The organism is Pedococcus cremeus, assembly GCF_900111375.1.
Classification (GTDB): Bacteria; Actinomycetota; Actinomycetes; order Actinomycetales; family Dermatophilaceae; genus Pedococcus_A; species Pedococcus_A cremeus.
Genome location: NZ_FOHB01000001.1, coordinates 1 through 115,343 on the forward strand (window position 1 = coordinate 1; position 115,343 = coordinate 115,343).

Here is a 115,343-nt window from a genome sequence, read left to right on the forward strand (position 1 = left end):
AGGGCGTCTTCGAGCCCGTACCGGGCCAGGATGAACGGGCGCACCTTCCGGCAGGCGTTCGGTCCGTCGTCGGCGGCGATGTCGACCAGCGTGGTCAGCGCCGGTTCCTGCATCAGGTCACCGAGCAGCGGGCTGAGCTTCTCGAACTCGGACACCACCGTCGCCGCCGACCGCACCGGCAGGCGGCCGGACTCGACCGCCTCCTTCACGGGCTGGTTCACGGCCTTCCCGAAGGCGGTGGCGACGTTCACAATCGCCGCCGCCCCACCGGCCTTCGTCGAGGGGGCGTGGGCCCGCACCCACTGGGTCGGGGTCATCGCCGCCGACCCGCCCGGGGTCTCGCCCCGTGACAGGGCGTCCCGGAGCACCGACACCCGGCCGAGGTCACACGCCATCCCGAGCGCGTCGACCTCCTCCATCAGGCCGGCCAGCCCGTCGGGTCCGCCACCGGAGGGGCACTGCCACGTCACCTCGGCCAGCCCCTGCAGCGCCTCCCGGGCGGCCGCGAACCGTTCGCGGCGCTCGGCCAGGCTCAGGCAACGACCCGCCTGGTCGCCGTGGCGCTGGTTCCCCTCCATGACCACAACCGTAGGGGCGACCACCGACAACCCACCCCAACCGTAGAACAACGAACACCGTTGGGAGACAGCGCTTTTCGCGGCATATCTCACCGACCATCGCAACCCCTCACGTGCCACCTGTGGACGGTGTGACCCCACGCGATCACCTGTGGACAACCGCGAACGCGCTCTCGTTGCATTCTGCAACCGTCCGGACGCTCGAACCCCACCTCATCCGAACGGTTCTTGATTTATCCGAAATGCGACACATCGGACCCACGGGTGTCACCCTTCACTGTGGTCCCAGACCACCGCCCGACTGCCGCCGCTCACTGCCCTGGACTCTCACGTGCGCCTCCTCCCCGCTGCCCTCGCCGTCGCCCTCACCCCCGTCTTCGTCGCGCTCCCCACCGTCTCCTTCGCGAGCACCGACCGGCCCCACCCGGTCGCCCCGAAGGTCACCACCACCGGCGTGCCTGCGGTCGCCGCAGCCGAGCGCGCTCCGAGCACCGGCGCGCCGAACACTCCCGCCCCCAAGACCGCCAAGGTCACCACCGGCCGCGCCCTGTCTGCCGCCAGCACCCCGCAGACCCGCCCGCGCTTCACCGTCGCCGGTGTCTCGTGGGCCCGCGGCAGCGGCCTCACCGCCACCGACATCGGGGTCAGCGTGCGGGTCAAGGAGGACTCCGGCTGGACCGGTTGGGAGCCGCTGCAGGCTTCCGACGACGGCCCCGAGTCCGGCACCGGCGAGTCGAAGGGCGCCCGCGTCGGCACCAACCCCCTCGTCACCGACGGCGCCACCGGGATCCAGGTCCGCGTCGAGACCACCGGCGGCCGCAGGCTGCCCGACCTGCAGGTCACCACGATCGACCCGGGCCGCTCCGCCGCCGACGACAACCTGACCGCCCACCAGCCGGCGGCCTCCGCCTCGGCCGCAGCGGTCAAGCCGACCATCATCACGCGCGCCCAGTGGGGTGCCGACGAGTCGCTGCGCGGAGCCGAGACCTACAACAGCACCGTCAAGGCCATCGTCATCCACCACACGGCCAGCTCGAACGACTACACCGCGTCCACCGCCGCCGCCCAGATCCGCGGCATCTACGCCTACGACACCCGCGGGCTCGGCTGGACCGATATCGCCTACAACTTCCTCGTCGACAAGTTCGGTCGCATCTACGAGGGCCGGGCAGGCTCGATCACCGGCGCGGTCCGCGGTGCCCACGCCATGGGCTTCAACACCGACACCATGGGCGTCGCTGCGCTCGGCAACTACGAGACCGCGAGCGCCCCGGCAGTGATGGTCGACTCGCTCGCCAAGGTCGCGGGCTGGAAGCTGTCGCAGTACGGCGTCAGCCCGAGCGCGACGACGCGCCTGACCTCGGCGGGCGGCAGTGGCGTCAAGATCGCCGCTGGCACCACCGTCACCCTGCCGACGGTCAACGCCCACCAGAACACGTCCTACACGCTCTGCCCGGGCAAGTACCTCTACCCGCAGATGGGCACCATCCGCACCAAGGCCGCGTCATATGCCGCCTACTCCTCCACCACCGGCCCGGCGCCGGTGGCGACGAGCCGCCTCTTCGCGGCATACGGGTCGCTCATCCTGACCACCGGCTCACGCGGGTATGCCGTGCGCGACCTCCAGCTCGAGCTGAACCGGCGCGGGTTCTCCGTCGGCACCGCCGACGGGGACTTCGGGCCCGCGACCCTCGCGGGCGTGCAGAAGTTCCAGCGGGCGGCGCAACTGGCGGTGACCGGCAAGATCGCGGCGAACGACTGGCGAGCGTTGTCGGGCCTGTCGTACACGAAGGTCACCACGACCCCCACGACGACTCCCACCACGCCTACGACCCCCACCACGACGACCACGCCCGCCGCAGTGCCGGGCCTGGACGGCGACGGCCGCGGTGACGCCATGGGGCGCACCGGCCTGGGTGACCTCTACTGGTACCCCGGCCGGGTCGGCACCTTCGCGGCCCCGGTCAAGATCGGTCCCGGCTGGAACACCTACCGCTTCGTCATCTCCCCCGGTGACCTGACCGGCGACCGGCGCGCCGACGTGCTGGGCGTGACCTCCACCGGTGACGCCTGGCTCTACAAGGGCACCGGCACCGGCCGGCTGCTGAGCCGGGTGCTGGTGGCGCGCGGCTGGAGCGCCTACACCGACCTCCTCACCCCCGGCGACTGGACCGGCGACCGCAAGCCGGACGTGTTGGCGCGCAAGGCGAACGGCGAGCTGTGGCTGCTCACCGGCAACGGCACCGGCGGCTTCTCCGGTGCGCGGCGGATCGGCACCGGCTGGCAGATGTACGCGCAGATGATCACGCCCGGCGACGTCACCGGGGACGGCAAGGTCGACCTCATGGGACGCACGCCGGCCGGGGCGCTCTGGCTCTACCGCGGCACCGGCACGACGGCCGGCACCGCGATCGGCTACGAGCGCGGCACGGTGATCTCGACGGGCTGGCAGGGCTTCAACACCGTGTTCTCCACCGGCGACGTCACCGGTGACGGGCGCGCCGACCTGGTGGCGCGCAACCCGTTCAACGCCAACTACGTCTACGCCGGCACCGGCAAGGGCACCTTCGCGGGAGCGAAGCGGATCACCGCGCCGTGGGGTGACACCACCCGGATCTTCGGGGTGCGCTGACCGGGTGCGCTGACCTCGCCCGTCGAACGGTCACCACCCCGCCGAACATCCGCTCCTCGACAACCCGAACCGCAGAGCCTCCACGGGCCGACGCGGCACATCGCCCCTAGCCTTGCTGCATGCCGAGCCTCCCAGCGCTGTTCCGACGGATCCGCGAGACCTTCTGGTGGCGCCCGGCCGCCCTCGTGGCGGCAGCAGTCGTGCTGGCGGAGGTGTTCGTCATCACCGACCGGCTCCTCGACACGACGAGCTGGAGCCAGGGGTCGGCGTGGCAGCTGGGCGTCGAGGGATCACGGGGGTTGCTGACCGCCATCGGCAGCTCGATGCTGGGCGTCGCGGCGACGGCCTTCTCGATCACGGTCGCCGTCATCGCCACGGCGAGCTCGAGCTATGGACCTCGCCTGGTGCGCAACTTCATGACCGACCGCAGCAACCAGCTCGTGCTGGGCTCATTCGTCGCCACCTTCGTGTACTCACTGCTGGTGCTCCGCTCCGTGCGTTCCGCTGACCAGGACCTCGGCACCGACGCGTTCGTGCCGTTCCTCTCGGTGCACACCGCCATCCTGCTCGCGCTGGTCGACGTGGGCGCGCTGGTCTACTTCATCCACCACATCGCCGAGTCGATCCAGATCTCCACGCTGGCCGTGCGACTGCGCGAAGAGCTGACGTCCGTGGCGCAGCGAGAGTACGCCGACCCGCCCCGGCAAGCGAGGCGCGACGTCGACGGAGCCGTGGCGGAAGCCCGGTACCAGGGCCACGCGGTCAGGGCGACGCAGGCGGGTTTCGTCGTCTCCGTCGACCGCGACCGCCTGGTCGACGTCACTGCTCGGGCAGGCGGGCTCGCCGTCATGGATGTCGGCGTCGGTGACCACGTCATCCCGGGCGAACCGCTGATGCACAGCACGGCAGCAGATGAGCACGACGAGGCACTCGGCGAGTGCGTCGGCGTCGGTGACGCGCGCACACCCGTGCAGGACGCGCGCTTCGCCGTGCAGCAGCTGGTGGAGATGGCCGTGCGGGCGCTCTCCCCCGGCACCAACGACCCCTACACCGCGCGCAACGCCATCCAGGAGCTCGGGGCCGGCCTGTCGGTCATGGTCGCTGCCGGATCCCCGCCGGCCGGGTGGGCCGACGACGACGGGCGGCTGCGCCTGGTCCTCGACGTGCCGTCGCCACTCGACCTCGCCGACGAGGCCCTGACCGACCTCCGAGTGCACGGCAGCTCCGAGCCGTACGTCGTCCGAGAGATCCTCCGCCTCGGCGAACGGCTCACCACCGCGGGCGACGGCGAGGTCGGCGAGCTGGTGCGCACCCACATCGCCCTGGTGCTCGACGCCTTCGCCGAGTCAGGGTGCCACGCCGACACCGTCAGGCTCCGGGAGATCGCCAGCTCGATGGCGCTGACTCGAGCCTGACCGCTGCCGGCGCCCTCGGAGAGGACAGCGCCCACCCGGGTGTCGCCCGGCCCAGGGCGCCGCGCGCCTTCTCGGTGCGGGGGTCAGCCGGGGAGCCCGGCGGCGAGCCTGCCGAGCGCGTCCTCCCAGTGCTGCTGGTCGCCGCGCGGGTCACCCGCGATGCCGCGTCCCTCGTGGTAGAGGTCGACGCACGTGCCGTCGCCGTCGGGCTTCAGCTGGACGTCGAGCATGCTGAGCGGGCCGTCGTCGTGGGGGTGCCAGCTGACCCGGACCTGCTCGAGCGGGTGGTAGCTGCGGGTCACGCCGTGGGAGCCGTCGGCTGCGTGCCAGGACTCGCCCTTGCTGCCGAGCCGCGCGCCCTCGCCGAGGAGCGCCTCCGTGCCGGCCGGGCTGATCAGGTGCTGCCACACCTGGCTGGGGTCCGCCGGGAGCGTCCTGCGGGCGTGAACTCCCGCTTCGGGCTCGCCGGCGTCGGTGTCGTCGGGGACCGTGTCGACCTCAGTGCTCATCGAGACCTCCGTTTCAGCGGGCCGCCCCGGGTGGGCGTGCCCACGAGGACAGTCGACCGCGTCAGGGGTGCCGCTGGCAACAGGTCGAAGGACCAGGTCTGGTCAAGTTTCGCGCCGCGCCCCGCGGGCGGTGGACGAAGGGGGTATGCCGCGTGGGCCGGCGGCGGGGGGACGGGGACACCCACGCGGCATACCCGGCGGGGTCCGGCTCAGGCCGGCAGGGGCTGGCCCTGCGGCTTGCCGAGCCGGGCCCTGGCCTGGTCGACGTCCATGCCGTGCAGCCGCAACAGGTTCTCCCCCAGGATCTTCCTCTTCGCCTGCTCGGTGAGCTGGGGGTAGCCCCAGCCGTCGACGAGGTCCTGCGGCAGCTGGAAGTCCCAGAAGGCGCGGATCGCCCACTGCGGGTGGAAGAGCGGCGCCTCGGAGCCGTAGACGATCTTGTCCTCGCCGCACCAGAAGAGCAGCTTGCCGAGGATCTCGGCGAACATCCGTGGGGCGCGTACGACGAAGTTGATGGTGGCAGCGAGGCTGGCGTGCAGGTTGGGGTACCGGATGAGCTGCCAGCAGGTCTCGTCGATGAAGGGCAGACCGACGTGGTAGATCACGAAGTTGATGTCGGGGAAGTTCGCGGCGGCGCCATCCATGTCCCAGGTCTGGGTGAACTCGACCGGCTGGGGTCCGAGCGGGACGCCCTTGTGCACGCCGACGAGGTTGATGCCCAGCTTCTGCAGGTGCTCGAAGACGGGGAAGGCGACCTTGGGGTCGTCCATGCGCCAGGGCACCGGTCCGCCGTCCTCGTAGCGGACGTTGTAGAACTTGAACCCCTTGGCGCCGAACTCCTCGACCTGGCGGGTGATGTCGTCGAGCGCCTTCTTCCCCTCCAGCGGGTTGCAGGTGCCCCAGAACACGGTTCGGTCGGGGTCGAGGGCGGCGAGCTCGGCGCAGCGCTGCCAGGCGCTGAGCCCGTCGCGGTAGAGGTCGGTCAGCGGCAGCGGCATCGCGATGACGAGGTCGTTGTCGGACTGGTTGTAGACCATCTCCCGGATCTCGTCCGGGCTCCACTTGTGCAGGAACTCCTCCGAGGGCATCACGGTCTCGCCCTCGGGGGTGAGCGTGGCGTGGAAGGCGTAGAGGTGGTTGGAGAACATCGTGCCCGCCGGCCCGTAGGCGTTGTCGGCCTCGAAGTTGAAGGGGTGCGCCACCCCGTCGAACACGATCGCGTCACCGATCATGGCTCACTGCTCCTTCACTGCGGGCTGGCCTGTGGTCCAGTGCTTCTCGACGTATGCCGCGGGGTCACCCGCGGTGGTGGGCGGCGGGAGGAACCGGAGCTTCTCCCGAGCCGCCGGGGCGAGGCGGTCGGTCGACCAGGCCCGCTCCCACACGATCTCGACGTCAGCGCTCGTCACTCCGGGCATCGACTCCACGCTGCTCCTGATCTCGGTGAGGACCGTCGCCGCGAACGGGCACCAGCCGCTGGTGAGCAGCAGCTCCACCCGCGCGTGGCCGTCGCTGCCGACGTGGGCTCGGTGCAGCAGACCCATGTCGACGACGCTGATGCCCTTGTCGCGGCAGCAGGGGTCGTAGACAGCGGTGAGCCGCTCCTCGATCGCCGGGTCGATTGCCGGGTCGACTGCCGGGTCGATGGCCGGGTCGATGGCTGGGGCTCTCGTCATGGCGGCAAGTCTGCGACTCGGTGGGCGGCGGCAGTAGCCCCCGGGATTTCCCATGGCGAAACCCCTGTTCCCCGCCCCCGGGGCGTGGCTACCCTCGATGAGGACGGCGTCGTCGGGAGGAGAACGGCGCCGCCCACGAGGAGGGCGCCCATGAGCCAGTCCGAGATGGTCGCGCCAGCTGTCTCTGCGCTTGCCCCCTCGCGCGGGCCCGAGCCGGAGGACCTCGTCCAGAGTGTGTCGCGGGCGCTGCGGGTGCTCGAGGTGGTGACCGCCTCCCCCGGGCTGCCGGTCAAGGCGATCGCACGACGGAGCGGCCTCAACCTGTCGACGACCTACCACCTGGTGCGAACCCTGGCCTACGAGGGCTACGTGCGGCGGCTGGCCGACGGCTGCTACGACGTCGGCACCGAGCTGCCGCGACGTTTCCACGACGTGGTGGGGTCGCTCGGCCGGCCACCCCGGTCGCGCGACGTGCTCTCCCACCTGGTGCAGGTGACCGGCCTGTCCGCCTACCTCGGGCGGCTCAGCGCGTCAGGCATGGTCGTGGCCGAGGTGGTCGAGGGCCCGGGCTCCCCCTACCTCGAGGACTTCGAGGTGGGACTCGACGTCGCGGCGCACGCCACCGCGCTCGGCAAGGCGCTGTTGTCGGCGATGCCGCGAAACGCGCGCAAGGAGTACCTGCGGTCGCAGGGACTGCCTGCCTTCACGTCCCAGACGACCACCGACGCCGAGACACTCGAGCACTGGCTGCGCTCGGTCGACCTGACGAGGCCGGTGGTCGAGCACGGGGAGTACCGCGACGGGGTCTCGTGCGCGGCGGCGCTGGTGCCCTCTCCGATGGCGGACTCCGCTGCGGCTGGTGGGCCCGCGGCGGACGAGACCGTGTGGGCGGTCGTGGTCTCCGCGCGCACCCTCGACATCGCGCCCCCGGTGGGCGACGAGCTGCTGAGGGCAGCACAGGACCTCTCCCCCGCCTGACACCTCTGCCGGTGACCCGCGGCCGGTGACGCGCGACTGTGCCCCGTGGCTGACTCAGGTCAGGGAGTGCCCTGCACCGGTTTCAGGGGTGCGCCGCTGGCGAGGATCGCGGAGGTGAGCGCCTTCGCCGACTCGGCCGGCGCGTTCCGGTTCGTCAGCAGCACGAGGTCGAGGTGCGGCAGCTTCGGCAGCCCGGCCGACGCGGGCAGCTCGACGAGGTCGGCCGGCATGAGGGTGCGGGCCATGACCGCGACGCCGAGACCCGCCCGCACCGCGGCGAGCACGCCATTGACGCCCTTGACGGTGCAGGTGATCCGGCTGCGGCGGCCCACGCGCTCGAGGGCCTGCACGCTGATCGCCCGGCTCAGGCTCGGCGCCTGGTAGACGACGAGCGGCACCTGCTGATCGGGCTCGAACCGGGTGCCCTCCACCGCCACCCAGACGAGCTGGTCGCGACGCACCAGCTGGCCCCGGCTGGGGCTCGGGGTGTTGGCGCCCCGCTTGACGAACGCGACGTCGAGGTGGCCCGACTCGACCCGCCGCAGCAGTGCCTCGTTCTGCAGCACGGTCAGCTCGAGGTCGATCCGCGGGTACAGCTGGCGGAAGTCGCGCAGGATCTTCGGCAGCGGGGTCAGGGCCAGGTCGTCGGTGACACCGAACCGCAGCCGACCGGAGAGGTGCGAGCCGGTGAAGTAGCCGACCGCCCGCTCCTGCGCGGCCAAGATCTCGCGGGCGAACCCGGCCATAGCCTCGCCCTCGGAGGTGAGCGCCACGCTGCGGGTGTCGCGCACGAGCAGCGGTCGGCCCACGGCCTCCTCGAGCCGGCGCACGTGCTGGCTCACCGTGGGCTGTCGTATGCCGAGTGCCTCGGCTGCTCGGGTGAAGCTCAGTGACTGCGTGACAGCGAGGAAGGTCCGCAGCAGCTCGGGGTCGTACACGTCAGCCGTCCTTCATTACGTTTCACAATGGCACTTATACGACTCATTCTGCCCCGGAATGGACTTTCGCACCGTCCGGATCGCCGACAATGGACGGGTTCGCCTGGACCACCAGCACACCACTCGACTCCACCGCAGCAGGACGACCATGACCCTCTCCGACGCAGCTTCTGTCCGACTCGCCAATCCCCTTGTCCGCCAGCGCCTCTCGCGCTCCTTCCCCGCTCTGACCAACCGCAACTTCCGCCTGCTGCTCCTCGGCCTGCTGGTCTCGGGCACGGGTGGCTGGATCCAGCGCATCGCGCAGGACTGGCTGGTCCTCACCCTCACCGACAGCCCGACCGCCGTGGGAGTCGTGACGGCGTTCCAGTTCGTGCCGACGCTGGTGTTGGGCATGCACGGCGGGATGCTGGCCGACAGGTTCTCGAAGCGCCGGCTGCTGCTGGTCACCCAGGTCTCGATGGCGCTGACCGCTGCAGCCCTCGCCGCGGTGACCCTCGCGGGCCACGTCGAGGTCTGGCACGTCTACGGGCTCGCCCTCGTCCTCGGCGTCATCACCGCGGCCGACAACCCGGTGCGCCAGTCCTTCGTCTCCGAGGTCGTCAAGGGGCCACAGCTGCCCGGCGCCATCAGCCTCGTCTCCTGCACCTTCCAGATCGGCGCGATGGCCGGCCCGGTGCTCGGTGGCCTCCTCATGGGATCGGTGGGCGCTGGCTACGCGTTCGCGATCAACGCCGCCAGCTTCATCGCACCGGTCGTGGCGCTGTCGCTCATGCGCGACACGGGCGGCGCCTCAGCGCGGCGCAGCTCGGCCGCGGCCCCGGCACCAAGCATCCGTGAGGGGCTGCGCTACGCCCGGCGCACCTCCACGGTGCTCTGGCCGATCGTGATGGTGGGGGCCTTCGGCTTCTTCACCATCAGCCTGCCGGTGACGCTGGCCGCCTTCGCCAAGAACGAGTTCCACTCCGGCGCCAGCGGGCTCGGGCTGCTCAACGGCGTGGTCGCCCTCGGCGCCCTGTTCGGCGCCATGCGCACCGCACGCCGCACCTCGATGCCGCGGCTGCGCAGCGTCGGCGGCGCCGGTGCAGCCCTGGCTGCGGCGATGCTCCTGGCAGCCGCGGCCCCCAACCAGACCAGCTTCACCATCCTGCTCGTGCTGGTCGGCGCCGCGAACCTCGGATTCCTCACCACCGCACAGTCACTCGTGCAGGTCGCCGCTCTCGACCACCTGCGCGGCCGCGTCGTCGGGCTCTACATGCTGGTCTTCATCGGCAGCGGCGCGATCGGGGGCCCGGTGGTCGGGTTCATGGCCGAGCACTTCGGCGCGCGCGTGGCCCTGCTCGCCTCCGGTGCGCTGCCCGCGGTCGTGACGGTGCTGGTGTGCCAGCGGCTCGCGCGGCGCGCCGACCTGCGGCTCAGCCTCACCTCGTTCTCCGTGCGGATGGTGCGCCCCACCGTCGTGTCGCGCTGATCCCCGGTGGCAGGGCTCAGAAGGGCATCGCGATGAAAGGTGAGGAGTAGTCCTCCACCCGCTCGAGCACCCGCGCTGCCTCTTCAAGGGTCAGCTGCGAGCTGGCCTTCTCTGCCTCGATCATCTGCCGCAGCAGGCGCGTCTCCCCCGCGGTGGCGATGCCGGTGATCTGCGGGTAGGTGCCCAGCACCCAGGCGACGGCCGCGGTGATCGGCTCCTGCTCATCCAGCGGCCGGTACCAGGTCGAGTACACCTTCGGCTCGTCGTCGCGCCAGTTGCGACGTGCGATGGCCTTGATGGCCATCACCGCGGCGTCCGTCCTCGCCGCGGCCTCGAGCAGGCCCTCGAGGTCCTCCCGGTATGCCGGGTCGCTGGCCAGTCGGTAGCTCACCGGAGTCAGCACGCTGTCGAAGTCGAAGCGGCGCAACGCCTCGGTGTGCACCGAGGGTGCCGCGTGAGTGTGCCCGGTGACACCGATCGCACCGGCGAGCCCCTCCTCCTTGGCCCGGACGGCCGCCGCCAGGCCACCACGGGGAGCCGTCAGCAGGTCGAGGTTCTCCAGGTCGCACACCGCGTGCAGCTGGATGAGGTCGACGTGGTCGGTCTGCAGGCGCTCGAGCGACTCGTTGATCTGGCGCCACGCGGCCTCTTCGGAGCGCTCACCGGTCTTGGTGGCGAGGAAGATGTCGTCACGGATCCGCGGCATCCAGGGGCCGAGCCGCAGCTCGGCCTCGCCGTAGTCGCGGGCGACGTCGAAGTGGTTGATGCCGGCGTCGAGGGCCTCCTGGATCGAGGCGTCGGCTGTGTCCTGGTCGACGTCCGAGAGGGAGGCGGCGCCGTAGATGAGGACCGAGCTGTCGTGGCCGATGCGTCCGAGGCGGCGGGTCTGCATGGCGCTGACGCTACGCCTGCACCGCCCCGCGGGCGACCGGTCGCCGCGAGCTATTGACGCCTTGCTCGGCACATCGACGCCCTGGTGCCGACTCACCGAGTGGTCGGGTCCGGGGGTAAGAGGTCGGCCATGCCCCGCAGCCAACTCTCACACCGTCTCCCTGCCGCACCGTGGCTGGACACGGTGCCGACCCGCTGCCACTGCGAAGGGAAACCCCATGAGCGCGACCTCCACCACCTCGCGGCTACGACTCCTCGTCCCCGGCGTCGCCATCGCTGCACTGCTCGCCGTGCTGGCCCTGGCCCTCCCCCGGGCCAGCGCAGACGCGCTCGCCGCCCCGGCCACCCATGCCCGACACGATGGTCACGGCGGTCACGGCGGAGCGGTCGCCACCGTCCGCCTGCCGCACACCGCCGCCCAGCTGGCCCTCCACGACCAGATGCGGCGACTGTGGGAGGACCACATCACCTGGACGCGGCTCGCCATCGTGACCTTCGCCGACGGCTCCGCCGGCTTCTCCCCGACCGCTGCCCGGCTGCTCAGGAACCAGGGCGACATCGGCAACGCCATCAAGCCGTTCTACGGCGACGCGGCCGGCAAGCAACTCACGGCTCTGCTGCGCGACCACATCACCATCGCGGTCGAGGTGCTCCAGGCCGCCAAGGCCCACGACGCCACGGCGTTCGCGTCAGCCAAGGCTCGCTGGTACGCCAACGCCGACGACATCGCCGACCTCCTCGCCTCCGTCAACCCGCGCTTCTGGCCCCAGTCGATGATGCGCGCCGACATGCGGGAGCACCTCGACCAGACGCTGGCCGAGGCGGCGAACGAGCTCGCCGGCGACTATGCAGGCAGCATCGCCGACTACGAGCAGGTGCACACCCACATCCTCGCCATGGCCGACCTCCTGAGCTCCGGCATCATCCGCCAGCTCCCGGGACGCGTGGGCTGACCGAGTGGGCTGACGGAGGGATGGCCGGGCAGCTCGCAGAGAGCTGACCGAGAGGTGACCGAGCGGCTCAGGCCTGGCGCGCGGCGAGGATGCGCCCGCGCGCCTCACCGAAGCCGATCCGCGACCCGCCTGCGCCGGGTGCAGAGGCCGTGAGCACCACCTCGTCACCGTCCTGGAGGAAGGTGCGCGGTTCCCCCGCCACCTGCACCGGCTCCGTGCCGCCCCAGGTGAGCTCGATGAAGGCGCCGCGGGTGTCCTCCTCCGGCCCGGAGATGGTGCCCGAGGCGAACAGGTCGCCCGTTCGGGTCGAGGCGCCGTTCACGGTCAGGTGCGCCAGCATCTGCGCGGGCGACCAGTACATCTCGCGGTACGGCGGCCGGCTGACGACCTCACCGTTCCACGACACCTCCAGGTCGACGTCCAGCCCCCACGGCCGCTCCGCCGCGAGGTAAGGGAGCGGCTTCGGGTCCTGGTGCGGGGTGGGCACCTTCGCCTCCTGGAGGGCGAGCAGGGGCACGACCCACGGCGAGATGGTGGAGGCGAACGACTTGCCGAGGTTCGGCCCGAGCGGCACGTACTCCCAGGCCTGGATGTCGCGGGCCGACCAGTCGTTGAAGAGCACCACGCCGAACAGGTGCCGCTCGGCGTCCTCCACCGAGATGGTGTCCCCGAGGGAGGAACCCGTGCCGACGACGAAGCCCAGCTCGGCCTCGATGTCGAGCCGCACCGACGGCCCGAACACCGGAGCCTCGCCGTCGGGCCCCTTGCGCTGGCCCCTGGGTCGGACGATGTCCGTGCCCGAGGGGACGATCGTGCCGGCCCGCCCGTGGTACCCGATGGGCAGGTGCTTCCAGTTCGGAGTCAGCGGATCGGGGTTCTGCGGCCGGAAGAGCCGGCCGAGGTTCGAGGCGTGGTGCTCTGACGCGTAGAAGTCGACGTAGTCGGCGACCTCCACGGGCATGTGCAGGGTGACGTCGGCAAGCGGGAAGAGCACCTCGTCGGGCACCTCCTGGCCGAGCCGTTCGCGGAGCTCGGCGCGCACCTGACCCCACCTCTCGTACCCCTGGGCCATGAAGGCGTTGAGGGTCGGCCGGGCGAACACCTCGTCCCCCAGCAGGTCGGCCAGGTCGACGACGGTGTCGCCGAGTCGGGTGGCGACCCGCGGTTGCGAGCCGTCGACGGAGTAGACGCCGTAGGGGAGGTTGTCGAGTCCGTAGAGGGAGTCGGAGGAAACGGTCACAACGGTCATGCGAAGACTCCTTCGGCGGCCTCGAGGAGGCCGAGGGTGGCGAGGTCGGACACGGGCTCGTCGATGCTGCAGGTGCCGATCGAGCGGAAGCACCAGCGCACCTGCTCGGCCTGACCCAGCGGCCAGGCACCGGCCGAGGCGGCCAGCGCGGCGCCGTCACGGTCGGCCAGCAGCACGGACGCCTCCGTGACGTCGGCGCCGTCCAGCGCTGCGGCCACGGCGACGAGGACGTTGAGGAAACCATGCTGCTCGAAGCCCGTTGCTGCATCGGTGTTGCGCACCGCGTGGTGCAGGCCGGCCGTCGCCTTGAAGGGCACCCGCGCACGCACCAGGGCGACGATGCCGGCACCCAGCTCCGCGGCATCCGGGTAGAGGTCGGCGCGGACGCCGCCGGTGCGGAGCTTGGCGAGGTATGCCGTGCCGGCCAGCGCGTCGAGGAGGGTCGCGCGACGCTCGTCGCGGGGCAGCTCGACAAAGGCCGTCACACGGCTGCCGTCGGCCGTGCGGGCGAGGTCGCCTCGGAGGGCCAGGTCGAGTGCCGGCACGACCTCGTCGACCTCGGCCACGTCCGCAGGGACTCCCACCTCGACCGCGCGCACGTCGAGAGCCGGAACGAGGGCCGCCGCCTCGAGGGCCGCGCGCACGGCTCTCGGTCCCGGCACCGTCACCGAGAGCGCGAAGGACCGCGGCGGCAGCCCTTGCACGAGCGGGCCCAGTGACGGCAGGGCAGACGCCGCGACGACGAACGGGCCGACGAGGGGCCCCTGCGCAGACGCCAGGTGTGCCAGGTGCGCCGGCACGGCTTGCGCCAGCGGCACCGAGCCCGGCGGGAAGACCGCGGCATCGTCCAGGAATCCTGTGAACAGGCGCATCTCAGCTCTCCCCCAGCCTGCGACCGCCCGACCACGAGAAGGCGTAGGTCCCGTCATCGGTGGCTCGAGCTGCCTCACCGAGGTCGAGCGGGCGGAAGGTGTCGACCATGACGGCCAGCTCGTCGAAGAACTCGGCACCGAGCGACCGTTCCATCGCGCCGGGCTGCGGCCCGTGCGGGTGGCCGCCCGGGTGCAGCGAGATCGAGCCCTGCGTGATGCCCGAACCCTTGCGGGCCTCGTAGTCGCCACCGCAGTAGAACATGACCTCGTCGGAGTCGACGTTGGAGTGGTAGTAGGGCACCGGCACGGCCAGCGGGTGGTAGTCGACCTTGCGCGGCACGAAGTTGCAGATGACGAAGTTCCACCCCTCGAAGACCTGGTGCGCCGGCGGCGGCTGGTGCACCCGCCCGGTGATGGGCTCGTAGTCGGAGATGTTGAAGACGTAGGGGTAGAGGCAGCCGTCCCAGCCGACGACGTCGAACGGGTGCTGCGGGTAGACGTGCACCGTGCCGGCGATGCCACCCGCCCCGGGGCCGCGGTGCTTGATGAAGACCTCGACGTCCTCGCCCTCGACGACGCGCGGCGTCGACGGCCCGCGCAGGTCGCGCTCGCAGTAGGGCGCGTGCTCGAGGAGCTGGCCGTACCTGGAGAGGAACCGCTTCGGCGGACCGATGTGCGAGTTGGCCTCGATGGCGTAGATCCGCACCGGTGCCTCCCCGGTGGGCACCACCCGGTGGGTCGTCGCGCGCGGGATGACGACGTAGTCGCCCTCGGCGACCTCGAGGTCGCCGAAGAGCGTCTCCACCGTGGCGGTGCCCGACTCCACATAGAGGCACTCGTCACCGATGGCGTTGCGGTACAACGGGCTCGGCGTATCCGCCACCACGTAGGCCAGCCGAACGTCGCCGTTCCCGAGCAGCAGCCTGCGCCCGGTCACGGCGTCCACGCCGGTCGCACCGTCGTCGAAGAGCGCATGCGTGGAGAAGTGCCGCGGCGCCAGCGGGTGGTTGGGCACCAGGGTCTGGTCGGGGAGCTCCCACCGGCGCACGTCGACAACCGCGGACGGGATGTTGACGTGGTAGAGCAAGGACGAGTCCGAGGAGAACCCCTCCTCTCCCATGAGCTCCTCGTAGTAGAGCCCACCCTCCGGGGTGCGGTGCTGGGTGTGCCGCTTGGGCGGGATGCTTCCCGCGCTGCGGTAGTAGGGCATGTCGTCTCCTCGTTCTCGTCAGCGCACTGAGGCCGCGGTGGTGACGGCCTGTGCGAAGTCGTCGGTGGACACCCCGTCGGCGAGCAGCAGTGCCAAACGGGCCAGGAAGCCCTCGCGGTCGTCGGACGGCACCGCGTTGATGCCGTCGGAGAGGGCCAGCCAGGCCGACTCCCTCCGTGCCTCGTCGGCCGGCACGGCCACGACGGCGTCGGCAGGGCCGGCCTCGGACTCGACGACCCCCCCGCCGGCCAGCACACGCTGCGGCAGGCCGGCCAGCTCGTCGACGCGACCTCGCGCCAGGAGCAGCCCGTCGGGCCGCACCACGAGCACATCGCCGGGCTGGGCACCCCAGGCTGCGGCCACGGCACCGTCGCCGTCGTCGACGACGGTGACGTATGCCGCGGTGGCGGGCTCACGGCACACCAGCGCCATGGTGGCGTCCTCCGGCGCGAAGGCAGAGGCCAGGGCGTCCCGCAACCGCGACGCGGCCTCGACCGACACCGGGTCGAGCTCGACGCCGAGCACCGCGAACCCGGTGCCGCGCAGCTCACCCAGCGAGCTCTCCTTGCCGTCGGCCAGCACCACTCGGCGGTCCTCGACCGGGTCACCGGGCAGCAGACCGGTGGTCAGCGCCTCGGTGGTGGCCACGGTGAGGGCGGAGCGGCGCGCGTGGGTGGCGCTCGACTGGCGCGGGTTGATGAGGTGGCTGAACTCCGGTCGCACGGTGGCCAGCGCCAGCAGGGCGTCGCGCGTGGTGCGGTGACCGTGGCTGCCCGGGGTCATGATGAGCGTGGACTTGCCGGCATTGGCGACGTTCTGCCGCCACGCGTCGTGCCGCTCGGCCGAGTAGGTCTGCAGCAGAGACCGGTCCGCACCGGCCGACAGCACCGCGGACAACATCCAGGTGAGGGTCTCGGCGTCCTCCATGCCGGAGTTGAGGCCGCGGACGCCGAAGATCGGCACGAGGTGGGCGGCGTCGCCGGCGAAGAGCACGCGGTCGTGGACGAAGCTGTCGAGGGCCAGCGCGTGGGCCTTGTAGAAGCCGTGCCACTCCAGCGTCCACGGGCGGTCGTCACCGAGCCACGCCAGGTGGCTGGCGATGCGTGCGCGGATGCGCTCCTCACGCGTCTCGACCTCTGCGTCCTCGCTCGGGTCGAGCTGGTAGTCGATGCGCCAGATGTCGCTCGGCTGCCGGTGCATGATCACCGTGGAGCCGGGGTTGCTCGGCGGGTCGAACCAGACCATCCGCTCGGCGGGCAGCTCACTGACCCAGTGGATGTCGGCGATGACGTAGCGCCCCTCGTAGCTGGTGCCCTGCAGGCCGACGCCGACGAGTTCGCGCACCGCGCTGCGTCCGCCGTCGGCGGCGACGACCCACCGCGCGCGCAGCGTGCGCGGCCCGTCGCAGGTATCGACGGTGACCGTGGCCTCGTCGTCCTGCTGGGTCAGCCCGGTGACGGCGGCGCCCCAGTGCAGCGTGACCAGCGGGTGCGCCTCGAGGGCGTCAGCCATCACCTGCTCGAACTCGGACTGCGAGACGTTGACCATCGGGCCGCGCACGTCGTGCTCGTCGTGCTTCATGAGGAAGTGCAGGACCTCGGCATCGCGGTAGAAGCTCCGCCCGCCCTGCCAGGGCAGCACGAGGTCGCTCAGGTGCTCACCGACGCCGAGCCGGTCGGCGACCTCGAGGGTGTGCCGTGAGATGCAGATCGCCCGGCTGCCGAAGGAGACCTGGGTGGCGGCCTCCAGCACGGTGACCCGGATGCCGCGCTGTGCCAGGCCCAGGGCCACGGCCATGCCGACCGGGCCGGCGCCGACGACCACGACCGGCAGGGCGGGTGCGTCGGCGGGCAGGGAGTCGAACGACGAGGGAGCGTACGGGTGCGGTTGGTAGTAGGGCGAAGTCTTCATGTCAGCGCGCCCCTTCGGTGATCTCGGGCTGCGAGGCGGGCTGGGCGGCATACGTCTCCTCGGCCACGTGGGGGCGGCGCAGGAGCACCAGGGTGGCCGCCAGGCTCACCAGGCTGACCAGGACGAAGTAGGCGGTGATGGCGGAGGTGGTGCCGAAGCTCGCGTAGAGCCAGGTGGCGACGAAGGGGGCGATGCCGCCGCCGAGGATCGCGCCGACCTGGTAGCCGAGCGAGGCACCGGAGTAGCGCACGTGCGCCGGGAACAGCTCGGCGAAGAGGGCGGACTGCGGGCCGACGGTGCTGCCGAGCACGAAGGCCAGCAGCAGCATCGCGACGAGCATCACTGGGATCGAGCCGGTGTCGAGGAGGGTGAAGAACACCGAGGAGACCGCGAGCAGGGCGACCGTCGAGGCGACGTAGACCCGGCGCCGGCCGACGCGGTCGGAGAGGTGGGCGGAGATGCCCATGCCGGCCATCCAGACGGGGCACGAGGCGATGAGCAGGGCCAGCATGGTGCCGCGGCTGAAGCCGAGCTCCTTGGTGCCGTAGGAGAGCACGAAGACCATGAACACGTAGGCGATGCCGTTGGTGGCGATGAAGGTGCCGCCGGCGAGCAGCACGGTCTTCCAGCTCTTGGTGAGCACCTCGAGGATCGGGATCTTGGTGATCCGGTCCTCCTGCTCGATGGCCTTGAAGGCTGGGCTCTCCATGACGCCGAGCCGGATCCACATGGCGGCCGCGACGAGGGTGGAGCTGAGGAGGAACGGGATGCGCCAGCCCCAGGACGTGAACTGGTCGTCGGTCAGGAGCTGCGTGCACAGGAGGAAGACGATGTTGGCGAGCACCACACCGGCGGGCACGCCCATCTGCGGGGCGGCGCCGTAGAGGCCGGCCTTGCCCTTGGGGGCGTGCTCGGTGGCCATGAGGACCGCGCCACCCCACTCGCCGCCGACGCCGACCCCCTGGAGGAAGCGCAGCAGCACGAGCAGGATCGGGGCCCAGACGCCGATGGTGGCGTAGTTGGGCAGTAGGCCGATGCCGACCGTGGCGACGCCCATGGTGAGCAGCGAGGTGACGAGCATCGACTTGCGGCCCGTCTTGTCACCGAAGTGGCCCATGATCGCGCCACCGAAGGGCCGGGCGATGAAGCCGACGGCCAGGGTGGCGAAGGCCGCGAGGGTGCCGGCGAGGTCGGAACCGCTGGGGAAGAACTGCGGGCCGAGCACGAGGGCGGCGGCCGTGCCGTAGATGAAGAAGTCGTACCACTCGATCGCGGTGCCGACGAAGCTGCTGGCGACCGCTCGTCCCGCGCCGCTGCTGGGCTGGGTGGTGTCGCTGGGGGCGCTCTCGGAGGTGCCCTGCGGGGTGCGCTGGCGCGTGGCCGAGGTGGCCTGGTCGACGTTGACCGTGGATGCCATCGGTGTGCCTCTCTGGAGGGGTTCGACGGGCCGGCGTCGGCGCCGGTGCCGTTCGCCCCAGAGTGAGGGCTGGCCATTAGCGTTGAAAAGCGGAGGTTTTCCGCGTGAATCCTCAGAATTTTCGAGGTATGCCGAGGCGACCGTCCTCGGCCAGCCTCACCGCGAGCGTGATGAAGGTGCGCGCCGCCCGGCTCAGCAGGGAGTCCGGTGGCCACACGACCTCGACGGACACCGGGGGCAGGATCGGGGCGCCGATGTCCTTGACCACGACCGGGTTGCCCTCGTACGTCACGTTGGCGCTGGGTCGCTGGAGCAACAGGGTCCAGCCGAAGCCGCGACCGACGAACGATCGGGCGGTCTCGTAGGTGCGGGCGCGGTAGACGACATGAGGCGTGAATCCCGCTCTGGCGCAACAGAAGTAAGCGTGGTTGGAGCTCGGTGGCGCGTCGAGCAGCACCATCGGGTCGTTCTTCAGGTGACCGAGGTCGATCGGGCCGTTGGTGTCGGCGAGGCGATGGGTGGCTGGCAGCACGGCCCGCGGCTCGAGCTGGGCGAGCTGGGCTGACCTCCACGTCGGGTCGAGGTCGAGGTCGTACATGATCGCCAGGTCCAGCTCGCCGCTCTCGAGGCGGTGGGTGAGCTCGTCCTGGGTGTTCTCGTAGACCTCGACCCGAGCGTCGGGATGGGCGGCGGTGAACTCGCTGACCAGCACGGGCAGGACCGTCGGGGCCAGGCTCGGGTAGCAGCCGACCCGGACGAGGCCGGCGACGCCACGCTCCTCTCCGCGGGCGTCGGCTTCGAGCTCGCCCGCCTGGTGGAGCAGGTACTTCGCCCGGGTCAGCACCGCCTCGCCGGTCGGGGTGAGGCTGACGCCCGTGGCCTTGCGCCGCATCAGGAGCTGGCTCTGCAGCGCGCGTTCGAGCTCGGTCACCGACGCGGAGAGCGCCGAGGGCGAGACGTGCAGGCGCTCTGCCGCGCCGCTGATCGTGCCCGCTTCCGCCACGGCGACGAAGGCGGCCAGCTGGTTCATCGTGAACGCTGGTGCGCCCTCAGCCCTTGCCACGCCGAGACGCTATCCCACAGGGGTCGGCGGACGGTGGTCAGTCGTCGTCGAAGCCGCGCTTCGCGAGCTCGATCGCGTTCTCGACGCAGTGGGTGACCGTGCAGGCCGCGATCGAGGACTACCCGTACTGACAGTCACACGAGCTGCCCTGTGGTCGCCGTCATTGGTGAGGTGTACCGGGTGAGCCCCACCCCGTACACCTCACCAATTGGGGAGTGACCGTCAGACGGCCGGCATTTCGATGACCCCGAGGATGTTGCCTGCGGGGTCCTTGAACCAGGCGATCGCGCCGCCCATCTCGCGTGAGATGCCCTTGGCGTCGGTCTTGATCGGGTCCTCGGTGTAGTGCTCGAAGGTCACGCCCTGGGCGGCGAGGTCGTCCACCGCCTTCTCGACGTCGTCCACCATGATGTGGAGCACGGTGAAGGTCGCCGGTTCGTGGTTGTCCTTGGGGTAGACCATCGTCTGCCCACCGCCGCCGTACTTCAGGAGCAGCCCGTCGAACTGCTCCTCGACGTCGAACCCGAGCGTCTCGGAGTAGAAGGTCTTGCAGGCGGCTATGTCGTTGCTGGAGAAGCTGCTCATCACCTGGCTGCTGCCGAACATCGGATCGTCCTTCCCGGGGGTGGATGGGGATCTGGTCTGAGAGCTCCAGTCTTGCTCCGCCCCCGCTCGGCGGCTTCGTCCCGATGGCGTGCGAGGAGGCGACCACCCCGTATGCCGCGCGCCACCCCTTTGGCGTGGCCGCGGCATACCGGGAGTCACCCCGCGGAGGCAGGGACTCGCGGAGGCCCTTGTCAGTGGGCGGGCTCGAGGGTGGGCGCGCCCTCCTCCGCGGGGAGGGGTGCCGCGTCGAGCTCGGCGTCCTGGGAGGCGAGCCGGCTCGGCCACCACGTGCGCCCGCGCAGATCGAGGTTGAGAGCCGTGACGAGCACCGGCCGCACCACAAGGGTGTCGAGCAGGACGCCGAGCGCCACGGCGACACCGATCTCGGCAAAGGTCACGACAGGGAGCGTGCCGAGCACGGCGAACGTTCCCGCGAGGACGAGGCCGGCGGAGGTGATGACCCCGCCCGTGGCCGCCAGTCCCACCAGCGCGCCCCTGCGGGTGCCGATCTCCCTGGCCTCCTCGCGGACACGGGTCATGAGGAAGATGTTGTAGTCGATGCCGAGCGCGACGAGGAACACGAAGACGAACAGCGGCAGCGACGAGTCGGCCCCGGCGAAGCCGAACACGTGCCGGAAGGCGAGCGACGAGAGTCCGAGCGCGGCCCCGAAGGAGAGCACCACGGTGCCGATGAGCACCAGCGGCGCGGTGATCGCCCGCAGGAGCAGCACCAGGATCAGCAGCACCACGGCGAGGATCAGCGGGATGATCCGCACGTTGTCGTTGGCGGCCGCACGCAGGGTGTCGGCGCGGGTGGCGGTGTCACCGCCGGCGATGGCGTCTGCTCCGGGGACGACCGCGATCGCCGACCGGATGCGGTCCACCGTGCGGGTGGCCGCATCAGAGTCCGGGGCCGACGTCAGGGTGGCCTGGATCAGTGACCGTCCACCGCGAGTCACCGGGTCACCCACTGATGCGACTCCCCGGACCGACCTGAGTGCGATGCCGACCTGGGTCGTCCGGTTCGCGTTCGCGAGCACCATCACCGGCGAGCCGGCGCCCGCCGGGAAGTGCCGGGCCAGCACCCGCTCCCCCACCACCGACTCGGGCGTGGTGTAGAACGCGTCCTTGTTCTGCAGGCCGACCGCGTTGAGCTGCAGGACACCCAGCGAAGCGACGGCCAGCAGCACCGAGGTGACGACCCAGGTGCGCCGCGGGGCACGGGCGATGCGGGCGCCGATCCTCGCCCAGACACCATCGCGGGTGTGGTCGTAGGAGCCGTACGTCGGCCGCACCGGCCAGAAGATCCAGCGACCGCAGACGACCAGCAACGCAGGGAGCAGGGTCAGCATGACGGCCAGCCCGATGGCGATGCCGATGGCAGCGACTGGTCCCAGGCCCTTGGTGGAGTTCATCGTCGCCACGAGCAGGCAGAGCATGCCTGCGATGACAGTGGACCCCGAGGCGAAGATCGCGGGCCCGGCGCGGTGAAGCGCGAACGCCATGGCCTCGTGCCGGTCCTCGTGGCGGCGGAGCTCCTCGCGGTAGCGGGCGACGAGCAGCAGGGCGTAGTCGGTGCCGGCACCGAAGACGATGACGGTGAGGATGCCGGAGCTCTGCGCGTTGACGGTGAGCGTGTCGTCCTTGGCGAGGAAGTAGATGACGCCCTGGGCCACGAACAGGGCCGTGCCCGCCGAGACCACGGGGATGAGCCAGAGCACCGGGCTGCGGTAGGTCAGCAGCAGGATGACGATGACGACGGCCATCGCGGAGTACAGGAGCTTGCCGTCGATGCCGGAGAAGGCGTCGGCAGAGTCGGCGGAGTACCCGACCGGGCCGGTGACGTGCATCGACAGGCCGGCAGGACTCGACCTGGCGATGGCGTGCATGTCGTCGACGGTGGCCGGCAGCTTCTCCCACCCGTTGGTGCCCATGTCGACGGGGACGATGACCTGAAGCGCCTTGCCGTCCCGCGACGGGATCGGGCCGATGCTGTCGTGGCGGACGGGTCCCAGGCCGTTGAGCTGCTTGACTTGAGCGGCGACCGAAACCAGGTCGGCTCTCGTGACGCCTGCCGGTCGCTCGTAGACGAGGACCGCGGGGAACTCGTTCTTGCTCTGGAACGCCGTGATCTGCTTGACCACCTGCGTCGACTGGGCGTCCGTCGGCAGCCACGCGACCGCCTCGTTGTTGAGGACGCCCTGCAGCTTGCCCGCGGGACCGAACGCCGCGGCCAGCACGAGCAGCCAGAATCCGACGACGAACCACTTGGTGATCCTCGATGACGGGAACCGGGCCAGCCGCCCGACGTCACTGGTCCGTGTCTGCGTCATCGACGTTCACCTCGCTGTCGCGCCTGCCCCCTTGTCTGCGGCTCTCCCATCGACGGTAGGCACGGTGAGCGGCGGGCGAAAGGGGTTTCCGGGGTGGTCCGCTGGCCATTCAGGGAGGGTTCAGTGGCGACCCTGACCGCGGAAGGGGACGTCTCAGGACGTATGCCGCGGGCCGGAGCCCCGCGGCATACCCCCCCGCTTTGCGGAACCGACTCAGCGACGACTGTCACAACGGGGAGGGCTGTCTTGTCCTTGGTGGTACAGACCAACCGACGAGGGAGTGAACGATGAAGGTGTTCGTCGCAGGAGCGACCGGCGCGATCGGACGGCAGCTGGTGCCGCGGCTGGTCGAGGCGGGCCACGAGGTCCACGGGATGACGCGCAGTGCGTCGAAGGAGCAGCTGCTGCGCGACCTCGGCGCGGTGCCCGTCGTCGCGGACGCACTCGATGCCGACCAGGTCGCCGAGGCCGTCGGACGGGTGCAGCCCGACGTCATCGTCCACCAGCTGACGTCCATCGGGCCGATGGACCTCAGGCACTTCGACCGCGCGTTCGCGATGACCAACCGGCTTCGCACGGAGGGCACGGACCACCTGCTTTCCGCCGGCCAGGCTGTCGGCGTGAAGCGGTTCGTGGCGCAGAGCTTCTTCGCGGCCTACGAGCGCACCGGCGGACCGGTCAAGACCGAGGAGGACCCGTTCGGACCGCACCCGGCCAAGGAGATGCGCGAGACGGTCGCCGCGATCCGGCACGTCGAGGACGCGGTGCTCGCTGCGACCTGGACCGAGGGCATCGTGCTCCGTTACGGCGGGTTCTACGGACCGCACACCTCGCTCGGGCCGGACGGCGACCAGACCAAGGCCGTCCGGCGGCGCCAGTTCCCGGTGGTGGGCAAGGGCGGCGGGGTCTGGTCTTTCATCCACATCGGCGACGCCGCGGAGGCGACCGTGGCGGCGGTCGACCGCGGCCGCCGCGGGGTCTACAACATCGTCGACGACGAGCCGGCCCGCGTTGCCGAGTGGTTGCCGACGCTGGCGCGTACGTTGGGCGCCAAGGAGCCGATGCACGTGCCCCGGTTCGTGGGGCGGCTGTTGACCGGCGAGGTCGGAGCCGTGATGATGACCGAGCTGCGAGGCGCGTCCAACGCCAAGGCGAAGCGTGAGCTCGGCTGGAGCCCGGCGCACCCGAGCTGGCGGCAGGGCTTTCAGGGGCTGACGGAGACTGACCCTGACGACGCGCGTCCTGACGCCGCGGCGGCGAAGGGCAGGAGGTGACGTGACGACCCGGGACGAGCTGCTCGACGAGCTGCGGCCGACGTCGTTCGCCATCGCCTACCGGATGCTCGGCAGCGTCTCCGAGGCCGAGGACGTGGTGCAGGAGGCGCTGCTGCGGGTGCACCAGTCACTCGACGCGGGCGAGGACATCGCCTCACCGCGGGCCTTCGTCGCCACGGTGACGACCCGGCTGGCGATCAACGAGCTGCGCTCCGCCCGGGCGCGGCGAGAGCGCTACGTCGGCGAGTGGCTGCCGGAGCCGATCCTCACCGACGGCTCCGGCGGGGCGACCGACCCCGCTCGGCAGGCCGAGACCGCGGACTCGCTGTCGCTGGCGATGCTGGTGCTGCTCGAGAGCCTGTCCCCCGAGCAGCGCGCGGTGCTCCTGCTGCACGACGTGTTCGGCTACGGCTACCCGGAGATCACGGGCATCGTCGGCAAGAGCGAGGACAACGTGCGCCAGCTCGCCGCCCGCGCCCGACAGCACGTCAAGGCGCGCCGGCCACGGTTCAGCACGACACGCGAGCAGCAGCAGGAACTGGTGCAGCGGTTCTTCGCCGCAGCCCAGCAGGGCGACCTCGCGGGTCTCGAGGCGCTCCTCGCGCACGACGTCCAGCTCACGGGCGATGGTGGCGGCAAGGTTCCCGCCCTGGCCCGGTCGCTGCGGGGTCGCAGCCGGGTCGCGCACACGCTGACGAACTGGCTGAGGCTGCTCGCCCGGTTCCCTCAGGTGTCGGTCCGCCAGGTCGAGGTCAACGGCGACCCGGGCGCGCTGTTCCTCGACGACCAGGAGCGCCTGCTCGCCGTGTGGGCGCTCGACATCGCCGACGGCGAGGTCACCGGCATCCGCTCGATCGTCAACCCCGACAAGCTCGGTCACCTCGGCCCGGTCGGCGACGCCAAGGCCATCCTCCGCTCGGCTCGCTGACAGCCGCCGAGGGATAGTCGTCGACCCGGTCACGACTGCGGTCATTCACGACGCAGGCCCACACCAGACGAGGCGTCGCGCACCGAGGCCGATGACAGCGACGCCGCCACCAGCCCGATCGCGATGACGACTGCCGCGAGGGCGAGCACCCAGTCACCGGCCACGGCATACGGGGTCCGTCGGTCAGCCAGCACCAGGTCGACGACAGCGCTGGTGCGCTCACCGGACGGGAGCCACAGCAGGCGCCGCCCCTCGTCGTCGAACACGGCGGTCGTCCCCGTCAGGGCGGCATGCACGGCTGGGCGTCCCATCTCGACGGCCCGCACGGCGGCAGCGGCGGCGTGCTGGGGCTGCGCCCACGTGCCTTGGAAGGTCGTGGTGGCGGTCTGGTAGACGAGGAGCTCGGAACCGAGGCCGACCTGGCGGCGGCTCATGTCCGGAAACGTCGACTCGAAGCAGATGAGGGGTCCGAAGGTCACCTTGCCCGAGCGCATGACGACGGGCCCGCTCCCGTGTCCTCGATCGACCTCGGCGGCATTGCTGACACGCGCGACCCAGCCGAGGACGCGGCGCAGTGGGATGTACTCACCGAACGGCACGAGCCTCGTCTTGACGTAGCTGCCGTCGAGACCACCGGGCGTGACCAGCGTCGACGTCTTCAGGATCCTCCCGTCCGCGGTGCGGGCGTCGACGTTGACCAGCACGTCTGCGTCGATGCGCCGGGCGAGGTCGACCAGCTCGCGGACGACGGCAGGGCTCCTGGCGGGGTCGTAGTCCACGCTGCTCTCGCCCCACACCACGAGGCCGGGCTTCTGGGGAGCGAGGTCCTCGGTGAGCCGGACCTGCCGCTCGAGCCTGCCTTGGCGGCCGCCCATATCACCGGGCTGGACGATGCCGACACGCACGACGTCACCGTCCCCCGGGTCAGAGCGCGCCGCCGCCCACACGGGGCCGACGGCGAGGGCGGACACGGCCAGGGTCGACAGCACGAGGCGGGTCCCGGCGCGGTCGGTCAGGAAGAGAGCCACCAGGGCGACGTTGACGGTGACGACGAGGAATCCGGTCAGCCAGACTCCGCCGAGCGCGGCAGAGGCCAGGAGGGTGGGCTGGTTCCACTGCGACACACCGAGCAGGGCCCAGGGTCCGCCGAGGCTCTGCCACGACCGCACCGCCTCGACCGCCACCCACCCTGCGGGCAGGACGATCACCGCCCCGAGCAGCGTCCGGGACGGAGGGTGGCCAGCGAGGGTCCGCCACACCGCCCACCCCCAGGGCACCCACAGCAGCCCGACGCCGAACGCGACGAGGACCAGGGCAGGCCCGGTCACCGGCGCGAGCCAGTACGCCGTGGAGGCGATGTAGCCGGCACCGCCCCACCAGCCTCGGAGCGCGGCCTCCCGGGCCGTCGGCGAGGCGCGGAGCACCAGGAGGAGGGGCACGAGGCCGACCCAGGCGAGCCACCACCACGCCGGTGCCGGGAACGCCAGCGACGGGACGGCCCCGGCCGCGAGAGCCAGCCCCCGTCCCCGCCACCGATGCGTCGGCCGTGGAGCGCGTGCCCGACTCGCGACCGGCCAGACGCCCAGGAGCCGTGCGACGGCCAGCCATGCCGCCAAGAAGGCCACCGCAAGGCACCACAGGAGCGGCCGGACCCGGCTCGGCTCCCACAGGGGCACCATCAGCAGACCGGCCAGCACGAACGCGACGTTGTAGAGGACGTCGTAGACGGAGAAGACCCGCCCGCGGACCACGTCCACCGTGGCGCCTCCGACGAGGGCGTCAACGAGCACCTTCAGCAGCTGGAACGACAGTGCGGTGATCCCGAGGCCAACGACGAGGACGACCAGGTTCGGCGCGAGTCCCCCTGCGTACAGCGCCGCGGCGGGCGGCAGGAACGCAAGAGGGAGCAGTGCCACGGGCTGCCACCGGCGCGCGCACATCGGTGCGGCGATCGAGCCGGCGAAGGCCGCGACTCCGGTGACCGCAAGCGCCAGACCGTAGCCAGAGACCTCGAGCCCGAACTGGGAGTCGGCCACCAGCACCAGCAGGACGAAGGCGGCGCCGAGGAGGAACCTGTGCAGCGCCACCGTACCCAGCGGCCTGCCGATGCGAGGGTTCCGCAGGGCACGCGCCCCCTCGACGACGTCGGCGAGGGCGAGCCGCAGGCGGCGAAGGAGCACGCGCCCGTGGCCGCCGCCGACATCAGGCAGACGGACGAACGTGACAGCCGCCGCCACGTAGAGCAGGGTCGCCAGGACGAATCCGGCCTCGGCGGACCAGCCCACGAACGTCGCCCCGCCGACCGCCCCGACGAACACCGCGACCATGCCCGCCATCGCCGAGAGCGCGTTGGCCGGCACCAGCTCGTCCAACGGCACGGTCCGCGGAAGGACGGCACCCTTCGCGGCAAGCACGAACCGCGAGGTCGACAGCAGGAGCAGCACGCCTACGAAGGCGCCAGGCTCGGACCCCACGACCACCGTCGCCACCGCGGTCACGGTCAGCGCGGCTCGCAGCAGCGACATGGTGACCAGGACCTTGCGCCGCGGCCACCGATCGATGACCACACCGGCGAAGGGGCCGACCAGGCTGAAGGGAAGCAGGGTCACCGCGAGCAGCGCCGCGATCCGGCCGGGGGTGGCGCCGCGGCCGACCTCGAAGACCACGAACTGCGCGAACGCGATCTGGGCGAGACCGTCAGCGGCCTGCCCCAGGGCCTGACCGGCCACCAGGGTCCGGAACGGTCCGTGCAGCAGGCGGGACCAGGCCTTGCCCGTGCGGGCAGGACCGGGCGCGGTCACCCGCTCCGGCGCCTCCATGCCGGCAGCGTCCGTGACCGGACGGACCGCTGCCAGAGCCGAAGGTCACCGGCCCGACTCGGCGGCCCGCCGTCGAGGAGCCGCGGCTCCGGTATGCCGCACGGCCGGCTGAAGCGCCTGGCACCAGGAGCAGGTCTTCAAGTCCGTGGCGTGACGTCTCTCGGCCGGCGCACCGGCGGATGTGGGGGCGGTGGGGGCGCCACGATGTAGCCACTCGCCACGTCGCCGTAAACCCGCAAGGCTCCCGGCCGGTTGCTCCACAGCCACGCCAGGTGGGCGCAGACGATTGCGTCGATCTCGTCCTCGATCCGCTCCAGCTCGACCTTGCGCTGCGCGCCGGCCGCGTTGGCCCGCAGCACAGCCCATCGCTCGCTTGAGCGGAGGTCCAGCTCTGGGAAGTGCCGATCCATAGCGTTGAGCAACACCTCGTATGCCGCCTTCAGCGACGCCAGATCCCGGCCCCGCTTCGCCTTGTAGGGGATGGTGTACGGCAGCCCGAACAGGCCGACCATCGCCGGGTGCGGGTAGACCTCGAGGCAGACGGGCGCCCCGGGCCGGCCCATGTGCGCGGGGTCGATGCTCCACCCCAGCCGATCCGCCAGGGTTGCACTCCGCGGCGGGTTGAAGTGCGGGTTCGACGTGTTCGCGGGATAGGCGCCGGCGCCGTACCTGCCGAACACCGCACCGATCTCGCGTTCGCACGGCCGCTGGCCGGTCGGGTTGGTGACGATCAGCGGAGCGTCGACGGCCACCGTGGCCAGCTCCGCGGCATACGGCCTGAGGAAACCGGCGATCTCCGCATCGGTGACCACCGACCCGGACACCATCAAGGCGCCCTGTGCGGAGACCACGGCGACACCCGTCCGGGCTCGCTGGCCCCAGGCGAGGTCGACTCCGGCGTGCGCAGTGCGGGTGCGGCTCACGATCGACTCCCTCCTCTGGTCGCCGTCACGGGCATCGAGCCCTGCGGTCGAGGTTGCTGCGGCGCACGTGCAGTCGCAACCGCGGCGTAAGTGCAGTCAGGTGACCGATGACCGTTGGAGGCCGAGCTCGCACAGTGGGACGCGGGTCGAGCAGAGATGGAGCACAGACCGCACCGCTCCACGCCAGGCCCTCCCGACCGACCTCGTCGAGCGTCGGCGCCACCACTCACCAGGAGGTTCGCATGCCCACCGTGACCGTCGGACACGAGAACGACCACGACATCGAGATCTACTTCGAGGACCACGGGACGGGACGCCCCGTGGTGCTCATCCACGGCTTCCCGCTCGACGGCCGCTCCTGGGACAAGCAGGCGCGGGTCCTGCTCGACGCCGGCTACCGGGTGATCTCCTACGACCGCCGCGGCTTCGGCATGTCCAGCAACACCACCGTGGGGTTCGACTACGACACCTTCGCCGACGACCTCGCAGCCCTCCTGGAGCACCTCGACCTGCGCGAGGCTGTCCTGGTCGGCTTCTCGATGGGAACGGGCGAGGTCACGCGCTACCTGTCCCGGCACGGCTCCGAGCGGGTCACCAAGGCCGTCCTGATGGCGTCCGTGCCGCCGTTCCTGCTCAAGACCGACGACAACCCGGAGGGCGTCGACGGCTCGGTGTTCGAGGGCATCAAGGCAGCGATCGTCGAAGACCGGCCCGCCTACTTCAAGGCCTTCCTGGACGACTTCTTCAACGTCGACGTCCTGGGAGGCACGCGCATCAGCGAGCCGGCCTGGCAGGCGGCCTTCGGGATGGCCCTGGCGGCCGGCCCGTACGCGACCTGGGCCTGCGTCGACACCTGGCTCACCGACTTCCGCGCGGACGTCGGCAAGATCGACGTGCCGACGCTCCTCATCCACGGAGACGCCGACCGGATCCTGCCGTACGAGGCCACGGCGGGCCGCCTGCCGGGCATGATCCCGGACCTCAAGGTCGTCACCGTCGCCGGTGGTCCTCACAACATCGCCTGGACGCACCCGGACGTCGTCAACCCGGCCCTGCTGGACTTCATCGGGTCCTGAGCTCGACCGCAGCTCGGCGTCCCGGCCTTCTCGAGGCGGGGACGCCGAGTTGTCCGGAGGTCACCGGGTTCGCGGGCCTGCGCTTCAGCCTGTTCCCCTGGCGCCTGCCGGCCGTCACACTGTCCCTCGTGCAGCCAGCGGACCGGTCGACCGGGTCCTCGTCCGGGGCACCGTCCGACTCGTCGCCCGACTCGTCCGGGCCGTCGCCCGGGCCGTCGCCCGGGCCGTCGTGGGGGTCGTCGTCGCCGCTCCTCGTGGGCCGTACCGAGGAGGTCGCGGCGATCGATGCCTTCCTGGCGCAGGCCTCCCAGGACGGTGCAGCGCTGGTGGTCACCGGCGAGGCGGGCATGGGCAAGTCCACGCTGCTGCAGGCCGCCGCCATCCAGGCCACAGAGCGCTGGGGAGCGCACGTCCGACGGGTCTCCGGCGCGCAGTTCGAGCAGCAGCTGAGCTACTCGGGGCTGCACCAGCTGCTGTTGGCCGACGCCACGGATCCGGCGGCGGAGCTGATGACGCTGCCCGACGCCCACCGCGGGGCCTTGGAGGCCGCGCTGGGGCTGCGCGTGGGAGCGGCACCCGACCGGCTGCTCCTCACGAGTGCCACTCTGGCACTGCTGCGGCGGTTGTCGGCCGACGCGCCCGTCCTGCTCGTCATCGACGACCTGCACTGGCTGGACCGTGCGAGCGCGGGGGCGCTCAGCCTCGTGGCGCGGCGCCTCGCGGGCAGCCGGGTCGGGATGCTGCTGGCGCAGCGGTCCGGCACCGAGACCTTCTTCGACCGCGCCGCCGTGCCCGAGCTGCGCCTGGCACCGCTGGATGACGACGCGGCGATGGACCTCGTCCGGGTGCTTCACCCGGGTCTCCACCCGTCAGTGCGGCACCGCATCGTCAGCGAGGCCGGCGGGAACCCCCTCGCGCTCAGCGAGCTGCGCCGCGGCATCACCGCGGCGCAGGGGTCGGGAGCCGACGCGCTGCCGGCCACGCTCGTCCTGAGCGACCGGTTGCGTGGGATCTTTGCCGCGCGCGTGTCGGCGCTGCCGTCACCGACCCGCCGGCTGCTCCTCCTCGCGGCCCTGGACGACGGCGCCCAGGCGGGTACTGCGTTGATGCGGGTGATCGCCGCCTCGGACGTCGACCTCGAGCCGGCCGAGAGCAGCGGGCTGGTCTCGGTCGACCGACGCCACCACCGCGTGGTCTTCGCCCATCCCCTGACCCGCGCCGCCGTCGTGGACCTCGCGTCGCCGCCCGAACGGCGAGCCGCCCACCGACGGCTGGCGCAGCTCGCCGAGGACGCCGATGTGCAGGCACTCCATCTCGCCGAGGCGGCTCTGGGTCCCGACGAGACGGTCGCCAGCACGCTCGTGGGCGTCGCCGAGCGGGCCCTCGACCGGGGCGACGGTGTCCGGGCGGTGTCGCTGTTGCTTCGGGCACACGAGCTCAGCGTGCGGCCGCAGGACCGGGCCGAGCGCCTGGCCGACGCCGCGTTCATCGGCGCGCACGTCACGGGTGCACTCACCGGAGCAGGCACCCTGCTCGAGCGTCGCCGGGCAGAGCACCCCGACGTGGCACGGACCCTCCAGTCCGCGACCGCTGCGGCAGCCCACCTGCTGAACCAGGACGGCGACATCGACACCGCCCACGCGATCCTGGTCGGCGCGCTGGACACCACGCCGCCCAACGAGACGCATCGCCGCGGTGTCGAGGACGCCATCGTGACGCTGATGACGGTCTGCTCCTTCGGAGGGCGAGTGGAGCTGTGGGCAGCGTTCGACGACGCCGTCCGACGCTTCGAGCCGCTGCTGTCCGAGCCTGTGCGCATCGCCGCCACGACCTTCGCCGACCCGGTCCGCTCGACGCCGGAGCAGCTGCGCCGCCTGCACGACCTGGTCGAGGCCCTCGACGGCCGGTCGAGCCCGATCCGCGTGGTCGAGCTCGCCCAGGCACGCTGGTACGTCGGGGACGTGCCACGGGCACCGCTGGAGCACGTGGTGGACGGGGCCTCCACCGGTGGAACCGTCGCGCTCGGAGCGCAGGCGCTCGTCATGCTGGCCGTCGACGCCTTCTTCTCCGGGTCGTGGGACGAGGCCGGCGCTCTCGCCGACCGGGCCGTGGCCACGTGCGAGGAGCACGGTTACGCACTTCTGCTGTGGGGTGCGCGGCTGCCGGGGATGCTCCTGGCCGCGGCCCGCGCTGACACGGCATACCTCGACGTCGCTCACGCCCGGATGCGGCAGTGGGCCCTTCCGCGCAACGCGCTCGCCGTCCGGACGTTCACGGCGTACGCGGACGGCCTCGCCGCGCTGAGCCAGGCGCGCTACCGCGACGCCTTCGAGGCGTACCGGTCGATCAGCGAGCCGGGTACCTTCCCCCCACACGAGCAGGTCACCACGTGGATGGTGATGGATCTCGTCGAGGCAGCCGTGCACAGCGGCGACCTGGACGCAGCCCGTGCCCATGTCGACGCCGCCGCCCGCGCGCGGATCCCGGAGCTGTCGGCGCGCTCCCGCTTCCTGTGGCTCGCTGCGGCGGCTCTCGCCGCGGACGACGCCGGCTACAAGAACCGCTTCGAGGAGCTGGTCGAGGACCCGTCGTCCGCGCAGTGGCCGTTCGCGTTGGCCCGTCTCGAACTGGCCTACGGGGAGCGGCTGCGGCGCGACCGGGCCATGCGCCGCGCCCGCCCGCACCTGGAGCGGGCACGGCAGCGGTTCACGGCGTTGGCTGCCACGCCCTGGTCGGAGCGCGCCGACGCCATGCTGCGGGCGACCGGCCCGACGCGGCGCGTGGGGGCCGGACGCGCACAAGAGCTCACGGCACAAGAGCTGGAGATCGCGCGGCTGGCCGCCTCCGGACTCAGCAACCGGCAGATCGGTGAGCAGCTGTTCCTCTCGCCCCGCACGGTCGGCGCCCACCTGTACCGGGTCTTCCCCAAGCTCGGCATCACCTCGCGGGCCGCGTTGCGCGACGCCCTCACGGCGCGCGGCCACTGAGGCGCGCCCCGCCGCCTGAGGGGGGCCCCGCCGCCTGAGGGGGGCCCCGCCGCCTGAGGGGGCGCACCCGCCGTCAAACGACTGATGTTGGCCCGGTCCTTCACGGCCGAGCATGCATGTCGGAGGGGTTCACAGACGTGGCGTATGCCGCCGTCCCCCGGTCCGAACGGAGTCCCCATGACCGAAGTCCTCGAGATCACGACGTTCACCCTGGCGAAGGGCCTGCAGGCTGAGGACTTCGTCGAGGCCAACACCGACATCAACGAGTACCTCCAGCGGCAACCGGGCTTTCGGTGGCGTCGCATCGTGCAGCGCGACGACGGCACGATCGTCGACATCGTCGCCTACGACGACCTGGCGCACGCGCGCGCCGGCGCCGCTGGCATCACCGGCGAGATGGCCGACTCCCCGGTGCACGCCGCCATCGACCACGGCACCGTGGACTGGCAGCTGACCACCGTCGTGCAGCACGTCCCCTGAGCTCGCCGCGCCGTGTCGCCGACGCCGCTCGAAGCGACCACACCGTCGTCGATCGACTGATGTTGCGGCGGTGACCCGACGAGCACGCTTGATCCGGCGCCGCGCCCGCGGGAGCCGTGAAGAACACCTCCAACTCCAACCCCAGGACAGACGATGAACCTCTCCCCCGCCCTGAGCAGCGACACCCCCACCATGAACGCCGCCGTGTTGCACGAGTTCGGCTCGGGACTGACCCTGGGCAGCCTCGCGCGGCCCACGGCGGCTCCCGGAGAGGTGGTGGTGCGAGTCGCGGCGAGCGGCGTGAACCCGCTCGACACCAAGATCCGGGTGGGCAACGCGGCGCACGCCCAGGTCACCCTGCCGGCGGTGCTGGGCATCGACCTCGCCGGTGTCGTCACCGAGGTAGGTGCCGGCGTGACCGGGTTCGCCGTCGGCGACGAGGTCTTCGGCATGACCGGCGGTGTCGGCGCCGTCCAGGGGTCGCTGGCCGAGTACGCCGCGGTGGACGTGGACCTGCTCGCGCACAAGCCGGCTCGCTCGAGCATGTCGGAGGCTGCCGCCCTGCCGCTGTCCGTGATCACGGCGTGGGAGGGCCTCGTCGACCGTGCCTCGGTGCGCGAGGGGCACCGCGTCCTGGTCCACGGCGGCGCCGGTGGGGTGGGGCACGTCGCCGTGCAGATCGCGCTTGCCCGTGGTGCCACGGTCTTCGCCACGGAGTCCGGCACCGGGCTCGAGACCGTCCGAGGCCTCGGCGCCCAGCCGATCGACTACCGCACCACCCCGGTCGAGGACTACGTCGCCTCAGCCACCGACGGCGAGGGGTTCGACGTCATCTTCGACACGATCGGTGGCCGCACGCTGGACCAGTCCTTCGGTGCCGTCCGTCGCTACACCGGCCACGTCGTGAGCATCCTCGGGTGGGGCACGCACAGCCTGGCGCCGCTGAGCTTCCGCGGCGCGACCTATTCCGGCGTCTTCACCCTGCTACCGCTCCTGACCGGCTCGGGGCGGGCCCACCACGGCCAGATCCTTCGGGCGGCCGCCGCCATGGTCGACGCGGGACAGCTGACGCCCATCGTCGACTCGGGCACCTACGACCTGTCCTCGGTCATGGGCGCCCACGCGGCCGTCGAGAACGGCACGGCGCGCGGCAAGGTCGTCGTCAGCGTCTCAGGGTGACCACGCGGTATGCCGCCTGCGGCACCATCGGCGCGCAGGCGGCATACCGGTTCTGGTCAGCTGGGGACAGCGTCACGCCCACTCAGACGAGCGACTCCTGCAGCTGGCCCAGTCCGACAGCGGCAGCGTCCTGCTCCTTGCGAGCCGCCAGCCAGGTGCCCAGCGCCAGCACCCAGAGCATGTAGACCGGGATGGTGAAGTAGAACGGCAGCAGGATCCCGCACAGACCAGCGGGCACCGCCCAGATCCGCAGCCAGGTCGGCAGCCCAGCCGCGCGCGCCAGCACCAGCGCCGCGACCCCCACGAAGAACGCCGGACCACACAGCGCGAGCAGGTTGCCGACCTCCCCGAAGACGTAGACGACCGGGTGCGGCACCCCGGCGCTCACCGGCGCACCTCCCTCGGCGAACGAGACGACAACGCCCGTGATGACGAAGCCGCCGACGACGCTGGTCGCCGTCGCGGCGATCATCAGCGGCCAGACCACGTCGCCGGCGCGCGGCCACAGGGTGCGCGCCGCGTGGCCGAAGGCGAGCAGCCCCAGCGCCGAGAGCACCCCGAGGTAGCCGAACCCGAAGGCCGGCCAGAAGTGCCCGCTCGAGATGTAGCCCGCGACCGCGTCAGGTTGGTAGTCGCCCCCTGGGGCGGCGACTCCCAAGAAGCCGGCGAGCGTGCCGATGACATAGACGACGAGCCCGAGCCCGGCCTTGCGTGTGGTGGTCATGTGTTCCCTCCCTGGTGTCGTTGGTTGACGTCGTCGACGCTACGAACCGCGCCGCGACCGCGTCGTCGCGCCGCGGGAGGATTCCGCCTGTCCCGCAGGAGGATCCCCGGGTCCTCCGCAAGGAGGACGACCTCGCCGCTCGGCGGCAGTACCGTCGGCCCATGAGCCGGCGCAGCTGGGCCTTCGACATCGCGGTCGCTGCGGTCGTCGGCGTGCTCGGCCAGCTCGAGGCGTGGACCGGCATGATGTCGACGCACCGCCAGGGACCTCTCTGGGCACAGTCCCTGTTGTATGCCGTCACGAGCCTCCTGCTCGTGGCTCGCCGCGTGCGCCCGCGCACCGTCCTGGTGGCGATGTGGGTGACGTGCACTCTGGAGTTCGCGGTGTTCGGGTCGCCCGAGGGCAACGCCGTCGCCCTGCCCTTCGTCATCGCGATCTACACGGGGGCCCGTCTCCTGCCCACGAGACAGTCGCTGTGGGGTCTCGCGATGGGGCCGCTGATGTGGGCCTCGTGGGCGTTGCTCGACCCGATGAACCGGAACGCGCCGGCGTCGACGACCCTCTTGACCCTGGTGTGGTTGTCACCGTTCGTCATCGCGTGGCTGCTGGGGGCCTTGGTGCGGGTCACCCGCCTCTATGCCGAGCAGCGCAGGGTGACCCGCGAGCAACGGGCGTCGCGGGCCGTCGCCGAGGAGCGCAACCGCATCGCGCGCGAGCTGCACGACGTCATCGGGCACAGCGTCTCGGTGATGACCGTCCAGGCCTCGGCCGTCCGCCGGCGCCTCACTCCCGACCAGGTGGCGGAACGCCACGCGCTCGAGGCGGTCGAGGCGGTGGGCCGCGAGGCGCTCACCGAGATGCGCCGGATGGTCGGCGTGCTGCGACAGGAGGATGAGTCCGCCTCCCTCGAGCCACCGCCCGGGCTCGAACAGCTCGACCGCCTCGCCGACAAGTTCCGAGCCTCCGGTCTTCCGGTGGAGGTCTCGGTGAGCGGCTCGCCCCAGCCACTGGCTCCGGGGCTGGACCTCACGGCATACCGGCTCGTGCAGGAGGGGCTCACGAACACGCTCCGGCACGCGCGCGGGCCGCAGCGGGCCGAGGTGCTCATCGACTACGGGCCCGAGCAACTGCAGCTGGCGGTGCGCGACGACGGGCAGCCCGCAGCCGCGCACGACCCGGCTCCCGAGGCTGGCAACGGACTGCTGGGGATGCGCGAAAGGGTTGCGGTCTATGGCGGTTCGCTCACCGCACGCGCACGACCAGAGGGCGGTTTCGAGATGCTCGCCACGCTGCCCCTGGGGCCGGCATGAGCGACCGGATTCGTGTCGCCGTCGTCGACGACCAGGCGCTGGTGCGCACGGGGTTCCGGATGATCCTCGAGATCGAGCCGGACCTGGCGGTCGTGGGCGAGGCGGCGGACGGAGACACGGCGGTCGCGCTGGTGGAGTCGGCCCGGCCCGACGTCGTGCTCATGGACGTCCGGATGCCTGGCATCGACGGCATCGAGGCGACGCGCCGCATCTTCACCGACGCAGCGGGGCAGACGCGCGTGGTGATGCTGACGACGTTCGACATGGACGAGTACGTCTACGCCGCCCTGCAGGCGGGGGCGAGCGGGTTCCTCCTCAAGGACGTCCAGCCCGAGCTCCTGGTGGCGGGCATCCGCGCGGTGAACTCGGGTGAGTCGCTGCTCGCACCGAGCGTCACCCGCCGGATGATCGAGTCGTTCCTCGACCGGGCCGCGCCGGTCGTCCCTGCCGCAAGCGACCGGCTCAGCGCGCTCACCGCGCGCGAGCTGGAGACGTTGCGGCTCATGGCTCGTGGACTGAGCAACGCCGAGATCGCCAGCGAGTTCGTGGTCTCGGAGACGACGGTCAAGACACATGTCGGCCGGGTCCTCATGAAGCTGGGACTGCGCGACCGGGTGCACGCCGTGATCTACGCCTACGAGACCGGTCTGGTCGGCTCGGGCGCGTGAGGAAGCCACGGAGCGGCGCCGTGCGTTCAGGAGGCGGTGTCGCCCCAGTTCACTACGCTGCCTCGAGGAAGCGCGCGTTCCCCTCATGCAAGGAGACCGGTCATGACCGACCTGCAGTCACTCGTGGCGCCGACCTACCAAGGTCTCGCCGAGCTCCTGTCCGCCGATCCTGAGGCCTGGGACGCGCCGTCGCTGTGCGAGGACTGGCAGGTGCGGCACGTCGTCGCCCACGTGACCATGCCGGTGCGGCTGACGCCGGAGAAGTTCGGCGCCGAGATGGCCGCTGCCGGCGGTGACTTCACCGTCCTCTCCAACAACGTCGCAGAGCGGGGCGCGTCGCTTCCCCACGCCGAGCTCCTCGGCCAGCTGCAGTCAGAGTCGCTCCACGCCTGGCAGCCGCCGGGCGGCGGCGCGAGCGGAGCCCTGAGCCACGCGGTGATCCACTCGCTCGACGCGACGATCGCCCTCGAGCGGCCGCCGGTCGCGCCGGATGAGGCAGTCTCCGCCGTCCTCGACCTGATCGCCGCCTCCGAAGGCTCATGGTTCGGCCTCGATGTCACTGGCACCAGGTTCGAGGCCAGCGACTCCGACTGGAGCCACGGCGAGGGTGAGCCGGTTCGCGCTGACAGCGCCTCCTTGGTGGCGCTTCTTGCGGGTCGCACGCTGCCCGACGGCCGGGCCCTGCCCCGGCTCCAGCAGGACTGAGTCGCAGGGCCCCGCGGGGCGTCGGGGTCCGGCACCCACTCCACCCGTGGGTGGAGAGTCGAGGTGGCGCAGGTTCCAACCCGGGGGCGACGCGGTCAGGTGGGGGGTGCGGCGACAGTGGAGCCAGACCACAACCCGTCTCGACCTCGGAGCACACACCATGACCACCGGCCAGTACTTCCTCAACCTCGCACTCCTCGCCTGGATCCTGTCGAGCAACCTCGGCACCCGCACCCTGACCCGCCGCCGGATCACCACTCCCCTGTTCGTCGTGGCGGCGGCAGGCTGGTTCTTCCTCGACGACGCGCCGACGCTGGGCAACGACGGCCTGCTCGAGCTCGCCGGCTTGGGCGCCGGCCTCCTCCTCGGCGTCGTCGCCGCCCTGACCATGCGGGTGCGTCGCGACGGTGACCGTGTCACCACCACCGCCGGTCTTGCGTATGCCGCGGTGTGGGTCGCCGTCATCGGCGGTCGGGTCGCGTTCGCCTACGGTGCCGAGCACTTCTTCCCCCGGGCGATCGGCCAGTTCTCCCGCGACCACCTCATCACTGGCGCCGACGCGTGGACCGCGGCGTTCGTCATGATGGCGCTGGCGATGGTCGTCTCGCGGCTGACGGTGACCGGCCTGCGTGCCCTGCGAGTCTCGGGCCGCCCGCTCGGCACCGGCTGGGTGGCGGCTGACGGTGTCGCGACGAGCACGGTCTCGGTCCGGGGTCGCTGAAGCGTCGCCCGCCGGCGCCCGTCAGCTCACGGCCGTCAATAGGACAGGTATGCCGCCGGCCGCACCAAAGGGTGCGGCGCGCGGCATACCTGTTGTGTCAGTTGCAGGCAGACCTTGGCGCCGCCGGATGGGCGCTCAGCCGTGCTGCAGCAGTTCGCCCACATCGACCCGCTCCAGGACACGTGCGATGTCGGGCTCCTGGCCGAGGTCGAGAGGCGTCAGCACCTTGGCCGCGCCCTTGCGGTTGATGACGAGCTCCGTTGCTGCGTCCGCCAGCACGTGCCCGGCGTCCGCGCTCCCCCACTGGATGCCGCGCAGGGCGGACCTGTCAACGCTGCAGGCCAGCACTGGTTCCACAACAGGCTGGCCGTAGGCGTCTTGGCGCGGCACCCGGATCGCCACGACTCGCGTCTCCTCGAGGCCTGGTGCCACGGCAAAGGCCTCCTTGACCGTGACGAGGACGAGGCCGCACACCATGAGCGTGTAGAGGTCCGCCTGCTGGCTCTTGGTCATCTTCCTCAAAGACAGGTTTCCGGCGTCCGTCGTGGTCGGGTACCGCTCGGGCACCACATCGACGTCGGGCACGAGGACCACGACGGAGACGCTGTCACCGTCGACGGCGACTGGCGCGGCGGGAGCGTCATTGTCCTCGAACGCCGTGAAGAGGGCGCCCATCACCAGCTCCGGATCGTTGGCCGTGAACGATTCCCAGGATGCATCCAGCTCGGCCTGGCGAGCGCCCCGTTCACTCTTCAGCCTGGCGGACTCAGCCGAGATCTCGTCCTGTGCCGCTGCATCTGCGGCTGCCTTCGCCTGTCGTCGTCCTGCAAGGTCGAAGAACCCGACTCCGGCGCGCGCTGCCCGACGGTGGCGGCGTCGGATGGCTGCCTCGTCGGGCAGCGCCGTCTCCAGGGCCACCGGCTTCTGCGAGACGGTGAACTCGGCACGGTGCAGGTTCTCGATGTTCTGCAGGGCACGGGCCAGGTCCTGCGCCGCTTCCGCCTTTGCCGCCGCGGCGACGCTGCGTCCCGCCGCAGCCGGCGCGTGACCAGAGGTGCGGCGTCCGCCTCCGAGAGACGTGTAAAACCCCACGGGGCCGAACCCGGTCGAGACGCCGGGACGACCCGAACCGACGTGGAGGCGCGCGGCCCGCGGGCCGATGCTCGTCCGGACGCCCCGGCTCGAGGCCCTGATGCGTATGCCGGGTGCGACCCGGACCGAGAACCCCACCTACCGCGCTTTTCCGGTTGGGACCATGCCGGTCACGGCCTCGCGGCTGCACCGGGAGGGTGTGTGCGCTCTGGTCATGGCGACGGACGGCACTCCCCGGGACCCATGCCGTCCACCTACTCGCACGCGAGCTCGCCTCCTTCACTGTCGAGGTGGGTGCTGTAGCCCGGGTCGCCAGCGTAGAGCGAGGTGGCCCGCAGGTCAGGCATCCGAGCACCAACCGGGTGACCGAGTTCGGCGCCGGCGACCACGCCGGCCTGCGCCAGCTCGGTGGCGGCTGCCGGGCCGCCGGCCGTCGCTCAACGCGCCTGTCGCTGCACCGCACAAGGGAGCGCCGCGCCCCGGCTCCCCAGCCGAGGGCGCGGCGCCCCGATGGTTCCCCCGATGCCCTCCGCCCGCGGCGCCTTGTTCGACCGGTGGCGGAGGACGTGTGTTCAACGAGCCTGGGCCGCGCTGAAGATCTGGAACAGTGCGTCGCCGTACCTGCTGAAGAAGTGGTCGACGCCCTTGCCGTCGCTGGACTTCGTCGACAGGCCCTCGAGCTTCTCGACCGAGCGCGGGATGGTGAACTTCTCGAACATCGTCACACTGAGCGGGATGCCCTGCGCCTTCGTCTGCTCCAGCGCCCAGGCGAGCTGCGCATCGGTGAGCGGCTCGCCGCCGAAGAAGAGGTGTGCCTCGGCGAAGAGGTCGGACATCTGCAGGGTGTACCAGTTCGCCGAGTGCGAGGCGCCGGCGTTGCCCTGGGCGGACCGGTTGGCGATGTAGCACTCGTGGGCCGACGCGGCGCCGATGCCGGTGGCCAGGAGCCCCACCGTCGTGGCGGCGGTGAGCAGGGTCTTGCGGATCATGTGGGTGTCCTCTTGGTGGCGTGCGCCGCCCCGTCGGCCGCGCTTCGGCCCCCACTATGCTGTCGACGAGGAGCCGCCACCACGCACACTGGGCGGACACCTCCGAGTGTGCGAGAAGTGTGCGAGTCGCCTGGACCCGGCGCGAGACCCGGCCCCACACACGCGGTCCCGCCGCCCGCGGTCCCGCCGCCGTAGAAGCCCTCGGCAGCTAGGGCCGGGCGAGCCGCAGTCGCGGTCCCGTGGCGAGCGCGAGCGCTGCACAGTCGTCGACGTCGAGCATCCGGCCCTCCTCGACGGCCTCCGCGAACGCGACCGGGCCCAGCAGCGACCGCGCCTGCTGCTCGACCTTGGCGCGCAGCGCCATGTCGGGTTTGTAGTAGCCGTAGACCGAGGCGCCGACCCGGTCGCGCAGGGCCTGTCCGGCACCGAGCAGGACGGCCACCCGTCTGGCGCTGCCGTGGCCGCCGCCCTCGCTGCCCTCGAGGACGGCCAGCGCCTCGAGGAAGTAGGCGAGGTTGGCGAGATCCCTGGTCTCGGTCGAGAGCCGGATGCCCTCCTCGAGGTGCTGCCGGGCCTGTTCCGGTTCGTCCAGGGCCGTGGCGGCCTGGGAGGCGGTGAACAACCCGATGTAGGTCACCAGGCGGTCGCCGCGGGCACGCGCCGCGTCGATGCCGCACTCGACCAGGCCCGCAGCCTCGTCGGCGTGCCCCTGCAGCAGCCGCACCGTGCCCAGCCAGATGTGCACCAGGCTCCAGAGCCAGTCGTCGTCGTCGAGCCCGAGACCACTCAGCTCCGCCGCTCTGGTGAGCAGACGCTCGGCATCCTCGAGCTCTCCGCGCGCGATCGCGACGAGGGCCTCCCCTGCGGTGCCATACGCCTGCGCGTGCAGGTCACCCAGGCGATCACCGATCTGCCGCGCCTCGCGCCATCCCGGGCCACTGGTCTCCAGGTCGCCCTGGGCGAACGCCATGGACGCCCGCGTCAGGAGCACGTCGACCCGCGCCGGCTCCGGCAGCTCGCACGCGAGCGCGCGTGCGGCGTGCCGTCGGCCGGTGATGAGGCTCCCCCGCAACCACCAGTAGAGCCACAGCGCGAAGCAGAGCCGTGCCGCCAGCTCCGGTTCGTCGAGCTCGATGGCACGGTGCAGCGCCGCGTCGAAGTTGCCGTCGTCCAGGGCGGTCGCCGCGAGGACGTCCACCGCTTCCGCTCGCCGGTATGCCGGGAGGTCGGCCTGCGCCCTCGCAAGGAAGTGGCGCACATGGCGAAGTGCGGTGGTGCGGAACTCTTCTGCGTCCAACCGGCTGAGGGCGTACTGGCGCACCGGGTCGAGCAGCCGGTAGCGGGGCGTGCCGTCCGGCAGCGGCCGGTAGAGGACGAGCGAGTGCTCCACGAGGCGCTCCAGCCGGTCGAGCACTCCCTCGTCAGCGACCGCCTTAGCCGAGTCGAGGCCGAAGCCGTCGACGAAGGTGCCGAGCTGCCGCAGCAGGAGCTGGGCGTCCGGGTCGAGGAGGTCGTAGCTCCAGTCGAGGGTGGCGGTCATCGTCCGCTGGCGTCGCGGGAGGTCGGCCGCCCCCTCCCTGCCGAGCACCACCTCCAGCCGACGCAGGAGATCGGCCGGCTCGAGGGCCCGCACCTGTGCAGCGGCCAGCTCCAACGCGAGTGGTATGCCGGCGAGCTGGGTGCAGAGCGCGGCCACGGCTTCCGCGTTGGCCGGCGTCAGGGCGAACTCGGGGCGCACCCCCTGCGCGCGGGCGACGAAGAGCGAGGCTGCGGGTGAGGCTGCCACGGCTTCGACGGACGGCGACGGGTCCGTGGACGGCTCGGAGGTCGGGAGGGCGAGCGGGCGCACGGGCTGCTCGTGCTCACCGCGGACCCGCAGCGGCGCCCGGGACGTGCCCAACACGACGAGGCGCGGGCACGCCTCGAGGAGCCGCGCCAGTGCTGTGCCGGCGGGAAGCAGTTGCTCGAGGTTGTCGAGCACGAGCAGGAGCTGACGGTCCTTCAGCGCCTGGAGCACCACCTCGTCGGCGTCCAGCCCCTCGAAGCCGGCGAGCCCGACGGCCCGGCCGATCGTGGGGATCACCAGGTCCGGGTCGGAGACCGCGGCCAGCGGCACCCACGCCACCCCGTCGCGGAAGCACTCGGCGACCGCAGCAGCTGCGGCCAGCGAGAGGCGGGTCTTGCCCACGCCGCCCAGTCCGGTGAGCGTCACCAGCCGAGCCGTTCCCGAGGTGAGCAGGCGAGTCAGCCCACGGACCTGCTCCTCTCGACCGACCAGCGCAGTGAGGGGCGTGGGGAGCGGCTGTGGCTGCCGCGTGTCCGAGCGGCTGCGGTCCGTTCGCGTGGGTGCGGCAGCGTCTGATGGGGAGGTGCGACTCACGGCCCGGGGCGGCACGGCGGCGAAGAGGGCGGCTCGTGCGGAGTCGTCGAGATCGAGGGCGTCGGCGAGCGAGCGGATGGTGTGGGGGTAGGGGCGGGTGCGAACGCCCCGCTCCAGCGCGCTGATGGCGTGCGAGGTCAGCCCGGCTCGCTCGGCCAGCTCCTCCTGCGTCAATCCCGCGCGTTCGCGCAGGGTGCGCAGCAACGCGCCGAAACCCCCTGCTGACGACATGGCCAGAGTGTAGGTAGCCGTCGCCGTTCTCGGGCTCGTTTCCCCGGCGCTGCTCGGATCGTCCGAAGGAACAGGGTTTCAGCCGTTGGCCCCAATCGCTCACGGTGCCGGGTACGAAACGAGCCCCTCACGCCCTCCGGCGGAACCGTCGGACGAAGCCGGTGCCTCACGAAGGGCCAACGGTTCGAGCGCTGCCCGAGGACTGCGGCCGGGGCTTCCTCTCAAGTTCTCACACGGAATCGGTCGCGGAGACGCTCGAGGTAGCGCTCCGGAGTGCCGAGGTCCTTGCCGAGAGGTTCCGCTGCCTGGGGATGGATGTGCCCGGTGGTCAGGTCGACATAGCCGAGCTCGGCCACCCCATCGGTGGGATCTGCACGCCACCCGTAAAGACGATCGAAGCTGCCCCTGCGCCAGCGGTACCCGACGTGGAAGGCCACCCAGGTGCGGGTCATCACGCCCAGGAGTCGGCCGCCGGGCAGGGCCATGGGCACCTTGGGTAGGGCATCCGCGCGAAGGTCCAGACTTCTCACGGTTGCATGCATCAGGACACCGCGCACGGCGGAGTCCATGTCGGGCTCCGTCACGGCGATGGTGCCAGCCACAGTGTCCTTGTAGCCAAGGTTTCGCCCGGACTCGTCGTTGACGTACAACCGGTGCCGCCCTGCCCGAGACCAGGGCTGGACATACAGATAGACGTTTGCTCGCTGGTACAGCGGATGGGCCTTCTGCGACACCGGCTTTGGCACCGACTCCTTGGAAGGGTCCGCGCCGGCGCCAGGAAAGGCGAGCGTGAGATGCCGGACGGCCGCTTCCGCCAGCGTGACTCCGATGTCTCGGGAGGTCGATGTCACGACCTCCTCGACGCGGGATACGCCAACCAGGAGAACACCGCCGAAGCGCTCCGACGCGCGGTGCTGGTGGCGTTCGTGAGTGAGGACCAGTGCTCCCGCAACCGGCAGGTCCAAGCCGGCGCTGACAAGCGACGTCCGCACCTCACCTATTCCGTCGGTCAGCTGACGCACGGCCTTGGACACGTCGCGCCCACCGACTCGAAGGACGCTATTTGCGCTGACATCCCCTGACCAGTTCTTTGCGTCAAGGACGAGCACGCCGCCCGGCCCGACCAGCAGGTGGTCGAGGTTGCCTCCGTGAGGCAGAGCCCGGTCGTGGAGGACGTGCCACCCAGTCACCGTCAGTGGCGCCACCGCGTGCGCGACCGCCAGCTCCCCCTCAGATCCCAGCTCGAAGCTCTGCGCGCGTCGACGCGCATACGCCGCCTTTCGCTCAAGCATTGCTGCGGCCTCGGCCGCATGCTCCGCCTCGCGGCGGGCCCCCTTCCCGGCACTCATGCGCCGAACCTACCCATTGCAGCCGGATCGCCAGTGTGTTTTGGGACGATTTGCCGTCAGCTAGAGCGTCGCTCTCAACAGCCGTGACCTCCGACGACCCGAGCTCGCGCAGGCACGTGATCGCGACACGCCACCCTCACGCTCGGGATGCGCCACGCCACTCCTCGACGAGTAGCGCGTAGCCGTAGCTGTCGAGCCACTCCCCCGACCGGTGCAGTGCGTCAGCCACCGCGTGCACCTCGCGTCGCATGCCCAGTCGCTCCATGAGCCGCCACGACGCCTCGTTGTCGGCGAAGCAGGTGGCCGTCACGCGTCGAAGTCCCAGCTCGTCGAAGCAGATACACACCAGCTCGCGGACGGCCTCGGTCGCGTACCCGTTGCCCGCGAAGCTCGGGTCGAGGACCCAGCCCAGCTCGGCCTGCGTCGCCCGTGCTTGGTCCACGACCTCCTTCTGGGCCCACGCGTCGTCGACGCGCAGCATGAGGTCGCCGATCACCTCACCGTCCAGCTCGATCACGAGCGTCGTTGCCAGCCGCGCGGGGTCGGTGAACGTGGCCCGGTAGGACTCCTCGCTGGTCGGCACCTCGGTGATCCACCGGCATACGGACTCGAGGCGCCGGAAGCGCCACGTCACCTCGGCGTCCTCGGGACGTGCCGGTCGGAGCAGCAGCCGTTCAGTTCGTCTGGGCCACGTCAGGGCCGCAAGCGGGTCAGTCACCCCGCCCACGCTAGGCGGCAGCGCGCGCACGGCGAGGAGTGGCGCGCCCAGGTCGCGCAGCCCCGCGAGGACGCCGTGCAGCTGGGACTGGTCGGCGACCGGGCCGGTCAGCGTCGACGTGCCGTCGCTGCCGTGGGTGAGGGCCAGCCCGGCGAGGATGTTCGACCAGTGGCCGTCGAGGTGGCCACCCACCCGGAACTCGTATGCCGCGCTCACGGCCGCTCCCCCACGGCGAAGGCGACCCGCTGGTGGCGGCCCGGGTCAGCGCCAGAACCGCCGCCCACGCCTGCGTCGGAAACGGGACGGCGCCGGATCACCCACTCGGCGACGGCGAGGTTGATGACCCACGCGGCTCCGCGCGACGCGTCGAGGGCCAGTGGGCTGTGCCCGAGCACCGCCCCGCCGATGCCCTCGGTGAACGCCTGGGTGCCGGCGGCGAGGGCGATCGCGTAGGCCCGGGTCATCCAGGCCCGGTGGGTGGCCACGTCTCCACGGCGGATCGCCGTGACGCCCAGCCCCAGGCTGGCGATCATGGCCGGGCCGAACACGACCCGCAGCACGAACAGCAGCGGCCCGGAGTCCTGCTGTGGCGGGAAGAAGAGCGTCAGCCAGAGGGCCGACAGCGCGACACCGAGCCCGGCAACAACCAGGACCCGACCGGCGGCCCGGTGCCACCCTGGCCGCCGCCTCCGGAACCCGGGGGCGAACTGGAGCGCCCCGAGGAGCGCGTAGACGGCGGCCGAGACGATGTGGACCACGACGGGCAGCGGGGAGGCGGCGAACCGGGCGTCGGCCGGGATCAGCTGCGGGCCCCCGGCGAGCTCGACCAGCCGGGCGGTGCCGGCCAGGAGCGGGATGGCGCTCACCGCCACCAGGGCGGCCGGGGCGCGCCAACCCCGCTGCCGGGTGGTCATCGGACCGAGAGCTGCGCGGTGGGCGCAGCAGCGGTGGTGGTGGGGACGGCACCGGTCGCCTCGCGACGCTGGTCGCGCCACAGCGAGACCCCGAGCCCGATCAGGGCGATGCCAGTGGGCACGGCCATCGGCCGGTTGAACGACGCGGGCAGCACGGCCAACGCCAGCGTCGAGGCGTTGCCGACGGCGAGGAGCACGGCGGCCCAGCGAGCGAGCACGCGCGCCCGGAAGGTTGTGATGCCGACAAGCAGTCCGCCGAGCACGTAGCAGATGCCGGTGGCCGCGAACACGACCGACAGCGCGCCGATGTCCCCGACCGGCTTGCCGCCGAAAGCCGCGGCGACGACGTCGCTCGTCCAGCCCGGCGCCACCTGCGCGGCACTGGGGAGGGCGAACGCGGCGAGGAACGTGGTGGCGAACATGAGGAGGTAGCCGGCGCTGAGGACGAGCCAGCCGGCGAGGCCGACCAGGCCAACCCGGGCGCGCTGGCGCAGGTAGAGGCCGGTGAGGCCGGCCAGCGCCAGCGCCGACATGAGCGTCTTGGCACTGTTGCGCACCACCCAGTCGGTGGTGCTGACCGAGTCGAGGTCCATGGCGGGGTGGTTGATCTGAACGGCGATGAAGATGGCGCCGGCGAGGGCGGTGGCGATGCCGGCCGCCTGGCCGAGGCGCGTGGTGGTGACGGTCATGGCTGGGTTCCTTTGCTGGCGTCCGTCGCGGCGGGGTGCCTTCGACAGCTCGAACCTAGGAACCGGCGGGGTGAGGCCGAATCACCATCCGATGTGATCGACGTGGTGATTCACCACGACGGGATGGGTGGGTCAGAGCAGCCCGAGGTCGCTCGCCCGCTGCACGGCCGCCCGTCGGGTGTTGACGCCGAGCTTGGTGAAGATGTGCTTGGTGTGGGTCCGCAGCGTGTTGACCGAGACGTACAGCTGATCCGCGATCTCCGGCCCGCTCAACGCCGTGGCCAGCAGGCGCAGCACCTCGAGCTCCCGGTCGCTGAGCTCCTCGGCTGCGCCGGGTGCGTTGTCTCCCAACGCCTTTCCGTATGCCGCGTGGCCGGGCCTGCGGGCCGGCGCACCGCGTGCGGCGGCCGCCTCGGCCTGCTCCAGCAGCCGCAGGGTGTCCTGGTCGTAGCGCTCGAGGTACGACGGCTCGGCGACCCGCTCCACACGCTGCTCGGCAGCCCAGTCACGTGCGTCGTCGAGCCGTCCCTGCCGGATCCGGACGCGGGCCCGCAGCGCAGGAATCGGGCGGACCTCGGGGAAGAAGCCAGGCACGTGGAGGGCCTCCGCCTGGTCGAGCAGGTCGACCGCGCCGTCGAGGTCACCGCGCGCCTCGTGGAGCCGGGCTGCCGCGACGTACCACCGGTGCCGGTTCTCCAGCAGTGACGCGGACTCCCCCAGCGCCTCGGCTGCCGCCAGGTGCTCCTGCGCCGCGTCGAGCTCGCCGAGGTCGACGAGCACGTCGGCCAGCCCGACGTGCAGGTCGCCGTGTGTAGCGAGCGCGGCGCCCGGGTGCCGGTCGGCCTTGGCCAGGGCTCGCTCGAAGAGCCTTTGGGCCTCCTCCGGGCGCCCGCGGGCCACCCACATGTCGCCGAGAGGGACGGTGCTGCCGAGCTCGTCGGCGACATCGCCGGCGGCCGCCATGCTGCGCACGGCCTCGCTGAAGGTCGCGACCGCCTCGTCGAGGTCGCCCCGCGCCCAGGCTGCCAGCCCGAGGAAGCCGGAGGCGCCGGCGCGGGCCATGTGGTCCTCCGGCCCGATCGCGGCGAGCGCGCGGCGGGCGTGCTCGGTGGTCGCGGCGGTGTCGCTGCGGGCCTGGGCTGCCGAGGCGCGGAAGATCGCGATCGTCGCGGGCAGCGTGCGCAGCTCCTCCCGCGTCGCGACGGACGCGCCAGGGGACGCCGATGGAGGCGATGCCGCCAGAGCGCGTTCGGCGTCGTCGAGCCAGGCGGTCAGCCCGTCGAGGTCACCCTCGACCAGCCTCGACCAGCCGCGGTAGGTGGCCAGCAGCGCCCGCTGACGGACCACCTCGTCCGAGAGCGCGGTAAGCCAATCCCGCAGCAGACGGTCCTGACGCTCGCGACGCAGGTCGGGCAGGGCCGCCTCGACGAGGTCGGCGGCACGTTCGGGGTCGTCACCCGCCAGCGCATGGGCGACGGCGTCCTCTTCAAGTCCGTGCGCGGCATACCAGTCGCTTGCCCGGCGGTGCAGCGTCGGACGGTGATCCGGCCGCTCAGCAGTCTCACGGGCTCGGAGGGCGTCGGCGAAGAGGTGGTGGTAGCGGTACCACCGGCGCTGGCTGTCGAGAGGGACGACGAAGAGGTTGTCGCGCTCGAGCGCCTCGAGCATGGAGGTGCCGTTGGTGCCGCCGGTGACGGCGTCGCAGAGCGGTCCGGTGAGCCGGTGGAGCACGGCGGTGTCGAGGAGGAAGGCGCGCACGTCGTCGGGCTGGCGGCGCAGCACCTCCTCGACGAGGTAGTCGAGGACGAAGCGGTGGCTGCCGGTGAAGTCCTTGACGAAGGGGGTGGCGTCGTCGACGCCGCGCAGTGCGAGGCCGGCGAGCTGGAGCCCGGCGACCCAGCCCTCGGTGCGGGCCTCGAGGGCGGCGACCTGCTCGTCGGTCAGCGGCAGGCCCATGACGTCGGTGAGGAAGGCGCCGGCCTCCGCGGGGGTGAAGCGCAGCTCCGCGGCTCGGAGCTCGACGAGCTCGCCCCGGGCGCGCAGCCGCGGCAGTGGGAGCGGCGGGTCGGCGCGGGTCGCGACGGCGAGGGTGACCTGGGACGGCAGGTGGTCGAGCAGGAAGGTGACGGCCTGGTGGATCTCGGGAGCCTCGATGACGTGGTAGTCGTCGAGGGCGATGACCGTCGGTCCTGGCAGCTCGTCAAGCTGGTTGACGAGGCTGGTCAGCACCGCCTCGACGGGCACGGCGGCCACCGTCTCGAGCAGTTCGTCCGCCTCGGGGGTGGCGGCTCCGGCTGCTTCGAGGGCGGCAATGAGGTGGGCGACGAACCGACGAGGGTCATTGTCGCCGGCGTCGAGGGACAGCCACGCCACACGGGTCTCGTTGTCGGTGGATCGCTCGGTGACCCACTGGCTGAGCAGGGTGGTCTTGCCGAAGCCGGGCGGCGCGGAGACGAGCACGAGCCGCGCGTGCTCCGCGGCGTTGAGACGCTCGGTGAGCTGGGCGCGGCGCACGATGCCGCGCCGAGGGATAGGGACGTGGATCTTCGTCCCCGGTACGGTCACTCCGCGAGCATAGGTCTGCGGCGACGCCGCGCACCGGGATGTCGCCGACGCCACGAGCCGACCGGCCGCATCGACGACCGCCACACCTGTGCGGGCTCGCTGACCCCACGCCAAGTTGATGCCGGCATATGCGCCATCGGTTCGAGTCACTATTGCGTGGTCCTCTGAATGGGCCGTCGAGCGGTTCCGTACTGCTACTTCAACCCAAGAAAGTCCGGCAGGACTTCTGACGCTATGCCGGCGCTCCTAGCCGTCCTCATTACGCGCCGATAGACGTCCTTGTAATCATCGGGTGAGCCGGCGAACTTCTCGGCTGCCTCCACTTCGCCCCTACCGCCGTGCGTTCGGCTCCCGTCGAGGTTGGCCATCTTCGCGAGGATGCTCGAGGGAGGCCGTTTGAAGAGTCGTGCGAGCAGTTGCACGGGCTCTTCAGCGAGATGCGCAGTTGAGCCACCGTACCGGCGATGGTTGACCACTCGACTTGCGTACATGCACAGGAGGATCTCGACTGGCGTGAAGGCGACCTGCCGCTTGCCAGGCGGCACAACGCTGCGGTCCAGTATGGCTTGCCACTGCTGCCGCAGTTCGGAGAGAGAGGGCCTGAAGATTGCGTCCATGCTGTGGGCCATCAGTCGCCACTCCTGTCGTTGACGACGCGCACGAGGCTGTTCCATCGGGCGCGTGAGGTGTTGAAGCCGGAGGACTCGCATCCGACAGCGACGACGTAGTCACCACTGCGAATGTCCCGGGTTGAGGGGAGGACAAGGCGATAAGGGGCTGCGCCGTCTTGACTGTCCAAAGCTAGTTGAAGTTCGTGACCCGAGGTGACTGAAACGGCTTCACCGACCAGGTCACCGCGGACGTTCCAGTCGTCCGCGCGTGCCTCCCAGTAGTCCTCGCACAGCACACGAAAGTCACACCACCGGCAGCTCTCGGACGAAGGCGAGGCAGGGATCATCTGACTTTCGATGGCGTTGTTGAACATCGCGACGTCGGAGCACGCCTTCGCGATCGTCTGCGCCACCATCTCCTCACAGACCGAAGTTTGTTCCTCGGCGCCCTTGACATCGACGATGACAACCTCGTGCGGGAGCCGACCAAGGGCAACTCGGACTAGGTGCGCGTAGATGAGCAGTTGCCGCAGCTGTCCTGACGTCATTGATCCCTGATGAACCCCAGCCTTGAGGTCCACGACGCGTAGCCGTCCGTCCACCTCCTCCACCCGGTCGGGATATCCGAAGAGCCCGGTGTCCGGGTCTTCGAGCCTGCGTTCCACCCACGGCAACGGTGGGTGCCCCCCAACGCTCACTCTCGGAGTCGGCACTGGCCTCGCCGTACCGGGCGCGCCGTTAGAGATTTGACCGGACTGGTATCTCCGCTTGAGGCTCCTGATCAGCCGAACCTTAGTGCTTGCGTACCCCGGCCAGGAGGTGGGCAGAGGAACCTCACGACCTGGCCACCGTTGGCGCAGCTTGTCACGTTGTTCCTCGACAACCAGGGTCCACATCTGCGTCAGCCAGTCATCGAGGGAGACCCCCCGGGCCGGGCTGCCCTGCAAGGTCCTCTCCGTGAATGCGTGCGCGGCGATACCAAGGGCCGTCCGGGTACTAGGCCTGCTCCACCCACGGGTTTCCGAATCTTGCTGATAGCCAGCCTTCTTCGGGCAGGTCTCCAAAGCACTGAGGAGTGACGGAGAGGCCGCATTGAGCGGTGCCGGACGAGGGGTGATCCACATGGCCGTCACGTCAACCACCGGAGAACCGCCAGCGGTCGGCGAACAGCGGTGTACACGTCGGTCAGCTCCACTGAGGCGAACCCGAGGTCGGACTCAAGCTCATCAAGGGCTTCCACCTGCTCCTCCACGTAGAAGTCCTGGTCCTGGTGCCAGAGCGGATGGCCGATCAGCACAGCCCTCTTGGAGACCGTGCTGGCCAGGTAGGGCAGGCCCATCTCGGTGCGTCCGAGATGCAAGGACAGCAGGGGGGTGCTGCTCAGAGCCTGCGCGACGCTAAACCCAAGTCGCGACCATCGATCGAACTGCAGCGGGCCGCCGGCGGCCAGGTCGAGCATGTCCAGGGCGAGCCGCCAGTCCAAGGCTCCATGCAAGCTGCGGTTGTCATAGGAGCGCAGGCAGTCGAGGCAGGAGCTGGTGCAGGAGGCATGAGCCGGATCGAGCCACTCGTCATCCAGTTCTTTGCGTACCCGCGTGACGAGCTCGTTGAACACGTCAGCGCGACCCAGCTCGCTGGCGTACCCGGCACCATTGTCCAAGGCGTCAGCCAAGAAGACCGACATTGACCCGTCATCCATGGGATGCAGTCCAGCGACGAGCTCTTGGGGATCCACATCAAGGAGACGCTTGGCACCACGTCGGATCACCTCGGAGAGGGACCAGTAGGCCGCACGACCCGCGGGCGTCTTCTCTTTTTGCGCGGGAACGAAGCCTCGCGGCAGTGCGTCTGAGCGGATCTGAATCGTCAGAACGTCGGTGGTCCGGATCTCGCCGATGGCGATGTGGTCGTCCGCTCGAGAAGTGGGGGGCCACCCGTGCCGATCCGGGAACAGGTTGCTGTCTGTGACGATCCAGCTCCCGTCCAACTGGCGAGCGATTGGAAACAGGCGGCCACGGTTGTCGTTGATCTGCAGCAGGTTTGCCTGTTCGTGAGAGGCCAGAACTGCACCATCCACCGTGCAGTTCGTCGTGGGGGGCGAACTCACTGACAGCAGCGGCATGCCCGCCGAGGGTGCGGCATCGTTCTCGTCGTCGTAGTCCCTAGACACATAAGTGGTGCGAAAACCAACCGGCTGGTGGAGGGGGACCTCACGGAGACCACCCCGGCAGATAGGGCAGACAAGATTGGTCGGCTCGATCTGTGCCGCGCCGCAGTTGTCGCACTGCCCGATGATCTTTCTGGGACCCAACGGGTCCCGAGGCGCTGGAGCGCCGTAGCCCTTGACACTCCAGGCAGCAAATCCCGCCACAGTGTGGAGACTGCCATCGCGGACCACCTGCGCTCCGGGTGCGAACATGGACACCGCCAGGTCGAGCGACCGCTCCGATACCGCGGCCGCGTCCATGTCTGCCCGGGACTTCGGCTTACGGCTCATGAGCTGCCTCACCCGAGTCGGGAAACCGAACATTGGAAGAACGCCTGCGGTCGCGAGCAGCTCGCTCAGCTCGGGGATCGCGCCACCGTCATCGACCACGGCGTTGTCGATAGCGAGCACGAGGCCGTCGGCGCTCCAAGCGTGCACCGCCCGGAGATCGTCGGCCGAGAGGTTGGTGAACTGGGCAAACCGATCGATCACCTGCCGACGACGTCCGTTGTCAGACAGCCACCGCCTCACGTGCTCACGGCGAGACGGCCAGTCCTGCGCCAGCCCGAAAGTTCCGTGAATGCTCTCGGTGGTCCATGCCGGAGGCTCAGGGAGGCTTGCGAAAGCCAGTCGCAGAAGCTCAGCAGCGATGACGCGCTGCACGATTCGCCGTCTCCCAAGGTCGAGAAAGGGCTGAGGGGGAACATCACCGGTCATGCGGCGGGGGTTCGTGAAGTAGTCGTCGTCGTGACTGCGGTCCCGGCATACCGTCACGGCGTAGGAGAAGGCCTGTCCTGAACGGCCGGCGCGGCCAACTCGCTGTTGGTAGTTGAAGCGCTGGGGTGGCATGTTGGCCATGAGGGTCGACTTCAACGAACCGATGTCGACACCGACCTCCATAGTGGTCGTGACGCTGAGGACATCCAGCGGCGTGGTCAGGAAGTTCTCCTCCGGTGCCGGTAGCAGCACACCCTTGAACACCCGCGCTCGCCGCCGCTGCTCCTTAAGGGGCTTCGTCTGTCCCGTGAGCTCTGCAACTGCCATCCGCCGGGGCTCCTGCGCGGCGAGCCAACCGTAGTAGTCGTCATGGTGGTTGTCCTTCGAGCCAGCCACCAGCTTCGCCGACCCACAACCACGGTTCGCACACACCCCTGCCGAGGGATGGAGGTGTTTGAACGAGCAGTTCTGACATTCCCACACCTGCGTGCCGCCGCGGACCAGCGTCAACGGTGTGGCAAGGCTCGAGAGGTTGATCAACCACTCGCTTACCGCACCGGAACGCTGCAGCTCTTCTTGGACCCATTGGGTCAGCTCGCCCTCGCCGACAGCCTGGTGTTTCGCGACCGCTCGAAGGTACGCCGCCACAGCTGACGGCGCCTTGTGTGTGCCGCTGGCGTCCCCGCCGGTCCACCGGCGACGGATCCCGAGAATCCGGAGGACGGACTGCAGCACCTCTGCGTTTGCCTGGCCGCTCAACGGCCCGCGGGTCGCGTCCATCTTGCCGGGAGCCACATGGGCGAGACCGACGGACTCGATGTCCCTGCCCGCTCGGTCAAACAGCGCCTCCGACATGGAGACCAGGAGCTTTTCGCGGTGCATGGCAGCCTCCTGCTCCCGCACCCCCAAAGGCAGCGGCTCCCACAACCCTGGGGCAGGCGGGGCGAACGCGGTCCACCATGGACTGCCGTCGGAGTTCTGCGTAGCGGAAGGACCCGGCCCAGCGGGCGAAATGCCCTTCGCGACAAGACGATCGATCATCGCTTGCCGCAGCTCCGCCCAGGGGACCTGGCTGGAGACGGTACTCGCGAAGGCTGCCTCCACCTGACGGCTCTCATCGGCCGACAGCTCCTGCCACCGAGCCTTCTGCAGCAGATCGAGGACTCCAGGGTTCGCCTCCTGAAATGCCTGTACCTGAAGTTGCTCCGCGGCGGACAGGACCTCGTTCCGCACCGAACGCTCGACGAGAGGTCGTAGTTCCACCTCGGTGTCCATGACCTGGCGAACGACTTGTCGAACAACATCTCGGTAGTGGTTCTTGGCCACGCCAGCCGCGGTGCGCGCGGCGTCGTCTCGGCTGTCCGTGAAGACTATGGTTCTGCTGTCCTCGGGCCGCTCCCCCATACTCCGGACTAACTGCGAGAGGTATAGCTGCGTGGACTGCGCGGTCCCGGCGGTGTGCGCGCGGATAGGGCTTCGGACGGTGCCGTCGAAGAACGTCGTGTTGTCGTTCCAGTATGAGGTGTCGCAACGAGGGCACCGGTCAGGTAGCGCTGGGACCGAGTGCCTGCTTCCTTCGGGGAGCTGCGTCGCCTTCAGGATCCAACCGTTCGCAGACTGGCTGTCCTCCTGCACCAGGCCAAGTGCGGGGTCCAGGGCGGCGGTCGAGAAGCAGAAGCTCACCTTCCCCGGGGCCTTCTTGGAACCGGGGGCGTCTGAGTCTTTTACCTTGGGCATCGCTCTGTCCCAGGAGGGGTCAGACGAGGCGGGCCGGTCACCTGGCCAGAACCAGACGTACTCGCCGTAAATACGTCGGAAGACCGGCTGCGCCTCCATCGACGGGATATCCACCGCCGACGGTCCGAGCACGTAGCCACCGCCTTCCTCCTCGGAAGGAGTGTCGACAACGAAACCGCCCAGGCTTACATCGCCGCACTCGAAGCAGTAGAGCAGTTCCATGACTCGGCAGCCACAGTCTGAGCAGGTTGTCGTGGGAATCCCAAAGATCCGGCCGATGCGTCTGCCTGGCCGGTCTTCGGACGCCACTCCGCTGCACGAGGCATTCGTGCAGGCCCAGAACCCGCGGACCGTACGCACGAACTGGTGGGCGCGCAGCGGGACTCCGGCGCGGTCCCCTCCAGCCGCCCCGATCCGCTCCAGAACGGCGCGCAGCCCCTCGAGGCCTTCGTCATTGTTGTTGAAGAGCCGCTCGGCCACCACGCTTGCCTCGGTCGCCCGAATACGGTCCTCGTCCGGGTCGAGGCAGCTGAGCGCCACCGCCCGGGAGAGCTCTGCAGGGGTAGTGCGATCCTGCCCGCTGGTCACCGCTTCCCTATTCAGGGTGATTGGTTGTCCGAGAGATCGGGGCGCCCCCGCTGTGACCGAGAACGATGAACGGTCGATGCCGAAGAACTCTTCGAGGTACTTCAGGCCGCCCTCCCCCGGCTCGAGGGATGCGCTCGTCGCGATGCAGCGCAGCTTCCGGGAGTCAGCGTCGAGTCCCAGCCGACTCATGAGGTTGCGGACAACCATGGCCACCTCACTGCCCTGGGTGCCGCGGTAGAGGTGCAGCTCATCAACGACCAGCGTGAAGACGTTGTCTTCAGATGACGCCAACCAGTCCCGTGTCTGACGGAACAGGTCTTCCTCGTGGCTTCGCATCAGCATTGCGTTGAGCATCGAGTAGTTCGTAACCAGGATGTCCGGTGGCGTGTCCACCATGTCCCACTTCACGAGGAGCTCGTGCGAACGTGGGTCAGGGAACTCCGCCAAGTCGCCCGGGCTCGCGCCGGCGCTCTCAAGCTTGGTGAACTCGTCGCGCATAGCCCGAAGCTCGGCGGCCACGTCCAGGATGGCGTTGCTGCCCGGTTTGGGTCGTGAGGTCTGCCCCATGGACACACCGGTGTACCTGCCGAACCACAGAGGCTTCCCAGGCTGGCTCAGACCGATCTGACGCACCGCACGGCGGAGGCGGGTCATCTGGTCCTCCACCAATGCGTTGGTGGGGTAGAGGACTAGTGCGCGGACCGCGGCCGGGCGCGTCTCATGCACCCGAGGGGAATGCCAGGCGCGCGGGTTGAGGTTCGTGTCCCAGACATGTTTCGGCTTGGGCTGCTCCTCCCAGCGCTGAGCCTCCTCGACGAGACGCAGCAAGGTGGGCAGCCAGAAGCTCTCGGTCTTTCCAGAACCGGTTCCGGACGTCACGACCACGTTGCGGCCGGGTCCTGCACCGGGTTGAAAGTGACGGCGCACCGCCTCAGCCTGGTGCTCCCTCAGCTTGATCGGTTGCCCGACCGGCGTGAAAGACCCGAACAACGCTTTTCCCACGAGCAGGGCGCTCCGCTCGCTCACGCCCATCTCTTGGGTGACGTCAAGCAAAGGCACTGTGGCGTCGTAGGGCAGGACGGGCTCGAGGAGGCATTCGCTCAGCAGCGTGCCCGGGGCCGTGAGGAGGCGGCGCCGTTCGGCGAGGAGCCGAGGGTCGCGGAGCCAGAAGGCTGTGTCGAAGTACTTGAGGTAAGCAGAGGCAAGGTCGTCGCGCAGGCTCAAAGGGGTGGTCATTGCTGTTCCTTTACTGGCTCATGAGCCCTGTCAGGCCGCGAGCGACCCGTGACGGGACCCCGGGGTAGGCAAGACAACGGGTTTTGGGGGACGGCGAGGGCGGGGCACCTGAACAAAGCGCAGCGACGCGTCCATATAGACCCGGGAGGTCGGCTCCCAGAGCTGTGACCAGCGTCTGGGACTGCGGAAGGTGAGCGAGCAGCGGCCGGCCGGCTGCCCGGGCGGCCAGGTGCTTCACCAGCTGGACGGAAGCCAGACGGCCCTGTCGTCTCCGGGCCCCGTCCTCGTCAATCCACAAGGTCACGGACCTGAAGGACTGTTCCAGGCGATAGGCACCTGCGCGAGCCACGCCTGGGATCGGCTGCCAGCTCGCTAGGTCCAGGTCGAAGACTTGAGCCTTGGTGTACGCGGGTATGTCGACCAACGGAAGCGCGGCCTCGACCTCACCCAAGGTGGGCAAGGCGCACAACAGCTGCCAGGCGGCATCAGGCGCAACATCACAGTCTCCGATCTCCTCGGCCATAGCCTGTGCCGCATCCAGGTCGACGCCGCGTAGCGTCCATTGTGTGAACATCCCGGCACCGTCGGGGCGGTCGGCGGTCAGTCGGCCGCCGAAGTCGCTGACAACAGACCCAAGGTCGGCGCGTCGGCTGTCAGACCAAGCACCCGTGAGAAGAAAGCGCCCATCCTGAAGCTCGGCCAGCTGACATGGGGTGACTTCCCACTCGACAGGCAAAAGCCGGTCGTCGCGCCGCACGTCGATATGTCCCAGCACCTCAAGGGTGCGCACGAACTCGTCGACGAAGAGGCTTGACCCCTCCGACTGGGTGGCTACCCGCTCCAGAGCCCCAATCGGCCCACCCCCGAGGTGGATCAGAGCGTCGAGGCAGCTATCCGGGTCCACCCTCATCGTGAAGCGCGGCGGTAGCGCAGCGATGTCCAGGCGGAACTCGTTTGCGCTCTTGGCTTGCCTCTTCTTAGCCCTTGGCCTCGCTGGGAACCTCTTGACGAGACCGCACCCTGTGCATACTCCGTCGATATGGCCTCGCACGTAGCCACCCATGAACGTTGGCAGCTCCAATCGGTGCATTCCCGTCACAAGGCACGAGTTCGGGTCCGCCTCTCCGAGGACCACCGGGATGACTCGCTGCACCGACGTGCCCTTTTGCGTGGCCCACCCGGGGGAGGTCGAGGTGTCCATATCCACTGCTGGGCTGGCCGGCGCCCCAATCGCCCTTGGACCATCGACGAGCAGATCGGACTCCCCCGACATCTCCGTGGCTGAGAGCGCACCCAACCGGCCCACGTCTAGCTCGTGCACCAAGCGGGTGCAGGTCTCCCAGCCGATGAGATCCGGGGTGTCACCCGACCTCAACCGCAGGGTCGACTGGGCGATAGAGACACCGTCTGAGCGCAGGGATATCTCGTAATCCCCGTCGCCTAGGCCTTCGTCTGCAAGCGGAACGACAATCATGCTCTGCTCTTGTACCCAAGCAAGCTCCACCGGGTCGCCAACCGTCCCAGCCATCGAGCGCAATATCACCTCGAGCTTGCGCGCGTCCGTCACAGCAGCGCGGATTTCTGGCGGCAGGTGGCTGGACCACTTGCGCACGCGCCCCGGCAATTTCATGCCGCCGGCGAGAGTCAGTTGTGCGGATGTCAAGGGAATCAGGGGGTTGAGGTCCGCACGCTTGACGTCCTGGGGAACGGCGTAGATCTGAACACCGTCAACGAGGAGCCACCCCTCAGGCAACCCCGGCATCGCGACTACCCCGTCACGCGCCTCGCACGCGAAGAGAGTGTCGTAGCACCCATGTTGCCCAACGATCTCGAGCACATTCTCGGTAAGGGTCGGCTCGTCCTTCACGAGGATCATGGCGTCCTCAGCCAACTGCATGCGTTCGGCCTCCACGAAGACGCCGAGGAGGTCATCTCGATGAAGCGGCACCACCCTCCGAGGTTGCCGCGTGGCAGTCTGGCCATGAACGCCCTCCGCAAGGGTGACGTTGGCGCCCACGAGGGATATTTCGTCGAAACGACTGGCCGGAGCAGGCCGTAACCTACCCCCCGCGGCCGGCACGACGGAGACTGTTGGCACCCCCTCGGCACTCTTGACCTGTAGTTCGGTGACGTCGACGGGTTTCGCGAACCTGGCCGCGAAAGACAACTCGACGTTCTGACCGCCCAAGCGACGCCTCAACAGGGCGGTGAGCTGCAACTCACCGCCGATGGGAGTCTCTCCAGTGTCCCCCCTGTCATAGCTGCCGTCCCAGTGTGCGAGCTCGACGCTCACGACACCGGCGATGCGTTCGCGAGCCTTTCCACCCCGCCACAACCTCTGCAAGTTCGTGGTCACCGGGCTCGGGTTCTGGCCGATCCACAGGTCGAGCAGCCGCTCGAGATCACCCGGGATGACCTCGGCGCCAGGCGCAAAGCCGAACATGCGGAAGAACTGCGGAAGACGTCGCCGGTCCGCCGACCGGACCAGGGCTTGTGACTGTGGAATTCCGACGTACCGATGACCAAGGGCGTATGCCGTGGGCATGCCGAGTTGCCCCTCGTACATCTCGAGGTACTCGTTGACGGACCTCCAAAAGTCCTCACTCGTGTTCGAAAACGCGGTGTCGAACCGTCGCGACTCTGTGGCGGGTACTTGCAGTAGCGCCTGGAGTCGTGGGCGGTAAGCGTTCGCGGCGAACTGGTTGTCTGCACCCATCTGGTGAGCAGCCAACGTGTAGACCGCCAACAGGGCAACGACGGGTGGTGGCGACTTCACAAATGACTTCTGCGACCGTGCCCGCCTAAGCTCGAGACGCCACTCCTCCAGACTCGAGGCATGCATAGCCAACGGACGATCGTCATGTAGCCACAGTGAGCGTCGAACGTCACGGACCAGCGTCTTCACGGCATCGTCCGTGATACCCAGATCGGTGGCTACCTTCTCGATCAATTCCGGATCGACGTCAAGGTAGGCCGGGTGGTCAGCCAGCTCGCGGCTGAACCATTGCGCGCTTAGCGCGGCATTCCAAGCCAGATACCTCTGCCACTTCTCTGCTGCGTTGCTCAACTCACCACTCCACGACCCCCGCGGCTTCCTTGTCGCGGCCCAGCCCGAAATTAGCGGAGCACACCGACAGTCGCTGGCGAATCGTCGAATTCTCGGACAAATGACCTACAGCGGCACTGGCGCCACTTCTGAGACATGACGGGTCGCAGGCGTGCGCAGCGCCGAGGCCGAACGCGAGCGGCAATCACCAAGAGTGAGCAGGGTCGGCCATCGAGATCCTCAACGGTCACGCAGGACACGCGCGAGTATGCCGGGCCTGACAGGCATGAGATGTCGCGTGGGCAGCGTCGCGGCCGCGAGGACCGGTGTACCAGCGCGGCCTGGCCTTCGGCGATCTGGGCAAGCCAGAGTTGCGCGCATTGGCGCGACAGGCCCATCGCCTTGCCGGCGGACCCCGGTCCACCACCATCAGGCGACAAAGGACGTTGAGAGGGGCGTCTGCGTGGGACACAAGAACCTCCGGGTAGGTGCGACCTTCGACAAGCCACACCTCAGCCCGGAGGTTCTCCCCCCGTCAAAGACCCACTGTCACCAACCTCGTAATCGAGCACAACTAGTTCTGGATACCGGCCGTCTCCAGCAGGCGAGGCACCAGGGCGTCCCAGCCTTTGACGGGATTGAGGTCTCCTCGAACTTGGTCCTGCAGTACCACCTTGAACTCGACCGACGACGGGTCGATGTTTCTAAGGCCCACTAGGTCGGAACTCGAGAGGAGTTCGAGCCGGTCGTCGGTCATGTCGTAGAGACGCTCGAAGCGGACGAAGTACCGTCCGCTGTACCGGCCCTTCCACTGATCTCGATCGTGGTCGTACCCGATGGAGATGTCACCGCCGTATTGCTTGATCTGGGCGAGCAGGTCCGCCCGAGCTGCAGTTGGCGTGAGGGCGAGCAAGGAGTTGACCAGGTCAGGGAGCGAGGTTCCGCCCACTCCCCGACTGAGCCACTCGATGCCGAGGCTCAGCAGGAAGATGTTCGTTTCCGCAACTCCGCCGTTCCCGGAGCCCAGCTCGATCTGGTGCACGCCGGACACATGATGGGCCGAGACCCGGCCCTGCGTAACCTTCACCTCCACGCCAACAGTGTTGAGTTGGAAGTCTCGGGCCGAAGGCACGCTTCCCGCCCAAGCCTGGAGCACGTCGGGCCGACTGGCAGGGGACGCCCCGAGAAGAAGACGGCGCAATAGCTCGAGCTCCCCGATCAGACCGTTCAGGACAGGGTCGCCAACCGTATTCCGCTGCAAAGCAAGGCCCAACATTGGTTCGACGGCCGAGAATGCCTCCTGTCGCTCGTGCGCGAGGTCATTGTCAATGAGGTCGACGCAGAGAACGGCCGCCAGCCGATCGAAATGCTCCCCGAACGGGAGGACGATTCTCGCAGCCGCAAACTCACCGCCCGAGTAGGCCCACACCTGGTGCTCCAGGAGATCCTCCACGATCCGAATCGATGCGCGCAACGGACCCCCTGCCAGGAAGACCTCGATACAGCTGTCCTGGTTCCGGGCTACTGCCAGCGGGGCGTTCTCCACCCAATGAAGATCGCGGTGGAGGTGGTCCGCCGCTGCCTCGAGCAGGCCAATGTCCCTCTTCAGACGCTCGTATGTCGCGCTCTTGCTCTCCAACGCCGCTACGCCTTCACCGCGTGGACCTGATCGGGACCGCCAACGGGGATATTGAGCGCCGGCGCGATCGAGACGCCACCGCCGGTGCGCTCAATGACGTTAAAGAGGAGAAGTCCGTCCGATCCGCGTTCGCGGGCGCCGCTGGGCGTGAGGTTTGGCAGCACCGCCGTTGGATAGCAGTCGAAGAACTCATCCCCCCAGATTGCCCCTCCATGGTCAGTCCTCGCCCCCCATCTCGACCAGAGGCGCGAGCCATCGTCACGCCGCTGCATACCGTAAACAGAATGTGGGAGCTCAGAGAGTGGACCCTCAACGACCTTGTCCCCGGAGCCGAAGCGAAGTCCTACACGAAACCGAGGCTGCTCGTCACCGCGCACGGCCAAGTCGAGCAGACTCCAACGCTGCGGTGGCTCGTCCGTGCTGAAGGTGGCCATTACCCTGCGCTCGAGGGCGAGGGCCCAGAAACGCAGGTACGCCGCGAGGTTGCTGGGGCTCTCCACGCCCCAACTCGACGGCTCCGTGTCGAGCCGCATTCGGAACACCGGAAACAACGGGTCGGTGGGGGCTAGGCCCGCTACACGTTCCACCGTCTTCCAGCGCGCATCAGCCTCAGGGTCAACTGCGCCGTCTCCAACGGCAGGGTAGGTCAATTGATCGAGGAGATCGGCCGTCTCGGTCAGCGTCAACGTGCGGTGGAGCAGAAGACCGCGAGTTCGCGGAAGGCCGCCAACGCTGGTCGCCGGCTCCATAAACACGTCTCTGACGACGTGCTGGTTTTCGATATCGGTAAGCGGCGGATTCAACCACGTCATGAAGGGAGTCGGGCCGGGCCAAAGTCCGCGTCCCCGAGTACCCCGAACCTTCGCTGTCGCCTTGAATGCCCGGCTCTGCAGCACAGTCGGGGGCGCTGGTTCATCCTCCGACATTGCGTCAAGAACCTGGACCCGCAGAGCTAGGTCCGTCTCGTGGTACTCCTCGAACAGCTTGAGCTGGCTCGCTGGCATGAGCACGCGACAGACGTCGATGTAACTTCCGCGGTAACCGAACCACCTCTGCATCTGCATCTGGGTGTCAGATGCGGGATCATCGGTCGACCTCGTGAAGAGTGTTGTGCTCAGGCCTTCGAGCGTAAGACCTCGGCTCATGACGTTGCCAGACACGAAGATGGTGCTCTGGTTCGGCGCGACCCGCCAACCGTCTTCGATCCGAGACGGTTCGAAGACTGGTCGGTCCGCCGAACGCTGATCACTGTTGATCACCGCGACCTTCGTGGCCGGAATCAGGTCATTGACGATCCGGACTCGGACATGGTCCCAGTCCAAGTCGGGCCAGACGGGCGTCACACCCTCCTGCGCAGCGACGACTTGGTTTGCCTGCTCGTAGTTGGTCAACCAGGTGGCCCAGCGGTCGGGGTGCTCGTCCATGTCTCGGACGATTCCGGCGGTGCCGAGGTTCAGGCGTCCATTAGCGATCAGTAAGGTGCCATCTCCGGGCGGAAGGCCTGATGACCATTCAAGAATTCTGGCCGCAGTGTCGAAATGGGCATCCAGGGCGGCCGACGGGTGCACCAGCATCGACATGACCGGTCCTGCCGCTGCTTTGGCCTCCAAGGCTGAACCGTAGACATGCGTTGCTGCCTTTGTTGGGCCGACCGCCCCCGAGTCGCGTGCAAGCCTCACAGCGCTAGCGACCAGGAACCCGCGGATAGCGTTCGGCAACCGGTCTTCCTCCGGGACCGAATCAATGGGAACGCAAAGTGGTATCGAGCCGAGCGGGGATTTGTAGTAGGCGTCCCCACCCGTGTACCAGCCCGGAACACCTTCGTGCACCTTGAAGCTTGGTTCACGCTTCTTGTCATCTCCATGGGAGCCCGGCGTCCTGAGGCAGACCACAAAATCAGTCGGCGCCAGCGGGTTGGACGGGTCCTGCAGGAAGTTCGCCTGAGGAGTTGCCGTGTACGCCAAATAGGTAGCGCGAAGTTGCGCGATCGCGGTCCGGCCCGGGTTCTTCCGCGACTCCCAGAGGTCGACGATGCGTCGGGGCACCTGGCGCTCCTGAAGGCTCGCCCCTGCGGCGAGATCAGCCTCCGCGATGGACGAGTCGTCAGCCTCGTCGTCGATCACAAGAAGGTGGAAGGGCCGGTCCAGCCTCTCGACGACCGGGTAGACCACCTCGCGGAGTGTCCGCGCAACCCGTTCCAGGTGTGACACCTGCTTCATCGCGACAAAGATGATCGGACGGTGGTTGGAAAGGGCGCGGTTAGCCTGTTGCTCGGTCAGCGTATACAAGCCGGGCCCCGGCGCGCCATCGACGATGCTGTTCGGGTCGGAGACCGGCAACATGACTCGGCGTAGGTGCCGGTCTGTAAACGTGTCAAGCTGATCGAGCAGCCGTTCCCACGTCTGCAACCAAAGGGCAGTGCGGGTCCCACCGAGTACCACGATCGCATCCAGTCCAGCGTCGAGAGATTTCGCGACCACGGCGAGCATCGAGGCCGTCTTTCCCGACTGCACCGCGCCCATCACGACCCCTCGCCTTTCGCCGGACCGTTCTTCGTCGACCGCAGGGGGCGGGGCATTTACTAGGATGCAACGCTCGACGATGAAAGAGGCGTCCGCGTCGATGACCTTTCGGCTCTGATACCCGACCTTATCGGCCAAGACTGCGTCGTAGCGGCTCCACCAAGTCTCCTTCGAAGAAGGCTCTGCAATCCAGATGTGCTGAGGGGCGCCGTGGCTCACACCCGAACTCATCCGGTGTGCACCGACACGAGGTCACCGAGGCCAGACGCACCAAAATCCGACGTCAGCTTGTCATCGACGTCCGCGATGTCGACCTGCAGTAGGGCGAGGAGCTCGCAGACAACCCTGGCGATGAACTCCCACTGGTCCTTGGACTGCGACTTCCTCGGCCGTACCCATTTTGCTGAAGCCTTCTGAATTTCGCTGAACTTGTCCTCGAGCTCGTCGACCAGCGCGTCACCGCGAACCACGTGAGCGGCGCTGAGCGCGATGAGTGACGAGACGAGTTGAAGCTCCTGCCACTTCCCGGTGCCGCGCGAGTTCACGAATGTCTTTGACCAGATCTCCTGGCCGATGGCGGCGTGCGCGTCGAGCCCTTTGTCGAGGACCACCATTGCTTTCAGAACCGTCGCCTGATCGCGAAGACGGTCGGTCTTGTCGTCAGAGATCCGCTTGAGCAACGCATTGATGTGGTTGGTTGTCGATCGGCCGGGAAGTGCTTCACCAGGGAGGAACAGCGCTGCTGAAACCCAAGATAACAACTTGGTTCTCTTGTAACCGGCCCGAGGGAATCCGTATCCGTTTAGAATTGTCTGCGTTGACTGCAAGTCATGCCACTCGGACTGAAGGAAAGTCGCATCGTCCTTGACATTTCCGGAGTCACCAGCCGTGACGACGAGAGCCTTCATGAAGGCGAGGTGGTGGTAGAGAGCATTGCGGATCTCCTCCGCGTTGAGATGCTTCCCCTGCTTGTTGTAGAGGCTGAATACTTCGTGGATCTGCTCGTCCGACACCTGTTTGTAGGTGATAACTGGGAGGCGATAATCCGCGGATGACTTCTCGAAAACGTAGCTCACCGCTCGCGGCACCCCGAGGACGGGAATTTTAACGTCACGAACTTGGCAGTAGTACTTCCCGCGCAGGGCGGCCAGGGCGCCGCTGAGTGGCTTCACCTCCCCCGAACGCAGAGGGAAGGGGAAGTAACTCTCACGTTCCAGCGTGGCCGTCAGCGCTTCGGGACTGCGCTTCTTCCAAATCTTCTTGAACTCGGGGTAGTCCCTCTGGAAGGTGTTCAACAGGTCGGGAATCTCCCACTCCACGGCCCTCTTCCGCACCTCCTCGAGCGCAACCGGGTGACAGCCCGTGAAGCGAAGGAGAGCGGTAAGCCGCTGTTTTCCGTCGACAACCTCGTAGGCGGTCGTGCCCGCCTCCAGGTCGACTCTCTCGAGGATGATCACTGAAGGCAGCGGGATACCGCGCAGGACCGACTCGATGAGTTGCTGTGACATCGTCGTCACCCACACATCGGCTCGCTGAAAGGACGGACTGAGGTTCAACTCCGCGTTCTCGGCGTATCCAACGAAGTCGCTGATGGTCCACGTCGTCGCCTCAGCGTGGATCGGACCGCTGCCCTCGACCTCGTCCTCTTCGGAAACCTCCTCCCACTTGTCCGCCCAGACGCCGGTAGCACTCTCAAGCGTTGCCGTCCCCTCGTCGATCTTGGCGACTTCTTCGATGAAGGCATTACGGAAGTCCACAGCACGGTCGAGTCGTTCGGCGAGTCGTTGCAGCAGGCTACTGCCGTCAGGCGCGGGCAACCCTGCCGCTCCTTGCCTCGGCTCGAGTTCGAGCGCTTCGGCCAACGAGCGGTCAAATGCCTCGTCTGACTCCTGATTGAGTTCCTCGTCGAGGTGCAGCCATTCGACCACCTCCACGAGACCTGTCCGCCAGCTTCCGTCCGCGAAGTCAACAGCGCCGGACCGCACCTCTACGCGGTTATCTGAGAAGCCCGAAGGTGCCTGCTCCGTGCTGCTGAGATCGGCGATCGCGTCGGCGATCCGTCGCTCTATCTCGGTGTCCACGCCAGTCATTTGGTGCGCCTCACTTTTGCCTATCCCCAAAGGGTTTGCCACGCGGATACTTGCCGGCACCTCGGTCTCGTCCAGGTCGAGAGCATCCAGCAGCCTGTTCATGCCCACCAGAGTGATCGTGTCGCCCGCAGAGTGGCAGGAACTGTCCCACGCGACGCCAAGCCGCGCCGCAATCTGGGCCCCACAGGCAACTTTGGTATGAACGGTGGTTAGGTCCAAGCCCACGACACGCCCGAGGGCCTCTAGGGCAGAGCGCTTCTCCTTGCTCCCGGGCCCCAGCGGTTCAGCCGGAACGCCAGCAAGCCGGTACATCCGCTCGGTGGCTTCCGCTTTCGATTTCGCACTCACTCGACGTGCACTCCAATTGTTGCGATGGGCATCGATATCGCACGCTACCCGGAATCAGGGAAGGGGCTGCGGCATCTCGTGCGGCCCCACCGTGGGATCATCGTTCAGAGGTGGTGCAGTGAACAAGGACGAGCCCGCGCGGGCGCGCCCAGGCCCGATTCTGTCTGAGCGCATGTCGACCCTGGCTCGGCGGGATACCAAGCCCGAGGTCGACCTCCGTCGTGCCCTCCACCGGAGGGGCCTCAGGTACCGGGTTCAGTTCAAGGTCCCCGGAAACAGGCGTCGCACCATCGATATCGCATTCACACGGGCGCGCCTCGCCGTTTACGTCGACGGATGCTTCTGGCACGGCTGCCCCGATCACCACGTCCTGCCACGCACAAATTCCAACTGGTGGCAGTGGAAGGTCGAACTGAACAAAGCACGGGACGCGGACACGAACCAGGCCCTCGAGCGCGCCGGCTGGATTGCGCTGAGGTTCTGGGAACACGTTGACCCGGAGGAGGCAGCGTTCGTGATCGAGGAGACCTACCGGTCGCGACTGAGTTGAGTGAGAACGCTGTCCGGGCCGCGCCGGCCATCCTCCGAGGCAGTACGCACAGCATCAACGATGTGCTGCGGAATCTCCTCGGAGTGCTCCAGCACGTAGCGGCAGAATAGGAAGAAGACGACCCCGACGTTGACCCCGTTACCCATCTGCTTGTACGACGCGGCATCCTTCTGCTGCACCCACCCGTTGGTGTGCTCCTCATCCGACTGGCGGAACTCGAACCAGTCCGGGAGCCCCTGCAAGCGGGCGGTCTCGCGGGGGGTGAGACGACGGCGAGTCCCCAGAACAGAGGTCTGCGTGATGGCCACGAGCGCGGGCACGTAGTCGGGTCGCTTCGCCCGGATTCCCGATGGCCTGAAGTGAAGAATCGATTCTTCGAGCGCGACGTGCGGGCCAGCCTGCCACTCGAACTTGCGACGCGAAGCCGGGAAACTGTCGATGGTCATCTGGTAACGATCGATGACTTCCGCATGGCGCTCGTAGAAGCGCGCGTTCTTGATCAGGAAGTCCGCCTTCCATGCCGGGAGGGGCTCACCTCTTAGTTCGGCTGCTTCGATGATGTCCGCAGCCGCTTGGACGGTGCGGAAAGCATCGGCCCAGATTGGGAATCCTGGAAGGCGCTCCCCGGGATCGAGGCGCATGGCGACGTCCGTTAGGAGGCTGTTCCAGGTGTCGATCCACTTCCTCTCGGTCGACTCCAGCTCGTACCTGCTATCCGCGGCCTTCTCGAGTGGCAGATGTTCCTCGAGGCTCCATTTCTTTTTGTTCCAGTCGCCGAATGAGGTCCTAGTCGTAACGATCGGATCGTCGTAGTTTGCCGCATCCTCGGCGGTCTCGCGCCCGACGTGGTGGGCGAGAATAAAGACCCGCTCGCGCGCCTGCGGCCGACCGCCGAGTTCGGGAGGCAGCAGGTGCGGCGAGAGGACTGCTGGCTTGCTAGCCGTTCGATAGCCGAGCTGCCGCAGGGTCCTGACGATCGTCGCGAGAGTTTCAGTGTGCCGCGGACCTGCCAGGTTGCGGACATTCTCAAGAAGAACAACCGAGGGCCTACGCTCTTCATCTTGCAAGATCTGGGCAATGTTCCAGAAAAGGGTGCCTCGGGTCTCTTCCATCCCGAGTTGTTTGCCGCTCTTGGAGAACGGCTGGCAGGGGAACCCGGCGGCCAACACGTCCGCATGCGGAACCTGAACCTTCGGTTCGGTGAGCGGGACGATGTCACCGCTGACCCGGAACTTCGAGACCCCTGCAGGCGGCGCTGCACCCATCTTCCGTAGCGGCCTTAGCCAGTTGTAGTCGTAAACGCCAGCCGCGTCCCGATCGATCTCACTCGCGAAGACCCACTGCCCTCCAGCGGCGTGCAAGGCGGCGTGGAAGCCGCCGACACCCGCGAACAGGTCGGAGAAGGTGAAACCTGAGGATGTCGAACCCATGTTCGAACCCTAACTGCTCAGGCGGATTCACCCTTTGAGCGACCCGCGCATCCCATTTACCGTTAGAAGCACCCCGCGTCGGTTGCCGACAGCTCAGTAAGCGGCAGGACGCTGCCCCACAGTGGGCGAAGGGGCCAGTTCAGCATCGACTGTCACTCGCAACCGATGACAACCGCATCGTGCGCCTCACGAGACGCGGTTTGGCCCCCGACCATTTGTCGGTCGAGGGCCAAACCACAGCGCCTTCTCAGCTGCAGCCGCTGGTGCTGCCGCAGCCTTCGCACACGTAGCAGGACCCAGCGGGGCGCATCTTCGTGCCGCAGGTCATGCAGATCGGCGCGTCGGCAGCCTTGCCCTGGAACTTCTCCAGCAGCTCGGCCGAGCTCGCCACACCAGACACCTCACGAGCGGAGGCAGCACCGGCGCCGAACTTCACCTCGGACGCCTTGTCGTCACCCTTCGGCTCGGCCGGCTTGGCGGCCTTGGCGACCGGAGCCGACTGCTGCAGGCTCTCGAGCTCGTCCTCGATCTCCTCGTCCGACTCCTCGGAAACCGGGGCGTACGAACCGGTCTCGAGCTGGCGGGCGCGCTCGTCGGCGGTGTGGATCCCCATGAACGAGCGGGTCTCGAAGTCCATGTGGTCCAGCGCCAGGCGGCGGAACACGTAGTCCATGATCGACTGCGCCATGCGCACGTCCGGGTCGTCCGTGAGGCCGGCCGGCTCGAAGCGCAGGTTGGTGAACTTCTCGACGAAGGTCTCCAGCGGCACGCCGTACTGCAGGCCGATCGAGACGGCGATCGAGAAGGCGTCCATCACGCCGGCCAAGGTCGAGCCCTGCTTGCCGAACTTGAGGAAGATCTCGCCGAGCTCGCCGTTCTCGTAGGTGCCGGCGGTGAGGTAGCCCTCGGCTCCGCCGACCGCGAACGAGGTGGTCTGCGAGGTCCGGCGCTTCGGCAGGCGCTTGCGCACCGGGCGGTACTCGACGACCTTCTCGACCTTCACACCCGCAGCCGCGGCGTCAGCAGCAGCGGCCTTGTCCTTGGCGGTGGAGCCACCGTCGGACAGCGGCTGGCCGACCTTGCAGTTGTCGCGGTAGACCGCGATCGCCTTCAGGCCGAGCTTCCAGCCCTGCATGTGGACGTCCTCGATCTGCTCGATCGTGGCGTCCTCCGGCAGGTTCACGGTCTTGGAGATCGCGCCGGACAGGAACGGCTGCACCGCGGCCATCATGCGCACGTGGCCCATCGGGGAGATGGCGCGCGCACCCATCGCGGTGTCGAACACCTCGTAGTGCTCCGGCTTCAGGCCGGGGGCGTCGATGACGTGGCCCTTGTCGGCGATGTACTCGACGATCGCCTCGATCGACTCCTCCTGGTACCCGAGCTTCTTCAGCGCGCGCGGGATGGTCAGGTTGACGATCTGCATCGAGCCGCCACCGACGAGCTTCTTGAACTTCACCAGGGAGAAGTCGGGCTCGATGCCGGTGGTGTCGCAGTCCATCATGAAGCCGATGGTCCCGGTCGGGGCCAGCACCGACGCCTGGGCGTTGCGGTAGCCGCTCTTCTCCCCCACCTTCACCACGGCGTCCCACGCCTTGGTGGCCGCGCGGTGGATGTCGTTGTCCATCGTGTCGAGCGGGCGGATCGCGTCGTTGGCGGCCTGGTGCTTGCGCATCACGCGCTTGTGGGCGTCCGCGTTGCGGGCGTACCCGGCATACGGGCCGACGACGCCGGCGAGCTCGGCGGAGCGCTTGTAGGCGGCACCGGTGAGCAGCGAGGTGATCGCCGCGGCGAGCGAGCGCCCACCCTCGGAGTCGTAGCCGTGGCCGGTGGCCATGAGCAGCGCGCCGAGGTTGGCGTAGCCGATGCCCAGCTGGCGGTAGTCACGGGTGGTCTCGCCGATGCCCTCGGTCGGGAAGTCGGCGAAGCAGATGGAGATGTCCATCGCCGTGATGACGAGCTCGGCGACCTTCTGGAAGGTGGCGGTGTCGAAGGTGTCGTCCTCGCGGAGGAACTTCAGCAGGTTGAGCGACGCCAGGTTGCACGAGGAGTTGTCGAGCGACATGTACTCCGAGCACGGGTTGGACGCGGTGATCCGGCCGGTCTCGGGGTTGGTGTGCCAGTCGTTGATGGTGTCGTCGTACTGCAGGCCCGGGTCGGCGCACTCCCACGCGGCCTTCGCGATGTCGCGGAAGAGCTTGCGGGCGTCGACCGACTCGATGACCTCACCGGTGGTGCGGGAGCGCAGGCCGAAGTCGGTGCCCTCCTCGACCGCGCGCATGAACTCGTCGGAGACGCGCACCGAGTTGTTGGCGTTCTGGTACTGGACCGAGGTGATGTCCTTGCCGCCGAGGTCCATGTCGAAGCCGGCGTCACGCAGCGCGCGGATCTTGTCCTCCTCGCGCGCCTTGGTCTCGACGAACTCCTCGATGTCGGGGTGGTCGACGTCGAGCACGACCATCTTCGCCGCGCGGCGGGTGGCGCCACCGGACTTGATGGTGCCCGCGGAGGCGTCGGCACCGCGCATGAAGGAGACCGGACCGGAGGCGGTGCCGCCGGAGGACAGCAGCTCCTTGGAGGAGCGGATGCGGGAGAGGTTCAGGCCGGCACCGGAGCCGCCCTGGAAGATCTTCCCCTCCTCCTTGTACCAGTTGAGGATCGAGTCCATCGAGTCGTCGACCGCGAGGATGAAGCAGGCGGAGACCTGCTGCGGCGACGAGGTGCCGACGTTGAACCAGACCGGGCTGTTGAAGCTGAACACCTGGTGCAGCAGGGCGTAGGTCAGCTCGTGCTCGAAGATCTCGGCGTCCTCGGGCGTGGCGAAGTAGCCGTGGTCCTTGCCGGCCTTGACGTAGGTCAGCACCACGCGGTCGATCAGCTGCTTGAGGCTGTTCTCGCGCTTCTCGGTGCCGAGGGCGCCGCGGAAGTACTTGGTGGTGACGATGGTGGAGGCGTTGACCGACCAGAAGTCGGGGAACTCGACGCCGCGCTGCTCGAAGATCGTCGCGCCGGTCTTCCAGTTCTGCTGGACGACGTCGCGCTTCTCCCAGGTCACCTCGTCATAGGGGTGCACACCAGGGGTCGTGTAGATCCGCTCGATGGCAATGCCCTTGCCACGACCGTTCTTGCGGGCACCTGCACGTGCTCCGGCGGTTTCTGTCATTGGTGGCCTCCCTGACCCCTCGTGATGGTGTGCTGCGGTCATTACGTGAATTCTCGGTCCGACCACCGACAGTCGACGCTGTCAGTCGGTCATCCCCCGTGCGGTCCTGCTGGTGGTGCAGTGGTGGTGCTCTGTGCGTTGGTTCCGGTATGCCGCTTGCTCTGGCCGGGCGGCATACCGGAGCTCTAGGGCTGCTTGCCTGCGGCAGGCGCGTCGCCGGGCTCGACGCCCGTGGCGTCACGCTCGGCACGCAGCAGCGTGATGGCGGCCTCGAAGTCCTCGAGGGAGTCGAAGGCCTGGTAGACGGAGGCGAAGCGCAGGTACGCCACCTCGTCGAGCTCGCGGAGCGGGCCGAGGATCGCCAGGCCCACCTCGTGGGCGTCGATCTCGGCGTGTCCCGCCTGTCGGATGCACTCCTCGACCCGCTGGGCCAGGAGCGCGAGGTCGTCCTCGGTGACCGGCCGGCCCTGGCAGGCCTTGCGGACCCCGGCGAGGACCTTGGAGCGGCTGAACGGCTCCGAGGCGCCCGAGCGCTTGACCACGGTGAGGCTCGCGCTCTCGATGGTGGTGAAGCGGCGGCCGCACTCCGGGCACTGGCGGCGACGGCGGATCGAGCTGCCGTCGTCAGTGGTGCGGGAGTCCATCACCCGGGAGTCGGTGTGGCGGCAGAAGGGGCAGTGCATGTGGGGCTCCTTCCGCTGCGCTTCTCGACGTTCTCCCTGGGGACGACCATGTGGACCGTCTGGGGACAATCTGTGGGTAACCGGCCTCCGCCTGTGAACTACATGTGGACGAATGACAACGGTGTAACCACTAGATGTAGGGATATCTTGTCCCACCCCGCCCCCCGATGCAAGCGGCTCGCTCAAACATCGTCCGAACGATGTATCGCCGCAGGTCAGGGGCGTGGGAGGCGCGCCGCGCCGTGACGGATGAGGCTCGTGTGACGCGTTCCGCGACCCTACATGTGGGGTGTGGGCGCCGGTCCCGACCCCCACATGTGGTGGACAAGTGGGGGTGCACAAGCGGCGGTATGCCGCGTGGCCGGCCCCGCGGCATACCTCGCCTGGCTGCGACCCGGGCCTCCCCCGTCGACACGCTGGGAAAGGGCCCTTCAACGGCCACCGAAGGGCCGTTTCCCAGCGTGTCGACGTCAGCAGGAGGAGAGCGGGAAGGGGGCGGGAAGGGGGCGGGAAGGGGGGCGGACAGGGGTCGGGAGGGCGGGCGGGCCGCGCTACTGGAGGATCGCCACCCGCGCGGTCTGGCGAGGGGCCAGTAGACGACGCGATCAGGGATCACGTTGTCGTCTCCTGGCCCATCGACGGTGGGCCGTGTCGGCGGTGGATGCTTTGCTGAGGTCATGGCCACCGCGACCACTGAGTCCACGTGGGAGACGCACCCCGTCACGCCCGACCGGTTCGAGGACTTCGCCGACATCGTCAACAAGAGCCGTCGCGCCAACACCTGCTGGTGCCTCTCGCACCGGCTGAAGGCGAGGGAGATCACCGAGCTCGGCGGCACCGGCCCGGACGCCCGCGAGCAGGCGATGCGCCGGCTCTGCGAGCGCGAGCACCCGCCGGGAGTCGTCACCTACCTCGACGGCACGCCGGTCGGCTGGTGCAACATCGGCCCGCGCTCGGAGATCACCCGCCTCGCGCAGTCCAAGCTCATCCCGCCCACCGACGACCTGCCCGTCTGGAGCATCGTCTGCGTCGTGGTGCGCTCGGGCTACCGCAGGCGCGGCGTCACCGCTCCGCTCATCGAGGGTGCCGTCGCCTACGCCGCCAGCCACGGCGCCCCGGCCGTCGAGGCCCACCCGGTCGACCCGCAGGGCCGGATGGACCTGACCATGGCTTTCGTCGGCACCAGGAAGATGTTCGAGCGGGCCGGTTTCCGCGTCGTGGGCCGCACCGACGCGATCGCAGGCGGTATGCCGCGGCTCACCATGCGCCGCGACCTCACCTGACCGGACGCGCGACCGGTCCTCCGAAGGGTCACTGGAGGATCGCCACCCGCGCGGTCTGGCGGCCGTTGCCGTCGTCCTGGCCGACCCACCCGATGGCGAACGGCGCGACGTGCCGCAGCCCGATCGTCCAGGTGAAGACACGGTCGCTGAACCCGGTCTGCACGCCCTCGACGACGTTGCGCGCTCCCCCGGAGCGGAAGCGGTAGACGGCGAAGACGGGGTCGTAGCGCGCCCCCTCCGCGTCGGTCATCGCCGGGGGCATCGAGACCGCGTCGACCGGCGAGCACCGCACCCGGAGGAACGCACGCCCGCCGATCGGGATCACGTCGTTGGTGATGTCCTCGATGATCGGCGGGTCGACGTAGACGGCGACGCACCGCGGGGAGCCACCGGTGAAGTCGAGCCAAACGATGTCGGTGCCGTCGTCACCGTCGGCCGCCGCGCCGCCGGTCGCCACGGTGTAGTGCCCCATCGGCTGGACCCCGGAGACCACCGGGCCGAAGCTCATGCCCGCCGGGGCGCCGGGTGACGCGGTCGGTGCACCGGTGGCTGCCCCCTCGGGGACCGCGTCCGCGCCGGACGACGAGGACGGGGGCGAGCCGGCGACGCAGCCGGCCGCCAGCAGGGCACCCACGGAGGTGGTCAACATCCGTCCGAGGCTGCGCCCGGATCCCATGGCTCAACAGTGCGCTCGGCCGCCCGTCCGCACAATGCCGTCCGCCCGCACAATGGCAGGAGTCGGGCTACTGCATGACCACCAGCCAGGCACCCTGGACGCCGCCCTCGCCGGTCGCGCTCGGGCCGTCACCCCCGCCCAGGCGATGCCCAGCGGAGCGCGGTGGCGCAGGCCGACCGTCACGGTGAGGACCCCGGCTCCCCATCCCGTCACCACGACCTCGGCGATGTTGCGCGCGGTGGAAAAGTGGGACTCGCCCCCGAGCCGGTAGCGACCTGACGCATCGAAGCGCTGGGAGGCCTCCGCCCCCTGTTCGCGCTTTGTCAGGTCGAGAGCGTGCACCGGCGAGCACCGCATCCGCACGAAGGCGCTGCCGGCGACCTCGACCACTGCCCCTGTCTGCTCGTCGGTGATCGGCGGGGTGACGTACTCGGCCACGCACCGCGGTGCCCCACCGGTGAAGTCCCACCAGAGCTGGTCCATGCCGTGCTCGTCATCACCAAAGACGCTTCCACCGATCGCCATGATGTGGGCGCCTACGGGATCCACCGGAGAGGTCGCAGGCCCGAAGGTCAGGCCGGCGGGTGTGGTGGGCGCAGTCGTCGAGGTGGAACGCGATGTCGGTGAGCCGTGTCCCGATGTGGAGGACTGGTCCGTCGCCCCACAGGACCCGACGGCCAGCACGAGCGCCACAGCCGCGGCGGCCAACCCCTTCCCCACGGCTTCAGCGTGTTCCCGCAAAAGGCACAAGGGCGCAGGGCCATTGGGCCTGCACCGTTGCGCCTGCCGAGCCGGTGAGGGCCCTGAGAGGAACGAGGACCCGCCGCCGTTCGGTGCTTCGCGGGCCCATCGGGTGGACGGACGTGCTACGCATCGCGCGGCAGGCGCGGACGAGGGCCGCCACCACGGCATACACGACCGTGCGGCGACCACAGGAGGGTCACAGGGCGGGCACAGGTACGCGCTGCTGCGCAGGGCCGCTCGCCACCGGCCGCGTGATCCGTCGCAGGTCGAAACAGCCACGCGTCACCTCGAGGGCGTGCGCTCTCGGAGCAGTCATTAGGACCTCCGCTCGTTGAACCCGCGGCGACGACGCGCGGAGGCTGGCAGGTGAGCAGGGGGCCGTCGCAGACCACGGAGGTTCATCCATGAGCGAGCTCACCATCGACAGGCGGCAGGCCGTGCGGGCCGCCGCGGGAGTCGCTGCCGGCGGGATGCTGGTGGCGGGGGCAGGGGTAGGAGCGGCCGCCGCCAGTGACCGGCGCGACCACCACGACTACGGCAACGGCAGCGCCCTCTACGGGAGCTGGCTGATCACCCACCGCAACAACGCCCCAGCGCCACCCGAGGTGACCAAGGCCATCATCAGCCTGATCCCCGGCGGGGTGCTGATCGCCAACGACATCGACCCGGTCGCGACGCCGGCCAGCGGCAGCTGGGCTTACCGCGGCGGCGGCCGGTTCGTCGCCACCTTCTGGGGTGGCTTCCCCGCCGAGGGCACCATGCACGCCGGTGTCTACCGGGTGCAGGCCCGCGGCCACCTGAACCGGGACGGCACCGTCTCCGGCACCTTCCGGGTCAGCGTCTACCCCAAGGGCCAGCCGACCCAGAGCGCCACCGGCACGTTCGCCGGCAGCAAGATCCCGGCGGACTGACCGCCACGTGACTGGGGTGCGGGCGACCCCCCGGGCCCGCACCCCTCCCCCGAGCACTCCACGAGCGCTCCCTCGAACACCAGGAGCACGACATGACTTCCACGTTGACCCGCACCGCAGCGGCCCTCGCCGTCGCGGCGCTTCCGCTGATCGCCGGAGCAACCACCGCCCAAGCCGGTGACAGACCGAGCGACGGCAGGCAGAACTACTGCAAGCACAAGAAGCACGAGGACGGAGCGAGCTTCCAGAGCATCGCTCCTCGAGACCAGTGCGACCCCCGTGACCCCAAGCCCCCGTACAAGCCCCCGACCAAGGACCCGCGCGGCGACAGGCACGACGAGCACGGCACGTATGACCCCGCGAAGTACAAGGACAAGAAGCACGAGGAGCCACGACACGAGGACTCGCGACACCACTACCCACGGCACGAGGACCCACGGCACAAGCCCCCACGCCACGAGCCGCCCAAGCACCACCGTCACCACGACGACGGGTACAAGCACCACCACAAGCGGCACCACAAGGTCGCGACCGATCCGTGGAACGAGGTGCGCACCGCAACGGCCGCGTTCTTCTCGGTCGCTGCCGCCGAGCGTGCCGGCTACGCCCGGCCGCCAGCAGGTGTGCCGCTGCACGGCTGCATCGCCCAGGACCCGAACTCCAACAAGGCCCCGGCGATGGGGTTCCACTGGATCAACATGAAGCTGGTGGACGCCAAGGTCGAGGCGACCAAGCCCGAGGCCCTGGTCTACGAGCCCAACAAGGACGGCAAGCTCGACTTCGTCGCGGTCGAGTACGTCGTGCCGAAGGACGCCTGGGAGAAGGCCGGCAACCTCACGCCACCCAAGCTGAACGGCGTGGAGTTCATGCTCACCACCTCCCCGAACCGCTACAAGATCCCGGCGTTCTACTCATTGCACGCCTGGATCTGGAAGTCGAACCCCGACGGCATCAACGAGCCGTTCAACCCGCGCGTCAGCTGCGTCTACGCCGGGCTCATCAAGTAGTCCTCACATCCTCACATCGTCCCCTGCAGCGGCAGGTCGGTCGGTGACGTGGTCGCCCCCGCCGCGCCCGGCCGGCCTGCCGCCCGCTGCTGTCCGCAGGGCCTTTCGCCTCTGACGTCGCTCGAGACCTCCTGAAGACTGGAGGTCGGGGACGTGCGCAGAGGACGCGTGTGGAGGACCGGCGCTCTCACGATGGGGGTCTGAGGACGGTGCTCTGACAACGGTGCTCTGACGACGTCTGCCGACCGATCAGAAGGAGCGCCACATGAGCAGCACGAGCACCTACCGCGACTCCTGGATCAACCCCCGGCTCAAGATCTCCGCACTCTGGGTCTCCATGCTGTTCGTCTTCGTCTACGTGGACCTGTTCGGCCTGTACCGCGCCGACGTCCGTGCCGACCTCGAGGCGGGCAAGATCTCCGCGTTCTCCATCGGCCAGGGCTACCTCCTGGGCGTCATCGTCTACGTCGCGCTGCCCAGCCTGATGGTGTTCCTCAGCCTCGTCCTGCCCGTGAAGATCACGCGGACGGCCAACATCGTCCTGGCGGTCCTCTACGCCGTCACCGTCGCGGGAAGCGCGATCGGCGAGTGGAGCTACTACATCCTCGGCAGCGCCATCGAGGTCGCCCTGCTCGCGGGCATCGCCTACTACGCCTGGACCTGGCCGAAGGCGGTCAGCGAGAGCGCCAGCACGACGCACGAAGCCCGGGTCCGCGCCGGCTAGCGCCACCTGCACGAGACGCGTGGGCGCTCATCGGTCCACCGGCCCGGTCAGAGCTGCCCGGCGTACATCCCGTGCCGCGCCAGCGGACCGAGCAGCTCGCGCTCCTCGTAGGAGAAGTGCGAGAGCAGTGTGTCGGTCATGAGGTCGACCGCCGCGCGCAGCCGCTCGTGGTCGCCCGGGTGGGCCACCAGCTCGACGAGCGCCCGGTCGACCCCCTCGAGCACCTCGTGGATGACGTGGTGCTCCTCCACCAGCCTGTCGACCACCGGTGCCAGTGACGGCTCGGTGCGGCGCAGGTGCGGGAAGATGCCCTCGTCCTCGAGCGTGTGGTGCTGGGTGACGATCCGGCAGTAGGCCTGGCAGAAGCCACCGAGCGTCCAGTCGTTCTGCCGCAACGACATCCGGTTGATCTCCGAGCGTGCGCTGCCGATGTCACGCGCCCCCTCGACCACCTGCTCGACGATGTCGCGCACCTTGCCGAGCTCCGCTCGCAGCGCGTCGTGCACGTCCACCAGGTGCTGGCTCACCTGCCGACCACGGTCGGTGTATGCCGTGTCCGCCACCTCGGGCGCCGACGGGCGCGCCGCCTCGTCCCACGGCATACCGGCGCTGAGGCGCGTGCCGGGGTCGGGTGTCGGCTCGACGCCCAGCTGTGCCGTCTCCGGCGTCGCGGTGACCACGGATTCCCTTGTGCTGCCGTTGTTCTCGGAGAGCTCCTCCGGTCGGTCCGAGGAGGCCGACGTGGGCGGCGGCTCCACGCCGAGCCGCTCCGCCTCGACCAGCTCGCGCACCTCGGGCGCCACCACCTGCCCGACGTGCTGGAGCAGCCCTGGGTCGTCGCCCGCCACGATGAACGCGGAGACGCCGTAGGCCAGCGCCAGCTCGGCGAGCAGCTCGGGCTCGAGCTCGCGCGGACCGATGTTGAGCAGGCGTCGCACGTCGGCGGGGTGTCGCCCGGCGGCCAGAGCCGCCTCGTCGATGACCGCGTTCCCCCGGCCGATCGCCTCCACCCCGCCGAGGTAGGACAGGCTCGGCAGCCAGCCGTCGGCGAGGCGGCCGACGAGGCGGAGCATCCGCGGCTTGAGCGCGCCCACCCAGATGGGGATGTCGTGTGCCGGCGCGGGACCCCGCTTCGCCCCGACGACCCGGTGGTACCTGCCCTCGACGCGCACTCCCCCGCGGGTGCCCGTGTCCCACAGCGCGCGGATCACCTCGATGGCCTCCTCGAGCGACTCCACCGCCTCACCGGGTGACAGGCGGCGGCCGCCCATCGCCTCGATCGCGTCCCAGAAGGCCCCGGCCCCGAGCGCGAGGTCGACCCGGCCGTCGCTGAGCAGGTCGAGGCTGGCGGCGGCCCTCGCGAGCACGGCCGGAGGCCGCAGCGGAAGGTTCACCACGTTGGCGGACAGGCGGATTCGCGAGGTGCGGGCCGCGGCATACGACATCAGCGTCCAGGTGTCGAGGAACGCCGGCTGGTAGGGGTGGTCCTGGAAGGTCACGAGGTCGAGGCCGGCCTGCTCGCTCGCCTGGGCGAGCAGCACCGCCTGCTGCGGCTGCTGGGCCGTCGGCGTGACGAAGCTGCCGAAGAGCAGGTCGTGTCCGTAGTCGCTCACAGGTCCACCTTCTCCTCATCGGGTGTGGCGCACAGCCGGGGGTCCTGTGCAGCCGAGTGCGGTCGGGTCCAACGACCCCTCGCTTCCCTCGATTCTTCTCCATAGCCTGAGCACGGCGCGGTGAGGGACACCGCGTGCACGGCGATGAACGCAGCGGAAGGGTTGGGAGCACATGATCAACTACGAGCTGGACGGCAAGGTCGCGGTCGTCACGGGCGGCGCCTCGGGCATCGGCAAGGCCTGCGCGCACGCGTTCGCCCGCAGCGGTGCCGACGTGTCGATCTGGGACCTCAACCAGAGCGCCCTCGACGCCGCCGCCGACGAGCTCAAGCAGCACGGCCACCGGGTGCACACCGCCATCGTCGACGTCAGCGACAGCAGGGCCGTCGACACGGCGATGGAGGGTGTCGTTGGCGAGCTCGGCAAGGTCGACATCGTCGTGGCGAACGCCGGCATCGGGGGCGACATCTCCCCCAGCGGCGACTACAGCGACGAGGGCTGGCACAAGGTCATCGGCATCAACCTCGACGGCGTGATGTACACGCAGCGCGCCGCGATCCGCGCCATGAAGAAGTCCGGCGGCGGCTCCATCATCAACATGGCCTCGATCCTCGGCTCCGTCGGCTTCGCGATGTCGAGCGCCTACGTCGCCGCCAAGCACGGCGTCGTCGGCATGACCAAGGCCGCCGCGTGGGAGCACGCGGGCGACAACATCCGGGTCAACGCGGTGGGCCCGGCCTTCATCAAGACGCCGCTCGTGGAGAAGAGCCTCGACGCGCAGACCCTGAAGTTCCTCGAGTCGCAGCACGCCCTGAACCGGCTCGGCACGCCCGAGGAGGTCGGCGAGCTGGTGGCCTGGCTCGCGAGCGACGCGGCGTCGTTCGCGACCGGGGCCTACTGGGCCATCGACGGCGGCTACCTGGCTCGCTGAGCCCCGACTCCTCACCTGAGCCCCGCCTCCACACAGGCTCTGGCGCAGAAGGGGTCGGCGCCAGAGCCAGCTTCTCGCTACCGGGTCGGTCTGCCGACCCGGTAGCGCAGGTGCGTCGCCCAGGGCGACTGCACGACACCGAGCTGCTCGAGCTCCCACTCGCCGGTGGTGCCGTCGAAGAGCCGCTTGCCCGCCCCGAGGAGCACCGGCGAGATCGTCAGGTGCAGCTCGGCGAGGTGGCCACCGGCCAGTGCCTGCCGCACCACGTCACCGCCGCCCATCACCATGACGTCGCGCTCGCCGGCGGCCTCCCGGGCACCGGCGAGCGCCTCGTCGAAGCTGCCTGCATAGTGCATCCCCGCCGCGGTGGGCGGGTCCTGCTCCGGGTGGTGGGTCGGGATGAAGGTCGGCAGTCCCCAGGGGTTGGTGTCGCCCCAGCGGTCCGCGGCCTCGAAGGTGCGCCGCCCGGCGACCACGGCCCCGAGCCGCTCCCTCCACGCGTCGAGCACGGCCGCGTCCTCGCCGGCCGGCGCGCCGGTGGACTCCTGGTCGTACGTCCACGGGCCGCCGAAGACCCAGTAGTGCAGCCGCTCGCCCCCGACCCCGAGCCCACGGCCCGGCCCGTCGTCGGGGCCGGCGTGGTAGCCGTCGAGCGACGTCGTGATCGACGCCAGCACCGTGCCCATGAGCGTCTCCTTCCTCAGGACTGCGGCGCGCCGCGGTAGAACTCCGCGAGCGCCGGCGCCAGGACGTCCGTCGCGATGCTGTGGAACTCGCCCTCGAAGGCTCGGTGCGTACCGTCGGGAGCCGCTGCGGCGCACTCCTGCGCGGCCCGCTGCAGCCACTCGGGGCTGGCCGTGCTGCTGACGAACAGCGCCGGCACACGCAGCTTCGACAGGAGGTCCACCGGCACGAGGTGCTCGACGTCGCCGAGGCACTGCGTGTCGTAGACCAGGGTCGGGGCCAGCGCCAGCATGCCGGCCCACATCGGTGACTGCCGTGCGCCCGAGATCGCCTCCGGTGGCAGCCCGATGCCGGACATGAAGAACTCCACGATCTCCGCGTTCCGTCCCTGCTCCCTCAGCCGCACCAGCGTCGGCAGGTAGTCGGGGTCGGGCGGCGGGCCACCCTCGACGCCGTAGGGCGGCTCGAGCCCGGAGAGGGCCCGGACGGGCGCACCGTGCGCCGCCGCCTGCAGGGCCAGCGCCGCGCCGGACGAGACCCCGTGCAGGCACGCAGCCGGCCCAGCACCACCGGGCTCACTGCCCACCGAGCGGATCACGGCGGTGAGGTCCTCGATCTCCCGCTCCACGGCATACGGCTCGGTGTCGCCGCTGTCACCGCGGCCGCGCCGGTCGTAGCTGACCGCGGTGAACCCCTCCTCCGCGAGCGCCTGAGCGAGCTCGGCCCAGGTGCGCCGGTCATTGAAGGCACCGCCCACGACCACCACCTGCGGGCCCTCGCCCCACCGTTCATAGGCGATGACCGTGCCGTCCGCCGACGTCGCTGTGTCCATGGTCCCCATCGTCTCCTTCGCCGGTCACGCCTGTCGGGGGTTCAGACCAGCGGGACGACCAGAAGTCATCGGGCACCGGGTTGTCGGTCCCCTGCGACAGGATGAGGCCATGGACCGCAGCCGCGTGCTCCGCCGTCGCCTGGCCACCCAGCGCCTCAGCTCGGCGCCGCTGCCGAGCGCCGCCGACGTCGTGCGGCTGCTGACCTGCGTCCAGTCGCAGGAGCGCGACCACGCCTTCTTCTCGCTGGGCCTGCGGTCGCGGGCCGCGACGTATGCCGCGGTGCGCGCCGAGCTCGACAAGGGCACCTTCGTGCGCACCCACATCCTGCGACCCACCTGGCACTTCGTGGCGGCCGAGGACCTCCGCTGGGTGCTGGCCGCGACCTCGGAGCGGGTCATCCGCGGCATGGCCGGCCGCCACGCCCAGGTCGGCCTCGACGACCCCCGCCACGTCGGCCGCTCGCTCGACGTGCTCACCGAGCTGCTGTCGGGCCGTTCCTTCCCCACCCGTGCCGAGATCGCCGCCGAGTTCGACCGCCATGGCGGCCTGCCGGCCCGGGGCGAGCAGCTCAGCCACCTCGTCCTGCTCGCGGAGCTGCGGGGACTGGTCTGCTCCGGTCCGATGCGGGGAGTGCACCACACCTACGCCCTGGTCGACGAGGTCGTGCCGCCCAGCCCGGCCATCGACCGCGAGGAGGCGCTGGCCCGGTTGGCGCAGCGGTTCTTCGCCGGCCACGGACCGGCCGCGGTCAAGGACTTCACCCGCTGGGCGTCCCTCACCATCGCCGACGCCACGGCGGCCATCGCGGCGTGCGGCTCCGCCGTGGAGCAGGTGGACGTCGACGGTGTGCCGCACTGGTACGACCCGACGGTGCCGTCGCGCACCACGGCCGCGCGCGCGGCATACCTCCTGCCCGTCTACGACGAGGCGGTGCTCACCTACCCGACCACCGGGTTCGCCGTCGCCGACGGGCACCCCAACGTCGGCGGCGTGGACCCGTTCTGGGCGCCGGTCGTCGTCGACAACACCGACGTCGGCCTGTGGAAGCGCACGGTCGGCAACGGAACGGTGGCGGTCGAGGTGCGGCTCGCGCCGTCCACGAGCGACGAACAGCGCGCCCTGGTGCGGGGCGGCGCCGAGCGGCTCGCCGCGTTCGTCGAGAAGGAGCTCGTCTACACCGAGGCCGAGGGCAGGCCGAAGCTCTGGCGCGAGGGCCGGGGACTGCGCGCCGCCCGGTGAGGCGGCTTCCTCAGGAGGCGCGGCGAGGTCAGGAGGCGGGGAAGAACAACCGGATCGCCGTGCCCGGGCCCCAGGAGCGCACCACGGCCTCGTCGGCGAGGGTGCGGGCGATCCACAGCCCGCGGCCCCCGAGCTGGTCGGCCGGCGGCGGCGCGTACCCGGCTGTCGCCGCGTGCATGCCCGAGCCGGCGTCGCTGACCTCCCACACCATCGCGTCACCCTGTCGCCAGTGGCTGACCTCAGCTGTCCCGGCGGCAGTGATCGCGTTGGCGACCAGCTCGTTGACGGCGAGCGTGACGTCGTCGCGCAGGGCCTCCTCGGTGGCGGCGGGCAGCGCCGACGCCACCAGCGAGCGTGCCTCCGCGGGCGCCGCGACGACCTGGCAGTCGCGGCTCGCCGGCGGCGGCGACCACGGCGGCTCGACCGACCGCAGGAACTCGTCGGTGGGCCGGTAGTGCGGCGAAGGGGCCGTGCGGCTGCCGTCCCACACGTATGGGTGGACCCGCAGCGCGCTGTCGAGCAGGGGCTGCGGCACCTGACGGCGGTCGTGCAGGCACAAGGTCCAGCAGGGCTGGCCGGCCAACAGCTCGTTGGCCACGGCGTCGTAGCGGCTCCACGCAGCGCCCCACGCCTGCGCCATCCACGTCGGCTCCGACAGCAGTCGGCACGGCGTGCCGGCCTGCAGCCGCTGCCGGAGCGCGTCGCGGTAGAAGGCCAACGTCTGGGCCGCACCGACCCACGTCTCGTCGGCGTCGGCGAGGAGCGCCAGGTCTGCCAGCCGCGCGCCGAAGTGGTCGTGCAGCAGTGCGTGCACGCCGGCCCCGGCCACCACGAACACCGGCTGCTGCCCCGCCAGCCCCTCCTCCACGAACGGCACCACGCGGGCGCGCAGGTCGGCGTCGGACTCGTACAGGCACACCTCGTGGACGAGGCCCCCGCCGGTCCACGACGAGTCGGCAAGCATCAAGCAGCACCCCCCATCGACGTGTCGGCATCTCCCCGGGACACCGCTGTCCCCCCGGCGTCTCACCCATCGTACGGAGACAAGGGACGATGTGGCGTCGTCCGAATTGCGTGTTTCCTGCGCGGCCCGCTCAGGCCCGCGAGAGCACTCCTCAGGACCGCGAGAACACCAGCCGGACCGCGGTGCCTGGGCCGTGCTGGCGCACGAGCAGCTCGTCGGCCAGGCTGCGGGCCAGCCAGAGGCCGCGGCCACCCAGCAGGTCGAGCGGGGGCGGCGCGTAGCCGGCGGAGGCGTCGTGCAGCCCGGGACCGGCGTCCGCCACCTCCCACACGCGGTGGCCGTTCACCGCCCAGGTGCTCACCTGCGCGCTCCCCGCCGCGGTCACCGAGTTGGCCACGAGCTCGTGCACGGCGAGCAGCACGTCGTCGACGCGGTCACCGGCGTCGCGGGCCGCGAGCTCGCGCACCCAGCGTCGCGCCGCAGCACAGTCGGTCACCAGGGCGGCCTCACGTTCCTGGGGCGGCGGGACCCACGCCGGCTCCACCGATCGCAGGAACTGCTCGGTCGGCTCGTAGTCCGGCGACGGGACGACGGCCGCGCCGTCCCACACCAGCGGGTGCGTGCGGAGCTGGTTGTCGATCAACGGCTGGGCGACGCGTCGGCGGTCGTGGAGGCAGAGACTGTAATAGGGGTACTCAGCGAAGGCGTCGTTGGCCACCGCCTCGAACCGGCTCCACGCCTCGCCGCCCGGCACCGTCAGCCAGGTCGGCTCGCCCACCAGGCGCCACGGGCGCCCCTCCTCCAGCAGGGGACGCATGCTCTCGTGGTAGGCCGCCAGGGTCGCCTGGCCGGTGCCCTGCCAGAAGCCCGCCGAGTCGGCGAACACGGCCAGGTCGTCGACACCCGGCCCGAGGTGCGCCGACAGCACCTCGCGCACCGGTTCGCTCGCCACCACGATGGTGGCCTGCCCCTGCTCCAGACCCTGCTCGACGAACGGGACGACCCGCTCGCGCACGGCGGCCTCGTCGTCGTAGACGAACGCCTCGTGGGCGAACCGCTGACCGGTCCACCCGCCGACGCTGTTGTCGACCGTCATCGCGGTGCTCCCCCGTGCAGGTTGAACGCGGCGAGCGGCAGGACGGCCGCCCTCCGCACTCCCGTCAGCTGGAGATCTCGGTTGGCGCAGGCCATCGTCTCGCGCGCCTCGGCCAGCACGCGGCTCGCGCTGACGTCGATGAAGTCCAGCCGGTCGAGGTCGACCTCGAGCACCCCGGTCGTGGCCGCCAGCACGGCGTCGAGCAGCCGCCGGAACTCAGCAGCCGACGAGGCGTCGAGCTCGCCGAACAGCCGCACGGCACCGGAGGCGTAGGTCAGGGCGAAGCCCGGCTCCTGACCTACCGCGCGCTGCAACCGGTGCAGGGCAGCGATCTCGCGCCACTGCTCGCCAACCCGGTGGCGGTCGAAGGCGCAGATCCCCGTCACCGGCGTCACGGCATACATTGCCTCCAGGGCCAGCTCGTAGTCGACGAACGCCGCGTGCCCGGCCGCGTCGGTGACGAGGTCGGTCACGTCGCCCACGACGCGAAGCCCGTGGTAGCCCGCGCTGACGGCGCGCTGGGCCTCGGCGCGGAACGTCTCGACCTGCGCCCGGGGCTCGAACCGACCGGTGGCGTGGTAGAGCTCGGCGATGCTGTGGAGCCGTAGCCGGCCGTTCTCCAGCATGGCGTCACGGCCGTCGAGGTCCGCGAGGTCGTCGCACAGAGCCGCCGGGTGACGGTTGCCGACGTAGACCAGCTGTTCCCCGCGTCCCGCTGCCTCGGTGAAGGTGTCCGCCAGCACCGTGCGCAGGTCGGCGCGGTCCTCGTAGGCCCAGGCCACGTGGTCTCCGTGGTCGAGGTCGACGGCTCGCTCGAGCCGGCGCAGCGCGGTCACCCGTTCACTCTAGGTCGTACATCTCCGGACGCCACCCCGTCTGTCCGACATCTCCGCATTCGCAAGTTGTCCGGACTTTTCTGCTACCGTGAGACGACACCCCCTGGGGTATGCCGACCATCCGGGAACCGCACCAGCGCACTGCTGGAGAAGTGGGAGCCATGACCGCACTCGTCGTCGTCCTCGCCGTCCTGGTGGGCGTCCTGCTCGGGCTGCTCGGAGGCGGTGGCTCGATCCTCACCGTCCCGCTGCTCGCCTATGTCGCCGGTCTGCCGACGCAGGAGGCCATCGCCGCCTCACTGGTCGTCGTGGGCGTCACCAGCCTGGTGGCCAGCGTCTCGCACGCGCGAGCCCGGCGCGTGCAGTGGCGCACCGGCCTCACCTTCGGCGCGGCCGGAATGGTGAGCGCGTATGCCGGCGGCAGGCTGGGTCAGCACGTCCCGGACGGCGTGCTGATGGTGGCGTTCGCCGTCGTCATGCTGGCCGCCGGGATCGCCATGCTCCGCGGTCGAGCCGCAGGGTCCGAGACGTCCCACCCGATGGCGCTGGGCAAGGCGGTCGGCTACGGCGCCGCGGTCGGCGTGCTCACCGGCTTCCTCGGCGCCGGCGGCGGCTTCCTCATCGTGCCGGCTCTCACCCTGTTCGGCGGCCTGGCCATGCCGGTCGCCGTGGGCACCTCGCTGCTGGTCATCGCCATGAACTCTGCCGCCGGGCTCGTCGGCCATCTCTCCTCCACCCCGATGCACTGGGGCCTGGCCGCCATGGTGACCGCGGCCGCGGTGGTCGGGAGCCTGGCCGGCGGCCGCCTGGCTACACGGGTGCGCCCCGAGGTGCTGCGTCGCGGGTTCGGCTGGTTCGTGCTGGCGATGGCGGCGTTCATCCTCATCCAGGAGATCCCGCAGAGCACCTGGCAGCCCCTCTCCCCGCTGGCCAAGGCCGCCGTCAGCCTGACGGCCGCCCTCGTGGTGCTCGCCCTCGGGCTGCTCGGGCAGAAGCTCGGCCGCCGCGTGGACGCCGCCGCCGAGAGCCGGCGCGTGGCCGCCGCAACGGCCGCAGGCACCCGTGACGAGGACCGGCGGTCCTGAGGTGGCGGCGGCACCCTCCCAGTCCTCCCGGGCCTCCAGCTCTTCAAGACCGTCCCTCCCGGACCGGCTGAGCCGGGGCAACGGTGTGCCGCTCTGGCGCCAGCTGCACGACGACCTGGTGGCCCGCCTGGGCGCCGGGAAGTTCGAGTCCGGGTTCCCCGGCGAGGTCGAGCTCCAGCGCGACTACGGAGTCTCGCGGCACACGGTGCGCGAGGCGCTGCGCGGCCTCCGCGAGGCCGGCCTCATCGACTCGGGGCGCGGTCGCAGCACCCGCGTGCGGAGCACCACGATCGAGCAGCCGCTCGGTGGCCTCTACTCGCTCTACCGGCAGGTGGAGGCGCTGGGGCTGGATCAGCGCAGCGAGGTGCTCGGCCTGGAGAGCACCCACGACGCCGAGGTCGCCGCAGAGCTGGGGCTGCCGGCCGACGACGCGCTGGTGCGCCTGGAGCGGGTGCGGCTGGCCGACGACGAGCCGCTGGCCCACGACGTCGTGTGGCTCCCCGCCTCCATCGCCGACGGACTGCTCGAGGTCGACTTCACGCACGCGGCCCTCTACGACGAGCTGGCGCGCGTGGCCGGCACCCGACCCACCGGCGGCCGGGAGCGGATCACCGCCGTCAGCGCCGACGACGACACGGCCCGGTTGCTGGGGATCGCGCCGGGGGCCGCCTGCCTGGCGATCGAGCGCCTCGGGCAGCTCGCGGACCGCACCACGGTCGAGTACCGCCGCTCGACGGTCCGTGGCGACCGCTACGCCCTGCTGACCTCGTGGACCCCGCAGGGCTACCAGCTGGGAGCCGGCGACCTGCCTCGGTGACTGATCAGCGGACGACCTCGCGGTGGGAGCCGTCGACGCGGCGGGTCCAGCCGCGGCTGTCGAGGTGCTCGAGCAGGGGCACGGCGACCCGTCGGGTGGTGCCGAGCGCCTGACGGGCCTCGCTGAGGGTGAACGGCTGGGGCAGCCGCGCCAGCACGCGCATCGCCATCGCCGGCCCGGTGGGGAGGAGCAGCACGTCGTCGGGCAGCCGCAGGAAGCGTCCGGATCGCACGGCCGCCGCGACCTCGCGGGGCCCGAGGCCGGCGGCGTCGAGGTCGGGCCGCTCCGGGGCCGCGAACGGCTCGGCGGCCAGGCGCTCCTCGAGGCGGCGCAGCCCCGCCTCGGCGGCCCCCAGCGACGCGGTCACGCCGGGCAGACCCACGCGACCCGCCTCCACGAGCAGACCGGCCTCCGCGGCCACCGCCGAGAGCAGGGCGCGGTCGGGGATGTCAGCGGCCTCCCTCGCGGCGTCGAGGGTGAGCGAAGGCTCGAGGTGGTCGCGCTGCGCCCGGGCCGCGACGGCGGCGCGCAGGGCCTGGGCCCACCGCGCCCACCGCTGCCGCGACACCAGCCAGTCACCCTGCCGCACGAGGTCACCGGGGAGCGCGTCACCGGGCGTGCCACCTGGCGCTCCGTCAGGCGTTCCGTCGGGCGTTCCTTCGGGTGCTTCATCGGGCACGGCGATTCCGAGGGCCCGTGCCGCCTGCACCGTCATCGCCCCTCGACGAGCCACCTCACGGGCGAGGTCGGCCTCGCCCGTGGCAGCGGCCAGCTCGACACCGCGGCGGGCGCCGGCACCGCGCCGAGCGAGCGCCGGGGGGTCGGCGTCGAGGACGAGCGCCCCTGCGACGACACGCTGCGCGCCGGGATCGCGCAAGATGGCGCGGTCGCCCGCCTGCAGCGGCAGCTCGACGGGCAGCGTGAGCCGTGCGGTGTCGGCGGACAGGGGCCGCACCCGCACCTCATGGGCGGCCGTGCCGACGTGCAGCATCGCTCGCGTCGGCAGCTCTCGCGGGTCGGTGCTCAGGCGGACGTCCACGACGGCCGTGGACCGCCAGGCGCCCGGTGCCAGCAGCACCGAGCCCCGCGCGACCTCGTCGGTGGCGACGCCCCGCAGGTTGACCGCCACACGGGCGACCGGCGCGACCCGCTCCCGCGGGCGCTCCAGCGACTGCAGGCCGCGCACCCGCACCGTCCGGCCGCCGACCTCCAGCTCGTCACCGACGCTGATGGTGCCCTCCCCCAGGGTGCCGGTCACGACCGTGCCGCTGCCCTTGATGGTGAAGGCGCGGTCGACCCAGAGACGCACCCGGCGGTCCGTCGCCGGTGCTGGCAGGGAGGCGACGAGGCGGTCGAGAGCCGCGCGCAGCTGCGGCATACCGTCGCCGGTCCGCGCCGAGACGGCGAGGGCCTCGCACCGCCCCAGGCTCGAGGCGGCGAGCCGCTCCCCCCCGTCGGCCAGCGTGACCGTGGGGTCGGCGAGGTCGCTGCGGGTCACGACGAGCAGCCCGTGTCGGATGCCGAGCGCGTCGACCGCGGCGAGGTGCTCACCCGACTGCTGGCGCCAGCCCTCGTCGGCGGCGACGACGAACACCACGGCAGGGGCCGGGCCGAGACCGGCGAGCATGTTGCCGATGAAGCGCTGGTGCCCCGGCACGTCGACGAAGGCGACCTCCTCACCAGACGGCAGGGTCGTCCAGGCGTAGCCGAGGTCGATCGTCAGGCCGCGGCGGTGCTCCTCCTCCCACCGGTCGGGCTCGATGCCGGTGAGCGCGCGCACCAGGGCCGACTTGCCGTGGTCGACGTGTCCGGCGGTGGCCAGGACGTGCACGCGTCAGCTCCCCACGCCGCCGGTGGCGAGTGCCGCCCGGATCGCACCGAGGAGCTCGTCGTCGGATTCGGTTGGCACACAACGGAGGTCGACCAGGCACCGCCCGCGCTCCACGCGAGCGACCACACCGGGCTCGCCGCGCCGCAGGGCCACGGCGCACCAGTCGGGCAGCTCCACCGCACATCCGGGCAGCTCCAGCCCGGGGGCTCCCCCGCCCCCGACCGCCCCCGCGACGTCGACGACCTCGCGGCCCATGGCACGGGCCAGCGCCTCGGTGCGCTGCCGCACCACGCCGGCGTCGGCGTGCAGGTAGGAGGTCACCGGCGGGCGCGGCCCGCGCAGCGTCGCCTCCAGGGCGGCGAGGGTGAGCTTGTCGACCCGCAGGGCGCGGGCCAGCGGGTGGCGGCGCAGCTGTTCGACGACCTCGGCGTCGCCGAGCACCAGCCCGGCCTGCGGGCCGCCGAGCAGCTTGTCGCCGCTGGCGGTCACCACGGTCGCGCCGCGGCGCAGCGACGTGGTGGCGTCGGGCTCCTCGGGCAGCATCGGGTCGGGGCGCAGCAGGCCGCTGCCGATGTCCATGACGACGGGGACGCCGAGCGCAGCGAGCTCCTCGAGCGCGGCCTCGGAGGTGAACCCCTCCACCCGGAAGTTGCTGGGGTGCACCTTGAGGATGCAGCCGGTGTCGGGTCCGATCGCGTCGGCGTAGTCGCGCACCGTCGTGCGGTTCGTCGTGCCGACCTCGCGCAGCCGGGCGCCGGTGGAGGCGATGAGGTCGGGCAGGCGGAAGCCGTCGCCGATCTCGACCATCTCGCCGCGGCTGACGACGACCTCGCGGCCGGCGGCCAGCGCGGTGGTGGCGAGCACCAGCGCCGCAGCGCCGTTGTTGACGACGAGTGCGCCACCCGCGCCGGGAACCGCCTCGCGCAGGGCCTCCAAGGTGCCGCGACCGCGCTTGGCGCGGGCGCCCGTCTCGACGTCGAACTCGACGTCGACGTAGCCCGCGGCCGCCTCGATCGCCTCGATCGCGGCCTGCGACAACGGCGCCCGTCCGATGTTTGTGTGCACGACGACCCCGGTGGCGTTGAGGAGCGGGCGCAGCGTCGTGGCACGGCTCGGCAGGGCCGCCTGCGCGACGCTGCCCACCTCCTCGGGCGCAATCTCCCCGGCACGGGCCCGCTGCTGGGCCGCGGTGATGGCGCCCTTCACGAGCGCCTCACCGTGACGGGCGACGGCCGCGGCGAACGCCGGCTCGGCCAGGAGGCTGTCGGTGCGCGGGATGCGGCGGCGCGGGTCGGTCTGCGACATCGACCACTCACCTCCAGCGCGGCTTGGACGTTTGGCGGAGGTGGACGGGAATCGAACCCGCCAGACCGAGATGCTCGGCCTCACCGGTTTTGAAGACCGGGGGGACCACCAGGAACCCAGACACCTCCGCGGCACACCGTAACCGACCCTCGCCGCAGGCGCCCCGAGGGCCCGCAGGAGGTGTGCCGCGGTGCCGACGGCGCGCGGGCGGCATACAGTCGCGGCGTGGGCACCACGACGACGCAGGCCAGCGGGCGGGCCAGTGAGCACCGCCTGACCCAGTTCGCGCACGGGGGCGGGTGCGCCTGCAAGATCCCGCCCGGCGAGCTCGAGGAGATGGTGCGCGGGCTCGTCGGCGCCGGCCACCCCGACCTCATCGTGGGCCTCGACGACGGCGACGACGCCGCCGCAGTCCGCATCGAGAACGGCCTCGCGGTGCTGGCCACCGCCGACTTCTTCACACCGGTCGTCGACGACGCCTACGACTGGGGCCGCATCGCTGCTGCGAACGCCCTCTCGGACATCTACGCCATGGGCGGCCGACCGGTCGTGGCGGTCAACCTGCTCGGCTGGCCCCGCGACGTGCTGCCGCGGGAACTGGCCCAGGAGGTGCTGCGCGGCGGGTTCGACGTCGCCCGCGAGGCCGGCTGCCCCGTGGCCGGCGGCCACAGCGTCGACGACCCCGAGCCGAAGTACGGCATGGCCGTCACCGGCCTCGGCGACCCCGACCGGCTGCTGCGCAACGACGCCGCCACCGCCGGCACCCCCATCAGCCTGACCAAGCCGCTCGGCGTCGGGGTGCTGAACAACCGGCACAAGGCGACCGGTGAGGTCTTCGAGCACGCGGTCGCCTCCATGGCCCGGCTGAACGCCGAGGCGTCGGTGGCGGCGCTCGAGGCAGGCATCCGGGCCGCGACCGACGTCACCGGCTTCGGGCTGCTCGGTCACCTGTACAAGATGGCCCGCGCCTCCGGGGTCACCGCCGTCATCGACGCCGCCGCCGTCCCCTACCTCGAGGGCGCCCGCGAGTCGCTCGCCGAGGGCTTCGTGCCCGGCGGGAGCAAGCGCAACCTCGACTGGGTCCGCCCGCACCTGCAGGCCGCGGTCGGTGAGGACGAGCTCATCCTGCTCGCCGACGCACAGACCAGCGGCGGGCTGCTGCTGGCCGGCGAGATCGCCGGCGCCCCCGTGGTGGGCGAGTTCGTGCCCTCGCAGGGCCCGGCGATCGTGGTTCGGTGAACGGCGAGACAGCCCTCAGCGGGGTCGACCGCCTCAGTGGGGTCGACCGCCTCAGCGGGGTCGACCGCCTCGTCGCGCAGGCGCGTGAGGGACTTCGCAGGCTCACGCCGGCGGAGGCCCTGACCGCCCAGCAGCGAGGCGCCCTGCTCGTCGACACCCGCACGGAGGCGCAACGACGACAGCAGGGCGAGCTGCCCGGAGCGCTGGTCATCGACCGCACCGTGCTCGAGTGGCGACTCGACCCTGCCAGTCCGTGGCGCGTGCCCGAGGTGGCCGGACCCGACCACGAGGTCGTGGTGCTCTGCCGGCAGGGCTACAGCTCGAGCCTGGCCGCCGCCTCGCTGCAGTCCCTCGGCCTGCACCGGGCCACCGACGTCATCGGCGGGGTCGAGGCCTGGCTGGCCGCCGGTCTGCCGACGAGCAGGGGCCCGGCCGACGTCCGCGAGTGACGCAGGCCGGGCCCCTCTCGGCAGGGCCAGTGGACGTGCTCAGTGGACGTGCTGCTCCTCGGTCGGGGGCTTGGTGATGAGCGGGATGACCAGGGCGGCGAGGGCGATGATGCCGACGACGGTGAACCCCAGCGTGTAGGCCTTGGTGTCGCCGATGAGCTTGGCGATGAGCAGCGGCCCGATCACGCCGCCGATGCTCCAGCCGATGAGCATCAGGCCGTAGATCGCGCCCGCGTTGGAGACGCCGAAGAACTTGCCGGCCGTCGACGGCATGGTGCCGAACGCGCCGCCGTAGCAGGTGTAGACCAGCGCGGCCAGGATCGCGAACAGGGCGGCGTTGGCCACGTGCGGGATGAGGATCAGGCAGACGCCCTGGATGCCGAGGATGCCCATGAAGGCCGGCATCTTGCCGATGCGGTCGGAGATCCAGCCCCAGAAGATGCGGCCCCCGCCGTTGAAGATCGCCAGGGTGCCGACGAGGCTGGCGGCCGCGACCTTGGAATAGCCGGCGACGTCGGTGGCGCTGCCCGCCGCCACGCTGATGAGTGAGATGCCCGCCGTGACGCTGAGGGTGAGGATGGCGGTCAGCAGGTACCACTGGGGGGTGCGCAGCGCCTCGTCCTGGGTGAAGTCCCGCCTGGCCGCCACCGGTCCGGTGGCCACCGGCTTGTCCTTGGCCGGTCCCGCCGCCGCAGTGGTGAGGCCGGGAGGCACGTAGCCCTTGGGCGGGTTCTGGAAGAGGGACGCGCCGATGAGGATGGCCACGAGGTAGCCGATGCCGAGCGGCAGGAACGCCTTGGTGGGCATGGCAGGCGTGTTGTCGATCAGGCTCTGGCCGAGCGGTGCGGTGATGACCGCGCCGAAGCCGAAGCCTGCCACAGCGATGCCGGTGATGAGGCCGGGCTTGTCGGGGAACCACTTCTGCAGCATGGCGATCGGCACGATGTAGACCATGCCGAGGCCGAACCCACCGAGCAGGCCGTAGCCGACGATCAGCAGCCAGAAGCGGTCTGCGTCGGCGAACGAGGCGAGGATGACACCGATGCTGTAGATGACGCCGCCCACAAGAGCGACCACCCGCGGGCCCCTGCGGTCCTGGATCCGGCCGCCGATGTAGCTGCCGACGAAGATCATGCCGATCACTACCTCGAAGGGCACCGACGCCTTGGACTTCGACCACCCGAACGCCTCCGGGGCCTGCAACGCCTTGCCGAACACGCTCCAGGCGTAGACGGCGCCGATGGCGAGCTGGACGAGGACTGCGGCGACGAGGATGAGCCACCGGTTCGGTGCGCCCGTGGTCGTCGCCTCCCCCGTGGAAGCTGTTGTGGCACTGCGACTTTCCGTCACGGCATACCCTCCCTGGACGTCCGGTGCGGTCACCGGATGGTGGTGATGGAGTCGTTCGTGACCCCATCGGCCCGGCGACGCTCCAGCCGTTCACGCTGGGGCTGCACGGTGTACTTCGGGTCCTTCGCCGACTCCATACCCGCTTCGAAGATGCCGAAGCGGGTCAGGGCCGAGCCGGCCAGCAGGGCGACGCCGCTCAGGCCGGCGCCGATGCGGTTGCGGCCGAACAGCATCGCACCGATCGCGCCGCCACCGGTGAGGATCTCGGCAGCGCGCAGGAGACGCCCGGCCTTGCCCTGGTGCAGCGGCTCGGCCAGCAGCGGGTGCATGTTGCGCCGCAGGAGCTGACCGGCCCCCAGCTCGAGGGCAGCACCGCTGACGGCCATCTTGCGGACCGGTCCGTTCTGGTCGGCGGGGCTCATGATGAGCGCCAGGCCGGCGGCCGCGGCGTTGGCCGAGCCCACGAACACGAACGGCAGCTCGCGGTACGACTCGTGCCACGTGGGTGCGGCGGTGTCGGAGAGGAGCACCGCGGTGTATGCCGCCAGGGGCGCCGAGAAGAGTGCCGAACCGATGGCGGCCGGCGGGTCGACGACGCGCAGCGTCTTGGCGAGGAGGCCGTCCTGGTGAGGCAGCTGGCGGCCGATCTCCGCCGCCGCGGCCACGCTGGCGAAGGTGCCGAACGCCGCCAGGATCCAGGAGCCGACGGACATCGGCGACGTCAGCTTGATGGTGCGCATCATGTTGAGCGCGCGCTCCGGGCGACCGAGGTCCTTGGCCAGGGCTCCACCGCCGAGGGCGACCGCCGCCAGCGCGGCGAACCGGCCGCGGCGACGCAGCGCCGGCAGGTTGCGGGCCGACCCGCCCGCGCCGATGAGGCCCGAGCCCGCCGCGAGCCCACCGAGGAAGAGGTAGGTGGGGATCTCCTCCGTCCACGGGGGCGCCTTGACGACGCTGCGGCCGTAGTAGCTCTCGAACTTCGCGTCCGGCACCATCAGCGACTCGTCGCGTCGCTTGCCACCACCGTTGCCCCGTCGGCGGCCGCTGCGCGGCAGCTCGGGCGGGCGGTCGGCGTCGAGCGGGTTGGTCGTCATCGTCGTCTCCCCAGGAACGAGGCTGCGGCCATGGCGAGCATGGCCAGGCCGGCCATGCCGGCCTTGCGGAACATGTCGGGCAGGGCCGCGGTCGGGACCCTGGGGTCCGGCGGCAGGCCGTAGACCTCCGGCTCGTCGAGCAGCAGGAAGACCGAGCCGGTGCCGCCGACGCCGTCCTCGGCATTGGCGCCGTAGAGACGGGCCTCGGTGAACCCGTTGTCGCGCAACGTGCTCACCCGCTCCTGCGCGGTGGCGACCATCTCGTCGAGGTCGCCGAACTTGATCGACGTCGTCGGGCAGGCCTTGGCGCAGGCCGGCGTCTGGTCGTCGCGAAGGCGGTCGTAGCAGAGCGTGCACTTCTGCGCGTTGCCGTGGTTGGTGACCGTGTTGTCGGTCGGCCGGCGCTCGATCACCCCGAACGGGCAGGCCGCCACGCAGTAGCCGCAGCCGTTGCAGACGTCGGGCTGCACCACCACCGTGCCGAACTCGGTGCGGAACAGCGCGCCGGTCGGGCAGACGTCGAGGCAGCCCGCGTGGGTGCAGTGCTTGCACACGTCGGAGGACATCAGCCAGCGGAAGTCGGGGACGGTGCCGGTGGCCGCCGCCATGGTCGCCTGCGCGACCGCGCTCTCCATGCCACCGACGAGGTCGACCGGACCACCGCTCGAGTCGATGCCCGGCGCCGCCGGCGACGGACCGATGCCGGCGGTGTGCGGAGGCGACATCGGCTGGCTCGGCGGCATGACCGGCATACCGAGGTCGACCAGGCGACGCCCTGACTCCCTCGCCTGCTCGATGCGGTCGCTCGTCTGCTCGATGAAGGCGACGTGCCGCCACGTGCTCGCGCCGAGCGCGCCGGTGTTGTCGTAGGAGGACCCCAGCAGGTCGAGGTTGCCGTCCTGCGGGATGGCGTTCCACTCCTTGCACGCCACCTCGCACGCCTTGCACCCGATGCAGATCGAGGTGTCGGTGAAGAAACCCTTGCGCTTCCTCGGCTCCTCCCACGCCGCATCGGCGATGGGGTCGGTCGGCCCCGACAGCTGGCGGTCCAGGTAGCCCATCAGTGGCCGTCCTCGGTCGGGTTGGATTCGGTCGGGTTGGACTCGGCTGTCTTGAGCTGGTTGGAGGTCTCGACGGTGACACCGGCCCGTGACTGGTACTCCTCGACCAGCCGCAGGATGGCCTCGCCGCGTGGCCGCCGACCGGGCCGGATGTCGCACGAGCCCACCTTGGACTCCTGGATCTGCACGTTCGGGTCGAGCGCCACACCGAGCAGGTCGTTGGCGCTGTCGCCACTGACGACGGCCTCCTTGCCGACTCCCCAGTGGTAGGGCAGCCCGATCTGGTGGATCGTCCTGCCGCTGATGACCAACGGGGTCATCCGGTCGGTCACCAGCACCCGGGCCTCGATCGCCGTCCGGGCCGACACGATGGTGGCCCATCCACCGTTCACCAGCCCGCGGTCCTCGGCGAGCTCCGGGGAGACCTCGCAGAACATCTCGGGCTGGAGCTCGGAGAGGTACGGCAGCCAGCGGCTCATGCCGCCTGCGGTGTGGTGCTCGGTGAGCCGGTACGTCGTGAACACGAACGGGTAGACCTCAGAACCCGGTGCCGTGCCGGACGGGCTCCACAGGTTGTCCTTGCGCGGGAACACGCGTCGGGCCGGGTTGCTCTGCTGGCCGTAGAGCGGGTTCTGGACCGGGGACTCCTGCGGCTCGTAGTGCGTCGGCAGCGGGCCGTCGAGCATGCCCTTCGGCGTGAACAGCCAGCCCTTGCCGTCGGCCATCATGACGAACGGGTCGTCACCGGCGAGCCCATCGGGTCCGCCCGTGCCGGGCTCCGGTCGGTACGACGGCGCCTTGGTCTTGACGAAGTCCGGGGTGTCGAGCCCGGTCCAGGTCTGGTTCTCCTCGTCCCACCAGACGTACTTCTTGCGCTCGCTCCACGGCTTGCCCTCGGGGTCGGCCGAGGCGCGGTTGTAGAGGATGCGGCGGTTGTCGGGCCAGGCCCAGCCCCACTCCTGCGCGACCGGGCTCTGCTCGCGACCGGGCTTGCGGTTGGCCGCGCGGTTGACGCCCTTGGCGTACACCCCGGAGTAGATCCAGCACCCGCAGCTCGTGGACCCGTCGGCCTTGAGGTCGGTGTACATGTCGGCCAGCTCGCCGGCGCGCTCACCGGAGAGGTGGCGGCCGTTGATCTCCTGCAGGACCGCCTCGCCGCTGATCTCGCCGTCCTCGTCGAGCGGGTAGTCCCAGGTGAGGTCGAGCAGGGGGCGGTCGCGCGGGTCGTCGGAGCCGGCGAGCCGCTCCCGGATCCGCTTGCCCAGCTCGAAGAAGAACTCCAGCTCGCTCTGGCAGTCACCCGGCGGGTTGACCGCCTTGTGCCGCCACTGGAGCAGCCGCTGGGTCTGCGTGAACGTGCCTGCCTTCTCGACGTGTGAGGCGGGCGGCAGGAAGAAGACCTCGGTGCCGATCTTCTCCGTCTCCAGCTCACCCGTGGCGATCTCGGGCGCGTCCTTCCAGAACGTCGCCGACTCGATCATCTGCAGGTCGCGCACCACGAGCCACTTCAGCTCGGCCAGGGCCAGGCGCTGCATCCGGCCGTGGGCCGACCCGACGGCGGGGTTCTGCCCGAGCAGGAAGTACCCCTCGACCTCGCCGTCCTTCATGGCCATGGTCGTCTGGTACGTGCCGTGGGCGCCGGTGAGCCTGGGCAGGTAGTCGTACGCCCAGTTGTTCTCCTTGGTCGCGGCGTCGCCCCACCACGCCTTGAGCAGGCTCACGGCATACGCGTCGGCGTTGGCCCAGAAGCCCTTCTGCGCCTTGTTGGCGATGGCGGCGACGTAGTCGTCCCACGTGTCGTGGTTGCCGACCATCGGCATGGCGAGGTAGCCGGGAAGGATGTTGTAGAGCGTCGGGATGTCGGTCGAGCCCTGGATGCTGGCGTGGCCACGCAGCGCCATGATGCCGCCGCCGGGACGCCCCATGTTGCCCAGCAGCAGCTGGATGATGGCGGCCGTGCGGATGAACTGGGCGCCGAGGGTGTGCTGGGTCCAGCCGACGGCGTAGCAGAACGCCGACGTGCGGTCCCGGCCGCTGTTCTCGGTGAGCGCCTTGGCGACGTAGTGGAAGTCGTCGACGCTGACGCCGCAGACGTCGGCCACCATCTCCGGGGTGTAGCGCGAGTAGTGCCGCTTGAGGATCTGGAAGACCGTGTTGGGGTCCTGCAGTGTCTCGTCGCGCTTGACCCGCGCGTGCTCGAGCGCCGGGCCACCGGAACCGTGCTCGTCGCCGGCGGAACGCTCGGACGTGCTGTGCCCGTGCTCGTGGCCGGCCGCAGGTCCGCCGATGGTGCCCGGGGAGGCGTCCTCCCCCTCGCCCTCAGTGGCGTACGCCCAGCTCGACGGGTCGTAGTTGCCGAGCTCCTCGTCGTAGCCGGAGAAGAGCCCGTCGAGTTCCTCGGTGTCCTTGAACTCGTCGCTGACGATGGTGGCCGCGTTGGTGTACGCGACGACGTACTCCTTGAAGTACAGGTCATTGGCGAGGATGTGGTTGATCAGCGCGCCGAGGAACACGACATCGCTGCCAGCCCTGATCGGCACGTGCTTGTCGGCCGTCGCCGACGTGCGCGTGAAGCGCGGGTCGATGTGGATGACCTTGGCGCCCTTAAGCCGAGCCTCGGTCACCCACTGGTAGCCCACCGGGTGGCACTCGGCCATGTTGGAGCCCTGGATGACGATGCAGTCGGCGTTGGCCAGGTCCTGCACCTGCTGAGTCGCGCCACCGCGCCCGAACGAGGACCCCAGACTGGGGACCGTGGACGAGTGTCAAATACGGGCCTGGTTCTCGATCTGTATGGCGCCCGCGGCGGTGAAGAGCTTCTTGATGAGGTAGTTCTCCTCGTTGTCGAGGGTGGCTCCCCCCAACGAGGCGATGCCCATGGTGCGCCGCAGCGGCCTGCCGTGCTCGTCGGCGTCCTGCCAGGTGCGGCGACGCGACTCGACGAACCGGTCGGCGATCATGTCGATGGCGGTGTCGCGGTCCATCCGCTCCCAGGACGTGCCGTGGGGGCGCCGGTAGAGGACGTGCGTCTGGCGTATGGGGCTGTTGACCAGCTGCTCGCTTGCAGACCCCTTGGGGCAGAGGCGCCCTCGCGAGATCGGCGAGTCGGGGTCGCCCTCGATCTGCACGACCTTCTCGTCCTTGACGTAGACGCGCTGACCGCAGCCGACGGCGCAGTAGGGGCACACGCTCTGCACGACCCGGTCGGCGGTCTTCGTGCGCGGCTCGAGGGTGCGCGTGCGCTCCGACGTCACCGCCGGGCCACGCCCGAGGAAGTCACCACTCCTGAACTGCCGCAGCACCGGCCACGACAGGAAGGTCTTCTTCGCGTCCATCAACCCGCCTCCTTTGTCGGCACCCTAACCCCGCCTGTCACAGCCCGCGATCCGAAGCGACCGCTCATTTTCGGCCGCAGCTCGCAGCTTCATCACGCCACCGACAGCAGGAAGGCGGCAGCGAAACCGAGGGCCGTCACGATGCCCACCAGGGCGCCCGCGTGCTCCACCGCCTCGGGGACCATGGTGTCGACGAGCATGGTGAGCACGGCACCGGCGGCGAAGGCCTCGACCGCCCCGGTGGGCCCGTCGCCGGCGTGGCTCAAAACGGCATACCCGAGCGCGGCCGCGAGCGTGGACGCCGCGGTGACCGCGACCCAGATGCCCATGATCGAGCCGGTGGAGCGGCCGCTGGCCTTCATGCCGGCCGAGGCCGACAGGGCCTCGGGCACGTTGGAGAGGAAGACCGCGGCGACCACGGCCACCCCCACGCTGCCGCCGCCGATGAGGCTCACCCCGATCGCGGCACTCTCCGGTATGCCGTCCAGCAGCGACCCGAGCACGAGGACCATCCCGCCGGTGCCGGCAGCGGACTTGTGGGGGCTCTTGCGGCGGTCCCCGCCGCGTCGGTCGATGAACCAGTCGCCCACGAAGAACGTCAGGGACCCCGCGATCATGGCGACCACGGCCGCGACGCCACCGGCGAGGTCGGAGGCCTCACGCATGAGCTCGAAGGTCAGCGCGCTGATCAGCACGCCGGAGCCGAAGGCCATGACGAGCCCGATGCTGCGCAGCGACGTCGAGAGCCTGATGCCGGCATACCCGCCGACGAGGAGCGCGGCCCCTCCGACGAAACCCCAGAACGCCGCCTCCAGCACCGGCCCCCACCGTCCTCTTCTCGTCTGGCGACACTGCGTCGGCGCCCGTCCGGGCCCGCCGTTCCTTCGGCGTGCGAATTACAGGGGTGATATTCACCCATTTGTCGTACATCTGCGACTCGGTCAGGCAGTCTGTTACCGGCCCTGGCCCTGCTGCGGTGCTTTTCTCCCTGGTGTGGGGGCCTCCGTAGCCGCTCCTCGTCCCCTACCCCCGGGAAGTCATGCGCAACGCACTGCTCCGCCCGTCCGCACGTCTGGCCGCCGTCATCCTCCTCGGCTCCGCGGCCGTCGGCACGTCGACGACCTCGGCCGGCGCCGCCTCGATCGTCTACGAGTGCAAGTCCGCCTCGACCAGCTGCATCCGCTTCTCCGGCTACGCCGGCAGGTCGGTCTGGGGCTACCCGGTGAACAGCACCGGCAACAACTGCACCAACTACGCCGCCTACCGGCTCGCCCGCAACGGCGTGCCCCAGCAGAGCGGCCTGGGCAACGGCGGCGGCTGGGCGACGAACGCGAAGAAGCGCGGCTTCCGGGTGGACACCACCGCGCGCACCGGCGCCATCGCCCAGTGGAACTACGGGAGCGTCTACGCCCCGAGCGCCGGGCACGTCGGATACGTCGAGGAGGTGACGTCGAGCTACATCACCATTTCTGACTCGTCGTGGGGTGGCGGCTCGTACCGCTGGCGCATCCCCAAGGGCGACCGCAACTGGCCGAGCAACTTCATCCACTTCAAGGACACCGCCTACCAGCCGCCGGCCTCGGGCAGCTTCGTCAAGGTCCGCGAGACCGGCGAGACCTACCAGCTGGTCGGCAGGACCCCGGTCTTCGTCTCTACCTGGACGGCGTTCGGCGGCTGGAAGCCGACCCACCTGCTCAGCAGCACATCGCTGGCCTCGCTGCCGCGGTACCCGGCGGAGGGCACGTTCCTCAGGGGGGCCCAGCGCGGGGAGATCTACCGGGTCGCCGGTGGCGCGCCGGTCTACGTCTCCACGTGGAGCGCGTTCGGCAGGTCGCAGCCGACGACGACCGTGGACCAGGCGGCCATCGACAACGCCGGTGCCGGTAGTCGGTGGAACCACCTGCGGGCCAAGCCGGCCGAGGGCACGCTCATCAAGGGCGCCCAGCGGGGCGAGGTCTACCGCGTGGCCGGGGGCTCGCCTGTCTACGTCTCGGCCTGGGCCAACATCGGCGGCTGGGCCCCGTCACTCGTCGTCGACCAGGTGGCCATCGACAAGGCCGGCTCGGGCGCCCAGTGGAACCACCTCACCCACAAGCCGCGGGACGGCGCCTACCTCAAGGGCCGGACCAGCGGGCGGGTGTACCTCATGAAGTCCGGCGTGGCGCAGTACGTCTCGTCGTGGACCCAGGTCGGCGGGTGGAAGCCCTCCACGACGGTGGACCAGAAGGCCATCGACATGGCCGGGACCCGCACCCCGGTCAAGTGGAGCCACATCGCCGACACGGCGAAGCTCTGAGCGGTTGGTCCGCCGTCAGCCGCGGGCGGGGACGACCAGGACCTGACCAGCGTGCACGTGGGCGCTCGGCAGGTTGTTGGCCAGCTGAAGCTCGGCGACGGCAGCGGCGACCGGCAGGCCCGGCAGCTCCCGGACGGCGATCTCGGAGAGCGTCTGCCCCTGGGCGACCGTGACGGCGTGGTCGGCCACGGGGGCCGGCGCGGCGGCACCGGCCCGGGAGACCAGGGCCACGGTGGCGACGGCGAGGAGGACGGCCGCGACCGTCAGGGTGACGGCCAGGCGACCGGCCCGGGTGAGGCGGAGCCGGCCGGGCGCCGACGTGGGGACGGCATCGCCGGTCGGCACGAGGACCAGGCTCGGGCGGGCAGCGCGACCGGGTACGGACCCCGGCACCCGCACCGGCGCGGCGTTCAGGTCCCAAGCGGCTGCTGCACTCATGGTCTCTCCCCTCTCCTGGCCCCACGGCTGCGGGACCGTGCTGTCCGAACGGGTGTTCGAACAAGCTCCTGGTCGATTTGTAGCACGCATGTTCGAACGGTTCAAGACACGCGTCGAACACATGTTTGGCAACTGTGTTCGAACTCCATACGCTGTGCTCATGCCTCGAAGCACATCAGAGGCCACTGACAACCCATCTCGACCAGCACCCGCGCCGACCCGGTGAGACCCCGGCCCACGGCACCTGACCTGCACGAATGAGGAGCGGCATGAGCGACGACAACGTCAAGGAGCTGCCGGAGCGAGAGCGCGGCGACGGGCTCACGGTGCGCCAGCGCCGGGTCCTCGAGGTGATCCGCAACGCGGTGGACCGCCGTGGGTACCCGCCGAGCCTCCGTGAGATCGGTGAGGCCGTGGGGCTGACGAGTCCCAGCTCGGTCGCCCACCAGCTCGCGACGCTGGAGCGCAAGGGCTTCCTGCGCCGCGACCCGAACCGGCCGCGCGCCATCGAGGTGGTCTCCCCCGACCGGGGCAAGGGCAAGGGGACCGGCCGCGGCGCGGGGCGCGCCGCCGACCTGCGTGGCTACCGGGGCGGGGCTGCAGCGGACGACGCCGACGCGGGCTACGACGAGACGGGGATCAACGACCAGCGCCCGGAGGCGTCCTACGTGCCGGTGCTGGGCCAGATCGCCGCCGGCGTGCCGATCACGGCCGAGGAGCTCGTCGAGGACGTCTTCCCGCTGCCCAAGCAGCTCGTCGGTGAGGGCCAGCTGTTCCTGCTCAAGGTGGTCGGCGACTCCATGGTCGACGCCGCCATCTGCGACGGCGACTGGGTCGTGGTGCGCCAGCAGCCGACGGCCGACAACGGCGACATCGTCGCGGCCATGCTCGACAACGAGGCGACCGTCAAGACGTTCAAGCGCAAGGACGGCAAGGTCTGGCTGCTGCCGCACAACCCGGCCTTCGAGCCGATCGACGGCGACCACGCCACCATCCTCGGCAAGGTCACGGCCGTCCTGCGCCGCGTCTGAGGGGGCAGGTGCGTCGGACGGGCTGACGCCTGAGGGCGCTGGCGAAGAAGTCGGCGCGGGGCGTCAGTCGCCGAACACCTCGAGGTAGCGGCTGACGACCTCCGTCACGTCGTCGGTGGCGGCGGCCTCCTCCCACAGCTCCCACCACTCGTTCTGGTCGGGCCGCAGCGCGCGGTGCAGGGCCTGCGAGGCCAGCTCCTCGAGCTCCTCGTCGACGTCGAGGGGGTCGCTGTCCAGCCAGGGTGGCAGGTAGCGCTCCCCCACCACGGCTTCCGGGTCCTCGCTCGCGGCCACCACGGCCGCGGCGGCCACCGCCTCGGCCATCACGGGCGCGTCGATGTACTCCTCGGTGCCGACCACGCGGCGCAGGGCCCGCAGCACCCTGACAGGGCGCTCAGCCGGCTCGGCCTCCTCGAGCTGGTCGAGGAAGTCGAGCGCGTCGTCGTTCTCGAACGGTCCGGTTCGGACGCGTGCCATGACACCACCCCATCGTCACCTGCTCGCCGACCTACTGGCGGACGGGTCGATGGTAGAACCCGGCGCCGCCGTCAGGACACCCTCTGCCGCGAGGATCTCCCCGCTGCGACAGCAGATGTCTGCCGCCGTGGGTCAGGGCAGCCGCTGCCACCAGGCGGTGTCGACCCACCGGCCGTGCTTGTGGCCCACCTCGCGCAGGACCCCCACCCGCTCGAAGCCGAGGGCCGCGTGCAGGGCCTCGCTGGCGTCGTTGGGCAGGGCGATGACGGCCATGGTGGTGTGCACGTCGGCAGCGTCCAGCCGGGCCAGCAGCTCGGTGTACAGCGCCCGCCCGAGCCCACGGCCACGCGCCGACGAGGCGAGGTAGACCGAGGTCTCGCGCGTCGCGGCATACGCCGGCCTGGGTCGGAACGGCCCCGAGTAGGCGAAGCCGCCCACGATGCCGCCCTCCTCGGCGACCAGGAAGACGTCGCGGGGGTCGGCCGCGTCGAGACGGGCGGCGAAGTGGCCCGGGCCCTTGGGCTCGGTGTCGAAGGTGCCCACGCCCTGCTCCACCTCGACGTTGTAGATAGCGGCCACGGCGGCCAGGTCTGCCTCGTGGGCGGGACGGATCAGGGTCACACGCGCGATGCTAGGGGCATGCAGACCAGCAGCGAGTCGCGAGGCGGCCGGGGGCCGCAGATGTGGGACGAGCGGTATGCCGCGTCCGACCGGGTCTGGAGCAGCGGCCCCAACCGCGAGGTGGCGGCCATCGTCGGTGACTGGCCACCGGGACGGGCCCTGGACCTCGGCGCGGGCGAGGGGCGCCACGCCCTCTGGCTGGCCGAGCGCGGGTGGCAGGTGACCGCCGTCGACTTCTCCGCGGTCGGCATCGACCGCGGGCGCGAGGAGGGTCGCAGCCGGGGCGTGGAGGTCGAGTGGGTGGTCGCCGACGTCACCGCGTGGGAACCGCCGGCCGGCACTGCCTTCGACCTCGTCCTCGTCGCCTACCTGCACGTCCCGGAGGACGTCTTCTCGCGGCTCGGCCAGTGGCTCTCCCCCGGCGGCGCGCTGGTCGTGGTCGGGCACGCCCTGCGCAACCTGACCGAGGGTGTCGGCGGCCCGCAGGACCCGAGCATCCTGCACACCACCGAGCAGCTGCGGGCGTCCGCGTCCGGGCTCGAGGTCGAGCGCTGCGAGGAGGTGCTGCGCCCCACCGACGCCGGCGACGCGATCGACGTGGTGCTGGTGGCCAGGCGACCCGCCGACCGGGCCGCCGGCTAGGCAGCGAGCCGGCTGACCAGCTCGGTGAGCGTCGTCCCGAGAGGCGCGTCGAGCCGGTGCGTCGCCTCCCCGTCCCCGCGCGTGGGTCCGTGCGTGATGATGCCGACCGGTATGCCGTGCGCGGCGGCCCGCCGCACGAAGCGGTAGCCGGACATCACCTTCAGGGACGACCCGAGGACGAGCAGAGCACGGGCGCGCTCGGTGAGGCTGAAGCAGTGCTCCACCACCGGCTTGGGCACCGACTCGCCGAAGAAGACGACGTCGGGCTTGAGGGTGTCGCGCCCGCAGACGAGGCAGAGCGGCACGACGAAGTCCTCGACGTCGAGGGCGTTCAGGGCGATGTCGCCGTCGGGGCGGATCTCGTTGCTGCTGACCTCGTAGCCCGGGTTGGCCTGGCGCATGCGCTCGTCGAGGTCCCACCGGCTGGTGCGGTCACCGCAGGTCAGGCAGACCACCCGCTCCAGGGCGCCGTGCAGCTCGGTGACCTCCGCCGCCCCGGCCGCCTGGTGGAGGCCGTCGACGTTCTGCGTGATGACCGGGCCGACGATCCCCGCGCGCTGGAGGGTGGCGACGGCACGGTGGCCGGCGTTGGGGCCGGCGCTGGAGAACCGCTGCCACCCGACGTAGCTGCGCGCCCAGTAGCGCTGGCGCGCGGTCGACGACCCGACGAACTCGGAGTACTGCATGGGCTGCACGCGCCGCTTGCCGTCGGGTCCGCGGTAGTCCGGGATCCCGGACTCCGTGCTGATCCCGGCGCCCGTGAGGACGAGCACGTCGCCGCCGGCCAGCAGGTCGACGAACTCGTCGAGGACGGTGGCAACGCCGGGCATGCCCACCAGTATGCGTCAGGGGTCACCGCCTGCCGCAGTGCGGCCGTGTGGCAGGGTCGTCGACCATGAGCGTCCTCGACATCGCGATCAACCGGCTCGACGGCACCCCGGCGACGGTGGGCCAGCTGACGGAGGGAAAGCCCGCGCTGCTGGTCAACGTGGCGAGCCAGTGCGGGCTCACGCCGCAGTACACCGGGCTCGAGGAGCTGCAGCGCGAGTACGGTCCCCGTGGGTTCACCGTGGTCGGCATCCCATGCAACCAGTTCGGCGGCCAGGAGCCCGGCACCGCGGAGGAGATCGCCGAGTTCTGCTCGGCGACCTACGGCGCCACCTTCCCCATGACGGAGAAGGTCGAGGTCAACGGCCCCGGACGCCACCCCCTCTACGAGGAGCTCACCGCGACGGCGGACGACGAAGGGCGCGACGGTGACGTGACGTGGAACTTCGAGAAGTTCCTCGTCGACGGCAAGGGCGCCGTGGTCGCACGCTTCGCTCCGCGCGTGGAGCCCGGCGACGAGCGGCTCCGCGAGCGCGTCGAGGGCCTGCTCACCGACTGAGGGCATGCCCACTCGGCCGGCCACCTGGCCGCTAAGCGGGCGGACGGTACATCACGGGTCATTCCGGATCTGGCTTCTTCGATAACATCTCGTTATCCTTGACCCATGATCGACGCAGCGGGCCTCCGCGTCATGAAAGCCATCGCCGACGAGGGCAGCTTCACCGGGGCCGCCCTCGCCCTGGGGTACTCCCAGCCCGCCATCTCCCAGATGGTGCGCCGCCTCGAGCAGCGCACCGGCACCGTGCTCGTCGAGCGCATCGGGCGCAGTGTCCGCCTGACCGAGGCCGGCCAGGTGCTCGCCCGCCACGCCGTCACGGTGCTCTCGGCGCTCGACGCCGCCGAGGAGGAGGTCGCCGCCATCGCCGGCCTGCGCGCAGGACGCGTGCGGCTCATGGCGTTCCCGTCGTCGTCGGCGACGCTGGTGCCCCGGGCGCTGGCCCTGGTCCGCGAGCGCTTCCCCGAGGTCAAGGTCACCTTCACCGAGGCCGAGCCCCCGGAGTCGCTCGCTGCCCTGCGAGCCGGTGAGTGCGACCTGGCCGTGGCGTTCGCCTACGAGGGCACCGACCTCGGCCGCGGCGAGGAGGACCTCGACCTGTTCGTGACCCAGAAGCTGCTCGACGACGAGGTGCGGCTGGCCCTGCCGAAGGACCACCCCCTCGCCGACCGCGATGTCGTCGACCTGGCCGACCTCTCCTCCGAGCCCTGGATCGCCGGGTGCCCGCGGTGCCGCGGCCACCTGCTGCAGATGTGCTCGGCCGAGGGGTTCTCCCCCGACGTCGCGTTCGAGACCGAGGACTACGTCGCCGTGCTCGGCCTCGTCGCGGAGGGCCTCGGCGTGGCCCTGATCCCCGACCTCATCCTGCGCACGGCGCACCACAGCGACGTGGTCACGCTGCCCATCCGGCCGGCGTCCCGTCGTCAGGTGCACGTGGTGACCACCCCGGACCTGCAGCGGGTGCCCGCGGTGCAGGCGACCATCGACGCCCTGGTCGAGGCCGCCAAGGCCCAGCCCCGGGTGCTCGCCAGCACCTGACCTCACCGGCTCGTCGCCACGGCGACGCCTGACCCGCGGGCCACGACCGCGACGTCGCCGCGCTGGTCGGTGCGGTAGACCACGGACCCGTTCCGCCGCAGGACCTCGAGGTGCTTCGGAGCCGGGTGGCCGTAGTCGTTGTCCTTGCCCACGCTGATGAGGGCCACCGGTGCGCTGACGGCTGCCATGAGCTCGGTGTCGAGGTTGGACGACCCGTGGTGGGGCGTCTTGACGACGTCGAGCCGTGACGCCTCCGCAGCCATGGCGGGGTCGCGGCGCAGGGCCAGGAGGACCGCGTGGGCCGCCTCGCGCTCGACGTCACCCATCAGGAGGGCGTCGACCTCGCCGCTGCGCACCGCGAGCACCACGCTGGCGTTGTTGGGCACCGAGCCGGCGCTGATCCGCCGTGCCGGCCACCACACGTCGGCGGTGACACCCGCCCAGCGCAGGCGGTCGCCGGCATACACCTCCCGCACGGGGACCCCTCGCTCCGCGGCCCAGGCCTGCACCCGCTCCCACTGGTGGGGCGGGTCGCGGACGGGCGTGGCCAGGACCTCGCGCACGTCGCGCCCGGCAAGGGCGCCCGGCAGCCCGTCGACGTGGTCGGCATGCAGATGGGTGAGGACCACCGCGTCGAGGGCGCGCACGTCGAGCCTGCGCAGGCACCGGTCGACCAGGGCCGGGTCGGGGCCGGCGTCGACGAGCACGGCGCGGCCCGGCGTGGTCGCGAGGACGAGCGCGTCGCCTTGGCCGACGTCGCAGGCCACCAGCCGCCAGCCCGGCGGTGGCCACGTCGCCGGGCTCGTCGGCACCGCCGCCGCTCCGACCACGAGGGTCACGGCGAGGGCGACGAGCGGCCGCACCCGGACGTGGTGGAGCACCCACGGGGCGACGACCAGGGCCACCGCGGTGAACGCGGCGAGCAGCACCGCGCCCGGTGCACCGTCGGGCCACGGCAGGGTGCCACCGGGCACGGTGGCACAGCTGCGGGCGACCCAGGCAATGCCGAGGGTCGGCAGGGCTCCGGCCCAGCAGAGCGCCGTGCCGAGCGGCTGCCAGATGCTGGCGGTCAGGGCCGCGGCGACGCCGGCCACGGTGGCCGGTGCGACCAGCGGCGCGGCGAGGAGGTTCGCCACCACCCCGACGGTGCTGACCGATCCCTGCAACAGCACCACCACCGGTGCGCACATCGCCTGCGCCGCAACCGGAATCGCGAGGGTCGGCCCCCAGGAGCCGATGCGGCGTGGCAGGCGCCGCCCGATGGCATCGCCCCAGCTGCGGACGAACAGCAGCAGCCCGAGGGTCGCCAGGGTGGAGAGCGCGAACCCGTAGGTGCGGCTCAGCCACGGGTCGACCAGCAGCAGGCAGAGCACCGCCGCCGCGAGCACCGGCAGCCCGGCCGCCCGCCGCGACCGGCTCAGCCCGACCAGCCCGATCGCGCCCATGGCAGCGGCGCGGATGACGCTCGGCTCCGGGCGGGCCAGCACGACGAAGCCCGCCAGCACCACCAGCGCGACAACCGGCCGCCAGAGCCTGCGGAAGCCCAGGAGCGAGGCGGCGCCGAGGGCCGCGGCCAGGACGATCGCGACGTTGGAGCCGCTGACCGCCGACAGGTGCGTCATCCCGGTGGCCAGCATGGCCTCGGTGAGGTCGGCGGGCGTCCGGCTGGTGTCGCCGATGACCAGAGCCGGCAGCAGGCCGCGGGCGTCGGCCGGCAGGGGTGCTGCCGCCGCCCGCAGTCCGGCGCGCAGGTGCTCGGCACCGCGGGCGACGAACCCGGGTGGCGTGACGAGGACCGGCGTGCCCGTCGGGCGCAGGACGGCGACGACCGGCTCCCCGCGCTCGGCCGAGAACAGGCGCCCCTGGCCGCTGAGCCGTTCCCGCCAGCGCACGCCCGCCCAGCGGTCGTCACCGACAACGAGAACCGGCGTGTGGGTGCGGCACCGCTCGCCGCGGGACGACACCTCCGTCACCGTCAGCCTGAGCAGCACCGTCTGGGAGTCACCCACGCCGCGCAGGACGGGCTCGCTGGCCACCACGCCCTCGATCCGCACCACCGCCCGATCGCGGGCCAGGTCGGCCACCGGGCCCGCTTCCCGCGACCACGAGTGCCCGGCCGAGGCCAGCAGCACCAGTGATGCCGCGGCGGCACACAGCGCCAGCCGGGTGAGGAGGTCAGGCATGCGGGCCAGCCGGCCCGTCGACCGGCGGGCCAGACGGTCCGCCGAACCGCGGGCGAGGCCGACAGCGACCAGGGCCACGACCAGCAGCGCCGCCGACAGGCCGGCCCGGACGACCGGGGCCAGGCCCAGGGTCGCAGCGGCCAGCGACCACGCGGCGAGGGCCGGCATGAGCAGGCGCAGGTCGGGCCCGGGCGACACCCTCCCCCGGCGCCCGCCCGGACGGCTCACACGGTGACCTTGTCCTGCAGCTGCGCGAACATCTTCTCGCCGATGCCACTGACCTCGCCCAGCTCGTCGACGGAGGTGAAGCGGCCGTGCTCGGTGCGCCAGTCGACGATGCGCTGCGCCAGGACGGGCCCGACGCCGGGGAGCTCCTCGAGCGCCGCGGCGGAGGCGGTGTTGAGGTTCACCGGTCCGGTCGCCGCAGCGCCTTCTCCGCCTGCGCCGCCGGACGGACCTGGTGGAGCGGGCGGCGGCGCCTCGCCGGGCTTGGGTACCCGCACCTGCTCCCCGTCGACCAGGGGGCGCGCCAGGTTCAGGGCGGTGAGGTCGGCACCGGGCAGCGCACCGCCGGCCTTGGCGAGCGCGTCACCCACCCGTCCACCGGTGGCCAGCACCACGAGTCCGGGACGGCGCACCTGTCCGACCACGTGCACGACCACACCGCGGGCGGTGGAGGTGGCACCAGTGGCAGCGGCGCCTGCAGGACCGGTGCCTCGGGCTGCGGCGGCCCCTGCCCCGTCACCGAAGCCCCCCGGGCCGGAGGTCCGCGACACCACGGAGGTCCCCCTCTCGGCCGCTGCGGTCCGCTCGACGGGCTGGGGAGCGCTGGCCGCCCGCGCCCACGCCACGCGGACACCGAAGACCGCCACCGCGAGCACGACCACGAGCACCATGCCCAGGACCGCCGCACGAGGTGCGCTCAGTCGCGCCCCGGCCAGCGCCTTCGGCACCGTCAGCAGCGCCGGCCCGGGTGGGCGGGGCCGCCGGTGCCGCCCCGGTGGGGCAGTACGCGTCGGCGCCGGACGCGACGGCACCGGAGCGCGACGTTCCCCCGCCGGCCGGTCGCGACCACCTGCAGCGGCAGGTCCGGAGGGATCGGCGTCCTGGCCGAGCAGCCACTCACGCTGAGGGAGCCACGGCTCCCCCGGGCCTCGGGGCGCCGCGGCTGGGTCTGCCGTGCCCGCGTCGCCGGCGCCCAGCAGGGCCAGCAGGCGAGGTGACGGCTCGGCGGAGCGGCGACGCGACGGCATACGGGCACGCTAGGAAGCGGCTGCCACGGCGGACCACGGGCAAGCCGCCCTTGTGGACGGTGTGACGGACCGCCGTCAGGGTGTGGACGAGTCGCGGCGCGCCGCGACCCACAGCTCGATGTTGCGGCGGTGGCGGTAGATGACGACCAGGGCCAGCACCACGCACCAGGCGCCGACGTCGCGGGTCCCGCCCGGCACCCAGCCGACCCAGGTGCCGAGGCCCAGCAGGAGCAGCACGAGGCAGGCCGAGACGGAGGCGCCGGCCACCCACCGCATGCGCCAGACCAGCACACCGAACACCACCACGATGGCGAGGGCGAACCACGGCTGCACCGCGAGGATCGCGCCGAGGGAGGTGGCCACCCCCTTGCCGCCGTGGCCGCGCAGGAACGGCGACCAGATGTGGCCGAGCACCACGGCCAGACCGGCGCACAGGGCCGGCACCGTGCCCATCACCGCCTGCACGACGACCACCGGCAGGTAGCCCTTGAGCACGTCGAGGAGCCCGACGACGACACCCCAGCGCACCCCCAGCACCCGCCCGGCGTTGGTGGCGCCGGGGTTGCCCGAGCCGGAGTGCGCGAGGTCGTGGCCGAGCACCTTGGCGACGATGGACGCGGGGTTGACCGCGCCGAGCAGGAAGGAGGCCACGAGCACCACGCCGAGCGCCAGCACCGACTCGAACAGGCCGGCGACGTCCCACTCGACGGCGAGCAGCCCGGCCGGCGTCGCCGTCGTCGCCGTCGTCGCCACCACGGTCGAGCCCGCAGCGCTCATGCCTGCGCCGGTCATGGCTGCGCCCGTCATGGCTGCGCCAGTCATGACGTCGCCAACCTGGGCGAGACGGCGACCGCGATGGTGCCCGGTCCGACGTGCGCCCCGACGACGGCGCCGAGCTCGACGACCCGCACCTCGTGGGCGTTGCCGACGCGCTCCCGCAGCCGGCGGGCTAGGTCCTCCGCCCGGGCGGCGGAGTCGAGGTGGTGCACCGAGATGTCGACCCCGTCAGAGCCCTCCGGTGCCCGTTCCGCGGCCGCCACGGCCAGCTCCTCGAGGCGGGCGAGCGCGCGGGCGGAGGTGCGCACCTTCTCCAGCGCGCTGATGTGCCCGTCCTTGAGCGACAAGATCGGCTTGATGGCCAGGGCCGAGCCGAGGAACGCCGACGCCGAGCCGATGCGCCCACCCCGCCGCAGGTGTTCCAGGGTGTCGACGTAGAACACGACTGTGGAGGCCTCGCAGCGCGCAAGTGCCTGTGCCGCAACGTCTTCCGCGGTCACACCGGCGGCCGCGGCGTCGCAGGCGGCCAGCACGGCATACCCCATCGCCATGCCGAGCGAACGCGAGTCGACCACCGTGACCGGCACCGGCGAGTGCTGTGCCGCCAGGTGGGCCGACTGCACGGTGCTCGACATCTCGCCGGAGATGTGGATCGACACGATCGCGCTGGCGCCGTTCGCGGCGGCCGCCTCGTAGGCGGCGAGGAAGGCGCTCGGCGACGGGCGGGAGGTGCTCACCGGCTTGTAGGCCCGCAGGGCCTTCGCGACCTCGGCGGTGCTGATGTCGACGCCCTCGCTGAACTCCTGCCCGGCGACGACGACGTGGAGCGGCACAACCGTGATGCCGCGCTCGGACACGACCGACGCCGGCAGGTATGCCGTGGTGTCAGTGACGATCGCGACGCTCACGCGCGCAGGCTACCCGTCGACCCCGCCGCTGCCGGGCAGGACGGGGTCGACGGGCCGGTGGCGTCAGGCCGGGACGACGTTGACGAGCTTGGGTGCGCGGACGATGACGGTGCGCACACCGTTCTCCGTCGCGGCAACCACCTTGGGCAGCGCCAGCACCTGCTCGCGCAGGTCGTCCTCGCTGATGTCGGCTGGCACCTCGATGCGGTCGCGCACCTTGCCCTTGATCTGCACCACGCAGGTCACCGTCTCCTCGACGAGCATCGACGCGTCCGCCTTCGGGAACGGCGCGAAGGCCAACGTCTCGTCGTGTCCCAGTCGCGACCACAGCTCCTCGGCGATGTGCGGGGCCAGCGGCGCCACCATCAGCACGATCTTCTCCGCCGCCTCGCGGGGCACGGCGTCGAGCTTGGTCAGCGCGTTGTTGAGCTCGATGAGCCGGGCGATGGCGGTGTTGAACGACAACGCGGCGTAGTCGCGACCGACGGCGTCGATCGTCTTGTGCAGCACCCGCGCCGTGTCGGCGTCGAGAGGCGCCTCGACGACCCGGACCTCACCGGTCTCCTCGTCGACGACGTTGCGCCACAGGCGTTGCAGGAAGCGCTGCGACCCGACGACGGCGCGCGTCTCCCACGGGCGGGACAGCTCCAGCGGACCCATGCCCATCTCGTAGACGCGGAACGTGTCGGCGCCGTACGCCTCGTACATCTCGTCGGGGCTGACGACGTTCTTCAGCGACTTGCCGATCTTTCCGTACTCACGGTTCACCGGCTGGCCCCGCCAGCTGTAGATCGGGTCGCCGCCGTACTCCCCGGCCGTCTCCTCCACCTCGGCCGCCGGGACGTACTGCCCGCGCTCGTCGGTGTAGGCGTAGGCCTGGATGTAGCCCTGGCTGAAGTACTTCCGGAACGGCTCGTCGCTGCTCAGGTGGCCCAGGTCGTGCAGCACCTTGTGCCAGAACCGGGCGTAGAGCAGGTGCAGCACCGCGTGCTCGACACCGCCGACGTACAGGTCGACACCGCCCGGGTCCTGCACGCCCGCGGGCGCACCCGCGACCGGGGTGGCGTGCGGGCCCATCCAGTAGGCCTCGTTCTCGGGGTCGACGAGGGCCTCGGTGTTGGCCGGGTCGAGGTAGCGCAGGTAGTACCAGCACGAGCCGGCCCAGTTGGGCATGGTGTTGGTCTCGCGGCGGTACTTCTGCACGCCGCGTCCGTCGCCCAGGTCGAGCTCGACCTCCACCCACTCCGGCACGCGTGACAGGGGCGGCTCCGGGCTGGAGGCGGCGTCGTCGGGGTCGAAGGTCTTGGGCGAGTAGTCGGGCACGTCGGGCAGGCTCACCGGCAGCATCGACTCGGGCACCGCGTGGGCGTTGCCCTCCTCGTCGAAGACGATGGGGAACGGCTCACCCCAGTAGCGCTGGCGCGAGAACAGCCAGTCGCGCAGCTTGTAGCTGACCGTGCCCTCACCGAAGCCCTTGGCCTCCAGCCAGGCGATGATCGTCGACTTGGCCTCGGCGACGCCCATGCCGTCGAGCGAGATCTCGTCGTTGGAGGAGTTGATCGCCGGCCCGTCGCCGGTGTACGCCTCGTCCTCGGGGTGGCCCTCGGCCGGCTGGACGGTGCGGATGATCGGCAGCTCGAACTTGGTCGCGTACTCCCAGTCGCGGTTGTCCTGCGCCGGCACGGCCATGATGGCTCCGGTGCCGTAGCCCATCAGCACGTAGTCGGCGACGAAGACCGGGACCTGCTCACCGTTGACCGGGTTGGTGGCGAAGGCCCCGGTGAAGACACCGGTCTTGTCCTTGCCCTCGGTCTGGCGCTCGACCTCGCTCTTGCGCGACGCCTGCAGCTGGTATGCCGCCACGGCCTCCTTGGGGGTCGCCGCGCCGCCGGTCCATGCCTCCTTGGTGCCGGCGGGCCAGTCCCCTTGCGAGACAATGGAGTCCAGCAGCGGGTGCTCGGGGGCCACCACCATGAACGTCGCGCCGAACAGTGTGTCGGGGCGGGTGGTGAAGACGTCGATGCTGGCGTCCTGCCCGACGACTGGGAAGGACACGCGCGCGCCCTGGCTGCGGCCGATCCAGTTGCGCTGCATCAGCTTGACCTTCTCGGGCCAGTCGACCCGGTCGAGGTCGTCGGCCAGCCGGTCGGCGTACGCGGTGATGCGCATCATCCACTGGCGCAGGTTCCGCTTGAAGACGGGGTAGTTGCCGCGCTCGGAGCGGCCCTCGTTGGTGACCTCCTCGTTGGACAGCACCGTGCCCAGGCCGGGGCACCAGTTCACCGGCGCCTCGGAGGTGTAGGCCAGCCGGTAGCCGTCGAGGATCGCGCTCTGCTCGGACGCGCTCAGCGCCACCCAGTCGCGGCCGTTCGGGGTGGGGCGCTCGCCATTGGCGAACTGCTCGACCAGCTCGGCGATCGGGCGTGCCGCGCCACGGCCACCGTCCTCGCGCTCGGCCTCCGGGTCGTACCAGCTGTTGTAGATCTGCAGGAAGATCCACTGCGTCCAGCGGTAGTAGTCGGGGTCGATGGTGGCGATGGTGCGCCGGTCGTCGTGGCCCAGGCCGAGGCGCCGCAGCTGGCGCTTCATGTTGACCATGTTCTCTTCGGTCGTCTTGCGCGGGTGCTGGCCGGTCTGCACGGCGTACTGCTCCGCGGGCAGGCCGAACGCGTCGTAGCCCAGGCAGTGCAGGACGTTCTTGCCCGTCATGCGGTTGTAGCGCGCGAAGACGTCGGTGGCGATGTAGCCCAGCGGGTGCCCGACGTGCAGCCCGGCTCCGCTCGGGTACGGGAACATGTCGAGGACGAGGAGCTTCTCGCGTCCGGCCACCTTCTCGGGCTCGGCCCAGGGGCCGGCGGGGTTCGGGGCGTGGAAGGTGCCCCACTCCTGCCAGCGGTCCTGCCAGGCGACCTCGATCTGGCCGGCCAGCTCGGCCGTGTAGCGGTGCGGCGTCTCGTTCATCTCATCCCTCGCGTCGTGGTGTCGGCTGCCGTTCTCGCACAAAAAAGCCCCTCGCGCAGGAGGGGTTCGCCGCGGTGACGTCCGTGGGTCCGGTTCGTCAGCGCGGCTGCCGAAGAAGCAGCGACCGTGCCATGCAGTCAGGTTACCGCAGCAGGCCCAGCACGATGAGCACCTGTCCGAGGTGGTAGGTGACCATGACCAGCAGCGACGCCCGTGGCCAGGGCCGCACGAACCGCGC

Annotated in this window: 92 protein-coding genes and 1 tRNA gene (1 of these 93 running past the window's edge); 31 read left to right on the forward strand and 62 right to left on the reverse strand. The window is 70.5% G+C overall.

Annotation, left to right across the window (positions count from 1 at the left end):
- On the reverse strand, positions 1-578 hold a 578-nt coding region (locus BMW78_RS00005), incomplete at its 3' end, for a hypothetical protein (protein ID WP_143056090.1).
- A 331-nt stretch (positions 579-909) separates the two neighbouring features.
- Between BMW78_RS00005 and BMW78_RS00010 the strand changes: the two genes are divergently transcribed.
- Positions 910-3,210: an FG-GAP-like repeat-containing protein gene (locus tag BMW78_RS00010; protein WP_091755256.1), complete on the forward strand. Its 2,301-nt coding sequence runs from the start codon at positions 910-912 to the stop codon at positions 3,208-3,210.
- 119 nt (positions 3,211-3,329) lie between these two features.
- On the forward strand, positions 3,330-4,625 hold the full coding sequence (locus BMW78_RS00015; protein ID WP_091755258.1) for a DUF2254 domain-containing protein: 1,296 nt from the start codon (positions 3,330-3,332) through the stop codon (positions 4,623-4,625).
- 83 nt (positions 4,626-4,708) lie between these two features.
- On the opposite strand, the gene BMW78_RS00020 is transcribed toward BMW78_RS00015, so the two are convergent.
- From BMW78_RS00020 to BMW78_RS00030, 3 genes are all read right to left on the reverse strand, one after another.
- Positions 4,709-5,134, reverse strand: coding sequence for an SRPBCC family protein (locus BMW78_RS00020; protein WP_091755260.1), 426 nt, complete (start codon positions 5,132-5,134; stop codon positions 4,709-4,711).
- Between the two features lie 209 nt (positions 5,135-5,343).
- Complete coding sequence (locus BMW78_RS00025) at positions 5,344-6,366, reverse strand: amidohydrolase family protein (protein WP_091755262.1); 1,023 nt, start codon at positions 6,364-6,366, stop codon at positions 5,344-5,346.
- A gap of 3 nt (positions 6,367-6,369) precedes the next feature.
- On the reverse strand, positions 6,370-6,810 hold the full coding sequence (locus tag BMW78_RS00030; RefSeq protein WP_177180211.1) for a metal-sulfur cluster assembly factor: 441 nt from the start codon (positions 6,808-6,810) through the stop codon (positions 6,370-6,372).
- Between the two features lie 150 nt (positions 6,811-6,960).
- Here BMW78_RS00030 and BMW78_RS00035 point away from each other — a divergent pair, with 150 nt between their 5' ends.
- Positions 6,961-7,788 carry an IclR family transcriptional regulator gene (locus BMW78_RS00035; RefSeq protein WP_091755266.1) on the forward strand — a complete coding sequence of 276 codons (828 nt, stop codon included), beginning with the start codon at positions 6,961-6,963 and terminating at the stop codon, positions 7,786-7,788.
- Between the two features lie 59 nt (positions 7,789-7,847).
- Here the strand turns inward: BMW78_RS00035 and BMW78_RS00040 are convergent, their stop codons facing one another.
- Positions 7,848-8,726, reverse strand: a complete 879-nt coding sequence (locus BMW78_RS00040; protein ID WP_091756409.1) for a LysR substrate-binding domain-containing protein — start codon at positions 8,724-8,726, stop codon at positions 7,848-7,850.
- Positions 8,727-8,874: 148 nt separating this feature from the next.
- On the opposite strand from BMW78_RS00040, the gene BMW78_RS00045 reads away from it, so the two are divergent.
- The gene (locus tag BMW78_RS00045) at positions 8,875-10,197 is read left to right on the forward strand and encodes an MFS transporter (protein WP_177180212.1); all 1,323 of its coding nucleotides are present in this window, start codon (positions 8,875-8,877) and stop codon (positions 10,195-10,197) included.
- Between the two features lie 16 nt (positions 10,198-10,213).
- Here the strand turns inward: BMW78_RS00045 and BMW78_RS00050 are convergent, their stop codons facing one another.
- Positions 10,214-11,089 (reverse strand): aldo/keto reductase, encoded by an 876-nt coding sequence (locus BMW78_RS00050; RefSeq protein ID WP_091755270.1) that lies wholly within the window; start codon positions 11,087-11,089, stop codon positions 10,214-10,216.
- A 217-nt stretch (positions 11,090-11,306) separates the two neighbouring features.
- On the opposite strand from BMW78_RS00050, the gene BMW78_RS00055 reads away from it, so the two are divergent.
- A complete protein-coding gene (locus tag BMW78_RS00055; RefSeq protein WP_177180213.1) occupies positions 11,307-12,041 on the forward strand; it encodes a hypothetical protein in 735 nt (244 codons plus the stop codon).
- A 67-nt stretch (positions 12,042-12,108) separates the two neighbouring features.
- On the opposite strand, the gene fahA is transcribed toward BMW78_RS00055, so the two are convergent.
- The 8 genes from fahA to BMW78_RS00095 all read right to left on the reverse strand — a co-directional run bounded on the left by fahA (position 12,109) and on the right by BMW78_RS00095 (position 22,702).
- On the reverse strand, positions 12,109-13,290 hold the full coding sequence (fahA, locus tag BMW78_RS00060) for a fumarylacetoacetase (protein WP_091755272.1): 1,182 nt from the start codon (positions 13,288-13,290) through the stop codon (positions 12,109-12,111).
- On the reverse strand, positions 13,287-14,162 hold the full coding sequence (locus BMW78_RS00065) for a hypothetical protein (protein WP_091755274.1): 876 nt from the start codon (positions 14,160-14,162) through the stop codon (positions 13,287-13,289). The genes fahA and BMW78_RS00065 overlap by 4 nt, the downstream gene beginning before the upstream one ends.
- A 1-nt stretch (position 14,163) precedes the next feature.
- Positions 14,164-15,372, reverse strand: coding sequence for a homogentisate 1,2-dioxygenase (locus tag BMW78_RS00070; protein ID WP_091755276.1), 1,209 nt, complete (start codon positions 15,370-15,372; stop codon positions 14,164-14,166).
- An 18-nt stretch (positions 15,373-15,390) separates the two neighbouring features.
- Positions 15,391-17,283, reverse strand: a complete 1,893-nt coding sequence (locus BMW78_RS00075) for an FAD-dependent oxidoreductase (protein ID WP_091755278.1) — start codon at positions 17,281-17,283, stop codon at positions 15,391-15,393.
- A gap of 1 nt (position 17,284) precedes the next feature.
- Positions 17,285-18,700 carry an MFS transporter gene (locus tag BMW78_RS00080; protein ID WP_091755279.1) on the reverse strand — a complete coding sequence of 472 codons (1,416 nt, stop codon included), beginning with the start codon at positions 18,698-18,700 and terminating at the stop codon, positions 17,285-17,287.
- A gap of 112 nt (positions 18,701-18,812) precedes the next feature.
- Complete coding sequence (locus BMW78_RS00085; protein WP_218144178.1) at positions 18,813-19,763, reverse strand: LysR substrate-binding domain-containing protein; 951 nt, start codon at positions 19,761-19,763, stop codon at positions 18,813-18,815.
- Positions 19,764-19,985: 222 nt separating this feature from the next.
- Complete coding sequence (locus tag BMW78_RS00090; RefSeq protein ID WP_091755283.1) at positions 19,986-20,369, reverse strand: VOC family protein; 384 nt, start codon at positions 20,367-20,369, stop codon at positions 19,986-19,988.
- A gap of 191 nt (positions 20,370-20,560) precedes the next feature.
- The gene (locus tag BMW78_RS00095) at positions 20,561-22,702 is read right to left on the reverse strand and encodes an MMPL family transporter (RefSeq protein ID WP_091755285.1); all 2,142 of its coding nucleotides are present in this window, start codon (positions 22,700-22,702) and stop codon (positions 20,561-20,563) included.
- 287 nt (positions 22,703-22,989) lie between these two features.
- On the opposite strand from BMW78_RS00095, the gene BMW78_RS00100 reads away from it, so the two are divergent.
- Positions 22,990-23,976: an NAD-dependent epimerase/dehydratase family protein gene (locus tag BMW78_RS00100; RefSeq protein WP_091755287.1), complete on the forward strand. Its 987-nt coding sequence runs from the start codon at positions 22,990-22,992 to the stop codon at positions 23,974-23,976.
- Between the two features lies 1 nt (position 23,977).
- A complete protein-coding gene (locus tag BMW78_RS00105; RefSeq protein ID WP_091755289.1) occupies positions 23,978-24,904 on the forward strand; it encodes an RNA polymerase sigma-70 factor in 927 nt (308 codons plus the stop codon).
- Positions 24,905-24,945: 41 nt separating this feature from the next.
- On the opposite strand, the gene lnt is transcribed toward BMW78_RS00105, so the two are convergent.
- Together lnt and BMW78_RS00115 are read right to left on the reverse strand one after the other, a co-directional pair.
- Complete coding sequence (gene lnt, locus BMW78_RS20975) at positions 24,946-27,723, reverse strand: apolipoprotein N-acyltransferase (RefSeq protein WP_218144179.1); 2,778 nt, start codon at positions 27,721-27,723, stop codon at positions 24,946-24,948.
- 137 nt (positions 27,724-27,860) lie between these two features.
- The gene (locus BMW78_RS00115; RefSeq protein ID WP_177180214.1) at positions 27,861-28,646 is read right to left on the reverse strand and encodes a DUF429 domain-containing protein; all 786 of its coding nucleotides are present in this window, start codon (positions 28,644-28,646) and stop codon (positions 27,861-27,863) included.
- A gap of 242 nt (positions 28,647-28,888) precedes the next feature.
- On the opposite strand from BMW78_RS00115, the gene BMW78_RS00120 reads away from it, so the two are divergent.
- The 4 genes from BMW78_RS00120 (at position 28,889) to BMW78_RS00145 (ending at position 34,368) form a co-directional block, all read left to right on the forward strand.
- Positions 28,889-29,722, forward strand: a complete 834-nt coding sequence (locus tag BMW78_RS00120; protein WP_091755293.1) for an alpha/beta fold hydrolase — start codon at positions 28,889-28,891, stop codon at positions 29,720-29,722.
- Positions 29,723-29,850: 128 nt separating this feature from the next.
- On the forward strand, positions 29,851-32,709 hold the full coding sequence (locus tag BMW78_RS20610; RefSeq protein WP_177180215.1) for an AAA family ATPase: 2,859 nt from the start codon (positions 29,851-29,853) through the stop codon (positions 32,707-32,709).
- A gap of 177 nt (positions 32,710-32,886) precedes the next feature.
- On the forward strand, positions 32,887-33,189 hold the full coding sequence (locus BMW78_RS00140) for a hypothetical protein (protein WP_091755297.1): 303 nt from the start codon (positions 32,887-32,889) through the stop codon (positions 33,187-33,189).
- Between the two features lie 153 nt (positions 33,190-33,342).
- Positions 33,343-34,368 carry a zinc-dependent alcohol dehydrogenase family protein gene (locus tag BMW78_RS00145; RefSeq protein ID WP_218144180.1) on the forward strand — a complete coding sequence of 342 codons (1,026 nt, stop codon included), beginning with the start codon at positions 33,343-33,345 and terminating at the stop codon, positions 34,366-34,368.
- Positions 34,369-34,450: 82 nt separating this feature from the next.
- Here BMW78_RS00145 and BMW78_RS00150 read toward each other — a convergent pair whose 3' ends face one another.
- Entirely contained in the window at positions 34,451-35,092 is a 642-nt protein-coding gene (locus BMW78_RS00150) for a hypothetical protein (protein ID WP_091755299.1), read from the reverse strand.
- 161 nt (positions 35,093-35,253) lie between these two features.
- Between BMW78_RS00150 and BMW78_RS00155 the strand changes: the two genes are divergently transcribed.
- From BMW78_RS00155 to BMW78_RS00170, 4 genes are all read left to right on the forward strand, one after another.
- Positions 35,254-36,402, forward strand: coding sequence for a sensor histidine kinase (locus BMW78_RS00155; RefSeq protein ID WP_091755300.1), 1,149 nt, complete (start codon positions 35,254-35,256; stop codon positions 36,400-36,402).
- The gene (locus tag BMW78_RS00160) at positions 36,399-37,070 is read left to right on the forward strand and encodes a response regulator (RefSeq protein WP_091755302.1); all 672 of its coding nucleotides are present in this window, start codon (positions 36,399-36,401) and stop codon (positions 37,068-37,070) included. Before BMW78_RS00155 ends, BMW78_RS00160 begins: the two co-directional genes overlap by 4 nt.
- 102 nt (positions 37,071-37,172) lie before the next feature.
- A complete protein-coding gene (locus BMW78_RS00165; protein WP_091755304.1) occupies positions 37,173-37,775 on the forward strand; it encodes a maleylpyruvate isomerase family mycothiol-dependent enzyme in 603 nt (200 codons plus the stop codon).
- A 160-nt stretch (positions 37,776-37,935) separates the two neighbouring features.
- Entirely contained in the window at positions 37,936-38,496 is a 561-nt protein-coding gene (locus BMW78_RS00170) for a hypothetical protein (protein WP_177180216.1), read from the forward strand.
- A 135-nt stretch (positions 38,497-38,631) separates the two neighbouring features.
- Here BMW78_RS00170 and BMW78_RS00175 read toward each other — a convergent pair whose 3' ends face one another.
- From BMW78_RS00175 to BMW78_RS00250, 16 genes are all read right to left on the reverse strand, one after another.
- A complete protein-coding gene (locus tag BMW78_RS00175) occupies positions 38,632-39,588 on the reverse strand; it encodes a hypothetical protein (RefSeq protein WP_143056091.1) in 957 nt (318 codons plus the stop codon).
- Positions 39,589-39,842: 254 nt separating this feature from the next.
- Positions 39,843-39,935, reverse strand: a complete 93-nt coding sequence (locus tag BMW78_RS21435) for an excalibur calcium-binding domain-containing protein (RefSeq protein WP_143056092.1) — start codon at positions 39,933-39,935, stop codon at positions 39,843-39,845.
- Between the two features lie 225 nt (positions 39,936-40,160).
- On the reverse strand, positions 40,161-40,577 hold the full coding sequence (locus BMW78_RS00180; RefSeq protein WP_091755308.1) for a hypothetical protein: 417 nt from the start codon (positions 40,575-40,577) through the stop codon (positions 40,161-40,163).
- Positions 40,578-40,785: 208 nt separating this feature from the next.
- Positions 40,786-43,188: an ATP-binding protein gene (locus BMW78_RS00185; protein WP_091755310.1), complete on the reverse strand. Its 2,403-nt coding sequence runs from the start codon at positions 43,186-43,188 to the stop codon at positions 40,786-40,788.
- A 221-nt stretch (positions 43,189-43,409) separates the two neighbouring features.
- Complete coding sequence (locus tag BMW78_RS00190) at positions 43,410-44,537, reverse strand: nuclease-related domain-containing protein (RefSeq protein ID WP_091755312.1); 1,128 nt, start codon at positions 44,535-44,537, stop codon at positions 43,410-43,412.
- A 136-nt stretch (positions 44,538-44,673) separates the two neighbouring features.
- A complete protein-coding gene (locus BMW78_RS00195) occupies positions 44,674-45,471 on the reverse strand; it encodes a GNAT family N-acetyltransferase (RefSeq protein WP_245735576.1) in 798 nt (265 codons plus the stop codon).
- Positions 45,468-46,169 (reverse strand): DUF2306 domain-containing protein, encoded by a 702-nt coding sequence (locus BMW78_RS00200; RefSeq protein WP_091755314.1) that lies wholly within the window; start codon positions 46,167-46,169, stop codon positions 45,468-45,470. Before BMW78_RS00200 ends, BMW78_RS00195 begins: the two co-directional genes overlap by 4 nt.
- Positions 46,166-46,858 carry a hypothetical protein gene (locus BMW78_RS00205; RefSeq protein WP_091755316.1) on the reverse strand — a complete coding sequence of 231 codons (693 nt, stop codon included), beginning with the start codon at positions 46,856-46,858 and terminating at the stop codon, positions 46,166-46,168. Before BMW78_RS00205 ends, BMW78_RS00200 begins: the two co-directional genes overlap by 4 nt.
- Before the next feature lie 132 nt (positions 46,859-46,990).
- Complete coding sequence (locus BMW78_RS00210) at positions 46,991-49,423, reverse strand: helix-turn-helix transcriptional regulator (RefSeq protein ID WP_091756417.1); 2,433 nt, start codon at positions 49,421-49,423, stop codon at positions 46,991-46,993.
- A gap of 194 nt (positions 49,424-49,617) precedes the next feature.
- Positions 49,618-50,052, reverse strand: a complete 435-nt coding sequence (locus BMW78_RS00215; RefSeq protein WP_091755318.1) for a hypothetical protein — start codon at positions 50,050-50,052, stop codon at positions 49,618-49,620.
- A complete protein-coding gene (locus tag BMW78_RS00220) occupies positions 50,052-51,158 on the reverse strand; it encodes a PD-(D/E)XK nuclease family protein (protein WP_218144181.1) in 1,107 nt (368 codons plus the stop codon). The genes BMW78_RS00215 and BMW78_RS00220 overlap by 1 nt, the downstream gene beginning before the upstream one ends.
- A gap of 5 nt (positions 51,159-51,163) precedes the next feature.
- Positions 51,164-56,518: a DEAD/DEAH box helicase gene (locus BMW78_RS00225; RefSeq protein ID WP_091755321.1), complete on the reverse strand. Its 5,355-nt coding sequence runs from the start codon at positions 56,516-56,518 to the stop codon at positions 51,164-51,166.
- 10 nt (positions 56,519-56,528) lie between these two features.
- The gene (locus BMW78_RS00230; RefSeq protein WP_091755323.1) at positions 56,529-59,585 is read right to left on the reverse strand and encodes a hypothetical protein; all 3,057 of its coding nucleotides are present in this window, start codon (positions 59,583-59,585) and stop codon (positions 56,529-56,531) included.
- 553 nt (positions 59,586-60,138) lie between these two features.
- Positions 60,139-61,203 (reverse strand): PD-(D/E)XK motif protein, encoded by a 1,065-nt coding sequence (locus BMW78_RS00240; protein WP_091755327.1) that lies wholly within the window; start codon positions 61,201-61,203, stop codon positions 60,139-60,141.
- A gap of 5 nt (positions 61,204-61,208) precedes the next feature.
- A complete protein-coding gene (locus tag BMW78_RS00245) occupies positions 61,209-63,944 on the reverse strand; it encodes a Z1 domain-containing protein (RefSeq protein ID WP_177180217.1) in 2,736 nt (911 codons plus the stop codon).
- Between the two features lie 8 nt (positions 63,945-63,952).
- Positions 63,953-65,917, reverse strand: a complete 1,965-nt coding sequence (locus tag BMW78_RS00250; RefSeq protein WP_177180218.1) for a DUF262 domain-containing protein — start codon at positions 65,915-65,917, stop codon at positions 63,953-63,955.
- A gap of 364 nt (positions 65,918-66,281) precedes the next feature.
- On the opposite strand from BMW78_RS00250, the gene BMW78_RS00255 reads away from it, so the two are divergent.
- Positions 66,282-66,713: a very short patch repair endonuclease gene (locus BMW78_RS00255; RefSeq protein ID WP_245735577.1), complete on the forward strand. Its 432-nt coding sequence runs from the start codon at positions 66,282-66,284 to the stop codon at positions 66,711-66,713.
- Here the strand turns inward: BMW78_RS00255 and dcm are convergent.
- From dcm to nrdR, 3 genes are all read right to left on the reverse strand, one after another.
- Positions 66,692-68,143, reverse strand: a complete 1,452-nt coding sequence (gene dcm, locus BMW78_RS00260; RefSeq protein WP_091755333.1) for a DNA (cytosine-5-)-methyltransferase — start codon at positions 68,141-68,143, stop codon at positions 66,692-66,694. The two genes, BMW78_RS00255 and dcm, sit on opposite strands and share 22 nt — an antisense overlap.
- A gap of 247 nt (positions 68,144-68,390) precedes the next feature.
- On the reverse strand, positions 68,391-71,306 hold the full coding sequence (locus tag BMW78_RS00265) for a vitamin B12-dependent ribonucleotide reductase (RefSeq protein WP_091755335.1): 2,916 nt from the start codon (positions 71,304-71,306) through the stop codon (positions 68,391-68,393).
- Between the two features lie 185 nt (positions 71,307-71,491).
- Positions 71,492-71,989 carry a transcriptional regulator NrdR gene (nrdR, locus tag BMW78_RS00270; protein WP_091755337.1) on the reverse strand — a complete coding sequence of 166 codons (498 nt, stop codon included), beginning with the start codon at positions 71,987-71,989 and terminating at the stop codon, positions 71,492-71,494.
- Positions 71,990-72,666: 677 nt separating this feature from the next.
- Between nrdR and BMW78_RS00275 the strand changes: the two genes are divergently transcribed.
- Entirely contained in the window at positions 72,667-73,272 is a 606-nt protein-coding gene (locus tag BMW78_RS00275; RefSeq protein WP_091755339.1) for a GNAT family N-acetyltransferase, read from the forward strand.
- 28 nt (positions 73,273-73,300) lie between these two features.
- On the opposite strand, the gene BMW78_RS00280 is transcribed toward BMW78_RS00275, so the two are convergent.
- Positions 73,301-73,921, reverse strand: coding sequence for an AMIN-like domain-containing (lipo)protein (locus BMW78_RS00280; RefSeq protein WP_091755341.1), 621 nt, complete (start codon positions 73,919-73,921; stop codon positions 73,301-73,303).
- Positions 73,922-73,951: 30 nt separating this feature from the next.
- Entirely contained in the window at positions 73,952-74,473 is a 522-nt protein-coding gene (locus tag BMW78_RS00285; RefSeq protein WP_091755342.1) for an AMIN-like domain-containing (lipo)protein, read from the reverse strand.
- A gap of 623 nt (positions 74,474-75,096) precedes the next feature.
- Between BMW78_RS00285 and BMW78_RS00290 the strand changes: the two genes are divergently transcribed.
- The 3 genes from BMW78_RS00290 (at position 75,097) to BMW78_RS00300 (ending at position 77,334) form a co-directional block, all read left to right on the forward strand.
- Complete coding sequence (locus BMW78_RS00290; protein WP_091755344.1) at positions 75,097-75,603, forward strand: hypothetical protein; 507 nt, start codon at positions 75,097-75,099, stop codon at positions 75,601-75,603.
- 92 nt (positions 75,604-75,695) lie between these two features.
- The gene (locus BMW78_RS00295; RefSeq protein WP_091755345.1) at positions 75,696-76,610 is read left to right on the forward strand and encodes a hypothetical protein; all 915 of its coding nucleotides are present in this window, start codon (positions 75,696-75,698) and stop codon (positions 76,608-76,610) included.
- 265 nt (positions 76,611-76,875) lie between these two features.
- Positions 76,876-77,334, forward strand: coding sequence for a DUF6326 family protein (locus BMW78_RS00300; RefSeq protein ID WP_091755347.1), 459 nt, complete (start codon positions 76,876-76,878; stop codon positions 77,332-77,334).
- 47 nt (positions 77,335-77,381) lie between these two features.
- Here BMW78_RS00300 and BMW78_RS00305 read toward each other — a convergent pair whose 3' ends face one another.
- Entirely contained in the window at positions 77,382-78,947 is a 1,566-nt protein-coding gene (locus BMW78_RS00305) for an LLM class flavin-dependent oxidoreductase (RefSeq protein ID WP_091755349.1), read from the reverse strand.
- Between the two features lie 172 nt (positions 78,948-79,119).
- Between BMW78_RS00305 and BMW78_RS00310 the strand changes: the two genes are divergently transcribed.
- Complete coding sequence (locus BMW78_RS00310; RefSeq protein ID WP_091755351.1) at positions 79,120-79,878, forward strand: SDR family NAD(P)-dependent oxidoreductase; 759 nt, start codon at positions 79,120-79,122, stop codon at positions 79,876-79,878.
- Between the two features lie 77 nt (positions 79,879-79,955).
- On the opposite strand, the gene BMW78_RS00315 is transcribed toward BMW78_RS00310, so the two are convergent.
- On the reverse strand, positions 79,956-80,564 hold the full coding sequence (locus BMW78_RS00315; RefSeq protein WP_091755353.1) for a dihydrofolate reductase family protein: 609 nt from the start codon (positions 80,562-80,564) through the stop codon (positions 79,956-79,958).
- A gap of 14 nt (positions 80,565-80,578) precedes the next feature.
- A complete protein-coding gene (locus tag BMW78_RS00320; RefSeq protein WP_091756421.1) occupies positions 80,579-81,394 on the reverse strand; it encodes an alpha/beta fold hydrolase in 816 nt (271 codons plus the stop codon).
- A gap of 109 nt (positions 81,395-81,503) precedes the next feature.
- Here BMW78_RS00320 and BMW78_RS00325 point away from each other — a divergent pair, with 109 nt between their 5' ends.
- Positions 81,504-82,634: a winged helix DNA-binding domain-containing protein gene (locus BMW78_RS00325; RefSeq protein WP_177180219.1), complete on the forward strand. Its 1,131-nt coding sequence runs from the start codon at positions 81,504-81,506 to the stop codon at positions 82,632-82,634.
- A 28-nt stretch (positions 82,635-82,662) separates the two neighbouring features.
- Here the strand turns inward: BMW78_RS00325 and BMW78_RS00330 are convergent, their stop codons facing one another.
- The 3 genes from BMW78_RS00330 to BMW78_RS00340 all read right to left on the reverse strand — a co-directional run bounded on the left by BMW78_RS00330 (position 82,663) and on the right by BMW78_RS00340 (position 85,530).
- A complete protein-coding gene (locus tag BMW78_RS00330) occupies positions 82,663-83,598 on the reverse strand; it encodes an MEDS domain-containing protein (protein ID WP_091755357.1) in 936 nt (311 codons plus the stop codon).
- A gap of 151 nt (positions 83,599-83,749) precedes the next feature.
- Positions 83,750-84,694, reverse strand: coding sequence for an anti-sigma factor RsbA family regulatory protein (locus BMW78_RS00335; protein WP_091755358.1), 945 nt, complete (start codon positions 84,692-84,694; stop codon positions 83,750-83,752).
- The gene (locus tag BMW78_RS00340; RefSeq protein ID WP_091755360.1) at positions 84,691-85,530 is read right to left on the reverse strand and encodes an MEDS domain-containing protein; all 840 of its coding nucleotides are present in this window, start codon (positions 85,528-85,530) and stop codon (positions 84,691-84,693) included. Before BMW78_RS00340 ends, BMW78_RS00335 begins: the two co-directional genes overlap by 4 nt.
- A 161-nt stretch (positions 85,531-85,691) precedes the next feature.
- Here BMW78_RS00340 and BMW78_RS00345 point away from each other — a divergent pair, with 161 nt between their 5' ends.
- Both BMW78_RS00345 and BMW78_RS00350 read left to right on the forward strand, forming a co-directional pair.
- Positions 85,692-86,615, forward strand: coding sequence for a sulfite exporter TauE/SafE family protein (locus BMW78_RS00345; protein ID WP_091755362.1), 924 nt, complete (start codon positions 85,692-85,694; stop codon positions 86,613-86,615).
- A complete protein-coding gene (locus BMW78_RS00350; RefSeq protein ID WP_218144182.1) occupies positions 86,593-87,432 on the forward strand; it encodes a GntR family transcriptional regulator in 840 nt (279 codons plus the stop codon). The genes BMW78_RS00345 and BMW78_RS00350 overlap by 23 nt, the downstream gene beginning before the upstream one ends.
- Before the next feature lie 4 nt (positions 87,433-87,436).
- On the opposite strand, the gene selB is transcribed toward BMW78_RS00350, so the two are convergent.
- The 3 genes from selB to BMW78_RS00365 form a co-directional block, all read right to left on the reverse strand.
- A complete protein-coding gene (gene selB, locus BMW78_RS00355) occupies positions 87,437-89,263 on the reverse strand; it encodes a selenocysteine-specific translation elongation factor (RefSeq protein WP_091755364.1) in 1,827 nt (608 codons plus the stop codon).
- Between the two features lie 3 nt (positions 89,264-89,266).
- Positions 89,267-90,568: an L-seryl-tRNA(Sec) selenium transferase gene (selA, locus tag BMW78_RS00360; protein WP_091755366.1), complete on the reverse strand. Its 1,302-nt coding sequence runs from the start codon at positions 90,566-90,568 to the stop codon at positions 89,267-89,269.
- Positions 90,569-90,600: 32 nt separating this feature from the next.
- Positions 90,601-90,696 (reverse strand) — tRNA-Sec (locus BMW78_RS00365).
- 97 nt (positions 90,697-90,793) lie between these two features.
- Between BMW78_RS00365 and selD the strand changes: the two genes are divergently transcribed.
- Both selD and BMW78_RS00375 read left to right on the forward strand, forming a co-directional pair.
- Positions 90,794-91,807, forward strand: coding sequence for a selenide, water dikinase SelD (selD, locus tag BMW78_RS00370; protein ID WP_091756425.1), 1,014 nt, complete (start codon positions 90,794-90,796; stop codon positions 91,805-91,807).
- Positions 91,804-92,256 (forward strand): rhodanese-like domain-containing protein, encoded by a 453-nt coding sequence (locus BMW78_RS00375; protein WP_091755368.1) that lies wholly within the window; start codon positions 91,804-91,806, stop codon positions 92,254-92,256. The genes selD and BMW78_RS00375 overlap by 4 nt, the downstream gene beginning before the upstream one ends.
- 39 nt (positions 92,257-92,295) lie before the next feature.
- On the opposite strand, the gene BMW78_RS00380 is transcribed toward BMW78_RS00375, so the two are convergent.
- From BMW78_RS00380 to BMW78_RS00405, 5 genes are all read right to left on the reverse strand, one after another.
- Positions 92,296-93,639: an L-lactate MFS transporter gene (locus BMW78_RS00380; protein ID WP_245735578.1), complete on the reverse strand. Its 1,344-nt coding sequence runs from the start codon at positions 93,637-93,639 to the stop codon at positions 92,296-92,298.
- Positions 93,636-94,700, reverse strand: coding sequence for an NrfD/PsrC family molybdoenzyme membrane anchor subunit (gene nrfD / locus BMW78_RS00385; RefSeq protein ID WP_091755370.1), 1,065 nt, complete (start codon positions 94,698-94,700; stop codon positions 93,636-93,638). The genes BMW78_RS00380 and nrfD overlap by 4 nt, the downstream gene beginning before the upstream one ends.
- On the reverse strand, positions 94,697-95,761 hold the full coding sequence (locus tag BMW78_RS00390) for a 4Fe-4S dicluster domain-containing protein (protein ID WP_091755372.1): 1,065 nt from the start codon (positions 95,759-95,761) through the stop codon (positions 94,697-94,699). The genes nrfD and BMW78_RS00390 overlap by 4 nt, the downstream gene beginning before the upstream one ends.
- The gene (fdh, locus tag BMW78_RS00395; RefSeq protein ID WP_177180220.1) at positions 95,761-99,096 is read right to left on the reverse strand and encodes a formate dehydrogenase; all 3,336 of its coding nucleotides are present in this window, start codon (positions 99,094-99,096) and stop codon (positions 95,761-95,763) included. Before fdh ends, BMW78_RS00390 begins: the two co-directional genes overlap by 1 nt.
- Before the next feature lie 92 nt (positions 99,097-99,188).
- Positions 99,189-99,914 carry a ZIP family metal transporter gene (locus BMW78_RS00405; RefSeq protein ID WP_091755378.1) on the reverse strand — a complete coding sequence of 242 codons (726 nt, stop codon included), beginning with the start codon at positions 99,912-99,914 and terminating at the stop codon, positions 99,189-99,191.
- A 221-nt stretch (positions 99,915-100,135) separates the two neighbouring features.
- Here BMW78_RS00405 and BMW78_RS00410 point away from each other — a divergent pair, with 221 nt between their 5' ends.
- Positions 100,136-101,392 carry a CHAP domain-containing protein gene (locus tag BMW78_RS00410; RefSeq protein ID WP_091755380.1) on the forward strand — a complete coding sequence of 419 codons (1,257 nt, stop codon included), beginning with the start codon at positions 100,136-100,138 and terminating at the stop codon, positions 101,390-101,392.
- Positions 101,393-101,407: 15 nt separating this feature from the next.
- Here the strand turns inward: BMW78_RS00410 and BMW78_RS00415 are convergent, their stop codons facing one another.
- Positions 101,408-101,830: a LysM peptidoglycan-binding domain-containing protein gene (locus BMW78_RS00415; protein ID WP_143056095.1), complete on the reverse strand. Its 423-nt coding sequence runs from the start codon at positions 101,828-101,830 to the stop codon at positions 101,408-101,410.
- Between the two features lie 269 nt (positions 101,831-102,099).
- Between BMW78_RS00415 and lexA the strand changes: the two genes are divergently transcribed.
- Positions 102,100-102,861, forward strand: coding sequence for a transcriptional repressor LexA (gene lexA / locus BMW78_RS00420; RefSeq protein ID WP_091755382.1), 762 nt, complete (start codon positions 102,100-102,102; stop codon positions 102,859-102,861).
- Positions 102,862-102,924: 63 nt separating this feature from the next.
- Here lexA and BMW78_RS00425 read toward each other — a convergent pair whose 3' ends face one another.
- Positions 102,925-103,338: a DUF4259 domain-containing protein gene (locus BMW78_RS00425; RefSeq protein ID WP_091755384.1), complete on the reverse strand. Its 414-nt coding sequence runs from the start codon at positions 103,336-103,338 to the stop codon at positions 102,925-102,927.
- 132 nt (positions 103,339-103,470) lie between these two features.
- On the reverse strand, positions 103,471-103,959 hold the full coding sequence (locus BMW78_RS00430; protein ID WP_091755386.1) for a GNAT family N-acetyltransferase: 489 nt from the start codon (positions 103,957-103,959) through the stop codon (positions 103,471-103,473).
- A gap of 18 nt (positions 103,960-103,977) precedes the next feature.
- Here BMW78_RS00430 and BMW78_RS00435 point away from each other — a divergent pair, with 18 nt between their 5' ends.
- Complete coding sequence (locus BMW78_RS00435) at positions 103,978-104,601, forward strand: class I SAM-dependent methyltransferase (RefSeq protein ID WP_218144183.1); 624 nt, start codon at positions 103,978-103,980, stop codon at positions 104,599-104,601.
- Here BMW78_RS00435 and BMW78_RS00440 read toward each other — a convergent pair.
- Complete coding sequence (locus BMW78_RS00440; RefSeq protein WP_091756433.1) at positions 104,598-105,431, reverse strand: NAD-dependent protein deacetylase; 834 nt, start codon at positions 105,429-105,431, stop codon at positions 104,598-104,600. The two genes, BMW78_RS00435 and BMW78_RS00440, sit on opposite strands and share 4 nt — an antisense overlap.
- 65 nt (positions 105,432-105,496) lie before the next feature.
- Here BMW78_RS00440 and BMW78_RS00445 point away from each other — a divergent pair, with 65 nt between their 5' ends.
- On the forward strand, positions 105,497-105,988 hold the full coding sequence (locus tag BMW78_RS00445) for a glutathione peroxidase (RefSeq protein ID WP_091755388.1): 492 nt from the start codon (positions 105,497-105,499) through the stop codon (positions 105,986-105,988).
- Positions 105,989-106,093: 105 nt separating this feature from the next.
- The gene (locus tag BMW78_RS00450) at positions 106,094-107,023 is read left to right on the forward strand and encodes a LysR family transcriptional regulator (RefSeq protein ID WP_091755390.1); all 930 of its coding nucleotides are present in this window, start codon (positions 106,094-106,096) and stop codon (positions 107,021-107,023) included.
- A 2-nt stretch (positions 107,024-107,025) separates the two neighbouring features.
- Here the strand turns inward: BMW78_RS00450 and BMW78_RS00455 are convergent, their stop codons facing one another.
- From BMW78_RS00455 to BMW78_RS00480, 6 genes are all read right to left on the reverse strand, one after another.
- On the reverse strand, positions 107,026-109,434 hold the full coding sequence (locus tag BMW78_RS00455) for a ComEC/Rec2 family competence protein (RefSeq protein WP_245735579.1): 2,409 nt from the start codon (positions 109,432-109,434) through the stop codon (positions 107,026-107,028).
- On the reverse strand, positions 109,431-110,459 hold the full coding sequence (locus BMW78_RS00460; RefSeq protein ID WP_245735580.1) for a ComEA family DNA-binding protein: 1,029 nt from the start codon (positions 110,457-110,459) through the stop codon (positions 109,431-109,433). Before BMW78_RS00460 ends, BMW78_RS00455 begins: the two co-directional genes overlap by 4 nt.
- Positions 110,460-110,534: 75 nt before the next feature.
- On the reverse strand, positions 110,535-111,281 hold the full coding sequence (locus tag BMW78_RS00465) for a glycerol-3-phosphate acyltransferase (RefSeq protein WP_245735581.1): 747 nt from the start codon (positions 111,279-111,281) through the stop codon (positions 110,535-110,537).
- Positions 111,278-112,144, reverse strand: a complete 867-nt coding sequence (locus tag BMW78_RS00470; protein ID WP_091755392.1) for a DegV family protein — start codon at positions 112,142-112,144, stop codon at positions 111,278-111,280. Before BMW78_RS00470 ends, BMW78_RS00465 begins: the two co-directional genes overlap by 4 nt.
- Positions 112,145-112,207: 63 nt before the next feature.
- A complete protein-coding gene (leuS, locus tag BMW78_RS00475; protein ID WP_091755394.1) occupies positions 112,208-115,105 on the reverse strand; it encodes a leucine--tRNA ligase in 2,898 nt (965 codons plus the stop codon).
- A 142-nt stretch (positions 115,106-115,247) separates the two neighbouring features.
- A protein-coding gene (locus BMW78_RS00480) for a lysoplasmalogenase (protein ID WP_143056096.1) crosses the window boundary here: on the reverse strand, positions 115,248-115,343 show its end. Its footprint extends 540 nt past the window's final position; 96 of the gene's 636 nt are visible here — the last part of the coding sequence; its start codon lies off the right edge, out of view; its stop codon occupies positions 115,248-115,250.

Excerpts from the sequence above, each read along its gene's own strand:
- BMW78_RS00015 (WP_091755258.1), top strand. The coding sequence starts at position 3,330 with ATGCCGAGCCTCCCAGCGCTGTTCCGACGGATCCGCGAGACCTTCTGG.
- BMW78_RS00020 (WP_091755260.1), bottom strand. The coding sequence starts at position 5,134 with ATGAGCACTGAGGTCGACACGGTCCCCGACGACACCGACGCCGGCGAG.
- BMW78_RS00025 (WP_091755262.1), bottom strand. The coding sequence starts at position 6,366 with ATGATCGGTGACGCGATCGTGTTCGACGGGGTGGCGCACCCCTTCAAC.
- BMW78_RS00030 (WP_177180211.1), bottom strand. The coding sequence starts at position 6,810 with ATGACGAGAGCCCCAGCCATCGACCCGGCCATCGACCCGGCAGTCGAC.
- BMW78_RS00035 (WP_091755266.1), top strand. The coding sequence starts at position 6,961 with ATGAGCCAGTCCGAGATGGTCGCGCCAGCTGTCTCTGCGCTTGCCCCC.
- BMW78_RS00045 (WP_177180212.1), top strand. The coding sequence starts at position 8,875 with ATGACCCTCTCCGACGCAGCTTCTGTCCGACTCGCCAATCCCCTTGTC.
- BMW78_RS00050 (WP_091755270.1), bottom strand. The coding sequence starts at position 11,089 with ATGCAGACCCGCCGCCTCGGACGCATCGGCCACGACAGCTCGGTCCTC.
- BMW78_RS00055 (WP_177180213.1), top strand. The coding sequence starts at position 11,307 with ATGAGCGCGACCTCCACCACCTCGCGGCTACGACTCCTCGTCCCCGGC.
- fahA (WP_091755272.1), bottom strand. The coding sequence starts at position 13,290 with ATGACCGTTGTGACCGTTTCCTCCGACTCCCTCTACGGACTCGACAAC.
- BMW78_RS00065 (WP_091755274.1), bottom strand. The coding sequence starts at position 14,162 with ATGCGCCTGTTCACAGGATTCCTGGACGATGCCGCGGTCTTCCCGCCG.
- BMW78_RS00070 (WP_091755276.1), bottom strand. The coding sequence starts at position 15,372 with ATGCCCTACTACCGCAGCGCGGGAAGCATCCCGCCCAAGCGGCACACC.
- BMW78_RS00075 (WP_091755278.1), bottom strand. The coding sequence starts at position 17,283 with ATGAAGACTTCGCCCTACTACCAACCGCACCCGTACGCTCCCTCGTCG.
- BMW78_RS00080 (WP_091755279.1), bottom strand. The coding sequence starts at position 18,700 with ATGGCATCCACGGTCAACGTCGACCAGGCCACCTCGGCCACGCGCCAG.
- BMW78_RS00090 (WP_091755283.1), bottom strand. The coding sequence starts at position 20,369 with ATGTTCGGCAGCAGCCAGGTGATGAGCAGCTTCTCCAGCAACGACATA.
- BMW78_RS00095 (WP_091755285.1), bottom strand. The coding sequence starts at position 22,702 with ATGACGCAGACACGGACCAGTGACGTCGGGCGGCTGGCCCGGTTCCCG.
- BMW78_RS00100 (WP_091755287.1), top strand. The coding sequence starts at position 22,990 with ATGAAGGTGTTCGTCGCAGGAGCGACCGGCGCGATCGGACGGCAGCTG.
- lnt (WP_218144179.1), bottom strand. The coding sequence starts at position 27,723 with ATGGAGGCGCCGGAGCGGGTGACCGCGCCCGGTCCTGCCCGCACGGGC.
- BMW78_RS00120 (WP_091755293.1), top strand. The coding sequence starts at position 28,889 with ATGCCCACCGTGACCGTCGGACACGAGAACGACCACGACATCGAGATC.
- BMW78_RS00140 (WP_091755297.1), top strand. The coding sequence starts at position 32,887 with ATGACCGAAGTCCTCGAGATCACGACGTTCACCCTGGCGAAGGGCCTG.
- BMW78_RS00145 (WP_218144180.1), top strand. The coding sequence starts at position 33,343 with ATGAACCTCTCCCCCGCCCTGAGCAGCGACACCCCCACCATGAACGCC.
- BMW78_RS00150 (WP_091755299.1), bottom strand. The coding sequence starts at position 35,092 with ATGACCACCACACGCAAGGCCGGGCTCGGGCTCGTCGTCTATGTCATC.
- BMW78_RS00155 (WP_091755300.1), top strand. The coding sequence starts at position 35,254 with ATGAGCCGGCGCAGCTGGGCCTTCGACATCGCGGTCGCTGCGGTCGTC.
- BMW78_RS00160 (WP_091755302.1), top strand. The coding sequence starts at position 36,399 with ATGAGCGACCGGATTCGTGTCGCCGTCGTCGACGACCAGGCGCTGGTG.
- BMW78_RS00165 (WP_091755304.1), top strand. The coding sequence starts at position 37,173 with ATGACCGACCTGCAGTCACTCGTGGCGCCGACCTACCAAGGTCTCGCC.
- BMW78_RS00170 (WP_177180216.1), top strand. The coding sequence starts at position 37,936 with ATGACCACCGGCCAGTACTTCCTCAACCTCGCACTCCTCGCCTGGATC.
- BMW78_RS21435 (WP_143056092.1), bottom strand. The coding sequence starts at position 39,935 with ATGCCTGACCTGCGGGCCACCTCGCTCTACGCTGGCGACCCGGGCTAC.
- BMW78_RS00180 (WP_091755308.1), bottom strand. The coding sequence starts at position 40,577 with ATGATCCGCAAGACCCTGCTCACCGCCGCCACGACGGTGGGGCTCCTG.
- BMW78_RS00185 (WP_091755310.1), bottom strand. The coding sequence starts at position 43,188 with ATGTCGTCAGCAGGGGGTTTCGGCGCGTTGCTGCGCACCCTGCGCGAA.
- BMW78_RS00190 (WP_091755312.1), bottom strand. The coding sequence starts at position 44,537 with ATGAGTGCCGGGAAGGGGGCCCGCCGCGAGGCGGAGCATGCGGCCGAG.
- BMW78_RS00200 (WP_091755314.1), bottom strand. The coding sequence starts at position 46,169 with ATGACCACCCGGCAGCGGGGTTGGCGCGCCCCGGCCGCCCTGGTGGCG.
- BMW78_RS00205 (WP_091755316.1), bottom strand. The coding sequence starts at position 46,858 with ATGACCGTCACCACCACGCGCCTCGGCCAGGCGGCCGGCATCGCCACC.
- BMW78_RS00215 (WP_091755318.1), bottom strand. The coding sequence starts at position 50,052 with ATGGCCCACAGCATGGACGCAATCTTCAGGCCCTCTCTCTCCGAACTG.
- BMW78_RS00220 (WP_218144181.1), bottom strand. The coding sequence starts at position 51,158 with ATGTGGATCACCCCTCGTCCGGCACCGCTCAATGCGGCCTCTCCGTCA.
- BMW78_RS00225 (WP_091755321.1), bottom strand. The coding sequence starts at position 56,518 with ATGACCACCCCTTTGAGCCTGCGCGACGACCTTGCCTCTGCTTACCTC.
- BMW78_RS00250 (WP_177180218.1), bottom strand. The coding sequence starts at position 65,917 with ATGAACAGGCTGCTGGATGCTCTCGACCTGGACGAGACCGAGGTGCCG.
- dcm (WP_091755333.1), bottom strand. The coding sequence starts at position 68,143 with ATGGGTTCGACATCCTCAGGTTTCACCTTCTCCGACCTGTTCGCGGGT.
- BMW78_RS00265 (WP_091755335.1), bottom strand. The coding sequence starts at position 71,306 with ATGACAGAAACCGCCGGAGCACGTGCAGGTGCCCGCAAGAACGGTCGT.
- nrdR (WP_091755337.1), bottom strand. The coding sequence starts at position 71,989 with ATGCACTGCCCCTTCTGCCGCCACACCGACTCCCGGGTGATGGACTCC.
- BMW78_RS00275 (WP_091755339.1), top strand. The coding sequence starts at position 72,667 with ATGGCCACCGCGACCACTGAGTCCACGTGGGAGACGCACCCCGTCACG.
- BMW78_RS00280 (WP_091755341.1), bottom strand. The coding sequence starts at position 73,921 with ATGTTGACCACCTCCGTGGGTGCCCTGCTGGCGGCCGGCTGCGTCGCC.
- BMW78_RS00285 (WP_091755342.1), bottom strand. The coding sequence starts at position 74,473 with ATGGCGATCGGTGGAAGCGTCTTTGGTGATGACGAGCACGGCATGGAC.
- BMW78_RS00290 (WP_091755344.1), top strand. The coding sequence starts at position 75,097 with ATGAGCGAGCTCACCATCGACAGGCGGCAGGCCGTGCGGGCCGCCGCG.
- BMW78_RS00295 (WP_091755345.1), top strand. The coding sequence starts at position 75,696 with ATGACTTCCACGTTGACCCGCACCGCAGCGGCCCTCGCCGTCGCGGCG.
- BMW78_RS00300 (WP_091755347.1), top strand. The coding sequence starts at position 76,876 with ATGAGCAGCACGAGCACCTACCGCGACTCCTGGATCAACCCCCGGCTC.
- BMW78_RS00310 (WP_091755351.1), top strand. The coding sequence starts at position 79,120 with ATGATCAACTACGAGCTGGACGGCAAGGTCGCGGTCGTCACGGGCGGC.
- BMW78_RS00315 (WP_091755353.1), bottom strand. The coding sequence starts at position 80,564 with ATGGGCACGGTGCTGGCGTCGATCACGACGTCGCTCGACGGCTACCAC.
- BMW78_RS00320 (WP_091756421.1), bottom strand. The coding sequence starts at position 81,394 with ATGGACACAGCGACGTCGGCGGACGGCACGGTCATCGCCTATGAACGG.
- BMW78_RS00325 (WP_177180219.1), top strand. The coding sequence starts at position 81,504 with ATGGACCGCAGCCGCGTGCTCCGCCGTCGCCTGGCCACCCAGCGCCTC.
- BMW78_RS00330 (WP_091755357.1), bottom strand. The coding sequence starts at position 83,598 with ATGCTTGCCGACTCGTCGTGGACCGGCGGGGGCCTCGTCCACGAGGTG.
- BMW78_RS00335 (WP_091755358.1), bottom strand. The coding sequence starts at position 84,694 with ATGACGGTCGACAACAGCGTCGGCGGGTGGACCGGTCAGCGGTTCGCC.
- BMW78_RS00345 (WP_091755362.1), top strand. The coding sequence starts at position 85,692 with ATGACCGCACTCGTCGTCGTCCTCGCCGTCCTGGTGGGCGTCCTGCTC.
- selA (WP_091755366.1), bottom strand. The coding sequence starts at position 90,568 with ATGTCGCAGACCGACCCGCGCCGCCGCATCCCGCGCACCGACAGCCTC.
- nrfD (WP_091755370.1), bottom strand. The coding sequence starts at position 94,700 with ATGACGACCAACCCGCTCGACGCCGACCGCCCGCCCGAGCTGCCGCGC.
- BMW78_RS00390 (WP_091755372.1), bottom strand. The coding sequence starts at position 95,761 with ATGGGCTACCTGGACCGCCAGCTGTCGGGGCCGACCGACCCCATCGCC.
- BMW78_RS00410 (WP_091755380.1), top strand. The coding sequence starts at position 100,136 with ATGCGCAACGCACTGCTCCGCCCGTCCGCACGTCTGGCCGCCGTCATC.
- BMW78_RS00415 (WP_143056095.1), bottom strand. The coding sequence starts at position 101,830 with ATGAGTGCAGCAGCCGCTTGGGACCTGAACGCCGCGCCGGTGCGGGTG.
- lexA (WP_091755382.1), top strand. The coding sequence starts at position 102,100 with ATGAGCGACGACAACGTCAAGGAGCTGCCGGAGCGAGAGCGCGGCGAC.
- BMW78_RS00425 (WP_091755384.1), bottom strand. The coding sequence starts at position 103,338 with ATGGCACGCGTCCGAACCGGACCGTTCGAGAACGACGACGCGCTCGAC.
- BMW78_RS00435 (WP_218144183.1), top strand. The coding sequence starts at position 103,978 with ATGCAGACCAGCAGCGAGTCGCGAGGCGGCCGGGGGCCGCAGATGTGG.
- BMW78_RS00440 (WP_091756433.1), bottom strand. The coding sequence starts at position 105,431 with ATGCCCGGCGTTGCCACCGTCCTCGACGAGTTCGTCGACCTGCTGGCC.
- BMW78_RS00445 (WP_091755388.1), top strand. The coding sequence starts at position 105,497 with ATGAGCGTCCTCGACATCGCGATCAACCGGCTCGACGGCACCCCGGCG.
- BMW78_RS00450 (WP_091755390.1), top strand. The coding sequence starts at position 106,094 with ATGATCGACGCAGCGGGCCTCCGCGTCATGAAAGCCATCGCCGACGAG.
- BMW78_RS00460 (WP_245735580.1), bottom strand. The coding sequence starts at position 110,459 with ATGCCGTCGCGTCGCCGCTCCGCCGAGCCGTCACCTCGCCTGCTGGCC.
- BMW78_RS00465 (WP_245735581.1), bottom strand. The coding sequence starts at position 111,281 with ATGACTGGCGCAGCCATGACGGGCGCAGCCATGACCGGCGCAGGCATG.
- leuS (WP_091755394.1), bottom strand. The coding sequence starts at position 115,105 with ATGAACGAGACGCCGCACCGCTACACGGCCGAGCTGGCCGGCCAGATC.